At 68.3% G+C, this 109,088-nt stretch carries 110 protein-coding genes and 6 tRNA genes (2 of these 116 running past the window's edge); 51 read left to right on the top strand and 65 right to left on the bottom strand.

What is annotated here, in order from left to right; all coding sequences use genetic code 11:
* The 5 genes in view from ACUDCK_RS22705 to moaC are tightly spaced (at most 5 nt apart) and all read right to left on the bottom strand, a layout consistent with a single transcriptional unit that may run on beyond the window.
* A protein-coding gene (locus ACUDCK_RS22705) for a molybdopterin molybdotransferase MoeA (RefSeq protein ID WP_175167502.1) crosses the window boundary here: on the bottom strand, positions 1-442 show its 5' portion. 764 nt of this gene lie to the left of the window's left edge; only the first 442 of its 1,206 coding nucleotides appear in the window; it begins with the start codon at positions 440-442; the stop codon falls past the left edge of the window.
* Between the two features lie 5 nt (positions 443-447).
* The gene (gene moaB / locus ACUDCK_RS22700; protein ID WP_175167503.1) at positions 448-972 is read right to left on the bottom strand and encodes a molybdenum cofactor biosynthesis protein B; all 525 of its coding nucleotides are present in this window, start codon (positions 970-972) and stop codon (positions 448-450) included.
* Positions 969-1,451 carry a molybdenum cofactor biosynthesis protein MoaE gene (locus ACUDCK_RS22695; RefSeq protein ID WP_054417111.1) on the bottom strand — a complete coding sequence of 161 codons (483 nt, stop codon included), beginning with the start codon at positions 1,449-1,451 and terminating at the stop codon, positions 969-971. The genes moaB and ACUDCK_RS22695 overlap by 4 nt, the downstream gene beginning before the upstream one ends.
* A gap of 5 nt (positions 1,452-1,456) precedes the next feature.
* A complete protein-coding gene (locus ACUDCK_RS22690) occupies positions 1,457-1,708 on the bottom strand; it encodes a MoaD/ThiS family protein (RefSeq protein WP_006386671.1) in 252 nt (83 codons plus the stop codon).
* A complete protein-coding gene (gene moaC, locus ACUDCK_RS22685) occupies positions 1,689-2,177 on the bottom strand; it encodes a cyclic pyranopterin monophosphate synthase MoaC (RefSeq protein ID WP_049075645.1) in 489 nt (162 codons plus the stop codon). The genes ACUDCK_RS22690 and moaC overlap by 20 nt, the downstream gene beginning before the upstream one ends.
* Positions 2,178-2,504: 327 nt before the next feature.
* On the opposite strand from moaC, the gene ACUDCK_RS22680 reads away from it, so the two are divergent.
* Positions 2,505-6,062 carry a DUF748 domain-containing protein gene (locus ACUDCK_RS22680; protein WP_175167504.1) on the top strand — a complete coding sequence of 1,186 codons (3,558 nt, stop codon included), beginning with the start codon at positions 2,505-2,507 and terminating at the stop codon, positions 6,060-6,062.
* Between the two features lie 62 nt (positions 6,063-6,124).
* Complete coding sequence (locus tag ACUDCK_RS22675) at positions 6,125-7,009, top strand: dienelactone hydrolase family protein (protein ID WP_144655705.1); 885 nt, start codon at positions 6,125-6,127, stop codon at positions 7,007-7,009.
* Positions 7,010-7,871: 862 nt separating this feature from the next.
* On the opposite strand, the gene ACUDCK_RS22670 is transcribed toward ACUDCK_RS22675, so the two are convergent.
* Positions 7,872-8,297 carry a hypothetical protein gene (locus ACUDCK_RS22670; protein ID WP_054500969.1) on the bottom strand — a complete coding sequence of 142 codons (426 nt, stop codon included), beginning with the start codon at positions 8,295-8,297 and terminating at the stop codon, positions 7,872-7,874.
* Positions 8,298-8,527: 230 nt separating this feature from the next.
* On the opposite strand from ACUDCK_RS22670, the gene ACUDCK_RS22665 reads away from it, so the two are divergent.
* Positions 8,528-9,031 (top strand): peroxiredoxin, encoded by a 504-nt coding sequence (locus ACUDCK_RS22665; protein ID WP_175167505.1) that lies wholly within the window; start codon positions 8,528-8,530, stop codon positions 9,029-9,031.
* Between the two features lie 89 nt (positions 9,032-9,120).
* On the top strand, positions 9,121-10,536 hold the full coding sequence (locus tag ACUDCK_RS22660) for an MFS transporter (protein WP_064522671.1): 1,416 nt from the start codon (positions 9,121-9,123) through the stop codon (positions 10,534-10,536).
* A gap of 13 nt (positions 10,537-10,549) precedes the next feature.
* On the opposite strand, the gene ACUDCK_RS22655 is transcribed toward ACUDCK_RS22660, so the two are convergent.
* From ACUDCK_RS22655 to ACUDCK_RS22615, 9 genes are all read right to left on the bottom strand, one after another.
* On the bottom strand, positions 10,550-11,437 hold the full coding sequence (locus tag ACUDCK_RS22655; protein WP_175142685.1) for an EamA family transporter: 888 nt from the start codon (positions 11,435-11,437) through the stop codon (positions 10,550-10,552).
* A 2-nt stretch (positions 11,438-11,439) separates the two neighbouring features.
* Positions 11,440-12,453 (bottom strand): biotin synthase BioB, encoded by a 1,014-nt coding sequence (gene bioB / locus ACUDCK_RS22650; RefSeq protein WP_054500971.1) that lies wholly within the window; start codon positions 12,451-12,453, stop codon positions 11,440-11,442.
* A 247-nt stretch (positions 12,454-12,700) separates the two neighbouring features.
* On the bottom strand, positions 12,701-14,191 hold the full coding sequence (locus ACUDCK_RS22645) for a helix-turn-helix transcriptional regulator (RefSeq protein WP_064522670.1): 1,491 nt from the start codon (positions 14,189-14,191) through the stop codon (positions 12,701-12,703).
* Positions 14,192-14,420: 229 nt separating this feature from the next.
* Positions 14,421-14,497 (bottom strand) — tRNA-Asp (locus tag ACUDCK_RS22640).
* Between the two features lie 82 nt (positions 14,498-14,579).
* Positions 14,580-14,655: transfer RNA gene (locus ACUDCK_RS22635), tRNA-Glu, on the bottom strand.
* Positions 14,656-14,700: 45 nt separating this feature from the next.
* Positions 14,701-14,776, bottom strand: a tRNA-Ala gene (locus ACUDCK_RS22630).
* 103 nt (positions 14,777-14,879) lie between these two features.
* Positions 14,880-14,956 (bottom strand) — tRNA-Asp (locus tag ACUDCK_RS22625).
* A gap of 76 nt (positions 14,957-15,032) precedes the next feature.
* Positions 15,033-15,108 (bottom strand) — tRNA-Glu (locus tag ACUDCK_RS22620).
* 79 nt (positions 15,109-15,187) lie between these two features.
* Positions 15,188-15,263 (bottom strand) — tRNA-Ala (locus ACUDCK_RS22615).
* A 373-nt stretch (positions 15,264-15,636) separates the two neighbouring features.
* Between ACUDCK_RS22615 and ACUDCK_RS22610 the strand changes: the two genes are divergently transcribed.
* Positions 15,637-16,692, top strand: coding sequence for an aldo/keto reductase (locus ACUDCK_RS22610; RefSeq protein ID WP_116793392.1), 1,056 nt, complete (start codon positions 15,637-15,639; stop codon positions 16,690-16,692).
* Between the two features lie 77 nt (positions 16,693-16,769).
* Here the strand turns inward: ACUDCK_RS22610 and lnt are convergent, their stop codons facing one another.
* From lnt to miaB, 5 genes are all read right to left on the bottom strand, one after another.
* The gene (gene lnt, locus ACUDCK_RS22605) at positions 16,770-18,401 is read right to left on the bottom strand and encodes an apolipoprotein N-acyltransferase (protein WP_064522668.1); all 1,632 of its coding nucleotides are present in this window, start codon (positions 18,399-18,401) and stop codon (positions 16,770-16,772) included.
* Positions 18,398-19,288: an HlyC/CorC family transporter gene (locus tag ACUDCK_RS22600; protein ID WP_064522666.1), complete on the bottom strand. Its 891-nt coding sequence runs from the start codon at positions 19,286-19,288 to the stop codon at positions 18,398-18,400. The genes lnt and ACUDCK_RS22600 overlap by 4 nt, the downstream gene beginning before the upstream one ends.
* 153 nt (positions 19,289-19,441) lie before the next feature.
* Positions 19,442-19,915 (bottom strand): rRNA maturation RNase YbeY, encoded by a 474-nt coding sequence (gene ybeY / locus ACUDCK_RS22595; RefSeq protein WP_054500975.1) that lies wholly within the window; start codon positions 19,913-19,915, stop codon positions 19,442-19,444.
* Positions 19,905-20,930, bottom strand: a complete 1,026-nt coding sequence (locus tag ACUDCK_RS22590; RefSeq protein ID WP_054500976.1) for a PhoH family protein — start codon at positions 20,928-20,930, stop codon at positions 19,905-19,907. The genes ybeY and ACUDCK_RS22590 overlap by 11 nt, the downstream gene beginning before the upstream one ends.
* Complete coding sequence (miaB, locus tag ACUDCK_RS22585) at positions 20,927-22,360, bottom strand: tRNA (N6-isopentenyl adenosine(37)-C2)-methylthiotransferase MiaB (RefSeq protein WP_054500977.1); 1,434 nt, start codon at positions 22,358-22,360, stop codon at positions 20,927-20,929. The genes ACUDCK_RS22590 and miaB overlap by 4 nt, the downstream gene beginning before the upstream one ends.
* Before the next feature lie 165 nt (positions 22,361-22,525).
* Between miaB and ACUDCK_RS22580 the strand changes: the two genes are divergently transcribed.
* Positions 22,526-23,287: a phosphatase PAP2 family protein gene (locus ACUDCK_RS22580; RefSeq protein WP_175147124.1), complete on the top strand. Its 762-nt coding sequence runs from the start codon at positions 22,526-22,528 to the stop codon at positions 23,285-23,287.
* Between the two features lie 78 nt (positions 23,288-23,365).
* Here ACUDCK_RS22580 and ACUDCK_RS22575 read toward each other — a convergent pair whose 3' ends face one another.
* The 3 genes from ACUDCK_RS22575 to ACUDCK_RS22565 form a co-directional block, all read right to left on the bottom strand.
* A complete protein-coding gene (locus ACUDCK_RS22575; protein WP_064522925.1) occupies positions 23,366-24,079 on the bottom strand; it encodes an alanyl-tRNA editing protein in 714 nt (237 codons plus the stop codon).
* 35 nt (positions 24,080-24,114) lie between these two features.
* Positions 24,115-24,792, bottom strand: a complete 678-nt coding sequence (locus tag ACUDCK_RS22570; protein ID WP_054500979.1) for a VOC family protein — start codon at positions 24,790-24,792, stop codon at positions 24,115-24,117.
* 82 nt (positions 24,793-24,874) lie between these two features.
* The gene (locus ACUDCK_RS22565; RefSeq protein ID WP_175167506.1) at positions 24,875-25,783 is read right to left on the bottom strand and encodes a LysR family transcriptional regulator; all 909 of its coding nucleotides are present in this window, start codon (positions 25,781-25,783) and stop codon (positions 24,875-24,877) included.
* Between the two features lie 120 nt (positions 25,784-25,903).
* Between ACUDCK_RS22565 and ACUDCK_RS22560 the strand changes: the two genes are divergently transcribed.
* Positions 25,904-27,109 (top strand): MFS transporter, encoded by a 1,206-nt coding sequence (locus ACUDCK_RS22560; protein ID WP_156330712.1) that lies wholly within the window; start codon positions 25,904-25,906, stop codon positions 27,107-27,109.
* Here ACUDCK_RS22560 and ACUDCK_RS22555 read toward each other — a convergent pair.
* The 5 genes from ACUDCK_RS22555 to yajC all read right to left on the bottom strand — a co-directional run bounded on the left by ACUDCK_RS22555 (position 27,099) and on the right by yajC (position 31,268).
* The gene (locus tag ACUDCK_RS22555; RefSeq protein WP_054500981.1) at positions 27,099-27,410 is read right to left on the bottom strand and encodes a helix-turn-helix domain-containing protein; all 312 of its coding nucleotides are present in this window, start codon (positions 27,408-27,410) and stop codon (positions 27,099-27,101) included. The genes ACUDCK_RS22560 and ACUDCK_RS22555 overlap by 11 nt on opposite strands.
* A complete protein-coding gene (locus tag ACUDCK_RS22550) occupies positions 27,407-27,775 on the bottom strand; it encodes a type II toxin-antitoxin system RelE/ParE family toxin (RefSeq protein ID WP_006386650.1) in 369 nt (122 codons plus the stop codon). The genes ACUDCK_RS22555 and ACUDCK_RS22550 overlap by 4 nt, the downstream gene beginning before the upstream one ends.
* Before the next feature lie 169 nt (positions 27,776-27,944).
* Positions 27,945-28,880, bottom strand: a complete 936-nt coding sequence (gene secF / locus ACUDCK_RS22545) for a protein translocase subunit SecF (RefSeq protein ID WP_054500982.1) — start codon at positions 28,878-28,880, stop codon at positions 27,945-27,947.
* Between the two features lie 51 nt (positions 28,881-28,931).
* Entirely contained in the window at positions 28,932-30,812 is a 1,881-nt protein-coding gene (gene secD / locus ACUDCK_RS22540) for a protein translocase subunit SecD (protein WP_054500983.1), read from the bottom strand.
* Positions 30,813-30,926: 114 nt separating this feature from the next.
* The gene (gene yajC, locus ACUDCK_RS22535) at positions 30,927-31,268 is read right to left on the bottom strand and encodes a preprotein translocase subunit YajC (protein ID WP_006390891.1); all 342 of its coding nucleotides are present in this window, start codon (positions 31,266-31,268) and stop codon (positions 30,927-30,929) included.
* Between the two features lie 294 nt (positions 31,269-31,562).
* Between yajC and ACUDCK_RS22530 the strand changes: the two genes are divergently transcribed.
* Positions 31,563-31,805, top strand: a complete 243-nt coding sequence (locus ACUDCK_RS22530; protein WP_244976898.1) for an antitoxin PaaA2 family protein — start codon at positions 31,563-31,565, stop codon at positions 31,803-31,805.
* The gene (locus tag ACUDCK_RS22525) at positions 31,792-32,025 is read left to right on the top strand and encodes a type II toxin-antitoxin system RelE/ParE family toxin (RefSeq protein ID WP_231132849.1); all 234 of its coding nucleotides are present in this window, start codon (positions 31,792-31,794) and stop codon (positions 32,023-32,025) included. The genes ACUDCK_RS22530 and ACUDCK_RS22525 overlap by 14 nt, the downstream gene beginning before the upstream one ends.
* Here ACUDCK_RS22525 and ACUDCK_RS22520 read toward each other — a convergent pair.
* The 5 genes from ACUDCK_RS22520 to ACUDCK_RS22500 form a co-directional block, all read right to left on the bottom strand.
* Positions 31,984-33,138 (bottom strand): hypothetical protein, encoded by a 1,155-nt coding sequence (locus ACUDCK_RS22520; RefSeq protein ID WP_175167507.1) that lies wholly within the window; start codon positions 33,136-33,138, stop codon positions 31,984-31,986. The two genes, ACUDCK_RS22525 and ACUDCK_RS22520, sit on opposite strands and share 42 nt — an antisense overlap.
* A 25-nt stretch (positions 33,139-33,163) precedes the next feature.
* Entirely contained in the window at positions 33,164-34,354 is a 1,191-nt protein-coding gene (locus ACUDCK_RS22515) for a hypothetical protein (RefSeq protein ID WP_244976899.1), read from the bottom strand.
* A 216-nt stretch (positions 34,355-34,570) separates the two neighbouring features.
* On the bottom strand, positions 34,571-35,707 hold the full coding sequence (gene tgt, locus ACUDCK_RS22510; protein ID WP_175167508.1) for a tRNA guanosine(34) transglycosylase Tgt: 1,137 nt from the start codon (positions 35,705-35,707) through the stop codon (positions 34,571-34,573).
* On the bottom strand, positions 35,704-36,759 hold the full coding sequence (gene queA / locus ACUDCK_RS22505) for a tRNA preQ1(34) S-adenosylmethionine ribosyltransferase-isomerase QueA (RefSeq protein ID WP_006386645.1): 1,056 nt from the start codon (positions 36,757-36,759) through the stop codon (positions 35,704-35,706). The genes tgt and queA overlap by 4 nt, the downstream gene beginning before the upstream one ends.
* Positions 36,760-36,997: 238 nt before the next feature.
* Positions 36,998-37,828, bottom strand: coding sequence for an IclR family transcriptional regulator (locus ACUDCK_RS22500; RefSeq protein WP_175167509.1), 831 nt, complete (start codon positions 37,826-37,828; stop codon positions 36,998-37,000).
* A gap of 120 nt (positions 37,829-37,948) precedes the next feature.
* On the opposite strand from ACUDCK_RS22500, the gene ACUDCK_RS22495 reads away from it, so the two are divergent.
* The 5 genes from ACUDCK_RS22495 (at position 37,949) to upp (ending at position 43,030) form a co-directional block, all read left to right on the top strand.
* A complete protein-coding gene (locus ACUDCK_RS22495; protein WP_175167510.1) occupies positions 37,949-38,962 on the top strand; it encodes an LLM class flavin-dependent oxidoreductase in 1,014 nt (337 codons plus the stop codon).
* 23 nt (positions 38,963-38,985) lie between these two features.
* Positions 38,986-39,489, top strand: a complete 504-nt coding sequence (locus ACUDCK_RS22490; RefSeq protein ID WP_054500989.1) for a flavin reductase family protein — start codon at positions 38,986-38,988, stop codon at positions 39,487-39,489.
* A gap of 66 nt (positions 39,490-39,555) precedes the next feature.
* Positions 39,556-40,710, top strand: coding sequence for an ABC transporter substrate-binding protein (locus ACUDCK_RS22485; protein WP_054500990.1), 1,155 nt, complete (start codon positions 39,556-39,558; stop codon positions 40,708-40,710).
* A gap of 109 nt (positions 40,711-40,819) precedes the next feature.
* Positions 40,820-42,268, top strand: a complete 1,449-nt coding sequence (gene dacB, locus ACUDCK_RS22480; RefSeq protein WP_054500991.1) for a D-alanyl-D-alanine carboxypeptidase/D-alanyl-D-alanine endopeptidase — start codon at positions 40,820-40,822, stop codon at positions 42,266-42,268.
* Positions 42,269-42,391: 123 nt separating this feature from the next.
* Positions 42,392-43,030: a uracil phosphoribosyltransferase gene (gene upp, locus ACUDCK_RS22475; protein WP_020926674.1), complete on the top strand. Its 639-nt coding sequence runs from the start codon at positions 42,392-42,394 to the stop codon at positions 43,028-43,030.
* Between the two features lie 49 nt (positions 43,031-43,079).
* Here upp and cysG read toward each other — a convergent pair whose 3' ends face one another.
* Positions 43,080-44,495 (bottom strand): siroheme synthase CysG, encoded by a 1,416-nt coding sequence (cysG, locus tag ACUDCK_RS22470; protein ID WP_175167511.1) that lies wholly within the window; start codon positions 44,493-44,495, stop codon positions 43,080-43,082.
* Positions 44,496-45,094: 599 nt separating this feature from the next.
* Here cysG and ACUDCK_RS22465 point away from each other — a divergent pair.
* The 7 genes from ACUDCK_RS22465 to ACUDCK_RS22435 all read left to right on the top strand — a co-directional run bounded on the left by ACUDCK_RS22465 (position 45,095) and on the right by ACUDCK_RS22435 (position 50,271).
* The gene (locus ACUDCK_RS22465; protein ID WP_155755617.1) at positions 45,095-46,390 is read left to right on the top strand and encodes a CmpA/NrtA family ABC transporter substrate-binding protein; all 1,296 of its coding nucleotides are present in this window, start codon (positions 45,095-45,097) and stop codon (positions 46,388-46,390) included.
* 46 nt (positions 46,391-46,436) lie between these two features.
* Positions 46,437-47,288, top strand: coding sequence for a nitrate ABC transporter permease (gene ntrB / locus ACUDCK_RS22460; RefSeq protein ID WP_372414776.1), 852 nt, complete (start codon positions 46,437-46,439; stop codon positions 47,286-47,288).
* 4 nt (positions 47,289-47,292) lie between these two features.
* Positions 47,293-48,162, top strand: coding sequence for an ABC transporter ATP-binding protein (locus tag ACUDCK_RS22455; RefSeq protein WP_175167512.1), 870 nt, complete (start codon positions 47,293-47,295; stop codon positions 48,160-48,162).
* Between the two features lie 154 nt (positions 48,163-48,316).
* Complete coding sequence (locus tag ACUDCK_RS22450; protein WP_054500995.1) at positions 48,317-49,042, top strand: hypothetical protein; 726 nt, start codon at positions 48,317-48,319, stop codon at positions 49,040-49,042.
* A gap of 83 nt (positions 49,043-49,125) precedes the next feature.
* Positions 49,126-49,443, top strand: coding sequence for a DUF883 family protein (locus ACUDCK_RS22445; RefSeq protein WP_054428548.1), 318 nt, complete (start codon positions 49,126-49,128; stop codon positions 49,441-49,443).
* A gap of 67 nt (positions 49,444-49,510) precedes the next feature.
* Complete coding sequence (locus tag ACUDCK_RS22440; protein ID WP_054500996.1) at positions 49,511-49,927, top strand: phage holin family protein; 417 nt, start codon at positions 49,511-49,513, stop codon at positions 49,925-49,927.
* Positions 49,924-50,271 carry a hypothetical protein gene (locus ACUDCK_RS22435; protein ID WP_064528217.1) on the top strand — a complete coding sequence of 116 codons (348 nt, stop codon included), beginning with the start codon at positions 49,924-49,926 and terminating at the stop codon, positions 50,269-50,271. The genes ACUDCK_RS22440 and ACUDCK_RS22435 overlap by 4 nt, the downstream gene beginning before the upstream one ends.
* Before the next feature lie 92 nt (positions 50,272-50,363).
* Here ACUDCK_RS22435 and ACUDCK_RS22430 read toward each other — a convergent pair whose 3' ends face one another.
* A complete protein-coding gene (locus ACUDCK_RS22430; protein ID WP_064528219.1) occupies positions 50,364-51,908 on the bottom strand; it encodes a UbiD family decarboxylase in 1,545 nt (514 codons plus the stop codon).
* An 83-nt stretch (positions 51,909-51,991) separates the two neighbouring features.
* Between ACUDCK_RS22430 and ACUDCK_RS22425 the strand changes: the two genes are divergently transcribed.
* Positions 51,992-52,810 carry a lytic transglycosylase domain-containing protein gene (locus tag ACUDCK_RS22425; RefSeq protein WP_054500999.1) on the top strand — a complete coding sequence of 273 codons (819 nt, stop codon included), beginning with the start codon at positions 51,992-51,994 and terminating at the stop codon, positions 52,808-52,810.
* Positions 52,811-52,840: 30 nt separating this feature from the next.
* Here the strand turns inward: ACUDCK_RS22425 and ACUDCK_RS22420 are convergent, their stop codons facing one another.
* Positions 52,841-53,950, bottom strand: a complete 1,110-nt coding sequence (locus tag ACUDCK_RS22420) for a hypothetical protein (protein WP_064528221.1) — start codon at positions 53,948-53,950, stop codon at positions 52,841-52,843.
* A gap of 298 nt (positions 53,951-54,248) precedes the next feature.
* Complete coding sequence (locus tag ACUDCK_RS22415) at positions 54,249-55,409, bottom strand: pyridoxal phosphate-dependent aminotransferase (RefSeq protein WP_054501001.1); 1,161 nt, start codon at positions 55,407-55,409, stop codon at positions 54,249-54,251.
* Between the two features lie 44 nt (positions 55,410-55,453).
* On the opposite strand from ACUDCK_RS22415, the gene ACUDCK_RS22410 reads away from it, so the two are divergent.
* From ACUDCK_RS22410 to ACUDCK_RS22395, 4 genes are all read left to right on the top strand, one after another.
* The gene (locus ACUDCK_RS22410; RefSeq protein ID WP_175167513.1) at positions 55,454-56,398 is read left to right on the top strand and encodes an FAD-binding protein; all 945 of its coding nucleotides are present in this window, start codon (positions 55,454-55,456) and stop codon (positions 56,396-56,398) included.
* Between the two features lie 142 nt (positions 56,399-56,540).
* Positions 56,541-58,829 (top strand): NADP-dependent malic enzyme, encoded by a 2,289-nt coding sequence (locus ACUDCK_RS22405; protein ID WP_063585266.1) that lies wholly within the window; start codon positions 56,541-56,543, stop codon positions 58,827-58,829.
* Positions 58,810-60,042: a patatin-like phospholipase family protein gene (locus ACUDCK_RS22400; RefSeq protein ID WP_081273653.1), complete on the top strand. Its 1,233-nt coding sequence runs from the start codon at positions 58,810-58,812 to the stop codon at positions 60,040-60,042. Before ACUDCK_RS22405 ends, ACUDCK_RS22400 begins: the two co-directional genes overlap by 20 nt.
* Positions 60,039-60,506 carry a barstar family protein gene (locus ACUDCK_RS22395; protein WP_026385200.1) on the top strand — a complete coding sequence of 156 codons (468 nt, stop codon included), beginning with the start codon at positions 60,039-60,041 and terminating at the stop codon, positions 60,504-60,506. The genes ACUDCK_RS22400 and ACUDCK_RS22395 overlap by 4 nt, the downstream gene beginning before the upstream one ends.
* Before the next feature lie 73 nt (positions 60,507-60,579).
* Here ACUDCK_RS22395 and ACUDCK_RS22390 read toward each other — a convergent pair whose 3' ends face one another.
* Both ACUDCK_RS22390 and ACUDCK_RS22385 read right to left on the bottom strand, forming a co-directional pair.
* Positions 60,580-61,311 (bottom strand): 16S rRNA (uracil(1498)-N(3))-methyltransferase, encoded by a 732-nt coding sequence (locus tag ACUDCK_RS22390; protein ID WP_054501003.1) that lies wholly within the window; start codon positions 61,309-61,311, stop codon positions 60,580-60,582.
* A 102-nt stretch (positions 61,312-61,413) separates the two neighbouring features.
* A complete protein-coding gene (locus ACUDCK_RS22385) occupies positions 61,414-61,920 on the bottom strand; it encodes a hypothetical protein (protein ID WP_175167514.1) in 507 nt (168 codons plus the stop codon).
* Between the two features lie 260 nt (positions 61,921-62,180).
* On the opposite strand from ACUDCK_RS22385, the gene tkt reads away from it, so the two are divergent.
* The 4 genes from tkt (at position 62,181) to ACUDCK_RS22365 (ending at position 68,403) form a co-directional block, all read left to right on the top strand.
* The gene (tkt, locus tag ACUDCK_RS22380; RefSeq protein WP_054501005.1) at positions 62,181-64,217 is read left to right on the top strand and encodes a transketolase; all 2,037 of its coding nucleotides are present in this window, start codon (positions 62,181-62,183) and stop codon (positions 64,215-64,217) included.
* Between the two features lie 15 nt (positions 64,218-64,232).
* On the top strand, positions 64,233-65,243 hold the full coding sequence (gene gap, locus ACUDCK_RS22375; protein WP_049075573.1) for a type I glyceraldehyde-3-phosphate dehydrogenase: 1,011 nt from the start codon (positions 64,233-64,235) through the stop codon (positions 65,241-65,243).
* A gap of 98 nt (positions 65,244-65,341) precedes the next feature.
* Positions 65,342-66,535: a phosphoglycerate kinase gene (locus tag ACUDCK_RS22370; protein WP_049075572.1), complete on the top strand. Its 1,194-nt coding sequence runs from the start codon at positions 65,342-65,344 to the stop codon at positions 66,533-66,535.
* 176 nt (positions 66,536-66,711) lie between these two features.
* A complete protein-coding gene (locus ACUDCK_RS22365) occupies positions 66,712-68,403 on the top strand; it encodes a SulP family inorganic anion transporter (protein ID WP_081273654.1) in 1,692 nt (563 codons plus the stop codon).
* A gap of 29 nt (positions 68,404-68,432) precedes the next feature.
* On the opposite strand, the gene fabI is transcribed toward ACUDCK_RS22365, so the two are convergent.
* The 8 genes from fabI to ACUDCK_RS22325 form a co-directional block, all read right to left on the bottom strand.
* Positions 68,433-69,206, bottom strand: a complete 774-nt coding sequence (fabI, locus tag ACUDCK_RS22360; RefSeq protein ID WP_054501007.1) for an enoyl-ACP reductase FabI — start codon at positions 69,204-69,206, stop codon at positions 68,433-68,435.
* The gene (locus ACUDCK_RS22355; RefSeq protein WP_175167515.1) at positions 69,203-70,387 is read right to left on the bottom strand and encodes an acetate/propionate family kinase; all 1,185 of its coding nucleotides are present in this window, start codon (positions 70,385-70,387) and stop codon (positions 69,203-69,205) included. Before ACUDCK_RS22355 ends, fabI begins: the two co-directional genes overlap by 4 nt.
* Before the next feature lie 78 nt (positions 70,388-70,465).
* The gene (locus ACUDCK_RS22350) at positions 70,466-71,410 is read right to left on the bottom strand and encodes a phosphate acetyltransferase (protein ID WP_054501009.1); all 945 of its coding nucleotides are present in this window, start codon (positions 71,408-71,410) and stop codon (positions 70,466-70,468) included.
* A complete protein-coding gene (locus ACUDCK_RS22345) occupies positions 71,407-73,809 on the bottom strand; it encodes a DUF3141 domain-containing protein (protein ID WP_175142555.1) in 2,403 nt (800 codons plus the stop codon). The genes ACUDCK_RS22350 and ACUDCK_RS22345 overlap by 4 nt, the downstream gene beginning before the upstream one ends.
* Positions 73,810-73,994: 185 nt before the next feature.
* On the bottom strand, positions 73,995-74,396 hold the full coding sequence (locus ACUDCK_RS22340; protein ID WP_054501011.1) for a VOC family protein: 402 nt from the start codon (positions 74,394-74,396) through the stop codon (positions 73,995-73,997).
* 19 nt (positions 74,397-74,415) lie between these two features.
* A complete protein-coding gene (gene yfcF, locus ACUDCK_RS22335) occupies positions 74,416-75,051 on the bottom strand; it encodes a glutathione transferase (protein WP_116792896.1) in 636 nt (211 codons plus the stop codon).
* Positions 75,052-75,136: 85 nt separating this feature from the next.
* Positions 75,137-75,466, bottom strand: coding sequence for a DHCW motif cupin fold protein (locus ACUDCK_RS22330; RefSeq protein WP_054501013.1), 330 nt, complete (start codon positions 75,464-75,466; stop codon positions 75,137-75,139).
* 53 nt (positions 75,467-75,519) lie between these two features.
* Positions 75,520-76,005, bottom strand: a complete 486-nt coding sequence (locus ACUDCK_RS22325) for a GNAT family N-acetyltransferase (protein WP_054501236.1) — start codon at positions 76,003-76,005, stop codon at positions 75,520-75,522.
* A gap of 189 nt (positions 76,006-76,194) precedes the next feature.
* Here ACUDCK_RS22325 and ACUDCK_RS22320 point away from each other — a divergent pair, with 189 nt between their 5' ends.
* The 3 genes from ACUDCK_RS22320 (at position 76,195) to ACUDCK_RS22310 (ending at position 78,214) form a co-directional block, all read left to right on the top strand.
* Entirely contained in the window at positions 76,195-77,142 is a 948-nt protein-coding gene (locus tag ACUDCK_RS22320) for a DnaJ C-terminal domain-containing protein (protein WP_054501014.1), read from the top strand.
* Positions 77,143-77,144: 2 nt separating this feature from the next.
* Positions 77,145-77,462 (top strand): chaperone modulator CbpM, encoded by a 318-nt coding sequence (locus ACUDCK_RS22315; protein ID WP_064528244.1) that lies wholly within the window; start codon positions 77,145-77,147, stop codon positions 77,460-77,462.
* Between the two features lie 137 nt (positions 77,463-77,599).
* A complete protein-coding gene (locus tag ACUDCK_RS22310) occupies positions 77,600-78,214 on the top strand; it encodes a glutathione S-transferase family protein (protein ID WP_144655338.1) in 615 nt (204 codons plus the stop codon).
* Here the strand turns inward: ACUDCK_RS22310 and ACUDCK_RS22305 are convergent, their stop codons facing one another.
* The 4 genes from ACUDCK_RS22305 to ACUDCK_RS22290 form a co-directional block, all read right to left on the bottom strand.
* Positions 78,215-78,865 carry a DsbA family protein gene (locus tag ACUDCK_RS22305; RefSeq protein WP_064528250.1) on the bottom strand — a complete coding sequence of 217 codons (651 nt, stop codon included), beginning with the start codon at positions 78,863-78,865 and terminating at the stop codon, positions 78,215-78,217.
* A 101-nt stretch (positions 78,866-78,966) separates the two neighbouring features.
* Positions 78,967-80,442 carry an inorganic phosphate transporter gene (locus tag ACUDCK_RS22300; RefSeq protein WP_054501018.1) on the bottom strand — a complete coding sequence of 492 codons (1,476 nt, stop codon included), beginning with the start codon at positions 80,440-80,442 and terminating at the stop codon, positions 78,967-78,969.
* Positions 80,443-80,575: 133 nt separating this feature from the next.
* Positions 80,576-80,701, bottom strand: a complete 126-nt coding sequence (locus ACUDCK_RS22295; RefSeq protein WP_020926707.1) for a hypothetical protein — start codon at positions 80,699-80,701, stop codon at positions 80,576-80,578.
* Positions 80,702-80,744: 43 nt separating this feature from the next.
* Positions 80,745-81,869, bottom strand: coding sequence for a D-alanyl-lipoteichoic acid biosynthesis protein DltD (locus tag ACUDCK_RS22290; protein WP_175167516.1), 1,125 nt, complete (start codon positions 81,867-81,869; stop codon positions 80,745-80,747).
* A gap of 279 nt (positions 81,870-82,148) precedes the next feature.
* Between ACUDCK_RS22290 and mog the strand changes: the two genes are divergently transcribed.
* The 3 genes from mog to ACUDCK_RS22275 are packed head-to-tail and all read left to right on the top strand — an operon-like array spanning position 82,149 to position 84,067.
* Complete coding sequence (gene mog, locus ACUDCK_RS22285) at positions 82,149-82,796, top strand: molybdopterin adenylyltransferase (protein ID WP_054501020.1); 648 nt, start codon at positions 82,149-82,151, stop codon at positions 82,794-82,796.
* Between the two features lie 39 nt (positions 82,797-82,835).
* A complete protein-coding gene (locus ACUDCK_RS22280; RefSeq protein WP_054501021.1) occupies positions 82,836-83,183 on the top strand; it encodes a hypothetical protein in 348 nt (115 codons plus the stop codon).
* Positions 83,183-84,067 carry a peptidoglycan DD-metalloendopeptidase family protein gene (locus ACUDCK_RS22275; RefSeq protein WP_175167517.1) on the top strand — a complete coding sequence of 295 codons (885 nt, stop codon included), beginning with the start codon at positions 83,183-83,185 and terminating at the stop codon, positions 84,065-84,067. The genes ACUDCK_RS22280 and ACUDCK_RS22275 overlap by 1 nt, the downstream gene beginning before the upstream one ends.
* A gap of 89 nt (positions 84,068-84,156) precedes the next feature.
* On the opposite strand, the gene ACUDCK_RS22270 is transcribed toward ACUDCK_RS22275, so the two are convergent.
* The 5 genes from ACUDCK_RS22270 to ACUDCK_RS22250 form a co-directional block, all read right to left on the bottom strand.
* Entirely contained in the window at positions 84,157-84,471 is a 315-nt protein-coding gene (locus ACUDCK_RS22270) for a hypothetical protein (RefSeq protein WP_054501023.1), read from the bottom strand.
* A 174-nt stretch (positions 84,472-84,645) separates the two neighbouring features.
* Complete coding sequence (gene infA / locus ACUDCK_RS22265; protein ID WP_054501024.1) at positions 84,646-84,912, bottom strand: translation initiation factor IF-1; 267 nt, start codon at positions 84,910-84,912, stop codon at positions 84,646-84,648.
* A 612-nt stretch (positions 84,913-85,524) separates the two neighbouring features.
* Entirely contained in the window at positions 85,525-86,064 is a 540-nt protein-coding gene (locus tag ACUDCK_RS22260) for an SRPBCC family protein (protein ID WP_054501025.1), read from the bottom strand.
* Entirely contained in the window at positions 86,057-86,422 is a 366-nt protein-coding gene (locus ACUDCK_RS22255) for an ArsR/SmtB family transcription factor (RefSeq protein WP_064528257.1), read from the bottom strand. Before ACUDCK_RS22255 ends, ACUDCK_RS22260 begins: the two co-directional genes overlap by 8 nt.
* 53 nt (positions 86,423-86,475) lie before the next feature.
* On the bottom strand, positions 86,476-86,907 hold the full coding sequence (locus ACUDCK_RS22250) for a GFA family protein (RefSeq protein ID WP_175167518.1): 432 nt from the start codon (positions 86,905-86,907) through the stop codon (positions 86,476-86,478).
* Positions 86,908-87,106: 199 nt separating this feature from the next.
* On the opposite strand from ACUDCK_RS22250, the gene phnC reads away from it, so the two are divergent.
* The 3 genes from phnC (at position 87,107) to phnE (ending at position 89,830) form a co-directional block, all read left to right on the top strand.
* The gene (gene phnC / locus ACUDCK_RS22245; protein WP_175167519.1) at positions 87,107-87,949 is read left to right on the top strand and encodes a phosphonate ABC transporter ATP-binding protein; all 843 of its coding nucleotides are present in this window, start codon (positions 87,107-87,109) and stop codon (positions 87,947-87,949) included.
* Positions 87,950-87,978: 29 nt separating this feature from the next.
* The gene (phnD, locus tag ACUDCK_RS22240; protein ID WP_175142552.1) at positions 87,979-88,959 is read left to right on the top strand and encodes a phosphonate ABC transporter substrate-binding protein; all 981 of its coding nucleotides are present in this window, start codon (positions 87,979-87,981) and stop codon (positions 88,957-88,959) included.
* A gap of 76 nt (positions 88,960-89,035) precedes the next feature.
* Positions 89,036-89,830, top strand: coding sequence for a phosphonate ABC transporter, permease protein PhnE (phnE, locus tag ACUDCK_RS22235; RefSeq protein ID WP_020926712.1), 795 nt, complete (start codon positions 89,036-89,038; stop codon positions 89,828-89,830).
* Positions 89,831-89,862: 32 nt separating this feature from the next.
* Here phnE and ACUDCK_RS22230 read toward each other — a convergent pair whose 3' ends face one another.
* Genes ACUDCK_RS22230 through ACUDCK_RS22220 form a run of 3 tightly spaced genes read right to left on the bottom strand, consistent with a single transcriptional unit; the run spans position 89,863 to position 93,211 of the window.
* Positions 89,863-90,354 carry a GAF domain-containing protein gene (locus ACUDCK_RS22230; RefSeq protein ID WP_054501030.1) on the bottom strand — a complete coding sequence of 164 codons (492 nt, stop codon included), beginning with the start codon at positions 90,352-90,354 and terminating at the stop codon, positions 89,863-89,865.
* The gene (locus ACUDCK_RS22225) at positions 90,351-91,322 is read right to left on the bottom strand and encodes a Bug family tripartite tricarboxylate transporter substrate binding protein (RefSeq protein WP_054417151.1); all 972 of its coding nucleotides are present in this window, start codon (positions 91,320-91,322) and stop codon (positions 90,351-90,353) included. Before ACUDCK_RS22225 ends, ACUDCK_RS22230 begins: the two co-directional genes overlap by 4 nt.
* 56 nt (positions 91,323-91,378) lie before the next feature.
* Positions 91,379-93,211, bottom strand: a complete 1,833-nt coding sequence (locus ACUDCK_RS22220) for a gamma-glutamyltransferase family protein (RefSeq protein WP_175167520.1) — start codon at positions 93,209-93,211, stop codon at positions 91,379-91,381.
* Positions 93,212-93,319: 108 nt separating this feature from the next.
* Between ACUDCK_RS22220 and ACUDCK_RS22215 the strand changes: the two genes are divergently transcribed.
* Positions 93,320-94,279, top strand: coding sequence for a LysR family transcriptional regulator (locus ACUDCK_RS22215; protein WP_054501032.1), 960 nt, complete (start codon positions 93,320-93,322; stop codon positions 94,277-94,279).
* 61 nt (positions 94,280-94,340) lie between these two features.
* On the opposite strand, the gene phnN is transcribed toward ACUDCK_RS22215, so the two are convergent.
* From phnN to phnF, 4 genes are all read right to left on the bottom strand, one after another.
* The gene (phnN, locus tag ACUDCK_RS22210) at positions 94,341-94,919 is read right to left on the bottom strand and encodes a phosphonate metabolism protein/1,5-bisphosphokinase (PRPP-forming) PhnN (protein WP_175167521.1); all 579 of its coding nucleotides are present in this window, start codon (positions 94,917-94,919) and stop codon (positions 94,341-94,343) included.
* Positions 94,916-95,659, bottom strand: coding sequence for a DUF1045 domain-containing protein (locus ACUDCK_RS22205; protein WP_175167522.1), 744 nt, complete (start codon positions 95,657-95,659; stop codon positions 94,916-94,918). Before ACUDCK_RS22205 ends, phnN begins: the two co-directional genes overlap by 4 nt.
* A 2-nt stretch (positions 95,660-95,661) precedes the next feature.
* The gene (locus tag ACUDCK_RS22200; RefSeq protein WP_175167523.1) at positions 95,662-96,858 is read right to left on the bottom strand and encodes an alpha-D-ribose 1-methylphosphonate 5-triphosphate diphosphatase; all 1,197 of its coding nucleotides are present in this window, start codon (positions 96,856-96,858) and stop codon (positions 95,662-95,664) included.
* A gap of 98 nt (positions 96,859-96,956) precedes the next feature.
* The gene (gene phnF / locus ACUDCK_RS22195) at positions 96,957-97,679 is read right to left on the bottom strand and encodes a phosphonate metabolism transcriptional regulator PhnF (RefSeq protein WP_054501036.1); all 723 of its coding nucleotides are present in this window, start codon (positions 97,677-97,679) and stop codon (positions 96,957-96,959) included.
* A 184-nt stretch (positions 97,680-97,863) separates the two neighbouring features.
* Between phnF and phnG the strand changes: the two genes are divergently transcribed.
* From phnG to ACUDCK_RS22155, 8 genes are all read left to right on the top strand, one after another.
* Entirely contained in the window at positions 97,864-98,334 is a 471-nt protein-coding gene (gene phnG / locus ACUDCK_RS22190) for a phosphonate C-P lyase system protein PhnG (RefSeq protein ID WP_144655331.1), read from the top strand.
* 1 nt (position 98,335) lies between these two features.
* On the top strand, positions 98,336-98,953 hold the full coding sequence (phnH, locus tag ACUDCK_RS22185) for a phosphonate C-P lyase system protein PhnH (protein WP_064528275.1): 618 nt from the start codon (positions 98,336-98,338) through the stop codon (positions 98,951-98,953).
* Between the two features lies 1 nt (position 98,954).
* The gene (locus tag ACUDCK_RS22180) at positions 98,955-100,070 is read left to right on the top strand and encodes a carbon-phosphorus lyase complex subunit PhnI (protein ID WP_175145811.1); all 1,116 of its coding nucleotides are present in this window, start codon (positions 98,955-98,957) and stop codon (positions 100,068-100,070) included.
* The gene (locus ACUDCK_RS22175) at positions 100,067-100,957 is read left to right on the top strand and encodes an alpha-D-ribose 1-methylphosphonate 5-phosphate C-P-lyase PhnJ (RefSeq protein ID WP_175167524.1); all 891 of its coding nucleotides are present in this window, start codon (positions 100,067-100,069) and stop codon (positions 100,955-100,957) included. The genes ACUDCK_RS22180 and ACUDCK_RS22175 overlap by 4 nt, the downstream gene beginning before the upstream one ends.
* A complete protein-coding gene (gene phnK / locus ACUDCK_RS22170) occupies positions 100,954-101,730 on the top strand; it encodes a phosphonate C-P lyase system protein PhnK (RefSeq protein WP_054417160.1) in 777 nt (258 codons plus the stop codon). The genes ACUDCK_RS22175 and phnK overlap by 4 nt, the downstream gene beginning before the upstream one ends.
* Before the next feature lie 2 nt (positions 101,731-101,732).
* Entirely contained in the window at positions 101,733-102,449 is a 717-nt protein-coding gene (gene phnL / locus ACUDCK_RS22165; protein ID WP_064528281.1) for a phosphonate C-P lyase system protein PhnL, read from the top strand.
* Between the two features lie 2 nt (positions 102,450-102,451).
* A complete protein-coding gene (locus tag ACUDCK_RS22160; protein ID WP_144655329.1) occupies positions 102,452-103,651 on the top strand; it encodes an alpha-D-ribose 1-methylphosphonate 5-triphosphate diphosphatase in 1,200 nt (399 codons plus the stop codon).
* A 118-nt stretch (positions 103,652-103,769) separates the two neighbouring features.
* Positions 103,770-104,204 (top strand): hypothetical protein, encoded by a 435-nt coding sequence (locus ACUDCK_RS22155; protein ID WP_175167525.1) that lies wholly within the window; start codon positions 103,770-103,772, stop codon positions 104,202-104,204.
* Between the two features lie 111 nt (positions 104,205-104,315).
* Here ACUDCK_RS22155 and ACUDCK_RS22150 read toward each other — a convergent pair whose 3' ends face one another.
* On the bottom strand, positions 104,316-105,623 hold the full coding sequence (locus ACUDCK_RS22150) for a dicarboxylate/amino acid:cation symporter (RefSeq protein ID WP_054501043.1): 1,308 nt from the start codon (positions 105,621-105,623) through the stop codon (positions 104,316-104,318).
* A 300-nt stretch (positions 105,624-105,923) separates the two neighbouring features.
* Between ACUDCK_RS22150 and ACUDCK_RS22145 the strand changes: the two genes are divergently transcribed.
* Together ACUDCK_RS22145 and fba are read left to right on the top strand one after the other, a co-directional pair.
* Positions 105,924-106,823, top strand: coding sequence for an SMP-30/gluconolactonase/LRE family protein (locus tag ACUDCK_RS22145; protein WP_054501044.1), 900 nt, complete (start codon positions 105,924-105,926; stop codon positions 106,821-106,823).
* A 200-nt stretch (positions 106,824-107,023) separates the two neighbouring features.
* On the top strand, positions 107,024-108,088 hold the full coding sequence (gene fba / locus ACUDCK_RS22140) for a class II fructose-bisphosphate aldolase (protein ID WP_049075489.1): 1,065 nt from the start codon (positions 107,024-107,026) through the stop codon (positions 108,086-108,088).
* Between the two features lie 90 nt (positions 108,089-108,178).
* On the opposite strand, the gene ACUDCK_RS22135 is transcribed toward fba, so the two are convergent.
* A complete protein-coding gene (locus ACUDCK_RS22135) occupies positions 108,179-108,634 on the bottom strand; it encodes a GFA family protein (RefSeq protein WP_054501045.1) in 456 nt (151 codons plus the stop codon).
* Between the two features lie 172 nt (positions 108,635-108,806).
* Here ACUDCK_RS22135 and ACUDCK_RS22130 point away from each other — a divergent pair, with 172 nt between their 5' ends.
* Positions 108,807-109,088 carry the 5' portion of a phosphoribosylaminoimidazolesuccinocarboxamide synthase gene (locus tag ACUDCK_RS22130; RefSeq protein ID WP_049075485.1) on the top strand. It continues 600 nt past the right edge of the window, so 282 of the gene's 882 nt are visible here — the first part of the coding sequence; it begins with the start codon at positions 108,807-108,809; its stop codon lies beyond the right edge, outside the window.

Below are 109,088 nucleotides of genomic sequence, written 5' to 3'. Positions count from 1 at the left end.
GCGTGCCGGCGGGCAGCAGCGGGGCGCCGGCCAGGGTGTCTTCGCCGCGCAGGCGGATGTGCTGGCCGGGACGGGGCTGGCGCGTGATCTCGACCTGCTCGTCGGCCTCGTGCGTGTCTTCCTGCATCACCACCACGTCGGCGCCTGCGGGGATCAGGCTGCCGGTGAACAGGCGGATGGCGTGGCCGGGCTTGAGCGGCTCGGGCGTGTCGCCGGCATAGCAGCGCTGCTGGATCGGCAGGCGCGCGCCCGGCTGCCAGTCGGCCAGGCGCAGCGCGTAGCCGTCCATGGCGCTGTTGTCGGCCGGCGGAATGTCCACCGTGGCGTCAAGGTCGGCCGCCAGCACGCGTCCCGGCGCTTCGTCCAGGCCGACGTGTTCGCGGCGCGCGAGGGGGGCGGCCGCGTTGGCCAGCAGGGTCTGGGCTTGGTCGAAATCCAGCATGGGTATCAGTGGTCTTCTTGGTCGCGGGGTTGGAAGTGCGTGGCGAAATTGCAGGGGCGGTGGCCGCTGTCGAGCTGCTCGCGGATGATGCGGTTCCAGGCGGTTTCGCAGGCGTTGTTCGAACCGGGCAGGCAGAACAGCAGGGTCTGGTTGGCCTCGCCGGCAAAGGCGCGCGACTGGATGGTGGAGCTGCCGATTTCCTCGTAGGAGATCTGGCGGAACAGTTCGCCGAAGCCGGGAATCTCGCGGTCCAGCAGCGGCAGGATGGCCTGCGGCACTTGGTCGCCGTGCGAGAAGCCGGTGCCGCCGGTGGTCAGGATGACCTGCACTTCGGGATCGGCGATCCAGTCGCTGATGACGCGCCGGATCTGGTAGATGTTGTCCTTGGCGATCTCGCGCCGCACGCATTGGTGGCCGGCCTGGGCCAGGCTGTTGGCCAGCAGGTTGCCGGAGGTGTCGTCGCCGGCGCTGCGGGTGTCGCTGACCGTCAGCACGGCGCAGGCCAGCGAGACGGGGGAGGCGTCGTTCATGGAGTCTCCTTGGGGGTCGGGGTGTCGGCGTCCCAGGACTGCGTGCGGTCCTGGTCGGATTGGCGCTGTTCCACCCAGAAGCTGTCGCCACCCGCAAGGGTCTCGCGCTTCCAGAAGGGCGCGCGGGTCTTGAGCGCGTCGATGATGAATTCGCAGCCGCGAAAGGCGTCGCCGCGATGGGCGCTGGCCGCGGCCACGAACACAATCTGGGCATTGCGGGCCAGGGCGCCGACCCGGTGCACGATCACCGTGCCGTCCAGGTTCCAGCGCGCGCGGGCGGTGGCGGCGATGTCTTCGAGCTCGCGCTCGCACATGCCGGGGTAGTGTTCCAGGTAGAGCGTGTCGGTGGGCGTGTCCGGCGCGTAGTCGCGCACGTAGCCCACGAAGGTGACGATGCCGCCCACGCCCGGCCCGGCGCTGGCGCGCAGGGCGGCGGTGAGCGCGGCGCCGTCGAAGTCGGCTTCCTGCACGATGACCATGACGCTCAGCCTCCGGTGACGGGTTCGAACACCGCCACCTCGTCGCCCGCGCGGATCGGCGCCGACGGCTTGGCGTGGGTCTGGTTGATGGCCAGCTTCAGGCGGCCGGCCGGGGCCAGTTGCGGATAGCGTTCGCCAAGCGCGGCCAGCAACTGCGCGCCGGTGGACTCGCCGTCGACCGGCCAGGCTTCGGAGCGCTTGCCGACCAGTTCGGCCACGCGGGCGAAGTACAGAAGATTAATCGTTGCGCCATTCACCGCTTTTACCTCCCGCCTTGTACTTCAGGCGAACTTGTTCGATCACGATGCCCTTGTCGGCCGCCTTGCACATGTCGTAGATGGTGAGCGCGGCGACGCTGCATGCGGTCATGGCTTCCATTTCGACGCCGGTCTTGTAGCTGGTGCGGCAGGTGGCCAGGATGTCGATGCGGTGCGCCGCGTCGTCCAGCGCGAATTCGACGCCGACGAACGACAGCGGCAGGCTGTGGCACAAGGGGATGAGCTCTGCGCAGCGCTTGGCCGCCAGGATGGCGGCGACGCGCGCGGTGTTGAGCACTTCGCCCTTGCCCTGGCCGGGCTGCGTCAGCAGGCCGTAGGCCACCGCGTTCATGCGGACGCTGGCGGTGGCGATGGCGACGCGTTCGGTGTCGGTCTTGCCGATGACGTCGACCATGCGGACCTGGCCGGCTTCATCCAGGTGGCTCAAGGTGGGGGCGGGCGTGGACATGGGAATCGGGATCGAGAATTGTTAATGATTGAAAAGAGCGGTCCCGGCAGGCCGTGGCGGGCCGCTGATGCGCCTATGATAGACGAGCCGCCAGCCGCCGCGCTTTGAGGAAAGATAAGCGCGGCCTTCTTGGCCTGGGCGCCGCGCCCGTGGACCTGCTTTCAGGCCGCGCAGGGATGCCGCGCTGACCGTGGCTTGCGTGCTTTCGTGCCCCTGCGGGGGCATTTGCGCTTGTGGCGCCGCGGCCGCGATGGCGCGTTGCAAAAAGCCCCCCAATTTGCTCGAAGGACGCGATAATGACCTTCGATTCGTACCAGGAGACGCACAATGCCCTTGCGGATGCCCAAGTTCCGGTTCACCCGCCGCTTAGGCAAGATCCTCTTGGGCGTCGTGGTCACGGCGCTGATTCTCTGTGGCATCGCCGCCTGGCAGGTGCCCAAGGTGCTGCACAACGTGCTGACCCAGGACGTGGCCAAGATGCTGGGCCGCGACGTCGCCGTCGGCAAGATCACCTTCAATCCCTTCACCCTGACCGTGCGCGCGCAGGATCTCGCCGTGGCGCAGCCCGGCTCGCAGACGCCCCTGTTCACGGCCTCGGAACTGGACGTCAGCGCCGCCTGGACCTCGCTGTTCTGGTTCGCGCCGGTGGTCGACCGCTTCACCCTGCGCTCGCCGACGCTGTCGATCGTGCGCGAGGATGTCACCCGCTTCAACTTCTCCGACGTGCAGCAGCGCGTGGCCGAGATGACGGCGCCCAAGCCGGACGAGCCGCCCAAGGCCGATGAAGGCCTGCCGCGCTTTTCGCTGAACAACATGGTGATCGAGGGCGGCGTCATCACGCTCGATGACAAAGTCACCGGCCGCAAACAGGTGGTGGACGAATTGGCCATCGGCGTGCCGTTCATCTCGACCTTCGGCTATGCCACCGACATCGACGTGCAGCCGCGCCTGCACCTGCGCATCAACGGCAGCCCGTTCGACCTGACTGGCGTGGCGCGGCCTTTCGACAAGGTGCCATCGTCGACGCTGCGGGTGGCCTTCAGCGGCCTGCAACTGGAAAAATGGGCCGACGTCTGGCCCATGCCGCTGCCGTTCAAGCTCGAACGCGCGTTGCTCGACTCGAACCTGCAGGTCGTGTTCGAGCAGCCCAAGGACGCGCCGCCCAAGATCCGCGTGGTCGGCGACCTGGGCCTGCGCCAGTTCGACCTGCGCGACAGCGCCGGCGAGAGCCTGGCGGCCTGGAGCGCGCTGACCGTCACCCGCCTCGAACTCGAACCGATCGCGCGCCAGGTCTACGTGGGCAGCGTCGACCTGTGGGCGCCGCAGGTGTACGCGCGCCGTTACAGCAACCAGCACCTGAACTGGCAGGACGTGGTCGACAAGCTCAAGCAGTTGGGCGGCCCGGCGCCGGCGGCCCAAGCCGCCGCGATGACCGCCGCCAAGCCGGCCGCGACCGATCCCGCCCAGGCCGCCAAGCCTGCCCCTGCGGCCGCCGCCCAGGCCGCCCAGGCCGCCGCCAGCAGCCCGGCGCCCGCGGCCCCGGCCGCCGCCTCCACGCCCAACGACGCCTCGCCCGCGGCCGCCACTTCCGACGCGCCACCCGCCGCCGACGCCCCGCCCAAGCCCGCCGCCCCCGCCGAATGGAAGGTGACGCTGGACGCCTTCAACATCCACGAAGGCGAGCTCTACGTCACCGACGCCATCAGCAAGCTCGACTACACCCTGACCGGCCTGGCCGTCACCGTCGAGGGCGTGGCGCTGCCGCAGGTCAAGGGCGAACCCATCAATCTCTGGCTGACCGTGGACAACAGCACCGATGGCGGCTGGATCCGCGCCAAGGGCCCGCTGGTGCTGCAACCGCTGTCGCTGGAGCTGGCGCTGCGCATGGGCAACGTCGCGCTGGCGCCGTTCGCGCCGGCCGTGCGCAGCCTGTCGCCGATCCTGCTGCAGGACGGCCGCCTCGGGCTGACCGCGCAGGTGCATGTGCTGGACAGGAACGGCGTCATCGATGCGTCCGCCACGGGCGTGCGCGCCGAGCTGGCCCAGTTCAAGGCGCGCGACGAAACCCTGAATCCCGCGCTCGACGTCGCGCTGCAGCAACTGGTCGTCACCGCCGACCGCCTGGCCATGGGCCCGGGCGCCAGTAATTTCACGCTGGCCGCGGCCGGCATCCAGGGCGGCGGCAAGCTCGACCTGAAGGGCGCCTTCACGCCGCAGCCGCTCAGCGTCAAGACGTCGGTCGACCTGTCCGGCCTGAACGTCGCCTCGTTCGCGCCGTACTTCGCCTCCAGCCTGAACGCCACCGTGCGCGCCATCACGCTGGGCGCCAAGGGCGACGCCGAATTCGCGGCCGCCAACGGCAGCGCGCCGATGAAGGCCGGCTGGAAGGGCGGGGTCGATATCACCGACGTCGACCTGCAGGACCGCGTCAACAAGGACGACTTCCTCAATTGGAAGCGCCTGGGCCTGTCCGGCATGAACGTCTCGGTGGCGGGCGAGAAGATCGTCGCCGGCCTGGGCGACATCGCGCTTGACGACTTCTATGGCCGCATCCTGCTCAATGCCCAGGGCCGCCTGAACGTCATGGACCTGGTGGCCGCGCCCGGCCAGGCCGGCGGCTCCATCACCCAGGACACGCAGACCCCCGGTCGGCGCGCCGAACCGCCGGCGCCGGCGGCCAAGGGCGGGGGCATGCCCGACATCTCGCTCAACAGCGTCACGCTGACGCGCGGCCGCATGACCTTTACCGACCGCTTCGTCAAGCCCAACTACGTGGCCGAGCTGTCCAGCATCGACGGTTCCATCACGGCCGTGTCGTCCACCAACCCGCAGCCCGCCAAGGTCAAGGTCACCGGCCGCGTCTACACCACCGCGCCCCTGTCGATCAGCGGCGTGGTGCAGCCGTTCGCCAAGTACCTGTCGCTTGACCTGAAGGCCTCGGCCAAGGGCGTTGACCTGCCGCGCTTCAACACCTACTCGGCCAAGTACGTCGGCTACCCGATCAAGCGCGGCAAGCTGTCGGTGGACCTGGAATACAAGATCAAGGACCGCGCGCTGCTGGCCACCAACCACGTGGTGCTGAACCAGCTCACCTTCGGCGACAAGACCAACAGCCCCGACGCCACCAAGCTGCCGGTGCTGCTGGCCGTGGCCCTGCTGAAGGACTCGCGCGGCAACATCGACATCAACCTGCCGATCTCCGGGTCGCTCGACGACCCCGAGTTCTCGGTCGGCGGCATCGTCGTGCGGGTGCTGCTGAACCTGGTGGTCAAGGCCGTCACCTCGCCCTTCAGCCTGCTGGCGTCGGCCTTTGGCGGCGGCGAGGAACTGTCGTACGTGGAATTCGCGCCCGGCAGCGCCGCGCTCACCGATGACACGCTGCAGCGCATCGACACCCTGACCAAGGCGCTGGTCGATCGCCCCGCGCTCAAGATGGACCTGAGCGGCCGCGCCGATCCCAAGACCGACCTGGACGGCCTGCGCCAGGCCTGGGTCGACGCCCAGATCCGCCTGGCCAAGGCCCGCGACGTCGCCCCGCGCGGCAAGAAGCCGAACCCGGCCGGCGTCGAGGTCTCGGGCGCCGAGCGCGCCAAGTACCTGGAAAAGGTCTACGACGACACCGACCTCACGGACAAGCCGCGCAATTTCATCGGCATGGCCAAGTCGGTGCCGCCGCAACAGATGGAGGAGATGCTGCGCGCCGCGGCCCCGGTGGGCGACGAACAGTTGCGCCAACTGGCCGACGCGCGCGCGCAAGCGGTGTATGAGAAGCTGCAAGCCCAGGAAGGACTCGCGGATCGCGTGTTCATCGTTGCCCCGCAACTGGACGCCGATGGCATCAAGGACGAGGGCCTGCCCTCGCGCGTGGACTTCTCCCTGAAGTGAACCCCGGCGGTTCGCCAGGACGCGGCCGCGTCCGGCGGCCGTCCCTTGCCCGGAGATGCATGATGAAAGACCAGGACGCGCATTTCGACAGCCTGCTGCCGCCCCTCAAGCTGGACCGCCGTGGCTTCATCGCCACCACCGTCGCCGCCGGCTTCTCGCTGGCCGCCGGCCCCGCCGTCGCGCAGACCGCCATCAAGACCGACGCCAGCGGCCTGACCGCCGGCAAGGTGGACATCCCCACCGCCGATGGCAAGATGCCCGCCTACCGCGCCGCGCCCGCCGGCAAGAAGAACCTGCCGACGCTGCTGGTGGTGTCCGAGATCTTCGGCGTGCACGAATACATCCAGGACGTCTGCCGCCGCCTGGCGCACCTGGGCTACCTGGCCATCGCGCCCGAGCTGTTCGCGCGCCAGGGCGACCCGTCCAAATACACCGACATCCCCAAGCTGCAGGCCGAGATCATCAGCAAGGTGCCCGACAAGCAGGTGCGGGATGATCTCGACGCCACCGTCGCCTGGGCCGCCGCCCACGGCGGCAGCGACGACAAGCTCGGCATTCTCGGCTTCTGCTGGGGCGGCCGCCAAGTCTGGCTCTACGCCGCCCACAACCCCAAGCTCAAGGCCGGCGCCGCCTGGTACGGCCAGTTGGGCGGCGACCCGAGCGAACTCAAGCCCCGATCGGTCCTGAGCCTGGTCAACGACCTCAAGGCCCCGGTCCTGGGCGCCTACGGCGGCAAGGACGCCGGCATCCCCCAGACCGACGTCGACAAGATGCGCATCGAACTCGCCAAGGGCCCCGCCGCCGCCAAGGCCTCCCGCATCGACGTCTACCCCGAAGCCCCCCACGCCTTCCACGCCGACTATCGGCCGAGTTACCGCAAGGCCGAGGCGGAGCAGGCTTGGCAGAGGATGCTGGACTGGTTCAAGCAGAATGGGTTGGGGACTTGAGGTGAGTGTTTCTTCGGGGCGAGAAGGGCGTTCTTCGTAGGCCGCCCCTGGCGTCGGCCGGGCAGGCGGGGCGCGCCCACGATTGCGGTCCGGAGCCTTCGCTCCGGACTTCCCCCTCGTCATCTTCGTTGTCGCCTTCGGCGACGGCCTTCAGATTCCCTCGGGCGCATCGAGGTTGCGCCCCGCCTGCCCGGCCGACGCCAGGCGCTACCGACATCTGCATAGGTGAGGCCGCTCGGGCGGGGTGAGGGGAGAGATCTTGCGTCGCCCGCCGGGACCGGCTGCGCGGGCAGCCGGTCCCGGCGTACGCTTTAGCTGTGCGTCGTGAGAGCGGCGCTGCGCGCGGGGGGGAGGGCGCGGCACGAGGGAGATACAGGTCAAGCGCCGCGACCCTTCATGTCGCACGGGAACGTGAACGCGCGACGCAGTTTCAAAGCCAGGCGCCCAAAAGCTCCAAAGCCAATTCCACAAGCTTCAAAGCCAAGCCTGCCCACGCGCGCAGCGTTCATCCTGGCCTGCAAGACCCCGCGTAAGCCAAAAAAGGCCGCCCGCGCGGCCGCCTTTTGGCGGGCCCCGCAAACTCCTCCCACCCCCGTTGACGTGGCCAACCACGCCAAGCACCCCATTCGCCCCAGCACCGCGGGCACCAAGACATCATGAGCCCGGCGGGACGGCGCAGGCGGAGGGCGGGGCGTGTAGATGCGCCCGACGGAAACCGTAGGCAGCCGCCGCAGGCGGCAACGAGGTTGAGGACGGGGCAGTCCGGAGCGAACGCTCCGGACCGCAATCGTAGCCCCGCCCTCCGCCTGCGCCGTCCCGCCGGGCGGCTCAAGAACCCAAACCCCCACTCACAAAAAAGCGATCACTTCTCCGCACTCTCCCCCGGCAACCCATCACTAACCTCAGCCAACGCCGCCTTCATGTCCTCATAAGAAATCACCCGCTCATTCTGAAAACTCCCCAGCACCCCCCGGCACCCGTCGACGCCGGACCGCTTCATCTCCTCCATCATCCGCGTCCCATCCGCCAACCCCTTCTGATAGAGCCCGTCATACCCCGCCGCCGAAAACCCGTATTCCTTGGCATACCGCTCCAGGTTCTTGCGCGAGGTCGCCTGGTGCTGCGCCAGGTCGGGTTCGGACGCCCCGCACGAACGGGCCGCGCCGTTGGAGGCGCCCGCGGCCACCACGAAGGATTCGAACTGGGCCTGCTCGGCCGCGTCGGGCGCGGCCCAGGCCGGGGCGGCCACGGCCATCGTAAGGGCCAGGCCGATCAGCATCTTGCGCATCGGTTTGTCTCCGCAAAGCGCCCGCGCGCGGCCATCGCGCGCGGGCATTGAACACGCCCACATTATGGCAACGAACCCCGCGCCGCCCCGCGTGTGGAGTCGTTTCAGACTGTGCGGGTTTTTTTCCCGATCTGTCCGGCGGGCCAGCAAGCGCAACAGACACGAACTATGATGAGGGCTGTGGGGCACCTCCGCCCCAATGCAACACCCCCAACACTGGAGATTTCCCCATGAGCATCAAAGTCGGCGATCGCGTGCCTGATGGCACCCTGACCGAATTCATCGAAACCGAAAGCGAAGGCTGCTCGCTCGGCCCCAACGCCTTCCAGGTCACCGACCTGACCCGCGGCAAGACCATCGCCCTGTTCGCGCTGCCTGGCGCGTTCACGCCGACCTGCTCGGCCAAGCACCTGCCCGGCTACGTCGAGCAGGCCGCCGCCCTGAAGGCCAAGGGCGTCGATGAGATCTGGTGCGTGTCCGTCAACGACGCCTTCGTCATGGGCGCCTGGGGCCGCGAACAGAAGACCGGCGGCAAGGTCCGCATGCTGGCCGACGGTTCCGCCCTCTGGACCAAGGCCCTGGGCCTGGAGCTGGACCTGATCCAGCGCGGCATGGGCGTGCGCTCGCAGCGCTATTCGGCCCTGATCGTCGACGGCGTGGTCAAGCAATTGAACGTCGAAGGCCCCGGCAAGTTCGAAGTCAGCGACGCCGCGACCCTGTTGTCGCAACTCTGATTTCCCGCGCAGTTCCTGTTTCATCGCTCAATGCGCGGGCCGCCCTGGCGGTCCGCGCCGCTACCTCCCGGCAGAGGTAGCCAGACGCCATGCTCGCAACCCTCTCTTCTTTCTCGTCGCTCTATTTCGCGACCCTGCTGATGCTCATCGGCACCGGTCTGTTCAACACCTACATGGGGTTGAGGCTGACCGCGCAGTCCGTCAGCGAGATCTGGATCGGCGCCCTGATCGCCGGCTATTACCTGGGCCTGGTGTGCGGCGCGCGGCTGGGGCACAAGCTCATCATCCGCGTCGGCCACATCCGCGCCTTCGTTGCCTGTGCCGCCGTCGCCACCAGCATGATCCTGGCGCAGACGCTGGTCGACTCCATGCCGCTGTGGCTGGTGTTCCGCGTCATCTCGGGCATTGTCATGGTGACCGAATTCATGGTCATCGAAAGCTGGCTCAACGAACAGACCGAAAACCACCAGCGCGGGCGCGTGTTCTCCGTCTACATGGTGGTGTCCGGCCTGGGCACGGTGCTGGGGCAACTGGCCCTGACCGCCTACGCCACGCTCGACCTGCGGCCATTGACCCTGGTCGCCATGTGCCTGGTGCTGTGCCTGGTGCCCATCGCCGTCACGGCGCGCTCGCACCCGCCGACCCCGCTGCCGGCCGCGCTCGACATCCGTTTCTTCATGCGCCGCGTGCCGCTGTCCATGACAGTGCTGTTCGTGGCCGGCAACCTGTCCGGCGCCTTCTATGGCCTGGCGGCCGTGTACGGCGCCAAGCACGGCCTGACGACCTCGCAGGCCGCCGTGTTCGTGGCCGCCGCCGTCACCGCCGGGCTGCTGTCGCAATGGCCCATGGGCTGGCTGTCCGATCGCATCAACCGCGCCGGCCTGATCCGCTTCAATGCGTTGCTGCTGGTGGTGCTGCCGACCGTCATGTGGGGCTGGCTGACCTTGCCCTATTGGGCGCTGGTGGCCATGTCCTGCGTCTTCGGCATCCTGCAGTTCACCCTGTATCCGCTGGGCGCCGCCTTCGCCAACGACCACGTCGAATCCGAGCGCCGCGTCAGCCTGTCGGCGGTGCTGCTCATGACCTACGGCGTCGGCGCCTGCGTCGGCCCGATGATCGCCGGCCTGCTGATGTCGCTGGCCGGCCCCAGCATGTATTACGTCTTCATCTCGGCCTGCGCGCTCATCCTCGTGTGGCAGGTGCGCCCGACGCGCGTCACCGGCGCCCATCAGGTCGAGGAAGCGCCGGTGCATTTCGTGCCGATGCCGGACACGCTGCAGAGTTCGCCGGCCGCCGCGGTGCTGGACCCACGGGTCGATGTGGAGAACGACATCGGCATCGAGATGGTCCAACCCGAGCCTTCGGCCGCGCCTGCCTCGGCGCCGGTGGAAGGCGCCGGCGCGGTGGATCCCCCCATCGCGGCCATGACCGCCACGGCCGAGCCGGCGCGGGCCGAGCCCGATGCCGAGGATCAGGCGGCGCGGCAGCCTCGCACCGGCACCTGAGCGCCGGGGGCGCTCACCACGGGGTCATCAGCAGGATGGCCCCCAGCGCCAGCGCCAGGCCCACGCCGTTCAGGCGCGTCAGGGGTTCGCGGAACGCCAGTGCTCCGACCAGCGTGCCCAGCGTGATCACGCCCATGTTCATGGACGCGAACACCAGCGCGGGATGCTCGGGCAGCGCCTGGTGGGCGCGGATATAGGTGATGATGTTGCCGAAATTCACCACTCCCAGCGCCACGCCGGCCGCCAGATGGCGCGGGGCCCAGCGGGCGCGGCGCCAGAGCAGGTAGGCCAGCATCAGCGCGCTGGCCAGCGCGAACGCCAGCAGCAGGCCGCCGGCGAACCCGGTGCCGGCGCGCGCCACCTGTTTGAACAGGATGTCGACCACGCCATAGGCCACCCACACCGACAACGGCCACAACCACAGCGCGCGGCGTCCGGCCGTGTCCGTATCGCGCGCCGGCGTGGCCGCTTCGGGCTCGGGCGCGGGGCGCCGCAACAGGCAGAACAGGGCGGCGAAGGCCAGCGCGATGGCGCCCAGCTTGCGGCCGCTGACCGGCTCGCCGAACAGCAGGAACGCCGCCAGCAGCGGGATGAACAGCGACAACCGCTGCGCGGCGTCGCTGCGCACCACGCCGGCATGGCGCACGGCCAGCGCCATCGCCATGAAGCCGCTGGGCAGCAGCACGCCCAGCGCCGCCAGCACCAGCCACGGCGTCTGTGGTGTCAGCAGCGCCACGGGGTCCGGCCGCAGCACGGCCCAGCAGAGCAGGGCGGCCACGGCGTGGTTGGCCATGATGGCCTGGCGCACGTCCACCTGCCAGCGCCGCGCCAGCTTCAGCATCGCCGCCACGGCGACACTGCAGGTGACGCTGGCCAGCAGGTATGACAGGCCCGGAGTCAGCGTCACGCCGACAGGTCCTGGTGCGTGTGCTGGCCGGCATCGATGCGCATGCCCAGGCGTTGCAGCAGGCGCTGGTCGGCCTCCATGCGCGGATTGCCCGTGGTCAGCAGCACGTCGCCGTAGAACATCGAGTTGGCGCCGGCCATGAAGCACAGCGCCTGCATGGCCTCATCCATGGCCTCGCGCCCGGCCGAGAGGCGCACCACGGCGCGCGGCATGGTGATGCGCGCCACGGCGATGGTGCGCACGAACTCGAACGGATCGAGCGGCTCGGCGTCGGCCAGTGGCGTGCCTTCCACCCGCATCAGGTTGTTGATCGGCACCGACTCGGGATAGGGCTCCATGTTGGCCAGTTGCGCGATCAGGCCGGCGCGCTCCTGGCGCGATTCGCCCATGCCGACGATGCCGCCGCAGCAGACGTTGATGCCGGCGCCACGCACGCGGTCCAGCGTATCGAGGCGGTCCTGGTAAGTGCGGGTGGTGACGATCTTGCCGTAGAACTCGGGCGAGGTGTCGAGGTTGTGGTTGTAGTAGTCCAGGCCGGCGGCCTTGAGTTGTTCGGCCTGGCCTTCGCGCAGCATGCCCAGTGTGACGCAGGTCTCCAGCCCCAGCGCCTTGACCGCGCTGACCATCTCGGCCACGGCCTCCAGGTGGTGCGGCTTGGGGCTGCGCCAGGCGGCGCCCATGCAAAAGCGCTGCGCCCCGCCTGCCTGCGCGGCGCGGGCCGCGGCCAGCACCTCGTCCAGCGGCATCAGCTTTTCCGCTTCCAGGCCGGTGTCGTAGCGCGACGACTGCGAGCAATAGCCGCAGTCCTCGGGACAGCCGCCGGTCTTGATCGACAGCAGGCTCGAGAGCTGGATGCCGTTGGGGTCGAAATGGGCGCGGTGCGTCTGCTGGGCGCGGAATACCAGGTCCATGAACGGCAGGGCATAGAGCGCCATCACTGCGGCGCTGCTCCAGGCGGGCGCGGGCTGCGCCTTGGGCGGCTTGGGAACGGGAATGTAGGCGGTCTGCATCAACGGGCTCCAGAAGGCTTGCGGGGCTCTCGCCGGCCCCGTGGAGGGCGGCTAGATCGGCGGATCGTAAGAACCTGCGCAGGGTTTGCGCAATCTGGGGCGCAATGCGGATTTTGGCGGGGAGTTGCCTGGTGTTTTGCTGGAAATCGCGCTTTTTGGAGGCGGACGGAATCGAACGCGGCGGCATCTCCGTGCAGCGCGATACCCCGATTATTTTGATTCAATTTGTAAATCCGGGCGGGCGATGTCAGCCCGCGCCGGACTTGCCGCGGGGGCGGGGTTTTTCATGGCCGGTGATACCGCGGTCGCGGGCCCAGACGATGGCCGCGCTGCGCCGATGCACGCCGATCTTGCTGTAGATGGTGGCCACGTGATTGCGCACCGTGTTGCGCGACAGGCGCAACTGGCGGGCGATATCGTCGTCGTCATGGCCTTGGCACAGCAGGCCCAGCACCTCGCGCTCACGCGCGGTCAGTTGCGCCAGCTCGGCCACGTCGCGCGCCGCCGGCGCCGGGGCGCGCAATTGCGCCAGCTTCTCGATGATGCCGCGGCTGAACCATGAGGTGTCTTGCATCACCGCCTCGATCGCGGTCAGCAGCTCGGTTTCGCTGCGCTTGCGTTCGGAGATGTCCTGCATCACCAGCAGCACGCGGCGCTCGCCGCCGATCATGACCGGCTCGGCCGACGCCAGGCAAGCCAGCACGGCGCCGTCCGGCGTGGCCAGCGCGGCTTCGCGGTTGCGGATGCTCTCGCCGCGCGCCAGGCTGTCGGCCATGCCGTCGAACGGGCGCAGGCCGAGCGTGGTCAGTTCCTGGCCCGCGCCGTCCTGCGCCGACACGCCCACGGCCTGCGCGAACGCGTCATTGATATCCAGCGCGCGCAGCGATTCGCCGTCGCACAGCGCCATCGGCACAGGCGCCAGCCGGAACGCCTTGGAGAAACGTTCCTCGCTCTGCTGCAGGGCTTCCTCGGCGCGCTTGCGCTTTTCCAGGTCGATGAAGGTGAACAGCATGCACGGCTCGTCCTGCATGTCGATCGGCTGGCCGGCGACGATGACGAACCTGGCGCCGCCGTCGCCCAGCCGCAGCACGCCCTCGCGCTGGGTGATGGTCAGGCCCGCGTTCAACTTGGCCACCGCGTCCTCCTTGTCCTCGCCGCCATCGAGCACGTCGAGTTCGTAGGCCGATTTGCCCAGCACCGCCTCGCGCGTCAGGCCCGTCATGTCCAGGAAGCCCTGGTTCACTTTCACGTAGCGCAGGTCGGACAGCCGGCAGATGAGCGCCGGCGCGGGATTGGCGGCAAAGGTGCGTTCGAAGCGCTGTTCGGCATTGAAGGCTTCGGTCTGGTCGTCCAGGATCAGCACGCGATAGTCCGTGCCGTCGTCTTCCAGCAGCAGGCCCCGCGCCCGGATGTTGCGCAGGAAGTCGGGATCGTCCTTGCGCGTCAGGTCCAGCAGCAAATCGTCGAATGCCGTGCCCGCGGCCAGTCGATCCAGCGGATACTGCCGGGCGGGAACGCGATGGTGATTGCGGTAGGTCAGCGCATAACGCTTGCGGTAGCCCGCGGGTGTGTTGCCCAACGCCTCCAGTGTGTCGATCCCATGCAGCGCCAGTGCGCTGGCGTTGGCCCAGGCGATGACGCCATCGGCCTCGAGCAGGATGATGCCTTCGTTCAGGCCTGCGATGATGCGTTGCAGGTGTTGGCGATGCGGGTGTGGAGCGGCGTTGCTGGCGGTCACGTGGGCCTCTTGGCTTGGCTGGCACAAGCGCACAGGATGCGTTGCGCGGCGCGGCCTGTCTAGAGGATAAACGGACGAGAAGGGGGAACGGGCGTCTCGGCGCGGGTCGCCGCGAAAAGCAAAAAAGCTCCGGAATCCGGAGCTTTTGGCGGGCGCTTTCTGGCGCAGTGCAGGAAGACTCCTGCGGAACAACTGGATCTTGCGGCTTGCTGGGATGCACGCAAGTGCTTGGCGGAGCGGACGGGGCTCGAACCCGCGACCCCCGGCGTGACAGGCCGGTATTCTAACCAACTGAACTACCGCTCCGCAGCGGTCTACAACAACAACACTTGGCAGCGCACCATCTTGTCAGGACGGCTTCGCAGATCCGGTAGGCGAGCCAGCGAACTGGCGTCCCCTAGGGGATTCGAACCCCTGTACTCACCGTGAAAGGGTGATGTCCTAGGCCTCTAGACGAAGGGGACCGGAAACTGCAACTGCTCGAACTACTGTACTACTTACTGCTTTACTGGTGGAGGTAAGCGGGATCGAACCGCTGACCTCTTGCATGCCATGCAAGCGCTCTCCCAGCTGAGCTATACCCCCCAGAATCCCTGCCGTTCCAACCTGCAAACAACAAGGCTTACACCCTATAAATGCAAAAAGCTCCAGGGACGGAGCTCTTGAAAGGCACTGCGTAGAGCGCTTTTGGCGGAGCGGACGGGGCTCGAACCCGCGACCCCCGGCGTGACAGGCCGGTATTCTAACCAACTGAACTACCGCTCCGCAGCGGCTTACTCAACTACTGTGTCACTTCAACTGCACTTTGGTACTACAAAACTCTGTACTGCTGCCAGTGAACTGGCGTCCCCTAGGGGATTCGAACCCCTGTACTCACCGTGAAAGGGTGATGTCCTAGGCCTCTAGACGAAGGGGACTTGGACTTGCTGTCGACTTGCTGTCTTTACTGCGCGTTTTACCGCGAGTTTTCCTGCTCTACTACTCTTCGCTTTGGACTGGTGGAGGTAAGCGGGATCGAACCGCTGACCTCTTGCATGCCATGCAAGCGCTCTCCCAGCTGAGCTATACCCCCGTTCTTCTAATCAACTCCTGCCACGTTTTACGTTTTTTCCGATCGCTTTCGCGGTCGTTTTTCGTATCTCGTTGCCGGTTTTGTTTAGTGCCGTTGGCGAAGAAACGAGATTATGCACGAACTAATTTCGGCGTGCAAGTCGGTTGGGTGCAAAAAACGAAAAAGTTGCATTGAAGTCGCGTTCAGGGGGACGCATGCGTGGCATGCGGGGGCATACGTTGGCATGCGGCGAGGGGCGTCAGCCGCTTCCGCGACGCCGGGCCCCGGGCGCACAATCCCGGAAAATCAACGGCTTGGACGAGTGCTATCGTGACTGCTGCGGGAACCCGGGTGGAATCCTCCATGATGTTTTGCCGGCAGGAGATTTTTTCGCATGAGCACCACGACTTCTTTTCCCACGCGTCCGCTGGGACGCAGCGACATGTCGATCACGCGCATTGGCGTGGGCGCCTGGGCGATGGGCGGCAACGCCTGGGCCATCGGCTGGGGGCCGCAGGATGACGCCGACTCGATCGCCGCCATCCGCCTCGCGGTCGATCGCGGCATCAACTGGATCGATACCGCCGCCGTCTATGGACTGGGCCATGCCGAGGAGGTGGTGGGCCGCGCGCTGGCGCAGATGAGCCCCGGCGAGCGGCCGTACGTCTTCACCAAGTGCGGCCTGACCTGGTCCCCCGAGCAGCCGCAGGCGACCCCGCGGCGCACCGGCGCGCCGGCCAGCATCCGCCGCGAAATCGAGGGGTCGCTGCGCCGGCTGCGCGTCGAGCGCATCGACCTGTACCAGATGCACTGGCCGGCCGGCGACGGCACGCCGCTGGAGGTCTATTGGCAGGAATTGCTGGACCTCAGGCGGGAGGGCAAGGTGCGCGCCGTCGGCCTGTCCAACCATAACCTGGCGCAGTTGCAGGACGCCGAGGCGCTGGGGCACGTGGAGTCGCTGCAGCCGCCGTTCTCGGCGATCCAGCGCGGCGCCGGCGCCGACCTGATTCCGTGGTGCGCGCAGAACGGCACCGGCGTCATTGTCTACAGCCCCATGCAGTCGGGCCTGTTGAGCGGCGGCTTTTCGGCCGAGCGGGCGCGGACCCTGCGCGCGGACGACTGGCGCTCGCGCAATGCCGAATTCCAGCCGCCCAACCTGGCGCGCAACCTGGCGCTGGCCGAAGCGCTCAAGCCCATCGCCGAGCGCCACGGCACCACCCAGGCCGCGGTCGCCATCGCCTGGACGCTGGCATGGCCGGGGGTCACCGGCGCCATCGTCGGCATGCGCAACGCGGCCCAGGTCGACGGCGTGCTGGGCGCGGCGGAACTGGAACTGGATAGCGATGATCTGGCGCGCATCGCGGATGCGATCGAGCTGACGGGCGCGGGAATGGGGCCGCTGCGGCCGGCCGACGACAGCGGCGCGCTGCCTGTCGACTTGTTGCGCTAGGGACGCGCCGGGAAAGGGGCGCCGGCAGAGGCCCGGGGTGGGGAGCCGGGCCAGGCCGAGGCCGACCCGTTCCGGGTTCAGGGACGGCGCGCGCGGCTGACGCCGAAGGCGGCAATCAGCGCCAGGCCGATCAGCGCCAGCGCCGACTTGTCGCCGAAGCGGGCATAAGGCGTCAGGCCGGCCATGCCCTGCACCGAGACCGGCAGCACGCCCGGCTGCAGCGGCGCCAGTTGGGCGGCAACGTTGCCCTTGGCGTCGATGGCCGCCGTGATGCCGGTGTTGGTGGCGGTCAGCATCGGCCGCGCGGTCTCGATTGTGCGCAGGCGCCCGATCTGCAGATGCTGGCGCAACGCCCAGGTATCGCCGAACCAGCCCAGGTTGCTGACGTTCACCAGAATGGTGGCGCCCGGTTCGCCATCGGGGCCGGGCTGCAGCGCGGGCAGCAGGTCGGGACCGAACAGGTCTTCATAGCAGATGTTGAAGGCGATGTGCTGGCCGCCCACGGCGAATGGCGTCTGGCGCTCGCCGCCACGGTCGAAATCGCCCAGCGGGATGTTCAGCATGTCGACGAACCAGTGGAAGCCCGGCGGCACGTATTCACCCCAGGGCACCAGGTGGCGCTTGTCGTAGCGCATCGCGGTGCTGCCGCCCGTCAGTTGTTCCAGCGGCGTCCGGCCATCGAAGCCCATGACGCTGTTGGTGTAGCGGTCGCGGCCATTGCGCACGTCGTGGATCGGCACCCCCATGGCGATCACGGCATTCTGCCGCGCCGCCACCTGGCGCCAGACGTCCCAGACGCGCGGATCGAGCTGGTCCTGGAAGATCGGCAGCACCGTTTCCGGCAGGATCACCATCTGCGGCGGCGGCACCCCCGGCGCCGGCGGCATCGCCGCCAGTTCCAGGTGGCGGCGCAGGCTCTGGTCGAGCAGCGCCGGATCGAATTTCTGCGACTGCTCGATGTTGCCCTGGACCAGACGCACGTTCAGTGGTTCGCCGCTGGGCGCGGACCAGTCGATGCGGGACAGCGGCCAGCCGGCGGCGGCCAATGCCAGCGCCACCCCGGCGGCCAGCGCGTGGCGGCCGTCGCGCGGCTGCTTCTGCAGGCCCGCGGGACGCCACAGGCTGGCGAGGGCGGCGGCGGCGAAGGCCGACAGCAGGGCCATGCCGTGCACGCCCAGCAGCGGGGCCCAGCCAGCGATGGGGCTGTCGACCTGTGCGTAGCCGATGTTGAGCCACGGAAAGCCGGTCAGCAGCACCGCGCGGACCCATTCGAAGCCGGCCCACAGCGCGCCCCAGGCCAGCGTGCCGGACAGCACCCGTCCCGGCGTCGAGTCGGCCGCCAGCGGGACATAGCGCCGCGCCAGCGCGCCGGCGGTGGCCGGGAACAGCGCCAGGAAGGCCGCCAGCGCCAGCACCGCGGCCACCGCCAGCGGCGCGGCCAGGTCGCCGTAGCGGTGCAGGCTGATGAAGATCCAGTACAGCCCCAGCGCGTAAGTGGCGAAGCTGAACAGCCAGCCGCGCAGCCAGGCCTGGCGCGCCGAGGGCGCGTACAGCGTGACGCGGGCGGCCACCGCCAGCGCCAGGATCTGGGTGACGGCCAGCGCCCAGTCCGGCAGCGGACCGGGCGCGAAGGTCAGGGCGTGGACGGCGCCGGCCAGCGTCAGGCCGGCCGCGCCCAACAGGAACGGACCGCGGGGGGCGCGACTCATGCGTCGGAGTCGGGCTGGACGCCGCGGGAGGGCGCCACGCGCTTGACGCGCAGCCAGATGGCGCGACGCGCGTCGCCGCGCGCCACTTCGAGCTTCAATCCGTCGAACTCGGCGACGTCGCCGCGGCGCGGGATGCGTCCCAACTGCCCGCCCATCCAGCCGCCGACGCTGTCGTACTCGTCGTCGGGCAACAGGCAGCCGAACACGTCGTTGAAGTGCGAGATGTCGGTGGCAGCCAGCACGCGCCACTGGTTCTCGCCCTCGGGGAAGATCGAGTCTTCCTCGGTTTCGTCGAATTCGTCCTCGATGTCGCCGACGATCTGCTCCAGCACGTCTTCCATCGTCACCAGGCCGGAGATGCCGCCGTGCTCGTCGATGACGATGGCCTGGTGGTTGCGGCTGGCGCGGAACTCGTGCAGCAGCACGTTCAGGCGCTTGGATTCGGGGATGAACACGGCCGGGCGAACCAGCGTGCGCACCTCGATGCCGGGTTCCAGCATGCAGCGCAGCAGGTCCTTGGCGAGCAGGATGCCGATGATGTTGTCGCGGTCGCCTTCGTACACCGGGAACCGCGAGTGAGCGGTTTCGATCACGTTGGCCACCAGGTAGGGAATGGGCTGCGTGACGTCGAGCAGGTCCATGCGCGAGCGCGGCACCATGATGTCGCCGACGGTGCCTTCGGACACGGCCAGCGCGCCCTTGATCATCTTGTAGGACTCCGCGTCCAGCAGGTCGCGGTCATGCGCGGCTTCCAGGATGGCCTTGATGCCTTCGCGGTCCTCGGGCTCGCGGCGCACGAGGGAAAGCAGGCGGTCTAGAAGGGATTTGGTGGCGGGTTTGGATGAGCGAGCGGGCGTCGCTTCGGGAGCAGGGTAGGGGTCAGACATCGTCCGGGAGGACAAGTTAGGGAGGAGTCAGCATAACCGAATCTGGCGCGCAATTTGTAACGCGGCCCGCGAAAATGGGGCCAACCGACGCGATCTGCGCCTTGCAGGCCGCCATTTCGCGTCGATTGCTCAGGGTTGACCCGAGGGGCGGAATCAGCGCTCCTGGTAGGGGTCGGCGATGCCCATGCGGGCCAGCGTGGCGGTTTCCAGCGCTTCCATGCGGCGGGCGTCGCGCGCCTTGATGTGGTCGTAGCCGAGCGAATGCAGCACGCCGTGAAGCGTCAGGTGGGCGGCATGGTCCAGCAGCGCCTTGCGCTGTTCGCGCGCCTCGCGCACCAGCACCGGCACGCACATCACGATGTCGCCGCGCGCCACGCCCAGCGGATCCACGCCGTATTCGAACGTCAGCACGTTGGTGGCGTAGTCGCGCTGGCGGAAATCGCGGTTCAGGCGGCGCCCCTCGGCCGCGCCCACCAGGCGCAGGCTGAGCTCGGCGGCGCTGAAGTCCACCAGGCCATCCTCGGCCGCGGCGGCCAGCGCCCGCTCGGCCCAGCGGCGCAGGCGCCAGCGCGGCAGGCGGGGCTCGTCGACCCCGTACTGGACGGAAAGGGACAGGTCAGGCGTCATTTTCCGCCGCTCGGTCGTAGGCATCGACGATGCGCGCCACCAGGGGATGGCGCACCACGTCGCGGCTGGTGAAGCGGGTGGTGGCGATGCCCTGCACGTCGTGCAGCACCTTGACGGCGTGCGCCAGGCCGCTTTCCTGGCCGCGCGGCAGGTCCACCTGCGACGGGTCGCCGGTGATGACGGCCTTGCTGCCGAAGCCGATGCGCGTCAGGAACATCTTCATCTGTTCGGGCGTGGTGTTCTGCGCCTCGTCCAGGATGACGAAGGCGTGGTTCAGCGTGCGGCCGCGCATGTAGGCCAGCGGCGCGATCTCGATGGTCTGTTTCTCGAACAGGCGCTGCACTTTCTCGAAGCCCATCAGGTCGTACAGGGCGTCGTACAGCGGGCGCAGGTAGGGGTCGACCTTCTGCGCCAGATCGCCGGGCAGGAAGCCCAGCCGTTCGCCGGCTTCGACCGCCGGGCGCGTCAGCACCAGGCGCTGCACCGTGTCGCGCTCCATCGCGTCGATGGCGCAGGCCACCGCCAGCCAGGTCTTGCCGGTGCCGGCCGGACCCACGCCGAAGGTGATGTCGTGCTTGAGGATGTTGTTCAGGTAGTCGCGCTGGCGCGGGGTGCGCGGACGCAGGTCGCTGCGCTTGGTGCGCAGGGCGATGGCGTCGCTGTCATCGTCCAGCGCGGGCAGCGGGTCGGCCTCGCGGGCCGGCGCGTCCTGCAGTTTCTCTTCCTGGCGGCCGACGCCGATCTCGACCAGCCCGAGCTGGATGTCGTCGACCGACAGCGCGCGATGCACGGCCTGCTCATGGAAACGGCGCAGCACGCGGCCGGCCAGTTCGGCCTTGTCGCCTTCGATGGTGACGCGGCTGCCGCGGCGCGAGAGCTTCACGCCCATGCCGTCGGCGAGCTGGCGCAGGTTCTCGTCCAGCGGGCCGCACAGGTTGGCCAGGTGGGTGTTGTCGCCGTCCAGGATGACGACGGCGGGCAGGCTGCGGCGGGCGCGGGGGCGGGAAGTGGTCATTCGGCCTCTTGGGAGTCGCGGTCGACGTCGGCCACCCGGGCGCGCAGCGAATTGGTGTGCGCCTCGGTGATGATGACGTCGACCATCTGTCCGATGAGCCGCGCGGGCGCGGCGAAGTTGACAATGCGGTTGTTCTCGGTGCGGCCCATCAGCTCGTTCGGGTCGCGCCGCGACGGGCCTTCCACCAGCAGGCGCTGGCGGGTGCCGATCATGTTGCGGGCGATGGCGGCGGCCTGCTCGTTGATCAGCGCCTGCAGGCGCTGCAGGCGGCGCAGCTTGACGTCCTGCGGCGTGTCGTCGTGCAGGTCGGCGGCCGGCGTGCCGGGGCGGCGCGAGTAGACGAACGAGAACGAGGTGTCGAAACCGACGTCCTCGATCAGCTTCATGGTCTTTTCGAAGTCTTCCTCGGTCTCGCCGGGGAAGCCGACGATGAAGTCCGACGACAGCGTCAGGTCGGGACGCGCGGCGCGCAGGCGGCGCACGACCGACTTGAATTCCAGCGTGGTGTAGCCGCGCTTCATGGCCGCCAGCACGCGGTCGCTGCCGGCCTGCACCGGCAGGTGCAGGAACGACACCAGCTTGGGCAGGCGGGCGTAGGCGTCCACCATGCGCTGGGTCATTTCCTTGGGGTGCGAGGTGGTGTAGCGGATGCGCTCGATGCCGGGAATCTCGTGCACGTATTCCAGCAGCATGGCGAAATCGGCGATCTCGTCGCTGTCGCTCATGCGGCCGCGGTAGGCGTTGACGTTCTGGCCCAGCAGGGTGACTTCCTTGACGCCCTGGTCGGCCAGGTCGGCCACTTCGACCAGCACGTCGTCGAACGGCCGCGAGACTTCCTCGCCGCGCGTGTAGGGCACGACACAGAAGCTGCAGTACTTGCTACAGCCTTCCATGATCGAGACGAAGGCGGTGGCGCCGTCGACGCGCGGCGGCGGCATGTTGTCGAACTTCTCGATCTCGGGGAAGCTGATGTCAACCTGCGAGCGGCCTTCGGCGCGGCGGCGCTGGATCAGGTCGGGCAGGCGGTGCAGGGTCTGCGGGCCGAACACCACGTCCACATAGGGCGCGCGCTTGACGATGGCCTCGCCTTCCTGGCTGGCGACACAGCCGCCCACGCCGATCACCAGGTTCGGGTTGGTCTTTTTCAGGTGCTGCACGCGGCCCAGGTCGGAAAAGACCTTTTCCTGGGCCTTTTCGCGCACCGAACAGGTGTTGAACAGGATGACGTCGGCTTCTTCCGGATTGTCGGTCAGTTCCAGCCCCTGGTCGCCGCGCAGCACGTCGGCCATCTTGTCCGAGTCGTACTCGTTCATCTGGCAGCCGAAGGTGCGGATGTAAAGCTTGCGGGGAGCGCCGGTGGCGGGGGCGGGCGGGACGGCGGCGGCGCCGTCTTGCGCGTGAGGCACGCGCTTGAGGGAAGTTTCTTGCATGTCGGTCGCCGTGACGGGTGTAGATCCCGGGGGCAGTGGAGAGGGGAAAAGCGGAATTTTACCCCTTGCTGCAAATTTCCTTCATGCAGACGAAATGCAGGGTTACGATAGCTGGCCCTCGCAGATTCCCTTTCCGAGAACAATTATCTTTACGCGACCGGTCCGATGACGACGAATCCCTCCCTTCCGCCGGCCGCCACGCTCGCGCCCGGCGCCGCAGCCGCCGCGACGGACGAGTTCCGCAATCCGCTGTCGACCTCCGCCTGGCTGCTGGCCGGTCTCGGGGTGGCGCTGGTGGCCGCGGTCTGCGCCCTGTGGGTCGACCTGCCGCTGGCGATCTGGATCCGGCAATCGGTCAGCGACGGGGTCAATACCTCGTTCGAGTGGATCGGCGAAATGGGCGAAAGCGGCCGCTACATCGGCGTGGCGCTGGCGTTCTACATCGTCGGCCTGGTCGGCCTGGCGCGCGGCTGGCGCAATCCGGTGCGCATGAGCTACGCCAGCATGGCGCGCGGCAGCCTGCTGATGCTGTCGACCATGGCGGTCGGCGGGCTGGTGGTGCTGGTGCTCAAGCGCTTGGTGGCGCGCGCCCGTCCCGAGCTGTTCTTCGAGAAGGGCATCTACGGGCTGGGCGAGTCGTTCTCGCGCGCCAACCAGTTCAATTCCTTTCCTTCCAGCCACACCTACGCCGCCTTCGCGGTGGCGGTGACGCTCGGCATCCTGGCGCCGCGCTGGCGCTGGGCCTTCCTGTCGCTGGCCGCACTGGTCGCCGCCAGCCGCCTGGTCAACCTGGATCACTACCTGTCCGACGTGCTGACCGCCGCCGCGATTGCCATCGCCGTGGGTCACCTGCTGGCGCCGCGGGTGCTCTGTAGCAAGTACCAGTGGCCGCTGCGCGCGCCGTGGCGCTGGTGGAAGAAGGGCTGAGCGCGCCGCGAGGCGCCGCCGACGGACTTCAATGAAAATGGCCGCCATGCAGGCGGCCATTTTCATTGGCGGCAAGGTTCAGGCGAACGCCACCACCACGCGGCGGTTGGTGCGGCTTTTCTTTTCGATCTTGGTGACCGTGACGGGGCCGATCTCGCCGGTGTTGGCCACGTGCGTGCCGCCACAGGGCTGGCGGTCCACGCCGGGGATCTCGATGATGCGGATGCGCGCCGCGCCGCCGGGCGGGGCGGCGCCGACCGTGCGCACCAGATCGGGCTGCGCCGCAAGTTCCTCGGGCGTGATGGTGTTGACGGTGACGTCGGTGCGGGCCTGGATCAGCGTGTTCAGGCGCTCGGTCAGGTCGGCCTTGTCGAGCGTCGACTCGGGCAGGTCGAAGTCGATGCGGGCCGAGTCGGGCGAAATGCTGCAGCCGGTGACGGGCGCCGGCACCAGCGAACCGAGCAGGTGCAGACAGGTGTGCAGGCGCATCAGCCGGTGGCGGCGCGGCCAGTCGATGCGCACGGTGACGCGGTCGCCGACCTGCGGCGCCGCGGCGCCCTCGGCCAGCACGTGCAGGATGCGGCGGCGGTCTTCAGCGTAGACGGTGTCGGCCACCGGCAGCGCGCGGCCATCGGCCAGCGTCAGCGTGCCGCTGTCGCCGGCCTGCCCGCCGCTGCGGGCGTAGCAGAGGGTCTGGTCCAGTTCGACGCCGTCGGCGCCGACGGCGATGACGGTGGCCTCGCACTGCTGCTCGTAGGGCGCGTCGTCGAAGCGCTTGAGGGTGACGCTCATGGGGATGTCTCCGTTGTCTTTCCGTGTGGTGTGGGTCAGACCAGGATCCGGATGCCCCGGTCGGTCTCGATGGCGGCCTGCAGGCGTGGCGGGCCGTCGGCCTGCTCGATGGCGATGAGCGCGTCCGCGCCCAGCCAGGCCAGCCCCTGGCGCAGCAGCGCCGCGCGCGGGTGGGTGCCGGCCAGCGCCACGAGGGTCAGCGGCTGGCGCGGCAGGCTGACGCCGGGATAGGCGTCCACATCCCACTGGATCAGGGTCGGCAGCAGGCCGTCGCCGGCCGTTGCGCCCGCTTCGCGCCAGGCCGGCAGGCTGCCGTCGTCGGGCACCGTAAGGCGCCAGCGCAGGTCGCCGCGGGTCATGGGGATGGCGGGCGCGATGCGATCGGGGTGCCGAGCCTGCCATGCGCTCAGGTCAGCGGGCGCCTCGACTCGCGCCGCCCAGTGCGCCAGGAACGGCCCTTCGGCCAGGCGCGCCCGCATGGCCGGCTGGTCCAGCCCGAACCAGCGCGGCCGCTGCGGCGCGGGCGCGTCCGGGTCGATGGCGATCACTTCCAGGTACACGCCGCCCGCCATGCCCAGCACGCGGTTGTGGGTGCCCATGCGGGGATGCGCGCCGCCGCCCGTGGGCGCGATGCCCAGCAGGTCGGCCACGTGGCGCGTGCCGCTGTCCAGGTCGGCGGCGGCGACGACGAGATGATCGAGAGCCAGTTTCATGAGGCCTATGGTAGTGAATACGGCGGCGGCTGTACCCGTACACCGGACGCCAGGACGGGCTATACAGTCGTGGCCGACGGGATCAGGCGATCCGCAGTTCCTCGGTCAGCATGGCGAGCACCGCGTCCACCTTGGGCAGCAATTGCTTGCCGACCGGCCACAGCAGGTGCAGCGGCAGGCCGTCGGTGGCCAGCGCCGGCAGGACCGGTGCCAGTTCACCGCGCGTAATTGCTTCGTCCACCAGCCAGGTGGCCAACTGTGCGATGCCGCAGCCCGCCTTGACGGCCGCGACCTGCGCGTCGCCGCTGCCGGCGATGATACGGCCAGTCATCGCGCGCCGCTCGATCTGGCCGTCGGCGTGAGCGATCAGCCATGGACTGACGCTGCCATCGGCCTTGCCGTAGAGGACGGCATCATGCCGCGCCAAATCGTCCGCCGAGGCGGGCGCGCCCCGGCGGGCCAGGTAGGCGGGCGACGCGCAGAAGAGCAGGCGTTCGCGGCCCAGATGGCGACATCCGATCGAGGCGGGCCAGTGATCCGGGCCGCCAATGCGCACTGCTACATCGATGCCTTCGTCGAGCAGATCGACGAACCGGTCGGTGAACGACACATGCGGCCGCAGACGGGGATGGCGTTCGGCAAAGCGCAGCAGCGGCGGCCAGACCCGCAGGCGGCCAAAGGTGGCCGGCGCGTCCACGCGCAGTCGGCCCACGGGTTCGTTCTGCTGCACCGCCAGCACGGTTTCCGCTTCCTCCAGGTCGGTCAGCACCTGCGCGCACGTGCGGTAGAAGGCCGTGCCCGCCTCGGTCAGCGCCAGGCGGCGCGTGGTGCGCTCGAACAACCGGATGCCGAGCCGGGCTTCGAGACGCGCCACGCTCTTGCCGACCGCGGAGCTTGTCAGGTGGAGGCGTTCGGCGGCCGCGGTGAAGCTGCCCGCGCTGGCGGTCATTACAAACGCTTCGATGCCTTTGAGCCGTTCGGAGGGCGTCATACGGGCCTCTATTGATGAACTAAATTCCAATATACTCAGAAAATATATCCGAGATAGGAAATTTAGTCTTCAATAGACTTGTGCGTTCCATTCATTCCCCTGGAGCGCTTTCGCATGTCCATGCTCGTTGCGCCCCGCGCCGCCGTTCTGGCGGGCCGGGGCGGCCTGTCCATCGCGATTCTTGCGGTGGCGGCCTTTGTCATTGTCACCACCGAGTACCTGATCGTCGGCCTGTTGCCAGCGCTGGCGCGTGACCTCGGCATTTCGATTTCCGCCGCGGGCCAGCTGGTGACCCTGTTCGCCTTCACCGTGATGCTGTTCGGGCCGGTGCTGACCGTGCTGCTGTCGCACGTCGAACGCAAGCGGCTGTTCGTCGTCATTCTGTTGATTTTCGCGGTGTCCAACGCCCTGGCTGCCATGGCGCCGAACCTGTGGGTGCTGGCCGTTGCTCGCTTCATTCCTGCGCTGGCGTTGCCGGTATTCTGGGGCACGGCCAGCGAGACGGCGGGGCAACTGGTCGAACCGCAACGTGCCGGACGCGCGGTATCGCAGGTCTACCTGGGCATCTCCGCCGCGTTGCTGTTCGGCATCCCGCTGGGCACGCTGGTGTCGGAGGCCATCGGCTGGCGTGGCGCGCTGTGGGGGCTGGCAGGGTTGTCGCTGTTGATGGCGCTGGCCCTGACGCGCTGCATGCCGGCCATGGCGCGGCCGCCCCGCCTGCGGATCGGAGAGCAGGCCCGTATTCTCAGGAACCCGGAGTTCATCGCGCAAGTGCTGCTGTCGGTGCTGGTGTTCACCGCCATGTTCACGGCTTACACCTATCTGGCCGACACACTGGAACGCGTTGCCGCGGTGGCGCCGGCGCGGGTCGGTTGGTGGCTGATGGGGTTCGGCGCCATCGGCCTGGTTGGCAACTGGTTCGGCGGCCGTCTGGTCGACCGCAACCCGCTGGGGGCCACCGCGTTCTTCTCGCTGCTTCTGGCGCTGGGCATGGCCGCCAGCGTGCCGCTGGCGGGCGCGGCGATGCCACTGGGGCTGGCCCTGGCAGTGTGGGGCATCGCCTATACCGCGCTGTTTCCCGTCTGCCAGGTGCGGGTGATGCACTCGGCGTCGCAGGCACAGGCGCTGGCCGGCACCTTGAACGTCTCCGCCGCCAACGCCGGCACGGGCCTTGGGGCGATTCTCGGCGGTTTGGCGATTTCGCTGTGGGGACTGGAAAGTGTCGGCTACGTGGCCGCGGGCATCGCGTCGGCGGCGGTGTTGGTGGCGATGAGCATGCGAAGCATGGGTACGAGATACCGAACGTCGACAAGGCCTAGAGGTTGACGCTGATTCCTGTCGTGTCGGATTGCCTTGCCTTGCGTACCCGTATCTCCACGTGCTGGTCCAGCGCGACCAGGGCTCGCATCAGCCGCTCCAGCGAGATGTTCTGTAATTGATAGCGGCGAATCTGGGAGACCTTGGGCTGGGTCATGCCGGTCAGGGCGGCAACCTGGGCCTGGGTGAGCTGGCGCTGGTCGATCAGATCGTTGAGCTTGATGGCGAGCTGCGCCTGGGTGGTCAGATCGGCGGCGTCGTCAAAGCCGAGGTCATGCAGAACATTCAGGGTGCCGGTAGTACGCGTCATGGTTGTCTCTTGTGGGGCCCATAGCGGGCCTGAACCTGTTTGAGCCGCCGGGTGATCAGGGCAATGTCGGGCCGCGGCGTGGAAACGCCCGATTTGGACTTCTTCTGGAATGCATGCAGTACATGCACGCCGTTGCCGATGCGTATCAGGTAGACGGCGCGGAACGTATCGCCCCGATGATCGTCGACCAGTTCAAACACGCCCGGCCCCAGTCCGTGCCATGGTTTGGACGCGGCCGGTCGCCGGCCCGACTGCACGATGAACAGACTCATCCCCAAGTGTTTCTGAACGGCCAGCGGGAAGGTCTGGAAGTCTTTTTTCGAGGAACCTTCCCAATACAGGGGACGAGGGAGTTCGATAAACATGAATATACCTGTTCGGATATAACTGTCAACCTCCGTGGCGACGGCTTTGGCAAAGGTATCCGCATGTAGGACGGGCGGCTATTCGTAGTGACCGAGGGCCCTGCGCCAGGCTCGTCCGCCCATAAAAAAACCCGCCACATCGGGCGGGTCTTGCGGGGCGGGAAACGGCTCAGGCGACTTCGCCTTCCTCGCCTTCCTTCTTGACCGGCTTGACCAGGTCTTCGCGCTTGACGCCCATCCACATGGCCAGCGCGGCGGCGACGAACACCGACGAGTAGATGCCGAACCAGATGCCGATAGTCAGGGCCATGGCGAAGTAGTGCAGGGTGGGGCCGCCGAAGAACAGCATCGCCAGCACCATCATCTGGGTCGAACCGTGGGTGATGATGGTGCGCGAGATGGTTTGCGTGATGGCGCTGTTGATGACTTCCTGCACGTCCGCCTTGCGGTACTTGCGGAAGTTCTCGCGGATCCGGTCCATGATGACCACGGATTCGTTCACCGAGTAGCCCAGCACCGCCAGCACGCCCGCCAGCACCGACAGCGAGAACTCCCATTGGAAGAAAGCGAAGAAGCCCAGGATGATGACCACGTCGTGCAGGTTGGCGATCACGCCGGCCACCGCGAACTTCCATTCGAAGCGGAAGCCCAGGTAGACCATGATGCCGATGACCACCACCAGCAGGGCCATCAGGCCGTTGTGCAGCAGTTCCTGGCCGACCTGCGGGCCGACGAACTCGACGCGGCGCAGCTCCACGCCCTGGTCGGCGGCCTTGAGCGCGGCCATGACGGTTTCGCTCTGGGTGGCCGACGTCTGGCCTTCCTGCAGGGGCAGGCGGATCATGACGTCGTGCGAGGTGCCGAAGTTCTGCACCTGGAAGTCGGTGTAGCCCAGCTTCGAGACCACGCCGCGCACGTTTTCAAGCTGCGCCGTCTGGGCGTAGTTGACTTCCATGACCGTGCCGCCGGTGAATTCGATCGACAGGTGGAAGCCGCGCGTAATGATGAAGAAGACCGCCGCCACGAAGGTGACGAGGCTGATGATGTTCAGCACCAGCGCGTGGCGCATGAACGGGATGGTGCGGTGAATCCGGAAAAATTCCATGTTTTGCCCTGGCTATTCGGCGGCGGGCGGCGTGGCCGCCCGCGCGCATGTTCAGTTGGTCTTCGGCTTCCAGACTTCGCCGATGGAGATCGACGTGAGCTTCTTCTTGCGGCCGTACCAGAGGTTGGCCAGCGCGCGCACGCCCACGACGGACGAGAACATCGAGGTCAGGATGCCCAGGCAATGGACCACCGCGAAGCCGCGGATCGGGCCGGAACCGAAGGCCAGCAGGGCCAGGCCGACAATCAGCGTGGTGAGGTTGGAGTCAAGGATCGTGCCCCAGGCGCGCTCGAAGCCATGGTGGATGGCCTGTTGCGGCGTTGCCCCGTTGCGCAATTCTTCCCGTATCCGCTCGTTGATCAGCACGTTCGAGTCGATCGCCATGCCCAGTGTCAGCGCGATGGCGGCGATGCCCGGCAGCGTCAGCGTGGCCTGCAGCATCGACAGCAGGGCCAGCAGCAGCAGCACGTTCAGGGTCAGGCCGACGGTCGAGAACACGCCGAACAGGTGGTAGTAGATGATGATGAAGACGGCGATCGCCAGGAAACCGTACAGCGTCGAATGGAAGCCCTTCGAGATGTTGTCGGCGCCCAGGCTCGGGCCGATGGTGCGTTCCTCGATGATCGACATCGGCGCGGCCAGCGCGCCGGCGCGCAGCAGCAGGGCGGTGTCGGCGGCTTCCTCGGAGCTCATGCTGCCCGAGATCTGCACCTGGCCGCCGGCGATTTCGGTACGGATGACGGGGGCCGTGACCACTTCGCCCTTGCCGTTCTCGAACAGCAGGATGGCCATGCGCTTGCCGATGTTGTCGCGGGTGACGTCGCGGAAAATGCGCGCGCCCTTGGAGTCCAGCGTCAGGTGCACGGCGGCCTGCTGGGTCTGCGAATCGCGGCCGGGCTGGGCGTCCTGCAGGTTCTCACCGGTCAGGACCACCTGGCGGCGCACCAGGATCGGGCGGCCGTCGCGGTCGGAGTAGCGCTCCAGGCCGAACGGCACCGAACCGCCCAGCAGCGCGGCCTGCGCGGCGGGCGAGTCGTCGACCATGCGGATTTCGAGCGTGGCGGTGCGGCCCAGCAGTTCCTTGGCCTTGGCCACGTCCTGCACGCCGGGCAGCTGCACCACGATGCGGTCCGAACCCTGCTGCTGGATGACCGGTTCGGCCACGCCCAGTTCGTTGATCCGGTTGTGCAGCGTGTTGATGTTCTGTTTGAGGGCCGAGTCCTGCACGCGGGTGACGGCGGCCGGGTTCAGCGCGCCCAGCAGCAGCAGCTTGCCGTTCTCTTCGCTTTCGGTGAATTCCAGGTCGGGCAGGCGGCTGCGCAGCGTCGAGATGGCGCGGTCGCGGTCCTGCGCGTTGGCGAAGCTTGCGGCCACGCTCATGCCGGAGCGCTCGACGCCGGCCACGTTGACCTTCTGGTCGCGCAGCACCGAGCGCACGTCGGCGGCCAGCGAGTCGTAGCGGGCGGTCAGCGCGCCCTGCATGTCCACTTGCAGCAGGAAGTGCACGCCGCCGCGCAGGTCCAGGCCCAGGTACATGGGCTTGGGGGCGAACCAGCCCATGGCGCGCATCCAGCTCGGCGAGGCCGGCAGCAGGTTCAGCGCCACGGTGTAGTGCGGGTCGCCCTGGACGGTGTTGAGGGATTTGTCGATCAGATCGCGCGCCTGCAGTTGCAGGTCGGTCGACGTGAAGCGGGCGCGCACGGTGCCGAGCGTGCCGTTCTGTTCGTAGTAGACCCCGTCGTTGGGGATCTTGGCGTCGGCCAGTACCTGCTCGACCCGGTCACGCATGGCCGGATCCACCTTGATGGTGGCCTTGGCGCTGGAAACCTGGACGGCGGGCGACTCGCCGTAGAAATTGGGAAGCGTATACAGCAGGCCGATAAGGACCGCAATCAGGACCGTAATGTACTTCCAGAGGGGATAGCGGTTCATTGCCGGCTACGTCATGTAAGAGTGGAGAAAAGGCCGCCCGGGCGGCTGGCGCGGCGGGCGGCGGGGCGGCTGCCGTCGGGCCCGGGGCCCGGCGGCGGAGCTCCTATGGGACGCTTACAGGGCCTTGATGGTTCCCTTGGGCAGAACGGTCGACACCGACGACTTCTGCATGATGATCTCGACCGGCTTGTCGGCCAGTTCCGAGACTTCGACGGTGACGTAGCTGTCGTTCACCTTGGTGACCTTGCCCAGCATGCCGCCGGCGGTCACGACTTCGTCGCCCTTGGCCAGGGCGGCGATGAGGTTGCGGTGTTCCTTCTGGCGCTTCATCTGGGGACGGATCATCAGGAAATAGAGGATCACGAACATCAGGATGATGGGCAGCATGCCCATCAGCGCATTGCCTTCGGGAGCGGCCTGGGCCACGACGAGGCTGGCGGTATCGATAGCGGACATGTAATTCTCCTGCGTTTGGTCTGTTTGGGTTTGTTTGTATCGTGCTGTCGACGATCTTGTTCTGCGCCCATCCCCGCGCGAGCCATGGATAGGGCAAGCCGACTATTGTAGCGAGGTTTAAGGGCCCCCACGCCGCGCGCACTTCGTGCGCTAGCTGCCCCCCGAGGGGGCTGCCCCGCCTTGGGGCGGCCCGGCGGCGGGGCGGCCGTTCTGGCGTAGAGTTCGTCCTGTGCGCAGTGATGAGGGCGGAAACGCGAAACAAAAGTCCTTGTTCGGGTTCTCCCTGTATGGTGGATGCAAAATGCGCGGTTCGAATTCGGCCTGACGATTTCCGACGCCGTGCGCATCCTGCTCACGCGGGTGGTCAAGGAGGGCGGCCTGCCCGCCGGGTTGACCACCGATGCCCCGGCGCACGACGCGTGGTTCCGCGCCAAAGTCCAGGAAGCCCTGGCCGACACCGGGCCGGCCGTTCCGCACCGGCAGGTCATGGACGAGGCCCAGGCGCTGATCGACAGGAAGCGCCGTGCCCGCAGTTGAGTGGTCGTCTGTCGCCAGGGCCGATCTGTTGGCCATAGTCGACTACATCTCGGATGACAATCCAGACGCTGCCCAGCGTCTGAAAGACGATATTGAAACGAAGGCGGCGCAACTGCCAGCCTGTCCCGCGCTGTCGTGCCCGTGCACGCTGGATATCTTGATCGCTAGGAGTTGTGCGTCAGAGAAGGCTATCGCAAAAATAGCTCATATATTTATCTAAGTCCGCCCTGTCACAATCGAACGAATCCCATTTTGGGTTGATCCACTCGTCCGCAGAATTCCCTTCGACCACGATAGACGGCGATGGCAATCCCATTAAGTCGCCTGGGCCTTCGGGTTCCACTACCTCGGCGAAATAGCGGGGAGTGGAGGCGTCTCCCGATGGTTCCATCGCCTTTGTCGGAAAATCAGGGCCATCCACCAGCCCGAAATCCCCGGGAAATATTGGCCATTCGTCTCCGAGCCACGGCGCGATGCTAGCAGCCGAAGCGGGGGGCATCTTTTCCGTAAACTCGGGCGGCGGTAGAGCGCCAGCAGGCCAGGGGGGAATCGTAACTGGCGCGGATGCTCCAACTTGCACGAACACTGAACCATCGTCGAGGGTTGTAGTTATCGTTTCGCTTCCGGCAATAACCGCGCCGTCATGCAGAGAAGTGATGCTGTGGATCGCTGAATAGGCATCCTTGTAGTAAGTCACGGACACGCCCTGCCGGTTGGTTCCGGCGATGGTCAAAGTAAACAGCACATACGACACGCACTCGTCATTCCCCTCACGATCAAGGCCCATCACGTTCCCGTGATAACTTGAACCACTCATGGTCGTTCCGAACTGATCTGTGTAGATAAGCCCGTCGATACCGCCAAATCCCATTTCGATGGATGCCATCAGGTCGCCGAATACACTCTTCACGAATTGGTAGCCGAGGGCGGGAAGATCGAAATTCCAGATTTTCTCGGCAAAGGCGAAGGCCATCAGTTTGCTATAGGTCTGCTCAACTTCCGGCAGGCTTTGCTGATCCAGTTGAGAGAGCCTCGCCATCAGGGCTGCGTCGGCCTTGAGCTTTTGCATGGCTTCGTCCGGCTGACCTTTGGCATCAAAATAGGCCAGATCGTGGTCCTTGCACATCGCATCCAGGGGACTTTCCTGCGTGGTTCCATCGACTCCCGGGCGTTTGAACACCGCTCCTCGAACAAGCTCGTCCCGACTCAGTTCTCCACCGCGCTGCCCCGCGGACCAATCGGGCCCGCACCAATTGCCATATATGGGAACAAGACTGGCCAGTTCATCCCAATGGGGGTTGAGGAGCCTGATATCGCCATATTCGGAAGCCATCTTCGTTCACGCTAATCGTCAAGCACTACGGTTTCACTTGGTTATTGCCCAGTCTGGATGAATCTGTCACAGGGATGATCTCTGCATCTGCCCACGAAGGCAGTTGGATCGCAGACCACGTGGTAGTGCCGATATCCAGCATGGCCATTCCTCCAAGCCTGTTGCCCCGAGTGGAGGGCTGATCCATGTAGATCGTCGCGATATAGCCGCCGCCTGGCGCACATAGCAATTCGCGAGTCTCAAATATCGACCCCGAATTCGCAGGCATTAACTGCCACCCTTGCCGCACGCCTTGCGAGGACAGGCGGATCACACTCAAGCCATGGCGACGCGTTTGTCCCTGGAGGCAAAGATGGCCAGTTCGGTCCTGGGACGGCAGTTCAGCATGCGAGATTCCATCAAAGGCACATGGGACTGGCACCTTGTCGTCTCCACGTCTCATTCGATAAATCTCGCTACCCCCATAGCGATCGTGGTAATCGGCGAAGAGCCCAGACGGGCCGTAGGATTGGAGGAGAATTTCGTCGCCCGAAACGTACTGCGCCTGCCCCCCTTCGACAAACTTGAACAAACCCGAGAAAGGCCGTTCCGTGCCGCTTGAAAGGTCAAATTCCCAGAGATCGAACTCTAGGAGCCGCACACGCCGACCGGGTGGCACCAAGCGCGCACTGCGCCAGAATGCGATTCTCGTCTCGTCCAGAGACATGAAAGGGGATAATTTGTTTCCTTGCGCCGCCGGAATGATCGTCAGCACACCGCCTTCGCTGGGCATCAGCGCAATCTCAGATTCATTCAGCGAACGGCGCTCCTCGTCTTCGGAGTCACCCGGAATCTTCCGACGTGACATTACGATGTAGCGCCCTTGAGGCGAATAGTGTGCGTACGTGTAGCGAAAGCCTTCAGGCAATCCGTAACGATACAAGCGGCCGGTCGTCAACTGATAGCGCATCACGTCACAACGCTGATGAATCCGCTCAACGCACTCGACGAACAACCAGTCGCTGCCATTCGGATGAATGCTCAGCGAACGGATTTCACGGCCGCCATTGGGGGGCGAGAAGAGGGTCTGCGTGGTGGGTGTTGCTACCTCGGCCGTGGACTTCGCTTTCACATCGCGAGTCGGGGGCGGTGGTGTGAGAAGAGACCACCACAATGGCAAGACGCAAGCCGCCGTCAACATCGCGGCGAAAACCCACCCTCGATTTCGTTTGGTCATTGCGTCCGCATGCTTTAGAAGCCCGCAGGACTAGCGGGACAATGCCCAATACCGTATATCGATGGTCAAGGTGACAAAAGCGCCAATGCGGCTAAAGCGGACAAACCCCCATCAAGTCGCCGTCATCGATGCCTGCCCGCTACCTATGTGACGCGGTACTGCTTGCGCACGGCAACGCTGCTTTGAGACGAAACGCATACCCGCCCCGCCCCCGCGCTACTCCACCCCGCGCGCCCGGTCGGCCGCGAACTGCGCGCGCCAGGCGTCGAAGCGGCCCTCGGCGATGGCCTCCCGCATTTCCTTCATGATGGTCAGGTAAAAATGCAGGTTGTGCAGCGTGTTCAGGCGCGCGCCGGTGATCTCGTTGGCGCGCTGCAGGTGATGCAGGTAGGCGCGCGAGAAGTTGGCGCAGGTGTGGCAGGCGCAGCTCGGGTCCAGCGGGCGGGTGTCGTCGCGGTACTTGGCGTTGCGGATCTTGACGTCGCCGAAGCGGGTGAACAGCCAGCCGTTGCGGGCGTTGCGGGTCGGCATGACGCAGTCGAACATGTCGACGCCGCGGCTCACGCCCTCGACCAGGTCTTCGGGCGTGCCCACGCCCATCAGGTAGCGCGGCGCCTGGGCCGGCAGCTTGGGCGTCACGTGCGCCAGGATGCGCATCATGTCTTCCTTGGGCTCGCCCACCGACAGGCCGCCGATGGCGTAGCCGTGGAAACCGATGTCCTGCAGGCCGGCCAGGGACTCGTCGCGCAGCGATTCGTACATGCCGCCCTGCACGATGCCGAACAGCGCGTTGGGGTTCTGCAGCCGGTCGAATTCCTCGCGCGAGCGGCGCGCCCAGCGCAGCGACATGCGCATCGAGCGGGCCGCTTCCTCGACGGTCGCGGGGCGGCCGTCGATCTCGTAGGGCGTGCACTCGTCGAACACCATGACGATGTCCGAGTTCAGCGAGCGCTGGATGCGCATCGATTCCTCGGGCGTCAGGAACAGGCGGGCGCCGTCGATGGGCGAGGCGAACTTCACGCCTTCCTCGGTGATCTTGCGCATGCCCTGCAGGCTGAACACCTGGAAACCGCCCGAGTCGGTCAGGATCGGCTTGTCCCACTGCATGAAGCCGTGCAGGCCGCCATGCTTTTCCATGATCTCCGTGCCCGGGCGCAGCCACAGGTGGAAGGTGTTGCCCAGCACGATCTGCGAACCGATCTCCTTGAGCTCGTGCGGCATCATGGCCTTGACGCTGCCGTAGGTGCCCACGGGCATGAAGATGGGCGTCTCCACCACGCCGTGGTTGAGCGTGATGCGGCCGCGGCGGGCGCCGCCGTCGGTGGCGAGCAGTTCGAAATTCAGTCCGGTCATGGGGCGGGGGATTCGATGAACATGGCGTCGCCGTAGCTGAAAAAGCGGTAGCGCTGGGCGACGGCGTGGGCGTAGGCGCGGCGGATCGGCTCGACGCCGGCCAGCGCCGAGACCAGCATCAGCAGGGTCGACTGGGGCAGGTGGAAGTTGGTGACCAGCGCGTCGATGACACGGTACTGGTAGCCGGGGGTGATGAACAGGCGCGTGTCGCCTTGGGCGGCGGCCAGCGGCAGGCCGGGGGCGGTGCGGCCCTCGGTCTGGGCGGCGGCCGATTCCAGGGCGCGCACGCTGGTGGTGCCGACCGCGATCACGCGGCCGCCGCGGGCGCGCGTTGCGGCGATGGCGTCCACCGTGGCCTGCGGCACGGTGAACCATTCGGCGTGCATGACGTGGTCGGCCAGGTTGTCCACGCGCACCGGCTGGAAGGTGCCGGCGCCCACGTGCAGCGTGACGAAGGCGCGTTCCACGCCCAGCGCCGCCAGGCGGTCCAGGGTGGGCTGGTCGAAGTGCAGGCCGGCGGTCGGCGCCGCCACGGCGCCCGGCTCGCGGGCGTAGACGGTCTGGTAGCGGTCGTCGTCGCCGGCGTCGGCGGCGTGCGTGATGTAGGGCGGCAGCGGCGTCGCGCCGTGCGCGTCCAGCAACTCCAGCACCGGCCCGGGGAAGCGGATGTCGAACAGCTCGCCCTCGCGGCCCAGCACCGTGGCGTCGAAGGCGTCGGCCAGCCGCAGCACCATGCCGGCGCCGGGCGACTTGCTGGCGCGCACGTGCGCCAGGGCGCGGTCAGTGTCGGTGATGCGCTCGACCAGCACCTCGACCTTGCCGCCGGTGATCTTGTGGCCGGCCAGGCGCGCCTTGATGACGCGGGTGTCGTTGAACACCAGCAGGTCGCCGGGGCGCAGCAGTTTTTCCAGGTCGGCGAACTGGCGGTCATGCAGTTGGCTGGCGCCATCCAGGTGCAGCAGGCGGCTGCCCGTGCGCTGGGCGGCGGGCGTCTGCGCGATGAGCTCGGGAGGCAGCTCGTAGTCGAAATCGGAAACGGTAAGGGCTTGCACGCGGGTATCGGTATCAGGGGCGGGCGCGGCCTGGGCCGGCCGCCGGGCCGCCGGATGGGGCGGCGGCAAAAAAGCGAGCCGGACCTGTCGGCTCGGCTCTGGGCAACTGTCTATTGTAAAGGGGCTGGCGAAAAGGGCGGGGCGGCCGGCGATGGTGGCGTCCGCGCCAGCGAGGACGGCAGGACGGGGACGAGCGATTTCCAGGGGAAGGTGCGCCCCCGGGGGCCGGCGCGGCGCCTTAGCGCCCGCCGCGCCAGCCGAGCCGGCGCGAGCAATCGGCCGCGGCCGCCATCAGGGCCCGCAGCGGCGCGCCGTCCGGCGCCAGGTCGAAGCCGCCGTGCAGTCCCAGCCCGGTGATGGCGCCGGCCAACTGGCCTTGAGCGTCCAGCACCGGCAGCGCGGCCGAGTCGATGCCGTGCAGCAGGTGGCCGCTGACGCTGGCGTAGCCGCGCTGGCGCGTGGCCTGCCAGCGCGCCCGCAGCGCGGCGGCGGGATCGGCCGGATCGAGCGGCAGGCCGGCGGCGGGATCGTCCAGCAACGCCGCGGCGTCGCCGCCCTGGCGCCGCGCCGTGTCCCATTCGGCCAGCGCGCGCGGCAGCGCCAGCGCCTCCGGCAGCCAGGCCGCGAAGACGCGCCCGGTGGCGCTGTTGAGCAGCGGCAGCACCGAACCCACGCGCACGTTGACCGTGACCGGCAGCCGCGCGTCGCGCCACTGCACGATGGTGGGGCCATGCTGGCCCCAGACCGAGATGAAGACGGTCTGGCCGATGGCCGCGCTCAGGTCTTCCAGGCAGCCGGCCGCCAGCTTGACGAAATCCACTTCCGCCAGCGCCGCCAGTCCGGTGTGCAGGGCCTGCGGTCCGAGCCGGTAGCGGGCGCTGGCCGGATCCTGTTCGACGTAGCCGCGCCGTTCCAGCGACACCAGGTAGCGGTGCGCCTTGGCGCGCGGCATGTCCAGGCTGCGGCCCAGTTCCGACACCGACACGGCGCCGCCCAGCTCGGCCAGGCGGGTCAGGACGTCCAGGGCGATTTCGGCGGACTGGATCCCGGTGCTGCTTTCTGTTGACATCAGTTCGTCTCTTATTAGAATACGTGTATCACTAAAAAATACATCAGCGTGCCGTGGCAGACAAACATCCGGGCTGGATGACCGGCCCGGGGCGCGGACGGACAAAGACGGAGACAAGCAATGAAGATGTCCATCTTCTCGGTGCAGGACCACTACCCCGACCAGCCCCGCAGCCTGGGCCAGCTCTACGGCCAGGTGCTGGAGCAGGCGCGCCGCGCCGAACAACTGGGCTACGACACCTTCTGGGTGGCCGAGCACCACTTCCATGAATACGGCGCGGTGCCGAATCCGGCGGTGTTTCTGGCGGCGCTGTCGCAGCAGACGACGCGGCTGCGGCTGGGCACCGCGATCTCCATCCTTACCTTCCACAACCCGCTGACGGTGGCGGAAAACTATGCCCTGGTGGACCAGCTTTCGCAAGGCAGGCTGTCGCTGGGCGTGGGGTCGGGCTACCTGAAGCACGAGTTCGAGGGCTACGACGTCGATCCGGCCACCAAGCGCGAGCGCTTCGACCAGAACCTGATGCTGGTCGAGCGCCTGCTGGCCGGCGAGCGCGTCAGCCACGAAGGCAAGTTCAACCGCATCCACGCGGTGCGCCTGAACGTGCAGCCGGTGCAGCAGCCGGTGCCGGTGTACGTGGCGATCCTGCGCCGCGAGGCCGCCTACCACGTCGGCCGCCAGGGCCGCCGCATGCTGTTCGTGCCCTACGCGGCGGTGGACAACTTCGAAGAGATCGGCCTGATGATGCAGGACTACCGCCGCGGCCTGGCCGAGGCCGGCATCGAGGATGCCACCGGCATGGCTGCGGTGGCGCTGCACACCCACGTGGCCGCGACCGACGACGAGGCCCGCGAGCGCGCCGCCCGCGCCTTCGACCTGTATGTGGACACGCGGCTGTATGCGCGCAAGCAGGTGTACGACGACATCATCGCCAGCGGCCTGTCGCTGTTCGGCTCGGCCCGCACCGTGGCCGACAAGCTCGCGCGGCTGGCCGACATGGGCCTGGACCACGTCATGAGCCTGCACAACTTCGGCCTGATGCCGCAGGACCGGGTGCTGGAATCGATGCAGCGGCTGATGGCCGAGGCCCTGCCGCTGTCGGGCGTGCGCCCGGCCAGCACGGTGCCCGCCTGAGCGGCGGCCGCGGGGAAGCCTCCATGCCTGCCAGTGACGATCTCAGCCCACTTCGTCTGCGCCGGGCGCTGGGGCGCTACGCCACCGGCGTCACGGTGGTGACCGCCGCCGGCGCCGACGGGCCGATCGGCCTCACGGTCAACTCCTTCGCGCCCGTCTCGCTGGAGCCGCCGCTGGTGCTGTGGAGCCTGCGCCGCGCCAGCCTCCACTATGCCGACTTCACCACCCGCGGCGGCTTCGCCATCCATGTGCTGGGGGCGCCGCAGCGCGACCTGGCGCGGGTGTTCTCGCAGCCGGTGGCCGACCGCTACGCCGGACTGGACTGGTACGCCACCGAGGACGGCATTCCCGTGTTCGACGAGTGCGCCGCCCGCTTCGAGTGCGCCACCCGCCAGGTGCTGGAGGTGGGCGACCATGCCCTGCTGATCGGCGAGGTGCGCCGCCTGCACACCCCGGACGACCCTGGCGGCGCCCTGGTTTTCCATGATGGGTCATTCCTGTCGCACCTGGGGGATCCCGTCGTATAACGCTTTCCACGCCGTAGCGGATCGGCAAGACGCATAACGATATCCGCGCCCCAAAGGAGATACCGCATGACCCCTCGTAGCACTCTGACGGCCGCGTTGGCGGCCCTGCTGGTCGCGGGCGCCGCGCCCGCGCTGGCGCAGGTGAAGATCGGCGCCACCCTGTCCACCACCGGCCCCCAGGCCTCGCTGGGCATTCCCGAACGCAACACCATCAGCCTGTTGCCCACCGAGATCGGCGGCGTCAAGGTCGAATACGTGGTGCTGGACGATGCCTCCGACACCACCCGCGCGGTCAGCAATTCGCACAAGCTGATCTCGGAAAACCAGGCTGACCTCATCATCGGCTCCTCCACCACCCCCAATACCATGGCCATGCTGGACACGGTGGCCAGCGGCGCCACGCCGGTGATCACGCTGGCCTCGTCGGCGCGCCTGATCGATCCGGTGGACGACAAGCGCCGCTGGGTCTTCAAGACGCCGCATTCCGATTCCCTGATGGCCGAGGGCATCGCCCGCCACGCCGCCGCCAACGGCGTCAGGAAGCTGGCCTTCATCGGCTTCAACAACGCCCTGGGCGAGACTTTCTGGGTGGAAGTGGAAAAGGCCGCCAGGCAACACGGCATCGAGATCGTCGGCAAGGAAAGCTTCGCGCCCACCGACACCTCGGCGGTGGCGCAGACGCTGAAACTGGTCGGCGCCGCTCCGGACGCGGTGGTGGTGGGCGCCTCCGGCACGCCGGCGGCGATGCCGGCGAGGGCGCTGCGCGAACGCGGCTTCAAGGGCAAGATCTACTTCAACCACGGGGTGGCCAACAACGATTTCCTGCGCGTCTGTGGCGCCGCCTGCGACGGCGCCTGGGTGCCGGTGGGGCCGGTGATGGTGGCCGACCTGCTGCCGGACACCCATCCGGTCAAGGCCACGGCCCAGGCCTTCGCCAAAAAGTACGAGGCCGCCAACGGTCCGGGCAGCGTGTCGCTGTTCGCCGCCTACACCTGGGACGTCGGCCTGCTGCTGCAGCAGGCCGTGCCGGTGGCGCTCAAGAAAGCCAAGCCCGGCACCGCGGAATTCCGCGCGGCGCTGCGCGATGCCCTGGAGAACGTCAAGAACCTGCCGACCGCCACCGGCGTGGTCAACATGAGCCCGACCGACCACAACGGCCTGGACGAGCGCGCGCTGGTCATGGCCACCGTGGCCGGCGGCAAGTGGAAACTGCAACAGTAGTCACCTCGCGAGGGCGGCTGGCGCGCTTTCGGCGCGCGCCGCCGCCCGCAACCGTCCCAGGTTTTGTATGCTCACGGTTTTGCAGCACGAGCAACCGGGTGGACAGGGCATGACGGGACTAGGGAAAAAGCGGGTGGGCGGGCCGTGGCAATGGCTGGCCGGCGGACTGCTGGCCCTGGCCGCCAGTGCCGCCTGCGCCCAGGTGCCGGGGCTGCCGCCCAGCGTGGTCAACGCCTGGAAGGCCAGCAAGCTGCCCGACAGTTCGCTGTCGCTGGTGGTGCAGGAGGTCGGCGGCCCGCGGCTGGCGGCCCTGAACGCCAAGGAAGCGCGCAACCCGGCGTCGGTGATGAAGCTGGTCACCACCTGGGCGGCGCTGTCCGAGCTGGGCCCCAACTACGTCTGGCGCACCGCCTTCATGACCGAGCCGGGCGCCCGGCCCGACGCCAAGGGCGTGCTGCCCGGGCCGCTCTACCTGCGCGCCGGCGGCGATCCGCAATTCCTGATGCAGGACCTGTGGGTGCTGCTGCGCGAACTGCGCCTGCGCGGCGTCAAGCAGATCAACGACCTGGTGATCGACCGCAGCATCTTCGGCCAGGTTGCGACCGACCCCGGCGCCTTCGACGGCGCGCCGGACCGCGCCTACAACGCCAGCCCCGATGCCCTGATGGTGGGCTTTGGCGCCGTGCGCATCCTGTTCACCCCCGATCCGGCCGCCAACAAGTGGGTGCCGCTGATCGACCCGCCGCTGCCCGGCCTGAAGATCGAGGGCCGGGTCGAATGGAGCGACGCCCGCTGCCCGGGCGCGCCCGTCGTCAACACCGACCCGGTCATCACCCAGCAGGGCGTGACCCTGCGCGTCAGCGGCAAGGTGGCCGGTTCCTGCGGCGAATTCGACCTGTACCGGCTGGCGCTGTCGCAGACCGACTACGCCACCGAGCTGTTCCGCCTGTTGTGGAAGGAGCTGGGCGGCACCTTCAAGGGCCAGGTGCGCGCCGGCATGGTGCCGGGCGACGCCGTGGTGCTGGCCTCGCACGATTCGCCGACGCTGGCCGAGGTCATCCGCCAGATCAACAAGCGCAGCAACAACGTCATGGCGCGCACGCTGCTGCTGACCCTGGGCGCGGAAAAGGGCCGCCGGCCGGCCACCGTGGCCAGCAGTGGCAGCGTGGCCAAGGACCTGCTGGCCCGCCAGGGCCTGGACATGCCCGAACTGGTGATCGACAACGGCGCCGGCCTGTCGCGCGATGCGCGGGTGTCGGCCGACAGCCTGGCCTCGATGCTGACCCTGGCCTGGAATTCCCCCGTCATGCCGGAGTACATTTCATCCCTCGCGATCGCCGGCGTCGACGGCACGGTGCGCCGCCGCATGAAGGGCGACGGCACCCTCGGCATGGCCCACCTGAAGACCGGGTCGCTGCGCGACGTGCGCGCGATCGCCGGCTACGTGCTGGGCGCCAGCGGCAAGCGCTACGTGGTGGTCAGCATCGTCAACCACGAGCAGGCCGGCGCCGTGCGGGCCTTCGACGACGCCCTGATCGCCTGGCTGGCCGAACAATAAGGTTGACGCGGCCCCCTGCATCCACCCGGTAAACCGATTACGATTCTCGGGCGCGCGCCATGTTTGCGGCGGCGCCTGAGGCGAACCAACCCTGCCTATCAATAATCCTGGAGATTTACGCACATGCCCGTGCACGAAATCCGCCACCCGCTGATCCGCCACAAGCTCGGGATCATGCGCCGCGCCGACCTCAGTACCAAGAGCTTCCGTGAACTGTCGCAGGAAGTGGGCGCGCTGCTCACCTACGAAGCGTCCAAGGACCTGCCGCTCGCGCCCGCCACCGTCGAAGGCTGGTGCGGCCCCGTGCAGGTCGAGAAGATCGCCGGCAAGAAGGTCACCGTGGTGCCCATCCTGCGCGCCGGCATTGGCATGCTGGACGGCGTGCTCAGCCTGATCCCGGGCGCCAAGGTCAGCGTGGTGGGCGTGGCCCGCAACGAAGAGACCCTCGAAGCCCACACCTACCTGGAACGCCTGGTGGGCGAACTGGACCAGCGCCTGGCGCTGATCGTCGACCCGATGCTGGCCACTGGCGGTTCCATGGTCGCCGCGATCGACCTGCTCAAGCGCGCCGGCTGCAAGGAAATTCGCGCGCTGGTGCTGGTGGCCGCGCCGGTCGGCATCGACGCGGTGCTGTCCAAGCACCCGGATGTGCATATCTACACCGCGTCCATCGACGACGGCCTGAACGAGCATGGCTACATCATGCCGGGCCTGGGCGATGCCGGCGACCGCATCTTCGGCACCACCCAGAAGACCGACTGAGTCCTCCCGGGCGGCGGGGCCGGGCGCCTGTGGCAGCCGTCGCCGGCCGCTACGCCGCCAGTCTTTGCGGCGCGCCTTCCAGGTGCTCGCCGAACCAATGCAATGATTGCGCCAGTCCCGCCACCTCGCCCACGATCAGCAGGGCGGGGGAGCGGATGGCGTGCGCCCGCGCCAGACGCGGCAGGTCTTCCAGCGTGCCCGACAGCACCCGCTGCTCGGGCCGGCTGCCGTTCTCGATCAGCGCGAACGGCGTAATCGCGGCGCGGCCATGGCGGATCAGGCGCTGCGTCAGCAGTTCCAATTGGCCCACGCCCATGTAGAACGCCAGCGTCTGGCGTTCGCGCGCCAGCGCCGGCCAGTCCAGGTTGTCCTCGTCTTCGCGGCAGTGCGCGGTCACCAGGCGCACCGATTGCGCGTGCTCGCGATGCGTCAGCGGGATGCCGGCGTAGGCGGCACAGGCCAGCGCGGCGGTGATGCCGGGCACCACCTCATAACGCACGCCATGCGTGCGCAGGTGTTCCAGTTCCTCGCCGCCGCGGCCGAAGATGAAGGCGTCGCCGCCCTTGAGCCGCACCACGCGGCGGCCCAGGCGGGCGTGTTCGACCAGCAGGGCGTGGATGCGCGCCTGGGTGGCGTGATGGTCCTCGCCCGGCAGCTTGCCCACCGCAATGCGTTCGGCGTCGCGGCGCGCCAGCGACATGATGTCGTCGCTGACCAGCCGGTCGTACAGGATCACGTCGGCCTCGTTCAGCGCGCGCAGCGCCTTCAGCGTCAGCAGGCCCGGATCGCCAGGGCCGGCGCCGACCAGCACCACGCTGCCTTCGGCCGGCGCCAGCGGCTGGGCCAGGGCGGCTTCCAGCGCGGCTTGCGCGGCCTCGGGACGTTGTTGGCGCAGCAGGCCGGCCACCGGCCCGTCCAGCAGCCAGTCATAGAAACGGCGGCGCGCGCCCAGGTCGGGGTGGCCGGCGCGGATGCGCGCGCGATAGCGTTCCGCCAGGCCCGCCAGGCGGCCCAGGCTGTGGTCGAACAGGGATTCGATGCGTTCGCGCAGGCGCCGCGCCAGCACCGGCGCCACGCCGGACGAGGAAATGGCCACGATGACCGGCGAGCGGTCGACGATGGAGGGCACCTGGAACGACGACAGCTCGGGATCGTCCACCACGTTGCTGAAGATGCGGCGCGCCCGCGCGGCGTCGGAGACCGCCGCGTTGACGCCGCGGTCGTCAGTGGCGGCCACCGCCAGCCACGCGCCGTCGAGCCAGGCGGGGTCGAAGCGGCCCGCCAGGTGGCGGATGCGGCCCGCCGCCAGCAGGTCCGCCAGCGCCGGCGTCAGCTCGGGCGCGCCCACGGCGACATCGGCATGGGCTTCGAGCAGGGCGAGCGTCTTGCGCTCGGCCACCGCGCCGCCGCCCACGACCAGCACGGGCCGGTCCTTCAGATCGGCAAAAATCGGGAAAAGCTTCATTACGCGGCCTCGGGCGCACCCGGCAGTAGGTCAAACGATCATAGGGACCGGGTCTCATCCCCACAACTTCTGATTTCTTGAATCCATATAGCCACAACTTATTTGGCGCGGGCCGCTTGCGGGGCGCGCCGGCTCAACCCATGCAAGTTCCATGCCCGCGCAGCGGCCTTGGCCAAGCCAGGAAAGCCGCGCATCCGGCGGCGGCCGCCTGGGCGAGGAGGCGGGGCCGCAGGGGAGACGGGGCGCGGGCAAGCCGCCGGATTCGAGGTCGCCGGCGCCGTCCGCACATCGATGGTGCGTTGCCGCATTCGTTTGCGCACCAAGTTGGATCGCCAGGCGCGCCGGCCATCATCGGAGCGGGGCGCCCCGGCCCGCCTTGCGGATCGCCGCAAACCCAATGGGCGCGCGGGTGCGCGCCGGCCGCGACGAGCGCGCCCGGCCACTTGGCACGCCGATTGCTTAACCGTTGATGGACGGTCCGCGCGCGGTCCGGCCACGCCAAGCGCCGCGATCCGCGGCAGGGAACAACGACGTTCCGCAGCGCCAACGGGTTGTCCCCGATCGGCGCGCGGGACGTTTTTTTTTGCCAGGAGCCTCGTATGACGCCAGTGAAACCCCGCCTTCCCGCCGCCACGGGGCCGGATTCGACCACCGACGCCAGCCGCCGCAAGTGGCTGGCCGGCACCGCGCGCGCCGTGGCCGGCGCCGGCCTGCTGTCGCTGGTCGACCCGCTGGTGCGCGCCGGCGCCTGGGCCGCGGGCAGCGACGCGCCCGAGAAGGCCGAGGTCAAGATCGGCTTCATTCCGCTGACCGACTGCGCCTCGGTGGTGATGGCCTCGGTGCTGGGCATCGACAAGAAGTACGGCGTCACCATCACGCCGTCCAAGGAAGCGTCCTGGGCCGCCGTGCGCGACAAGCTGCTCAACGGCGAACTGGACATGGCCCACGTGCTCTACGGCCTGATCTATGGCGTGCAACTGGGCGTGGGCGGGCCGAAGAAGGACATGGCCGTGCTGATGAGCCTGAACCAGAACGGGCAGGCCATCACCCTGTCCAACAAGCTGCTGCAGGCCGGCGCGCGTGACGGCGAATCGCTCGCCAGGGTGATGGCCTCCGAGAAGCGCGAATACACCTTCGCCCAGACCTTCCCGACCGGCACCCACGCCATGTGGCTGTACTACTGGCTGGCCGCCTACGGCATCGACCCGATGAAGGACGCCAAGGTCATCACCGTGCCGCCGCCGCAGATGGTGGCCAACATGCGGGTGGGCAACATGGACGGCTTCTGCGTGGGCGAGCCGTGGGGCGCGCGCGCCATCCTCGACAAGATCGGCTTCACCGCCGTGACCACCCAGGCCATCTGGACCGACCATCCCGAAAAGGTGCTGGGCACCAGCGCCGACTTCGTGGCGCGCAATCCGAACACCGCGCGCGCCGTCACCGCCGCCATTCTGGAGGCGGGCAAGTGGATCGACGCCTCGCCCGAAAACCGCCGCAAGACCGCCGAGACCATCGCCGCCAAGTCGTACGTCAACACCGACGCCAGCGGCATCATCGACCGCATGCTGGGCCAGTACGACGACGGCCTGGGCAAGCGTTGGAGCGACGCGCACGCGATGCGCTTCTCGGGCGACGGCGCGGCCAACTTCCCCTACCTGAGCGACGGCATGTGGTTCCTGACCCAGCACAAGCGCTGGGGCCTGCTCAAGGAGCATCCCGACTACCTGGCCGTCGCGCGCCAGGTCAACCGCATCGACATCTACAAGCAGGCCGCGCAGGCCGCCGGCCTCGCCGTGCCAGGCAGCGAGATGCGCAGTTCCAAACTGGTCGACGGCGTGGTCTGGGACGGCAGCAACCCGGCGGCCTACGCCGATGGTTTCAAGGTCAAGGCCTGAGCGCCGCCACGCATAGGAGAAGCTCGCGATGTCTACCGTAACGAGTATGGAGCGGGCCGCGCCCGTGTCCGCCACCCCCGCCCCGGCGCCGCGGGCCGCCCCCTGGACCGATGCCTGGCGCGAACGGCTGGAAGCGGCGTTGCGCGCCGTGGTCGGCCCGGTGGCCGGTTTCGCGCTGTTCGTGCTGGTGTGGCAGGTGGTCGCCATGCGCATCCCGGAGATTCCCACACCGGGCGTGACGTGGCGCGCGGCGGTGGAACTGTTCTCGGACCCGTTCTACGACAACGGCCCCAACGACAAGGGCATCGGCTGGAACCTTCTGGCCTCGCTGCAGCGGGTCGGCATCGGCTTCGGCCTGGCCGCGCTGGTGGGGATACCGATCGGTTTCGCCATCGGCCGCTACGCGCCGGTGCGGGCGATGTTCTCGCCCATCGTCAGCCTGCTGCGGCCGGTGTCGCCGCTGGCGTGGCTGCCGTTGGGGCTGCTGCTGTTCAAGGCCGCCAACCCGGCCGCGATCTGGGCCATTTTCATCTGTTCGATCTGGCCCATGATCATCAACACGGCGGTCGGCGTGTCGCGCGTGCCGCAGGACTACCTGAACGTGGCGCGGGTGTTGAACCTGTCCGAATGGAAGGTCACCACCAAGGTGCTGCTGCCGGCCGTGCTGCCCTACATGCTGACCGGCGTGCGGCTGTCCATCGGCACCGCCTGGCTGGTGATCGTCGCGGCCGAGATGCTGACCGGCGGCACCGGCATCGGCTTCTGGCTATGGGACGAGTGGAACAACCTGAAGGTCGAGCACATCGTCATCGCCATTTTCGTGATCGGCATCGTCGGGCTGATCCTGGAAACGCTGCTGGTCGCGCTGGCCCGCCGCTTCACCTACACCGAGGAGTAGCGCCATGAAGAAATTCGTACGCATCGAGCGCGTGGGCCAGACCTTCGCCACCCGCAAGGGCGCCTTCGTCGCGCTGCGCGACATCGACCTGACGGTGGAGCAGGGCGAGTTCATCACCCTGATCGGCCATTCCGGCTGCGGCAAGTCCACCCTGCTGAACCTGATCGCCGGCCTGACCCGCCCGACCAGCGGCGTGCTGCTGTGCGCCGAGCGCGAAATCACCGGGCCCGGCCCGGATCGCGCCGTGGTGTTCCAGAACCACTCGCTGCTGCCCTGGCTGACCTGCTTCCAGAACGTGCACCTGGCGGTGGAACGGGTTTTCGGCGCGTCGGAAAGGCGCGCCCAACTGGCCGAGCGCACCCGCGCCGCGCTCGATCTTGTCGGCCTGCTGCCGGCGCAGAACAAACTGCCGCGCGAGATCTCCGGCGGCATGAAGCAGCGCGTCGGCATCGCCCGCGCGCTGGCGATCGAGCCGGGCGTGCTGCTGATGGACGAGCCGTTCGGCGCGCTCGACGCGCTGACCCGCGCGCACCTGCAGGACGAATTGCTCAAGATCGTCGCCAAGACCCGCACCACCACCATCATGGTCACGCACGACGTGGACGAGGCCGTGCTGTTGTCCGACCGCATCGTCATGCTGACCAATGGGCCGGCCGCGACCATCGGCGAGATCCTGCCGGTCCCGCTGGCGCGGCCGCGCGACCGGGTGCGGCTGGCCAATGATCCGGTCTACCTGTCGTGCCGCGCCGCCGTGGTGGACTTCCTGCACCGGCGTCACGGCAATCCCGAACGGACGCCGGCGCCCGTGGCGTTGGCGGCGCTGCCCGATGCCGAGGACGAGCCGGTGGCGGCGGGGGCGCGCGCCGTGGCCTGACGCGGGGAGCCGACGCCCGCCGGCCGGCGCGGCAACGCGTCCGTCGCGCGGCTGACACGTTCCGTCATGCGTGTGATTTGCCAACCGGTGTAGTATCAAGCCAGCCGGGCGCGCAGCGCCGGCGTGTCCTGGATTTCTGGAGTGGCTTGTGGCATTGCGAAAATTGGCATCCCTGGTTTTGGTGACCGGCGCGCTGGGCGCGGCCGGCGTGGCGCAGGCCGGTGTCTGCGACGCGAAGTTCATGCACGAGGGCGGCGCGGTGCAACTGACCGGCTCGGGCAATATCGCCCTGGGCGCCGACCTGGCCTTCACCGAGGTTACGAAAAGCAATGGCGACAACTGCCGCGCCCGCGTGCAGGGCGTGGCCCGCTTCAGCTATGCGGGCCTGCCGCCGGGCAAGTCCAAGCTCGATTACCTGATGACCGTCAAGGGCGGCCAGGCCACCTTCCTCAAGTACGCCTCCGCCGGCGAGGCGCCACAGCCGTCCGAGGGCCAGTTCGACCTGCGCATGCTCGGCCTGTTCGCCTACGACGGCAAGCTCAACCCCGGGCAGAAGCTGCCGGGCTCGTCGTTCCGCCTGAAGATCGGCAAGGAAGCGCCGGTCGGCGGCCAGCCCAGCACCACGGTGCGCATCGGCGAGAAGACCGTCGGCCGCTCCACCAGCATCGGCACCGCGCTGGGCCAGCAGGCCTGCCATCCCGTCACCTACACGCGCAATTCCGATCCCACCATGGCCACCTTCCAGGGGTTGACCATCCCGATTCCCGGCATGAACACCACCGTCACCGACTGGTACTGCCCGGCGGTCAACCTGGTCATGAAGCAGGATATCGACCAGGGCGGCGTGAAGTCCGCCGTTGAGATTACGCAAATCAAGTAGCACACGGTAGCAAGCCGGCCTGGACCCTTGCGGAGCGGCTGGTATGATGGTTTTGTCATAGACACACTACAGGAGCTCAAAAAATGGCCACGAGAAAATCCGAAGACGTCGCAAAAGAAAAACTGATCGACAGTGTCAAGACCAGCCTGAATGACGCTGAAAGCCTGTTGCGCGAAGCCGCCAGCAGCACCGGCGACAAGGCCGCCGAACTGCGCGAACGGGCCATGACCTCGCTCAAGCGCACCCGCGAAGCCCTGTACGAAGCCCAGGACGCGGTGCTCGAACGCGGTCGCAAGGCGGCGCGCGCCACCGATGACTACGTGCACGACAATCCCTGGCAAGCCATCGGCATCGCAGGCGTGACCGGCCTGCTGCTCGGCTTGCTGATCAGCCGCCGCTGACAAGGCAGGACTTCCGGGCGGGCGGCGCCGGCCTCTGGCCGGCTCGCCCGCCCGGCGTCCTTTGGCCATGGGTCTACGCAAATCTGTATTTGGCGTGGCGTCCAGCCTGGTCGGGCTGATGCGCACGCGCCTGGAACTGCTGGCATTGGAAGCGGCGGGCGAAAAGGCGCGCCTGCTCAAGCTGCTGGGCATGGCGTTCGCCGCCTTGCTGTTTCTGACGCTGGCGGTGCTGGTGTTCACCATCACGATCGCGGTGGCCTTCTGGCCCACCGAAGACCGCTATCTGGCCCTGGGCCTGCTGGCGGCCTTGTACCTGGTGGTCGGCGTGGTGCTGCTGCTGGTGGTGCGCCATGGCCTGGTCTACGGGCCGCCGCCATTCGCGGCCACGCTGGAAGAACTGGGCCGTGACGCCGAGCTGCTCGAACGGGTGCGCGACGCGCAGGACGATGACCGCGCGCAGCGGCGCCAGGAGGACTTGTCATGACGAAAAGGTCTCCCACCGTCGACCGCGCCGTGCGCATCGAGCTGCTGCGCGCCCGCGCCGCGATCGAGCGCGAGTCGCTGGCCCAGGGTATCGTGTCCACGGGGCGCAGGCTCGAGCCGGCCGCGCTGCTCAAGAGCTTTGTGCCGGGTCTCGCGTCCGGCGGCGCCTCGCGCTGGGCCATGCAGGCCATCGGCCTGGCGCGGCGCTATCCCATCATCAGCTCGTCGCTGTCGGCGATGTTCATGCGCGGCGGCGGCAAGTCCAAGCTGCTCAAGCTGGCTGGCGGCGCGCTGGTGGGCTGGCAGTTGTTCAAGCTGTGGCGCGATTCGCGCGACGACCGCTGATTCCGGTCTGCGCGCCCGCCCAGATGAAAAACCCCGCCGTATCCGGCGGGGTTTTTTTCATGGGCCGGGGCGGCTTGCCGCGCCACCGCGGGCTACAGTCCCAATTGCCCCCAGATGTCATCCACCCGCTTCTTGACGTCGGCATCCATGGTGATGGGCGTGCCCCATTCGCGCTGGGTTTCGCCCGGCCATTTGTTGGTGGCGTCCAGGCCCATCTTGCCGCCCAGGCCGGACACCGGCGAGGCGAAGTCCAGGTAGTCGATGGGCGTGTTCTCGACCAGCAGCGTGTCGCGCACCGGATCCATGCGGGTGGTCATGGCCCACACCACTTCCTTCCAGTCGCGCGGATTGATGTCCTCGTCGACCACCACGATGAACTTGGTGTACATGAACTGGCGCAGGATGCTCCACAGCCCGAACATGACGCGCTTGGCGTGGCCCGCGTACTGCTTGCGGATCGACACCACCGCCAGGCGGTAGCTGCAGCCCTCGGGCGGCAGGTAGAAGTCGACGATCTCGGGCAGTTGGCGCCGCAGCAGCGGCACGAACACCTCGTTGAGCGCCACGCCCAGCACCGCGGGTTCATCGGGCGGCTTGCCGGTGTAGGTGGAGTGATAGATGGGATTGCGGCGCATGGTGATGCGCTCGACCGTGAACACCGGGAACCAGTCCTGCTCGTTGTAGTAACCGGTGTGGTCGCCGTAGGGGCCTTCCAGCGCCATCTCGTAGTCGCTGTTGGGCGGCGGGTTGACGCCGTCGGGCACCGCCGGCGCTATCGCGCGCGGGTCGGATGACGGCAGCAGGTGGCCTTCCAGCACGATCTCGGCCCAGGCTGGCACCGACAGGTTGCTGCCCAGCGCCTGCGCCACCTCGGTGCGCGAGCCGCGCAGCAGGCCGGCGAACTGGTATTCGGACAGGCTGTCCGGCACCGGCGTGACCGCGCCCAGCGTGGTGGCCGGGTCGGCGCCCAGCGCCACGGCGATGGGGAAGGGCGTGCCAGGATGCGCCAACGCGTGGTCGCGGAAATCGAGCGCGCCGCCGCGGTGCGAGAGCCAGCGCATGATGAGCTTGTTCGGGCCCAGCAACTGCTGGCGGTAGATACCCAGGTTCTGGCGGCGGGCGTTGGGGCCGCGCGTGATCACCAGGCCCCAGGTCAACAGCGGCGCCACGTCGCCCGGCCAGCAGGTCTGGATCGGCAGGCGCGTCAGGTCCACGTCCTTGCCTTCCCAGACGATCTCCTGGCAGGCCGGGCTCTTGACGTTCTTGGGGCTCATGTCCCACAGCGCCGACTTCAGCATCGACACCTTGGCCAGCGCGTCGCGCAGGCCCTTGGGCGCTTCGGGCTCGCGCAGCGAGGCCAGCAGTTCGCCGATGTCGCGCAGCGCGCTGACGTCGTCGGCGCCCATGCCGCGCGCCACCCGCGAGGGCGTGCCGAACAGGTTGGCCAGCACCGGCATCCCGGCCGGCTTGCCGTCGTGCTGCGCTTTCTCGAACAGCAGGGCGGGGCCCTCGGCGCGCAGCACGCGGTCGGAAATCTCGGTCATTTCCAGGCGCGTCGAGACCGGCGCGGCGATGCGTTTGAGCTCGCCCATGCGTTCGAGTTGAGCGAGGAAGTCTCTAAGGTCGCGGTATTTCACTACAGATCCCGGCTATTTGGTTACATCTTGGGGAGGAAGAGAGGTTAACATTGACTCCCTCTTTTTTAACGCAGGAGGTTTTCATGCCCGATGCGTCAGTGGCCAGCCTGTTCAGGAACATGGCCCAAGGAGTGCACCAATATCTTGCCGAATCGCTGCGCATCTGCTCCGTATACCTGGGCATCGCGGTGATCGTGACGGTAAGCATGGGATTCGCCCTGCCTGGTTTGCGCGACCAGGCATTGCAAGTGCACAAAGCCTTGTTGACCGCCCTCGCGCCTTCATCCATGCAGACCGGCGTCGAATCCGAAGCCGGGTCCGAATTCGGCGCCGATTCCTCGTCGGCGATTGCCATGGCCGTACCCACCGCGCCGTCCAGCAATGCGACCGGCATGTTGGGGCCTGCCCGCGCCGCGCCCGCGACGCCCAAGAAGCCTGCCATGGTCGCCACCGGGCCGCAGGCCGAAGCCTTGCGCAATTACATTTCGCGCAAATACAAGGTCGCCTATGACGCGACCGGTCCGCTCTTGAACACGGTGTACAAGGTGGGCCGCGAGAAACAGTTGGATCCGTTGCTGCTGCTGGCCGTCATTGCCATCGAATCGCGCTACAACCCGCTGGCCGAGAGCCACGTCGGCGCGCAGGGGCTGATGCAGGTGATGACCAGCGTGCACCAGGACAAGTTCGATGCCGTTGGCAAGAATCCGCTGGACCCGGGCGCCAACATCGCCGTGGGCGCCACCATCCTGAAGGACTGCATCAACCGGCGCGGCTCGGTCGATGGCGGCCTGGCCTGCTATGTCGGCTCGACCGGGCCGGACGACAATGGTTACGGCGCCAAAGTGCAGGCCGAGCGCCGGCGCCTGGCGCTGGCCTCGGGTATCGCGCTGGCCCGCGATTGAGCCCGCTGATCCCCGGGGCGGAACCGGGGATCAGCGGAAGGTCACGAGTATCGTGACTTGCTGGTTGAACGCCCCCGGCACCACCGCCGTGCCGGTCTTCACCAGTTCCGCCGAGTAATTCAGGCTCCTGGGACGCAGCGTGGTGGTCAGTGACTCGGCCACCGGGCGCCATTGATTGAAGGCGATCGGAATGGCGCCGTTTTCGTTGACCCGCAACGCAAGGCCGTTCGGCGTGCCATCGGTGTTTTTCAACTCGATGTTCCGGTCGCTGGACGTCAGCACCGGGCTGCCTTCGGGCTGGAACTTGATCTGCAGAGGAACCACTATGCTGCCCAGGTCGGCGATCTGGAAGCCGCCATCGCAGGCTTCGTTGAAATCCGCGACGATGGTGAATGGCGTCGGCGGCGGCAGCGGCAGATTGCCCAGGCTGTATGCCCTGCCCAGGTAGACCGAAGCGGGCGTCGAGATTTTCGCGATGCAGGTCGGAATCAGGCTTACGGCCGTTGCGTTGCTGGAGCCGATCGCGATGTGATTTGTATTGATGAATGCGTAATGCATCCTGACCAGGTCGTTGTACGCGGGGAAGAAGGCCCTGACAGGTCTGGTCGGAGGCGTTACGGTGACCAGTTGCAGCTTGCCGAGCAGCACCCCTGTCGCCGTGAGCGTGGGGTCGGTCGCGGACTTGGGGGCGTAATGCTCGGCGCTCAAGCGGAATCGGTCATCGGTGGTGCTGCCCGTAGGTTCCCAGGCCGGGTAACCATTGATCTGGATGACGAGTTTCAGGCCGACCCTGCGCAGCTCGTTCAGTACCGAGGCCATGTTGCCCCCGGACACCAGGAAAGGCGCCATGCTCGCGCTGTTGCTGACACACACCCAAGGCACCGGCGGCAAGGGGGCATCGTAGACGACCGTGCCTGGCGGATTGGATTTGTCCAGCGTCAGGAGCGGTGGCGCGAATTGCCCGGGCGCCGCTTGCGCCCCCATGTCCTGTGTGTAGTTGCCGGCCCGCGTCGGGTCGAGTTGGCATCCCGGGCCCAGCGCGTGGGCCGCCAGAGGAAGCAGACAGGCGGTGAGCCATCCCGCCACCGCCAGCGCGCCACGCCCCGGGCGGCGGACCCTTGCCGCGATCCGCTTGATCATGAATTGACTCCTGGATAGGCGCGATCCGGCCGCGCGGCCGCCCGCCCCCGACCTTGGTCGGGGAGCGGAAAAGACTCCAGGGAATATAGGTGCGCGGGCTCGGCAAATGGCGCTTCACCATAGGCTCGGCTATTGTGTCCGGGCGATTTCGGCGGCCGGGAATGTCCGGCCATGGTTGTGGCTTCACAGCGGCGCCTAGCGCGGGAATGCGTGGCGCCGGCGGGTGGCCCGGGCGCCAGCCCGGCAGTCCGTGGCTGGGCCCCTTTGCGTGGCCGCGCCAGGGCGGTGGGGGCGCGCCTCAGCGGCCCAGCAGCCTGCCCAGGCGGGCCACCGCTTCTTCCAGCCGGTCCAGGCCCGTGGCGTAGGAAAAGCGCATGGTGTGGTGGCCGTGGGCAGGGCCGAAGTCCAGCCCGGGAACGGCCGCGATGCCGGCTTCCAGCAGCAGGCGTTGCGAGAAGGCGGCGCTGTCGCTCGCCAGGTCGCTGATGTCGGCGTAGATGTAGAACGCGCCATCCGGCTTGACCGGCACCTTCAGGCCCAGGCGTTCGAACTCGGGCAGCAGGTAGTCGCGGCGCTGCCTGAAGGCTTCGCGGCGGTGTTCGAAGGTGCGCAGGGCGTCGGGCGTGAAGCAGGCCAGGGCGGCGTGCTGCGCCAGGGTCGGCGCGCAGATGGCCAGGCTGCCGGCGATCTTCTCGACGGGGGCCACCATGGCCTCGGGCACGATCATCCAGCCCAGGCGCCAGCCGGTCATGTGGAAGTACTTCGAGAAGCTGTTGATGACGATGATGTCGTCGTCCAGCGTGAGCGCGGAGCGCGGCCGGCCTTCGTAGGACAGGCCCAGGTAGATTTCGTCGACGATGGCGAAGCCGTGGCGGGCGCGCACCTCGGCCAGCAGCCTGGACAGTTCGTCGTGGTCGATGGAGGTGCCGGTGGGGTTGCTGGGCGACGCCACCAGTACGCCCTGGGTGGCCTCGGTCCAGTGCCGGGCCACGTCCTGCGCGGAAAGCTGGAAGCGCTTTTCCGCGGAACTGGGGATCAGGCGCGGCTGGCCGCCGGCGGCGAGCACGAAGTTGCTGTTGGCGGGATACGAGGGGTCCGGCATCAGCACTTGCGCGCCCGGGTTGACCAGGGCGGCGCAGGCCAGGGTCAGGGCGCCCGAGGCCCCGGCCGTGACGATGACGCGGCGCGGATCGATCACGGCGCCGAACTGTTCGTGGTAGAACCGGGCGATGGCCTCGCGCAGCGGCATCAGGCCGGCGGGCGCGCTGTAGCCGCTCTGGCCGGCCTGGGCCGCGCGCTGCAGCGCTTCCACGACCTGGGGCGGCGCGGTAAAGTCCGGTTCGCCGATGCCCAGGCTGATGATGTCCTTGCCCGCCGCCTGCAGCGCTTGCGCCTGCTTGAACAGTTCAACCACCTGGAAGGTCAGGAAATCGTTGGTACGGGCGGCAAGGCGGGGCATCGGAATCTCGAAGGCTACTTGAAGCGGAAAAAGGAATTGTAGTCATGCAGCCATCGCGGCGCGCTTTCCTCCTTGGCCGACGGCCCGTCCAGACCCCCTGGGCCACCTTCCTGCAACGGCTGGGGCTGTTGTGCCAGGGGACGGTGCGCGACCTGGGCGCGACGGCGGACGGACAGGCGCGGGCGGTGCTGACGCCGCTGCGAGAGGGCGATGTGGCGCATGCGCGCGCGCTATGCGCCGAATACGGGGTGGTGTTGGCGCTGGACGATGCCGACGGGCCGTTCGCGCCGGTCGACGGCCCGCTGCTGGCGGTCGATCCCGGCCGCCTGGCGGGACTGGCGCGCCTGGCCGGACCCGCGCCGCGCTGGCGCGCCCAGCCTGGCGTGCCGCTGGCGGCGCTGGCGCGGGCCGGGCTGCGGCAGTTCGCGGGCCTGCCGCAAGCGATGACGCTGGCTCAATGGCTGGCCGCTTCGGCCGCATGGCCGGCGGGGGGCTGCGCGGCGTCGGGCGTGCTGGCCGTGGACCTGCTGCTGGCGGACGGCGTCGAGGAAACCCTGGGACCCTTCGGCGCCGACGACCTGCAACCGTTGCGGTCGGCGACGGTGCAGCGGCTGGTGCCGGCGCTGTTCCAACTGGTGAACGGGGATCTGGCCGCCGCCTGCCGCGACGGGGACGCGTGGCTGGCGCGCTACCGGCTCGACGCCCTGGCGCCGCGGGCGCCGGCGACGGTCAACCTGGCGCATCTCATGCTGGGGCAGGGCGGCACCCTGGGATGGGTGCAGGGGGTGACGCTGGCGGACAGTCCACCCGTCGCCGATGTCGGGGCCGCTGGCGCGTCTCGGGCAGACGGACCGGCGCCGCGCGATGTCGGCCCGACAACTGCTGCGCCGCGGCAGGTTGCCGCCCTGCAGGCGCGCATCAAGGCGCTGTTCGACCCGTATGGGCGTTTTCCCGCATTCGCCCCGTCGCCGAATAGCGACAGTTTGTAAGGCGGGGGTAAGATGGGCGGCGCCCGCGGCCTGGCCGGGGATGCGCGTCCCGGGGGGCCGCGCAGGGAACGTTTCGCGCGGTCCGCCATCGGAATAGAATTGCCCCCTTTCGTGTTCCTCACTCCAGCCAGTAGCCGCCCCTATGGATGCCAACCTCCGCAAAGCCGCCCTTGAATACCACGAGCACGGCCGTCCCGGCAAAATCTCGGTCACCCCGACCAAGCAGCTCACCAACCAACGCGACCTGGCCCTGGCGTACTCGCCCGGCGTGGCGGCGGCCTGTGAGGAAATCGTGGCGGACCCGGCCAACGTGTTCCGCTACACCGCGCGCGGCAACCTGGTCGGCGTGATCACCAACGGCACCGCGGTGCTGGGCCTGGGCAACATCGGCGCGCTGGCATCCAAGCCGGTGATGGAAGGCAAGGCGGTGCTGTTCAAGAAGTTCGCCGGCCTGGACGTGTTCGACATCGAGATCAACGAAACCGATCCGGACAAGCTGGTCGAGATCATCGCCGGCCTGGAAGCCACCTTCGGCGGCATCAACCTCGAAGACATCAAGGCGCCGGAATGCTTCACCGTCGAGCGCAAGCTGCGCGAACGCATGAAGATCCCCGTCTTCCACGACGACCAGCACGGCACCGCCATCTGCGTGTCGGCGGCCTTCATCAATGGCCTGAAGGTGGTGGGCAAGCAGATCGACAAGGTCAAGGTGGTCACGTCCGGCGCCGGCGCGGCCGCGCTGGCCTGCCTGGACCTGATGGTGGACCTGGGCCTGCCGCTGGAGAACATCTGGGTCACCGACATCGAGGGCGTGGTCTACGAAGGCCGCACCACCCTGATGGATCCGGACAAGGCGCGTTTCGCGCAGAAGACCGACGCCCGCAAGCTGGCCGAGGTGATCGAGGGCGCGGACGTGTTCCTGGGCCTGTCGGCCGGCGGCGTGCTCAAGCCCGAGATGGTCGCCAAGATGGGGCCGCGTCCGCTGATCCTGGCGCTGGCCAATCCCACGCCGGAAATCCTGCCCGAACTCGCCCATTCCGTGCGCGACGACGTGGTGATGGCAACGGGCCGTTCGGACTACCCGAACCAGGTCAACAACGTGCTGTGCTTCCCGTACATCTTCCGCGGCGCGCTGGACGTGGGCGCCACCACCATCACCCGTGAAATGGAAAAGGCGGCGGTCTATGCCATCGCCGAGCTGGCCGAGGAAGAGCAGAACGAAGTGGTGGCGGCCGCCTATGGCACCTTCGACATCTCGTTCGGCCCCGAGTACCTGATTCCCAAGCCGTTCGATCCGCGCCTGATCGTGCGCATCGCGCCGGCGGTGGCCAAGGCCGCCATGGAAGGCGGCGTGGCCACGCGTCCGCTGGCCGACCTGGAAGCCTACGAAGAGCAGTTGCAGCAGTTCGTGTACCACTCCGGCGCCTTCATGAAGCCGCTGTTCTCGGCGGCCAAGCGCATCGTGCGCGAAGGCGGCCCGGCCCGCATCGTGTTCGCCGAAGGCGAGGACGAGCGCGTGCTGCGCGCGGTGCAGGTAGTGGTGGACGAAGGCCTGGCCCGTCCCATCCTGGTGGGCCGTCCCTCGGTGCTGTTGACCCGCATCGAGAAACTCGGCCTGCGCCTGCGCCTGGGCGAGGACGTCGAAGTCACCAACCCGGAATACGACGAACGCTTCCACCAGTACTGGACCACGTACTGGGAACGCATGTGCCGACGTGGCATCACCAAGGAAATGGCGCGCGTGGAAATGCGCCGCCGCATGACCTTGATCGGCGCGATGATGGTGCACCTGGGCGATGCCGACGGCATGGTCTGCGGTTCGGTCGGCGCGTACCATGATCACCTGCGCTTCATCGACGAAGTGATCGGCCGCCGGCCGGGCCGCAACGTCTACGCCGCCATGAACATCCTGCTGCTCAACGAGCGCACGGTGGTGCTGGTGGATACGCACGTCAACGACGAACCCACCGCCGAGCAGATCGCCGAATTCACCATCGCCGCGGCCAAGGAAATGCAGCGCATGTTCCTGGCGCCCAAGGTGGCGCTGCTGTCGCGCTCGAACTTCGGTTCGGGCAGCTCGGCCTCGGGCGCCAAGATGCGCCGCGCGCTGGAACTGGTGCGCGCCGCCGAGCCGGAACTGGAGATCGACGGCGAGATGCACGGCGACTGTGCGCTGGACGAGGCGCTGCGCCTGCGGATCCTGCCGTCCTCCACGCTCAAGGGCGAGGCCAACCTGCTGGTGTGCCCGAACGTGGACGCCGGCAACATCGCCTACAACCTGCTCAAGACGGCGGCCGGCGGCAACGTGGCGGTGGGCCCGTTCCTGCTGGGCGCCAATGCGCCGGTGCACATCCTGACCTCCAGCTCGACCGTGCGCCGCATCGTCAATATGACCGCGATGACGGTGGTCGATGCCAATACCCCGCGTTGAAGTCACCAATGGCGGTCCGGCGTGCCCGCGCACGCCGACCGGCCTGGTCCTGACCGGGGGCGGCGCCCGCGCCGCCTACCAGGTGGGCGTGCTCAGCGCCATCATGGAGCTGCTGGACCCCGACTGGCATTCGCGTTTCAAGAATCCCTTCGACATCATCTGCGGCACGTCCGCCGGCGCCATCAACGCCGCCGCGCTGGCGTGCCGGGCCGAGCGGCCGCACCTGGGGGTGCGCCGCATCCGCCGCCTGTGGTCGTCGCTCAATACCGACATGATCTACCGGGCCGACGCGCCGGGTTTGATCCGCACCGGCGTGCGCTGGCTGGGCCTGCTGTCGCTGGGATGGATGTATTCCGGCCTGACCCGCAAGCGGCCGCAGTCGCTGCTGGACAACAGCCCGATGCAGGAGCTGCTGGGCCGGGTGCTGGATTTTGGCCACCTGCAGGCGAATCTGGAGAGCGGTGCGCTGTCGGCGCTGGCGATCACGGCCTCCGGCTACACCAGTGGCGAGCACCTGACGTTCTATCAGGCGCACGCGCCCATCGAGCCCTGGCACCGCTACCTGCGGCTGGCCATTCCCACGCCGATCACGGTCGACCACCTGATGGCTTCGTCCGCCATTCCCTTCGTTTTTCCGGCCCGGCAGATCACGGTGCACGGCAAGGGCGAGTGGTGCGGCGATGGCTCCATGCGGCAGTTGGCGCCGATCAGCCCGGCCATCCACCTGGGCGCGCACCGGGTGCTGGTGATCGGCACCGGGTTCCGCGACGACACCCACCCCGAGCACCGGGAGGCGGCGCCGCCGTACCCCTCGCTGGCCCAGGTGGGCGGCCATGCCCTGTCCAGCATCTTCCTGGACGGCCTGTCAATGGACGTCGAGCGCCTGGAGCGGATGAACTACCTGGTCGACCACGCCGCGCCGCCAGAGGGCGACGAGGTCACCGTGCGCCGTATCGAGGTGCTGACGATCACCCCCAGCCGCTCCCTGGACTCCCTGGCGCTGGAACACCTGGGCGACATGCCGGCGCAGGCCCGTGCCCTTTTTCGCGTACTCGGTGTATCGTCCGATCCAGGCCGCCCCGGGGGCGGCGCGCTGATGTCCTACCTGTTGTTCGAGTCCAGCTACACCAAGCGATTGATTGAACTGGGTTATGCCGATACGATGCAGCGTAACGATGAAGTGATCGCCTTTTTCAAGGAGGCACAGGCATGACGCGCAATGCCCAATCTACCCTGCACAAGCAGTTGAAGCGAGGTGGAGCGCTGGCCCATGACGGGCTGGACAAAAAGGCCGTGGTCGACGCCGCGCATGAGCTCGGCCTGGCACTGTTTGTGGCCAATTGCGACCCGGCGCGCAGCCGCTCCGCGGTGCTGCGCGCCATCGTCAAGGCAGTGGACTTCCCCGAGTATTTCGGCGGCAACCTCGACGCGTTGTACGACTGTCTGTGCGATACCGTGCTGGATCACAAGACCGGCGTGGTGCTGTGGCTGTACAAGCTGCATTCGGGGGACCCGGCGCTGGAAGAGGACGCCGCCCGCATCGAGTCGGTCTGCGCCGACGCCGCCGAATTCGCCCACGAGAATGGCCGCACGTTTGCGTATGTGGTGGAGCACGCCGGCAAGCACCCCGATCCGGAACCGGGCGTGGCCGCCGCGCCCTACGGCGACAACGACTGAAGACCCGGGCTGGGGTGCTCGCGCCGCCGGCCGGTGGGGCAATGGCCTGTCATGTCCCGGGGCGGGACGCCGATCACCAGCCGAGCAAGGCGCCGGCCGCTGAAATCAAGGCCAATCCCGCCGTTTCCGTGCGCAGCACGCGCGGGCCGAACCTGACGGCCTGGACCCCCGCTTCGCGCGCCTGCGCCAGTTCCTTTTCCGACCAGCCCCCTTCGGGGCCGACCAGCAGCGTCAACGATTGCAGGCCCGGCGTCGCGTCGAGCCGGCCGGCCAGGTCGGCGTTGGCGTCCGGATGACACAGCAGGCGCAGGCCGTCGGCCGGCAGGGCCAGCCAGTCGGCCAGCGTCACGGGGGCGTCGACCGCCATCAGCCGGTTGCGGCCGCATTGCTCGGCCGCCGATTGGGCGATGCGTTGCCAGTGCGCCACCCTTTTTTCCAGCCGCGGCCCGGACAACTGCAGCACGCTGCGCTGCGCGGCGATGGGGCAGACCCGGGCGGCGCCCAGCTCCACGGCTTTTTCCACCACCCAGTCCATCTTGTCGCCGGCGGGCAGGCCCTGTACCAGCGTGATGCGGCCGGCCAGCTCGGCTTCGCGCGGATCGAACGCCCCCAACTGGGCGAAACCGGCCTTGCCCTCGATTTCCAGCGCCGCCGGGTATTCGCCGCCGTGGCCGTTGAACAGCACCATGGGTTCCCCCGCGCGCAGCCGCAGCACGCGGATGGCGTGGTGAGCCAGGGCCTCCGGCAGGGCGATGCGGGCGCCGGGGGACAGGGGAGCGTCGCAGAAGAAGCGGGGAGCGGACATGGGTAACGCGGTGGCGGACGGAAAGCGAACGTGGGGCCGGGCGCAGACCCGGGGCGCGGCGCCGGGCAAGCGGCCCGGCTCAGGGGCGGGCCCGTGGCCCGGTCACCTGAGCGCGTAGCCTACCACCTTGATGCCCCAGTCGATCAGGTTGGGGGCGCTGGACGCCAGTTGCAGCGTCAGCAGGGTCAGGAAACCCACCGTCATTTTCTTGTCCAGGCGCATGAGGTCGTGACGCACCTCGGCCAGGTCTTCGTGGGTGGCGAAACGCTTGAGTTCCTCGCGAGTGGGCAGTTGCGCGACGACTTCGACGAGTTTGTCGAATTGTTCCTGGGCGGCGCGCGTGGCGATTTCGCGTTCGAGTGCGGCGCGTTCGCGGGCGATGTCGCGTTCGAGCTCGGCGCGTTCGCGGGCGAAGTCGACGCGTGACAGGGCATAGGCCTGGAGCTCGGCGCGCGCCTCGTCCTGCGAGCGCTTGAGCAGGTCGGCCTCGCCCTGCAGGCGGGCGTGTTCCAGCGCCTGCGCCACCGCGATGGCGCGTTCCTCGCCGAGCGCGTTGCGCAGGGCCAGGATGCCGGCGGCGGGAATGGTGAAGCCCAACATGGCAAGCATGATACGGAATCCGACATAGGGCTAAGCCAGGCCATCATGAATCTCGGACCGCCCCGCCGCAATTGTGGCAACTACGCCATGACATGGCTGTCCTCCCCTGGGGACAATCACGATTCTGCCGCGGGCCATCGTCCATCTGGCGGACCCCGCTACCCGGCGCCGGCCGGGTCATCCCCAGGTGTTAAAATCGTCTGCTTCGCAACCTACTCAACTGGCCCCCATTTCCTGCGTGGGCGCGCCAGCCACAAAGAGCCTTCCGAATGAGCAATCCGACCGCCCCTAAACTTGCCTTGGCGGATGCCATCCGCGCCCTCGCGATGGATGCCGTGCAACAAGCGAACTCCGGGCACCCGGGCGCTCCCATGGGCATGGCGGAAATCGCCCAGGCCCTCTGGATCGGCAACCTGCGCCACAACCCCAAGGATCCCGCCTGGGCCAACCGCGACCGCTTCGTGCTGTCCAACGGCCACGGCTCGATGCTGATCTACGCGCTGCTGCACCTGACCGGCTACGACCTGCCGATCGAAGAACTGAAGAACTTCCGCCAACTGCATTCCAAGACGCCGGGCCACCCCGAAGTGGGCATCACCCCGGGCGTGGAAACCACCACCGGCCCGCTGGGCCAGGGCCTGGGCAATGCCGTCGGCATGGCGCTGGCCGAAGCGCTGCTGGCCGCCGAGTTCAACAAGCCCGGCCACACCATCGTCGACCACCACACCTATGCCTTCACCGGCGACGGCTGCCTGATGGAAGGCATCTCGCACGAAGTGTGCTCGCTGGCCGGCACGCTCAAGCTGTCCAAGCTGGTGGTGCTGTATGACGACAACGGCATCTCGATCGACGGCCACGTCGAGCACTGGTTCGCCGACGACACCGCCAAGCGCTTCGAGGGCTACGGCTGGAACGTCATCCGCGGCATCGACGGCCACGACGCCGCCGCCGTGGACGCCGCCATCAAGGCCGCCCGCGCGCAATCGGAAAAGCCCACGCTGATCGTCTGCCGCACCGTCATCGGCAAGGGTTCGCCCAACATGGCCGGCACCCACAACGTGCACGGCGCCCCGCTGGGCAAGGACGAGATCGCCGCCACCCGCGCCGCGCTGGGCTGGTCGGCCGAGCCGTTCCAGATCCCGCAGGACGTCTACGACGGCTGGGATGGCCGCAAGACCGGCGCCGCCGCGCAGGCCGAATGGCAATCGGCCTTCGACGCCTACGCCGCCGAATTCCCGGCCGAGGCCGCCGAGTTCACCCGCCGCATGAAGGGCGAGCTGCCCGCCGGCTACGCCGACCAATTCAAGGCGTTCCTGAACGCCACGCTGGAAAAGGCCGAAACCGTCGCCACCCGCAAGGCCTCGCAGTTCGCGATCACGGCGCTGGCCGCCGCACTGCCGGAAATGCTGGGCGGCTCGGCCGACCTGACCGGCTCCAATTTCACCGACTGGAAGGGCGTGGGCGCGGTGCGCGCCGGCGACAAGGGCATCCAGTTCGGCCGCCACATCAACTACGGCGTGCGCGAATTCGGCATGGCCGCCATCATGAACGGCGTGGCCCTGCATGGCGGCTACCTGCCGTTCGGCGGCACCTTCCTGACGTTCTCCGACTACTCGCGCAACGCCATCCGCATGGCCGCGCTGATGAAGCAGCGCGTGGTGCACGTGTTCACGCACGACTCCATCGGCCTGGGCGAAGACGGCCCGACCCACCAGTCGATCGAACACGCCGCCAGCCTGCGCCTGATCCCCAACCTGTCGCTCTGGCGTCCCTGCGACACGGCCGAAACCGCCGTGGCCTGGAACGCTGCCGTGACGCGCCCGGCCAGCATCGGCATGGACGTGCATGACGGCGGCCCGACGGCCCTGCTGCTGTCGCGCCAGAACCTGCCGTTCGTGCAACGCGACGCCGCCACCGTGGACGCCATCGCCCGCGGCGGCTACGTGCTGCGCGACGCCGACGGCGCCCGCGCCGTGATCATCGCCACCGGTTCCGAAGTCGCCATCGCCCTGGACGCGCAAGCCCAACTGGCCAAGGAAGGCATCGCGGTGCGCGTGGTGTCCATGCCGAGCACCGACGTGTTCGACAAGCAGGACGCCGCCTGGAAGCAATCGGTGCTGCCCAAGGGGCTGCCGCGCGTGGCCGTCGAGGCCGGCGTGACCGCCTTCTGGCACAAGTACGTGGGCCTGGAAGGCGCCGTGGTCGGCATCGACCGCTACGGCGAATCGGCCCCCGCGGGCGCGCTGTTCAAGTTCTTCGGGCTGACCGCCGACAAGGTGGCCGAGACCGTCAAGCAAGTTCTGTAAAAAAGGAGCCTAGTCATGACCATTCGCGTCGCCATCAACGGTTACGGTCGCATCGGCCGCAACATCCTGCGTGCCCACTATGAAGGTGGCAAGAAGCACGATATCGAAATCGTCGCCATCAACGATCTGGGCGATCCCAAGACCAACGCCCACCTGACCCGCTACGACACCGCCCACGGCAAGTTCCCGGGCACCGTCGAAGTCGACGGCGAGTACATGGTCGTCAACGGCGACAAGATCCGCGTGCTGGCCAACCGCAACCCGGCCGAACTGCCGTGGGGCGAGCTGAAGGTCGACGTGGTGCTGGAATGCACGGGCTTTTTCACGACCAAGGAAAAGGCCGGCGCGCACATCAAGGGCGGCGCCAAGAAGGTCATCATCTCGGCCCCGGGCGGCAAGGACGTTGACGCCACCGTCGTCTACGGCGTCAACCACGGCGTGCTGAAGTCGACCGACACCGTCATCTCGAACGCGTCGTGCACCACCAACTGCCTGGCCCCGCTGGTCAAGCCGCTGAACGACAAGCTGGGCCTGGAAAACGGCCTGATGACGACCGTCCACGCCTACACCAACGACCAGGTCCTGACCGACGTCTACCACGAAGACCTGCGCCGCGCCCGTTCGGCCACCATGAGCATGATCCCGACCAAGACCGGCGCCGCCGCCGCGGTCGGCCTGGTGCTGCCGGAACTGAACGGCAAGCTGGACGGCTACGCCATCCGCGTCCCGACCATCAACGTGTCGATCGTCGACCTGTCCTTCGTGGCCAAGCGCGACACGACCGTCGAGGAAGTGAACAGCATCCTGAAGGCCGCCTCGGAAGGCGAGCTCAAGGGCATCCTGGACTACAACACCGAACCCCTGGTCTCGGTGGACTACAACCACAACCCGGCCTCCAGCACCGTTGACGCGTCGCTGACCAAGGTTTCGGGCCGCCTGGTCAAGGTTTCGTCCTGGTACGACAACGAGTGGGGCTTCTCGAACCGCATGCTCGACACCACCGTCGCGCTGATGTCGGCCAAGTAAGCATCGCTGTCGAACCGAAGGGGACGAACAGGTTTTCCGCCACGGCGGAAAGCGGGTTCGTCCCCTTCGTTCGCCAACTCTAGGAGACGCAAAGCATTATGTCCAAGGTCAATACCCTGTCCGCGCTGGCCAAGGCCGGCGCCCTGTCCGGCAAGCGCGTGTTCATCCGCGCCGATCTGAACGTGCCGTTCGATGACGCCGGCCGCATTTCCGAAGACACCCGCATCCGCGCCTCGGTGCCCGGCATCCGCCTGGCGCTGGACGCTGGCGCCGCGGTGATGGTCACCTCGCACCTGGGCCGCCCGAAAGAGGGCGTGCTGACCGAGGCCGATTCGCTGGCCAAGGTCGGCCAGCGCCTGTCCGAGCTGTTGGGCATGCCCGTGCCGCTGGTGCGCGACTGGGTCGACGGCGTCAAGGTCGAGCCGGGCCTGGTGGTGCTGCTGGAAAACTGCCGCGTCAACGTCGGCGAGAAGAAAGACGACGAGGCGCTGTCGCGCAAGATGGCGGCGCTGTGCGACGTCTACGTCAACGATGCCTTCGGCACGGCGCACCGCGCCGAGGCCACCACGCACGGCATCGCGCGCTTCGCGCCGGTGGCCTGCGCCGGTCCGCTGCTGGAAGCCGAGCTGGACGCGCTGGGCCGCGCGCTGCACGAGCCGAAGCGTCCGCTGGTCGCGATTGTCGGCGGCTCCAAGGTGTCGACCAAGCTGTCGATCCTGCAATCGCTGGCCGACAAGGTCGACCAGTTGGTGGTGGGCGGCGGCATCGCCAACACCTTCATGCTGGCCGCCGGGCTGCCGATCGGCAAGTCGCTGGCCGAGCCGGACCAGGTGGAGCAGGCGCGCGCCGTGATCGAGCTGATGAAGCAGCGCGGCGCGGATGTGCCGATTCCGGTGGACGTGGTGTGCGCCAAGGCGTTCGGCGCGGACGCCGAGGCCACCGTGAAGGCGGCCGATGAAGTCGCCGCCGACGACATGATCCTGGACATCGGCCCGCAGACCGCGCAGCAATTGGCCGAGATCCTCAAGCAGGCCGGCACCATTGTCTGGAACGGCCCGGTCGGCGTGTTCGAGTTCGACCAGTTCGCCAACGGCACCAAGGTGGTGGCGCAGGCGATCGCGGATTCCGAGGGCTTCTCGATCGCGGGCGGCGGCGACACGCTGGCCGCGATCGCCAAGTACGGCATCGGCGAGCAGGTCGGCTACATCTCGACCGGCGGCGGCGCGTTCCTGGAGTTCCTGGAAGGCAAGACCCTGCCGGCGGTGGCCGTGCTGCAAGAGCGGGCCAAGTAGTCTTTCCGCCCGGGCGATCCGAAGCCGCTCCTTCCGGGGCGGCTTTTTTTCATCGGCCCGAGCTGGGTGGCTGCCGTCGGCTGGGGCGCTTGGCGCTTATTCCATAGACTGGTGTAGGCTTGACGCTCGCCCGTTTCCGCGGTTTCCTTCCCCCGTTTCCTCCGCTTCGCCGCCCCATGAACCTACGATTTCTTCCTGGCCTGAACAACTTCCGGGGCATCACCCGGGAGTCCGCCGGCCGCGATATCGCCGCGGGATTGAGCGTGGCCGCGGTGGCCTTGCCGGTAGGGCTGGCCTATGCGGCGATGATGGGAGTGCCGCCGGTTGCCGGGCTGTGGGCGGCGATCGCCGGCATGTTGGGTTACGCGCTGTTCGGTTCCTCGCGCACGCTGATCGTGGGGCCGGACACGGCCACTTGCACGCTGATCGCGGCGACGCTGACGGGCATGGCGCTGACCTCGCCCGAGGACCGGCTGGTGGCCGCCACCGGGATCGCGCTGACGGTCGGGCTGGGTTGCCTGATCGCGCGGGTGCTGCGCCTGGGCGTGCTGGCCAACCTGCTGTCGCGGCCGGTGCTGATCGGCTACATGGCGGGGGTGGCGGTGACGCTGGCGCTATCGCAATTGAGTGGCCTGACCGGCGTGGGGCTGCGCAACAGCGGGCTGGTGCATCCCTTCCTGGAGTTGTCGCGGCGCGTGTCGGAGATCCGCATTCCCACGCTCTGCCTGGGGCTGGCGTCGTGCCTGCTGCTGGTGGCGATCAAGCGCTGGAGGCCGAATTGGCCGGGGCCGATCATGCTGGTGGTGGGCGCCTGCCTGCTGTCTTGGCTGTTCGATTTTCCCAGCCTCGGCATCGCCGTGGTGGGCGAGGTGCCGGCGGGCCTGCCGGCGCTGCGCGTGCCGGTGCGGCTCGAGGGCCTGGACAACATCCTGCTGGGCGCGGCGGGCGTGCTGGTAGTGAGCTTTTCCAGCGGCATCGTGACGGCGCGCAGCTTTGCCGCGCGCACCGGCGAGCACGTGGATCCGAACCGTGAACTGGTCGGCTTCGGCGCGGCCAATGTCGCGGCCGGGCTGTTCCAGGGCTTCGTGGTGACCGGGGCCGATTCGCGCACGGCGGTGGGACTGGCGGCGGGCGGCTCGTCGCCGCTGGTCGGCGTCAGCGCGGCGGCGGCGCTCGCGCTGGTGGTGGGCCTGCTCAGCGCGCCGCTGTATTGGCTGCCGCAGGCGGTGCTGTCGGCAATCCTGCTGCTGGCGGCCGCCAGCCTGTTCGACGGCCAGGCCTTCCTGCGGCTGGCGCGCATTTCGCGCATCGAGCTGGCCTTCGGCATCCTGGCCGCGGTCGGCGTGGTGGGTTTCGGCGTGCTGCAGGGCGTGGCGGTGTCGGTTGGCGCCACGCTGCTGTACGCCATGTACGTGTCCGGCAATCCGCGCGATGCCCTGCTGGGCCGTCTGCCGGGCGAATCGGTGCTGGGCAAGATGCATCTGAACCCGCAGGCGCAGCCGGTGCCGGGCGCGGTGATCTGGCTGTTCGAGTCGTCGGTGTGGTTCTTCAACGCCGACGCGTTCCGGCGGCGCGCCCGCGAGATCATCGAGCAGGCGGGCGACATCACCTGGTTCGTACTGGATGCCGAGGCCATGACGCAGGCCGACGCCGACGCCATCGAAGCCTTGTACGAACTGCGGCGCGAGCTGCGCGACCGCGGCATGGTGCTGCTGGTGGCGGGCGGCCACGGCCAGTTCCGCATGGCGCTGGAGCGCTCCGGCCTGGCCGACCGCATCGGCCGCGACAAGATCTTCCCCTCGCCCGAACAGGCGGTCGAGGCGATCGAGCGCTGGCGCCAGGGGCCGGCGCCGGCCACGCTTTCCTGATACTTGGCGCGGGCCGTGGCGCCCGCGCCTCAATCGATGATGTGATAGCCGCCGTCGATGTACAGCGTCTGCCCGGTCATGCGGCGGGCGGCGTCGGTAGCGAGCCAGGCGGTGGCCTCGCCGACGTCGTCGATGGAGACCAGGCTGCGCGCCGGGGCCTTGGCCTGGGCGCGGTCGAGCAGCGCGTCGAATTCGGCGATGCCCGAGGCCGCGCGGGTCTTGAGCGGCCCGGGTGAAATCGCGTGCACGCGGATGCCCTGCGGGCCGAGTTCGGCCGCCAGGTAGCGAGTGGCCGATTCCAGCGCGGCCTTCACGGGACCCATCATGTTGTAGTGTTCGACCACCATCTGCGAGCCGTAGTAGCTCATGCAGAACAGCGCGCCCCCGCCGGGCATCAGCGGCTCTGCCAGCTTGGCCATGCGGATGAACGACCAGCACGACACATCCATGGCCGTCAGGAAGCCGGCGCGCGAGCAGTCCGTGACGCGGCCGTGCAGATCGTCGCGCGGGGCGTAGGCGATGGAATGCAGCACGAAATCCAGGCCGCCCCATTCGGCGGCGATGCGCTCGAACGCCGCCTCCAGCTCGCCCTCGCGCAGCAGGTCCAGCGGCATCAGCAGCGACGCGTCCACCTGGCGCGCCAGCGGCTCGACGTGCGGGCGCGCCTTGTCGTTCAGGTAGGTCACGGCCAGTTCCGCGCCCATGGCGCGGAACGCCTTGGCGCAGCCCCAGGCGATGGAGTCGGCGTTGGCGATGCCCGTGACCAGGCCGCGCTTGCCGGCAAGAGGGAGGGCGGCGCTCATCGTTGTTTCACCAGGGCCAGCGTGTGCTGCGCGATGATCAGTTCTTCATTGGTGCGCACCACGTACACGCCGATGCGGCTGTCGTCGCTGGAAATGCGCGGCCCGTGATGCGCATTGCGCTCGGGATCCAGCTTGATGCCGAGCCAGCCCCAATGCTCGCTGATGGCCTGGCGGATCTCGGCCGAGTTTTCGCCGACGCCAGCGGTGAAGACGATGCCGTCGATGCCGTTCATGGCGCAGCCCAGGCCGATCATGCCTTCGGCCACGCGCCAGGCGAAGTACTTCAGCGCCAGCCTGGCCGACGGCGCGTCGCTGGCCAGCAGTTCGCGCATGTCGTTGCTGATGCCCGACAGGCCCTTCATGCCGCAGTCGTGGTACAGCACGTGCTCGATGTCGTCGTGCGACATGCCCTGTTCCATCATCCACAGCACCACGCCGGCATCCAGCCGGCCCGGCCGCGTGCCCATCGGCAGGCCTTCGAGCGCGGTGAAGCCCATGGTGCTGTCGACGCTCTTGCCCTGGTGCATGGCGCAGGCCGACACGCCCGAACCCAGGTGCGCCGCGATGATCCTGCCCATGGCGATCTCGGGCAGCGCCTGGCGCAGCCGCTGCGCGATGTATTCGTACGACAGGCCGTGAAAGCCATAGCGCCGCACGCCCTGCTGGTACAGATGCTCGGGCAGGGCGTAGCGGTCGGCCACGTCCGAATGGCTGCGGTGGAACGCGGTGTCGAAGCAGGCCACCTGCGGAATCCACGGGCGCCGCTCGCGGATCACGCGGATCGGCGCCAGGTTGTTGGGCTGGTGCAGCGGCGCCAGCGGCGTGAAGGTGTCCAGTTTGGCGAGGATGGCGTCGTCGATCAGCACCGGCTCGGCCAGGTCGGGGCCGCCGTGCACCACGCGATGGCCCACCGCCAGCGGCGCGCCGCCCAGGTGGCCGCTGAGCCAGGTGCCGACCACCTCCTGGCCGTTGGGCACATCGGGCGCGTGGCTGGGCGCGATGTCGCGTTCCACCAGCGTCTGGCCGGCGGCGTCGCGCACCCGCAGGCGCGGATGGCTGGTGCCGATGCCTTCGAGCTGGCCGCCCAGGCGCGGCGCCAGCGCCTGTTTGGCGTCGATGTCGTACAGGTAGAACTTGATGCTGGAACTGCCGGCGTTGATGACGAGAATGGTGTCGGACATGGAGTCGATCGCCTCTTGATGCAACGGACAAGGCAGGGCCGGGGGCCCCGCCGCTCATTCACGGCCTGTCGGCCGGCCTCAGGCCAGCGGACGCGCCTGCTGCGTGGCCAGGTGGTGCGCGTAGATCGCCGCCACCGCGCACGACGCCAGGCGCGAGCGCGGGCTGTCGGCGCGGCTGGTCAGGATGATGGGCACGCGCGCGCCCAGCACGATGCCGGCGGCCTCGGCGTTGGCCAGGAAGGTCAGGTTCTTGGCCAGCATGTTGCCGGCTTCCAGATCGGGCACCACCAGCACCTGGGCCACGCCCGCCACCAGCGAGCGGATGCCCTTGATGCGGGCGGCATCGGGGCTGATGGCGTTGTCCAGCGCCAACGGGCCGTCCAGCACGCCGCCGGCGATCTGGCCGCGGTCGGCCATCTTGCACAGCGCGGCCGCCTCGATGGTGCTGGGAATGCTGGGCGTGACCTGCTCGACCGCCGACAGGATCGCCACGCGCGGCTCGCCCAGGCCCAGGCCGTGGTGCAGGTCGATCACGTTGCGGATGATGTCGGCCTTGGTTTCCAGGTCCGGAAAGATGTTGATGGCCGCGTCGGTGATGAACAGCGGCTCGGCGTAGGTCGGCACTTCCATGATGAACACATGGCTGATGCGGCGGCCGCTGCGCAGCCCGGTGGCGCGCGCCACCACTTCGTGCATCAGCTCGTCGGTGTGCAGGCTGCCCTTCATCAGCAGCGAGGCCTCGCCGCCGCGCACCAGCGCCACGGCGGTCTCGGCCGCGGCGTGGCTGTGCGGCGCATCGACGATGCGGGCATCGCCCAGGTTCAACCTGTGCTGCGCGGCCGTGTCGCGGATCTTGTGTTCCGGGCCCACCAGGATGGGTCGCAGCAGGCCCAGGTCGCGCGCTTCCAGCGCGGCCGACAGCGACGGCTCGTCGCAGGGATGGGCGATGGCGCAGGCCGCGGGCGCCAGGGTCTGGGCGCGCGCGATCAGTTTGTCGTAGTGCGTGGAGGTGGGCAGGCTCATTCCGGTTTGGCCTTGGCGGTGGCGGGTTTGCGGACGCGCGCGGGCGCGGCTTCCTTCTTGCGGGCGGCGGCCTTGACCGCGGCCTGCGGCGTGGACTTGGCGGCGGCCGCCGTGGCGGCGCGGCGCGCACGGGCGGCGGGCGGCGCCGGGGGCGACGGTTGCAGTTTCGCGGTGGCGGCGCGCACGGCCTTGCGCGCGCCCGGCGCCGGCTCATGCTTTTGCGCGCGGCGCGCGGCGGTTTCGAAGATCTGCTCCATCTCGGCCAGGCTGGCGCGCGCGGCGGGACTCAGCGGCTCGGCCGCTTCCAGCACGTGCTTCATCGCTGCCAGCGCCTCGCGGATGGCGGCCGGCGACGAGCCTTCCAGCAGCTTCGGCATCGTCTGCAGCACGGCGGCCGAGTCCAGCCGCATCATCATGGCCTGGTCGCGGGTGATGTCCTTGAATTCCTGCAGCGTCATGGCGTTGCCGGCCTCGGCGCGCATCTTGCGGATCAGCGCGAAGCTGCGCTCGTCCAGGCCGCCCTCGGCGCCGGCCACGTACAGCAGCATGCGGATGGCGGCCACGCGCAGGCCGCCTTCCTGCAGCAGCGAGCGCAGTTCGGCGGCGCGCTCTTCCATGAAGCGGCGGTGTTCCGGCGACACGCCGGGGTGGCGGCGCGGCTGGCCGTCCTTGCCGCCCAGGCCGGCCAGGTCCTGCACCAGCGGCGAGCCATAGACGCTCATGAAGGTGCGCTCGTCTGCCGAATCGCGCAGTTCCTGGAAGATGTTCAGGCTGGTCTCGACCAGCTTCGAAAACATCTCCTGGGCCAGCAGGAACGGGTTGTCGGGCGATACGGGCTGCCGATGCTCCCGCACCTGCTCGGCCACCTGCGCGATCGGCGCGATCAGCGGATTGCGGTCGGACACCAGCTCATACGGCAGGCGCAGCGGGTGCAGGCGCTGGCTCCATTCGGCCGATTGCGGCGTCACCAGGGCGCGCACCCACGGCTGCACGAAGCTGCGGTACATGCCCAGGTTGATGTCGGAGATGCGGGCCACGGCGGCAAAGCGCAGGTCGTCGTCTTCCTTGCGCTCGACGATGGCGCGCACGTCGTCCATGCGGCGCTGCTCGAACGACAGCACGTAGTTGCCGTAGGCCAGGTCGGCGTTGGGCGTGTCCGGCGTCTTGTCGGTGATCTCGGCCTGGTAGATGCCGGGCGGCAGCACATCGATCATGTCGATGTTGGAGGTGAATTCCTGGTGTTCCTTGCGCGCCACGCTGCCGGACACGAAGATGCCCAGGTGGCCGATGCTCTCATGCACGGCATAGACGATGGTCTGGTCGTGCGCCAGCACCTCGGCGTCGTCCTGGTACAGGTCCGGGATCCAGCCCAGCGCCTGCGGCGGCGGGGTGATGTTGTCGCCCTTGGAGCAGAACACCACGATCGGCGAGCGGATGTTGCGCAGGTCGATGCGGATGCCGTCGGACGTGACCAGCCCGGCGGTCGACAGGCGGTTGCCGACGAACAGGTTGTCGACGATGTACTGGATTTCCGGCCCGTTCAGGAACACGTGGCCGCCCCACCATTTCTCGAAGCTGAGGTAACGGCCGGCCTCGGTGTCGACCTTGGAGTACAGGTTGTACTGCTTGGACCAGAGCGTGTTGGCGGGGTTGAGGTTCTCGAAGTTCTGCACCAGCCAGGCGCCGTCGAACTTGCCGTCGCCCAGGTCGCTGGTCAGGGCGGTGAGCCAACTGCCGCCGAGCAGGCCGCCGGCGTAGCGCATCGGGTTCATGCCGCGCCAGCCGGCCCAGTAGGACAGCGGCGCGCCGGCGATGATGATGGGGCCGAACAGCTCGGGACGCACGGCGGCGGTCATCATGATCTGCCAGCCGGCCTGGCAGTTGGCCACCACCACCGGCTTGCCCTCGGCGTCGGGGTGACGCGCGATGATTTCTTCCAGGAAATGGGCCTCGGCCTTCATCACGTCTTCGACGGTCTGGGTGGGCACGGGCTGCGGCAGGAAGGTGGCGAAGTAGCAGGGATGGCCGGCGCGCACCGCCACGCCGATCTCGCTCTCGGGCTTGAAGCCGCCGATGCCGGGGCCGTGGCCGGCGCGTGGGTCGACCACCAGGAAGGGGCGCTTGATCGGATCGACCGCCACGCCCTCGGGCGGCTTGATGCGCAGCAGGCCGTAGTTGACCGGGCGCGGCAATTCGCGGCCGTCCAGCACCAGTTCGTACTCCATGCTGAGCACGTTGGGGGCCCGCTTGGCCATGTGCTCGTGGTACTGGTTGCCGCGCTGGCGCATGACGTCGGCGTACAGCACGCCGCGCTGCCAGGCGTCCACAGCGTATTCATAGGCGGCCGTCCAGGGGTTGAAGGACGGGGCGGGGACGCGATCGTTGCCGGATCCGGCCATGGCGATCTCCTATAGGTAGCACCCGGCAGCGGGTGCTACCGGACCGGTTCCTCAAGTGGAACCAGTTGACTTGACCCCCCCATTACACCCGAATGGATGTTGCATCGCAACATGGGGACGGTTGATGCAAGTCAAACGCCCGGAATTATCTGTCCCTTCTTGATTGTCCGGTCCCGTGCCACCCTTCAGGGCGCGTTGTGGCACACGGCTTCGATGCGGTTGCCCGACGGGTCGGACAGGAAGGCGGCGTAGTAATGCGGATGATAGTGCGGCCGTGTCCCCGGCGCGCCCGCGTCGCCTCCGCCATGGGCCAGGCCGGCGGCATGGAAGGCGTCCACCGCGGCGCGGCTGGAGGCCTTGAAGCACCAGTGGCGGCGCGCCGGCGGAGTCGGTGACGCCGCGGGATCGGCCTGGATGCTGACGTAGGTATGGCCGGCGTCGCCGGGGCGGCAGCGCTCGCCGTAGCCGAGGGCGTCGGCATGGTCGTAGACCTTGGCCGCGCCCAGGGCCGCCATGACGGCGTCATAGAACGGCCGGGCGCTATCGAGCCCGGCGACGCTGATGGAGACGTGATCCAGCAATTGCATGGCGGCTCCGGGGCGGGGGTCAGGCGCGCGCCGCCGCGTTGTGTTCCAGCCATTTGCGCACCGAGGGGCGCTGCCACTGGGCCTCGGCATAGTCGCGCAGCGGATCGGGCAGGCCGTCCAGCCACAGGCGGCGCAATGCCACCGCCAGGTCCAGGTCGGCCAGGCACCATTGCTCGAACAGGGTCGACTGGCCCGCGCCGATCAGTGCGCCGGCCACGTGGATCAGTTTGGCCGCGGCCGAATGGCCGGCGTCCGACAGCGGTTCGCCGGCCCGGTCGTGGAAGACCGTTTCGGTGGGGCGTTCCTGGCGCAGGGCGCCCAGGTCACTGCGCAGCCAGGCCTGCAGTTGGCGGGCGCGGGCGCGCTCGCGCGGCTGGGCGGGGTACAGCGCGGTACAGGCGGGCGCCGGATACAGGTCTTCCAGGTACTCCGCGATCGCGGTGGATTCGGTCAGGTTGAAGTCGCCGTGGGTCAGGGCCGGCACGCGCGCGGTCAGGGCGCGGCATTGGTACGGCTGCATGCGCTGTTCGCCCGCGTCGAGGTCAATCATGCGGACCTCGAACGGCAACTGTTTCTCGGTCAGCGCCACATAGGCCGACATGGCGTAGGGGCTGAGGAACTGGGAATCGACGAACAGCGTAAACGGGGCGCCCAAGTGCATCTCCGGTCAGGCGGTGGATAAAAGGGGTCTATGACGCAAAGCGTAACGCAATTGAAATTTCGCGTGTCGCGCCGATGCGTCAGTCGACGATGAAGAGCTTGGCGCCGATGGCAGTGGACGAGCGGTGCGGCTCGGCCTGGTCGGCCACCTGGTAGCTCATGCCGGGGGTCAGCACGAAGGTGCGGCCGTCTTCCAGCTCGGTGTGCAGCTCGCCCTCCAGGCAGAACAGGATGTGGCCCTTGCTGCACCAGTGGTCGGCCAGGTAGCCGGGCGTGTACTCGACCATGCGCACGCGCAGATCGCCGAACTGGCGGGTGCGCCAGTAGGCCTTGCCGGTGTCGCCCGGATGCTCGGTGGGTTCGACCTCGGACCAGTCGGTGGTGCCGAAGGGGATGTTGCTCATCTTCATGTTGGTTCTTCCCTTGGGGTGTGCGTCCGCCACGCCGCGAAAAAGCGCTGTATTCAGGCGGCCAGCTTCTTCTGCCAGAACATGGCGCGGCCGGTGTCCTCGTCCAGCGAGTAGCCTTCGTAGCCCAGCTTGCGGTACAGGCCCTGGGCCACGTCGTTGCCTTCCAGCACTTCCAGCGTGATCTTGCAGCAGCCGAGCTGGCGGGCGCGGTCTTCCAGCGCGGCCAGCAACTGCTTGCCCACGCCCTGGCCCTGGAAGCGCGGCGACACGGCCAGGTCGTGCAGGTTCACCAGCGGACGGCAGGCAAAGGTCGAGAAGCCCTCGAGGTAGATGGCCACGCCGGCGGCCGCGCCGTCGATGCGCGCCAGCAGGGCGCGCGCCGTGGGCCGCTTGGCCAGTTCCGCGATCAGGTTGCGCTGCGCGTACTCGGGCAGGGGCGTGCTGCCGCCCATGGGGCCGCTGGCGTATTCGTTGAGCATGGCCAGCACCTGGCGGCCGTGTTCCGGGTTGTTGAAGTCGACGTCGATGATTTCCAGCACGATCGGTTCCTGTTCATGGGCGGCCCCGCCTTTGGCGGCGGGTGGCGCGACCGTCAATTATGCGCGAAGCCGCGCAACGGGTCGAAGCGCATTGAAAAATCGCGCAATAGCCCCTATCTTCTTTCTGTTCAGGGCCGAATCCGGCGCGAGCCGCCGCCTTTGGCTGCAACCCTCACCATGGGCTGGAAAATGGAGTTCAAGGACTACTACAGCATTCTTGGGGTGGAGCGCGGCGCCTCCGAAGACGAGATCCGGCGCTCCTACCGCAAACTCGCCCGCAAGTATCACCCCGACGTCAGCAAGGAAAGCGACGCCGAGGCCCGCATGCGCGACGTCAACGAAGCCTACGACGTGTTGCGCGACAAGGAAAAGCGCGAGGCCTACGACAACCTCGCCGCCGGCGTCTCGCCCGGGGGCGGCTTCCAGCCGCCGCCAGGCTGGGACGAAGGGTTCGAGTTCCATCGCGGCGCCGCCTCGGGCGAGGAGGCGCAATTCAGCGAGTTCTTCTCGTCGCTGTTCGGCGGCCGCGGCCGCCGCGCGCAGGGCGCGGGGCGCGAGCAGGAATTCCGCGCCCGCGGCGACGACCACCACGCGGCCATCGAGGTCGATCTCGAGGACGCGCTGCAAGGCGCCACCCGCGACATCAGCCTGCGCTCGATGACGGTCGACGACCAGGGCCGCCCGCAGGTGCAGACGCGCACGCTGAGCGTGCGGATCCCGCCGGGCGTGCGCGAGGGCCAGTTCATCCGCCTGGCCGGGCAGGGCATGCCGGGCTATGGCGGCGGCGAGAACGGCGACCTGTACCTGGAGGTGCGCTTCAAGCCCCACGCGCGCTATCGCGTCGAGGGACGCGACCTGTATATGACGCTGCCGGTGGCGCCCTGGGAGGCGGCGTTGGGCGCCAAGGTCAATGCGCCGACCCCGGGCGGCACGGTGGAGGTCTCGATACCCGCCGGTTCGGGCAACGGCCGCAAGCTGCGGCTGCGCGGCCGCGGCATTCCGGGCGACCCGCCCGGCGACCTGTATCTGGTGCTGGAGCTGGCGCTGCCGCCGGCCGACAGCGACGCGGCCAAGGCGGCCTACCGCAAGATGCAGCAAGACCTGCCGTTCAATCCGCGGCGCCACCTGGGGGTCTGATCATGAAAAAAGTCGTCATCAGCAGCGCCACTGTGGTGGGCAAATCGCAACCGCTCAGTGCCGACGATCTGGCGCGAGCCTGCGGCGCCGGGGTCGAATGGGTCGCGCAATTGGTCGAGGTCGGCATCGTCGACGCCAGCGGGTCGCGCCCGGCCGAATGGCGCTTCTACAGCATGGACCTGCAACGCGCGTTGCACGCGCGCCGGCTGGAGCGTGATTTCGGCGCCGGCCTCGATGCCGTGGCGCTGATCCTGGACCTGAGCCAGGAGGTGCGCCGCCTGAAGGCGCAATTGCGCGCGCTGGGCGCGACCGACGCGTAGCGCGGCGGCCCGCCCCGACCGGCTCGCGGGGCGTGGGCCGCATCAGCGACCGGGGCGGTCGGGGACGGTGCTGGCTCCGGCGGGGGCGCCTGCGGCACAATGGCCGCAGGGTCCGCCCCGGATCCAGGAGACAGACCATGTTGACCCTTTATCACGCGCCGCGCTCGCGTTCGTTCCGGATTCTCTGGTTACTGGAAGAGCTGGGCGTGCCCTATGACACCGAGATGGTGTCGATCCGCCGCCGCGACGGATCCGGCCATATCGCTCCCGACTACATCGACATCCACCCGCACGGCAAGGTGCCGGCACTGGTGCACGACGGCGTGCCGGTGTTCGAGACCCCGGCCATCGCGCTGTACCTGACCGACCTCTATCCCGAGGCTGGCCTGGGGCCCGTCGTGGGCGATCGGCAGCGCGGCCCCTACCTGACCTGGCTGGCGTATTCCACCGGCGTGTTCGAGCCGGCGATGACCGAGCGCGCCTTCAAGACGCCGCACCAGAGCGGCACGATGGGCTGGGGCTCGGCCGACGAGGTCGAGCAGGTCGTGACCCGCGTGCTGCAATCGCGCCCGTATTTCCTGGGCGAGCATTTCAGCGCGGTCGACATCGTGCTGGGCGGGACATTGCAGTTCATGATGCAGGTCAAGCTGATTCCCGAGAACCCGGTGTTCTCGGGCTATGCCGAGCGGTTGGCGGCGCGTCCGGCGATGCACCGCGCGCTGCAGCGCGACGGCGACATCGGCGAGCCCTGATTACCCCAGGCGTGCGCGCAGGTCCGCTTGCCACTGTGACGGTCGGCCCAGGTAGCGGCCCGGGTCGAGCACGGTGAAGGCGCCGTCGCGCTCCAGCGCCAGCGTCGGGAAGCCCGAGCCTCGCAGGCGCTCCAGCAGCGCGCGGCTTTGCGCGATGTGGCGATCGGTGGCGTCGCCAACCGTGGCGTCATAGGCGGCCTGGAAGGCCGCGCCATCCAGGCCGATGTCCTCGGCCAGGCGGCGCAGTTCAGCCGGGTCGGCAATGCGGCGGCCTTGGATGTAGTGGGCGCGTTGCAGGCGCTGCAGCATGTCCAGGCCGCGTCGGTCCAGGGCCTGGGCGGCCAGGATGGCGGTGGTGGGCGGGGCCGAGTCGAATACCGCGCCGCTGTCGCGCAGCAGGCCGTCGATGTAGTCCGGACCGAACACCTGGCCGGTCAGGCCCGCGATGCGTTCATCGTGCGGGATGACATAGCGCCGCAGCGCGTCGGTGACCGGCTGGCGGTTGCCGCCGGTCATCATGCCGCCGCCGTGCAGTGCGATGACCAGGCCATCGATGCCGCGGGCGGCCTGCAGCAGTGGCGCGGCGCCGTAGCACCAGCCGCACAGCGGGTCGTAGATGTAATGCAGGGAGGGAAGGGAAGAGGTAGCCATGGCGCCATGGTAGAGGCGCGCGCGCGCCGGACATAGCCCGGCGCGGTAGCCACAGTGTTGCGCCGCCCGTGCAGATGATCCGCGCGGCCGGCGCGCGGGCGTCAGCCGGCGATCTGCACGCCGATCCAGAACAGGCCGGCCGCCAGCAGCATGGAGGCGGGCAGGGTCAGGATCCAGGCCAGCAGGATGTTGCGCACCGTGCCGCCCTGCAGGCCGCTTTTGTTGGCGATCATGGTGCCGGCCACGCCGGACGACAGCACGTGGGTGGTCGACACCGGCAGGCTGAAGACGTTGGCCAGGCCGATGGCGCCGACCGCCGTCAACTGCGCCGACATGCCCTGGGCGTAGGTCATGCCCTGCTTGCCGATCTTCTCGCCCACCGTCAGCACCACGCGGCGCCAGCCGACCATGGTGCCGGCGCCCAGCGCCAGCGCCACCGCCACGATCACCCAGAAGGGCGCGTATTCGGTGGTGGCGGTCAGGTCGGCGCGCAGGCGCTGCAGGTCGGTGCGCTCGCGCGCCGGCAGGCCTTCGATGCGGGCCACCTTCTTGGCGGTGTCGTCCAGGCACAGCAGGTAGCGGCGCACGTCGATGCGCTTGGCCGCCGACAGGTCGGCGTAGTTGCTGACGCCGTGCAGGTCGGCCTGCAGCGCGTCGATGGTGGGCAGGGTCAGTTCGGGATCGCAGCGGAAGGTGCGCGGCAGGTCCGAGGCCGAGCCGGCGCGCTTGAGCGCCAGGAAGTCGCCCAGCATGGCTTCGTTGCGCTGGTAGAACGCGCTCAGGTGGGTGGCCGCGTCGCGCGTGCGCTCGATCTGGTAAGTGGTGCTGTTGGTGTCCAGCACGAAGTTGGCCGGCACGATGCCGATCAGCACCAGCATGATCAGGCCGATGCCTTTCTGGCCATCGTTCGAGCCGTGCACGAAGCTCACGCCCATGGCCGACAGCACCAGCACCAGGCGGTTCCAGAACGGCGGGTGTTTCTTGTTGTCGATGGCGCGGCGCTGCTCGGGCGTCTTGTGCATCTTCGACAGCGGCAGCCAGCGCTTGAGCGCCAGCAGCAGGCCGCCCGCGACCAGGAAGCCGGCCACCGGCGACACCACCAGCGAGGCGCCGATGTCGATCGCCTTGCCCCAGTTCACGCCCTCGGCCAGCGGCAGGTCGGTGATCAGCGCGTTGGCCAGGCCCACGCCCAGGATCGAGCCGATCAGCGTGTGCGAGCTGGAGGCCGGGATGCCGAAATACCAGGTGCCCAGGTTCCAGGCGATGGCCGCGGCCAGCATGGCGAACACCATGGCCAGCCCGCGTCCGGTATCGACGTTGATCAGCAGTTCCACCGGCAGCAGGTGGACGATGGCGTAGGCCACGCCGACGCCGCCCAGCAGCACGCCGAGGAAGTTGAAGATGCCGGAGAGCACCACCGCCAGGTGCGGCGGCATGGCCTTGGTGTAGATGACCGTCGCGACGGCGTTCGCCGTGTCGTGGAAGCCGTTGATGAATTCGAAGGCCAGGACGAACGTCAGGGCCAGTGCAAGGCTGAGGCCAACCCAGAGGTCTAGGCCATGAAAGAGGGTGGGCATGGGGGCGGGCGAGGTTCCGGCGGAGGCCCAGATTATTGCAGATTTGTGACCTGTCCCTGGTTGCTTCAGGCAACTCTCGCCGTTCCCCGGGTCCGGCAAACCGCTCGCGCGCCGTCGCCGTCGGCGCGGCCCGCTAGAACTTCTGGTACTGGAACTCGATCTCCAGGGGCTTGCCCAGGTTGGCCGAGGTGTCGGCCTGGATCATCATGACCGCCAGCAGGCCCAGGTAGAGCAGGCACAGCCACAGGGTTTTTCTCATCGCGCGGTGTCCTTGACGGCGTTCGGCGGGGGGGAGGGCGATTTCATGGGCGGAAGACCTCGGCGATGCGCTGGTTGACCCGCAGCCAGCCCAGTTCGCCCAGGTGCTGCACGTCGCGCAGGGTGCCGATCTCGTAGGGCGCATCGTACATGTCCATGCAGGCCATGGCGTAGCGCGCGCACAGCGCGTCGACCTGACGTTGCACGGGCGTGAAGCGGTCCAGGTCCCTGAAGACCATCGGGTGCAGCGGCTGCATCACGAACAGGGCATTGACGCCGTGGTTGCGCAGCAGCCGCATCAGCGCTTCCAGCTCGCGCAGTTCGTCCTTGCCGGTCAGCGGCTGGGGCTGGAAGGCGGTCTTGCCGCCGGCCGCGACCGTTTGCAGGTATTTGTCGAAGAAATCGTCGCGCACGGCGTAGCGGTTGCGCGTCATCTGCGCCTGTTCGGCTTCCTGGGCCTCGCGCGCCAGGGCGTCCCAGTCCACCACCCGGGCCGCCGCCGTCGGGCCGGCGGCTTCCTGCTCGGGCGCGGGGGCGGCGTGCGCGGGCGTCCACAGTCCGATCAGCCGCTGGCGGAAGACGTAGGCCTGCTCGGCCGCCATCGACCACGCCACCCGGGCGTCGCCCTTGTCGAGCAGCCAGCGCGCCACCTGTTCGCGGCCCTCGGGCTGGCGCAGCAGGCGCGGCAGCAGGGGATTGGCATGCTCGCGGAATTCATCCGGGCCCAGCCCGCCGTCGCCGTCGAACCAACCCGGCGACACCATGATGACGACGCGCGAGGCGGACGACAGGTCGTCGGCCAGCGCCGCCAGCACCAGTTGCATGCCCAGCGACTGGAAGCCCGAATGGCCGTAGGCCATGACCGGCATGCGCAGCTCGTCGGCCAGGAAGCGGTAGGGCACGAAGCGCAGGTCGGTGCTGGTCAACTCGGACGACCCCAGCACCACCAGCCGGTCGCCGGTGCGCAGCGCCTGGCTCAGCCGCGACAGGTTGCGGGTCTGGTCTTCCAGGGTGTTGCCGAGGTTATGGATGTAGACCCCGGTCGCCGCTTCGGCGCACGGGCCGGTGCGCAGGGCCAGCCAGTGCCAGGCGCCCCAGCCCGCGGCCAGCGCCACCGACAAGGCCAGCGCCGCCGCCAGCGCATGCTGCCCGAGGGTGCGTGTGAACATGAGGAACCAGGAAGGCGCGGCGCGCGGATCGGGGTGAAAGAGAGGATTGTGAGCGGATGTTATCCAGCCCCCATGACCGAGACAAGGGCGCAAACCCGCGGGTGCCCGCGGATTCCCCTTTTTGCCACAGGGCGACCGGCGCCCCCTGCCGGCCGCCGGGCGGAGAATGCGATAGCATCCCTGTCTGGCGGGGTCCTGGATTTCCAGGATTGACCGCGCCCCGGCCCGCCGGCGGCGCCCGTGCCCCGCGCCTTCCGTCCACCCCACGCCCGATCGCCCATGACCGCCCCTACCCGTATCGCCCGCCGCCATCCCGACGAACTGATCATCGGCCTGGTGTCGATTTCCGACCGCGCGTCGGCCGGCGCCTACCAGGACGAGGGCCTGCCGTCCCTGCGCGCCTGGCTGGGCGGCGCGCTGGCCTCGCCGTGGCAGGCGGTGGACCGGCTGATCCCCGACGAGGCGGCGCGCATCTCCGAGACGCTGATCGAGCTGGTCGACACCTGCGGCTGCGATCTGGTCCTGACCACCGGCGGCACCGGTCCGGCGCGGCGCGACGTCACGCCCGAGGCCACGCTGGCGGTCGGCACCAAGGAAATGCCGGGCTTCGGCGAGCAGATGCGCCAGATCAGCCTGCGCTTTGTGCCCACCGCGATCCTGTCGCGGCAGGTCGCCGTGGTCCGTGAACGGCCGGCGCATGCCGCCCTGATCGTGAACCTGCCGGGCCAGCCCAAGGCGATCCGCGAGACCCTCGAGGGCCTGAAGGCCGACGATGGCTCGACGCTGGTGCCGGGCATCTTCGCCGCCATTCCCTATTGCATCGACCTGATCGGCGGGCCCTATGCCGAGACCCGTCCCGAGGTCATCGCCGCATTCCGCCCCAAGTCGGCGCGCCGCCCGCAGCCGTCGCCGGACGCTGCGGTATAGTTGGCCGCCTCTTTCCATTCCTTGCCAGAGAGTCCCGATATGAAGGTCCGTACCGCCTTGTCCCTCACCGCCGTCGTGCTCGCCGTGTCCGCCTGCGCCAACGTCAAAGACGTCCGCGACCGCGATCCGGTGTTCTACGGCTCGACCCCGCGCACGGCCGAGGACTACACCAACTGCGTCGCCGCGGCCTGGAAGGACCAGGGCGTGCGCTTCGAGCGCAAGGCGGTGCGCAACGGCTTCGAGCTGATCCAGTCGGACAGCCTGGGCGTCGAGGCGGTGCTGACCACCACCACCTGGAAGGGCAAGACCGAGGCGCGCCTGTCGACCCGCATCGCGCGGCGCGACCAGACCCTGATCGAACCCGCCAACCTGTGCCTGCAACAGTGATGCCGCGACGCCGAGACATGCTGCGGCTGGGCCTGGCCGCGGCCGCGGTGGGCCTGGCCCTGCCGGTGCGCGCCAAGCAAGCGCCGGCCGCGCAGCAGGGCGGCTTCATCAGCCGCAAGCTCAATGCGCCGGTGCCGGGCGGCGTCGCTGTGCTGGCGCTGGGCGACGCGGCGACGGCGCCCGAGGTCACCTACCGCGACCGCCGCGTGCTGGTGGTGCGCGAAGATGGCAAGCAGTGGATCGCCGTGGTCGGCATCCCGCTGGCGGTCAAGCCGGGTCCCCAGGAAATCTCCGTGCGCGACGGCGCCGGCACGCGCCAACTGCCGTTCACCGTGCGCGCCAAGGAATACGTGGCGCAGCACATCACGCTGAAGAATCCGCGCCAGGTCAATCCCGATCCTGAAGACATGAAGCGCATCGAGCGCGAGATGACCGAGCAGAGCGCCGCCAATCGCGCCTATCGCGCCGGCGTCACGCCCAGCAACCTGCTGCTGGACCGTCCGGTCAGCGGCGGCCGCCTGTCCAGTCCGTTCGGCCTGCGCCGCTTCTTCAACGGCGAGGAACGCAATCCGCACTCCGGCCTGGATTTCGCCGTGCCGGCTGGCACGCCGATCAAGGCGCCGGCCGCCGGCGTGGTGTCGTTGGTGGGGGATTATTTCTTCAACGGCAAGACCGTCTTCTTGGACCATGGCCAGGGCTTTGTCAGCATGTTCTGCCACATGTCGGCCATTGACGTGAAGGTCGGCGATGTCGTGCCGCGCGGCGGGGTGGTCGGCAAGGTCGGCGCGACCGGCCGGGCGACGGGCCCCCACTTGCATTGGAACGTCAGCCTGAACGATGCGCGGGTCGACCCCGCGATCTTCATCGGCGCCTTCAAGCCCTGACCCGGCTCGGATCCGTCGGCGCGGCAAGGCCGCGCCGGGCGCGGGCGCCGCTTGAAACCCGGAAGGCCTGGGAAAGGGCCGGCCGCGCCTCAGGCGGTGGCCGCCTGCGGCGCGGCCGCGTCCTGCGCTTGTTGCAGGGAGATGCGGTGCAGGATGTACTGATGCATGCGCTCGGCGTACATCATCTTGTCCAGCATGCCGTGCAACTGCACTTCCTGTTCATCCAGGCAGTTGTCGTATTTGGTCTTGGCCTCGGCATAGGTCAGGCCGGTGTTGCGCAGGCTGTTGATGAACGATTCCCGCGATTGATGCAGCAGGCGCAGGCCTTCTTCCCCCTTGGCGAATCGTCTTCGCGCCAGGGAGAGCTGGTCGGCCGCTTCTTTCAATTCCTGTGTCAGATCCATCTTGCTGCTTCATGCGTGTTCCGCCGGGCCTGGCGCCGGGGGAGCGCCATTCTTTCACGAACCGGGGTCTTGCGCATTACTACGGCAGGGCGTGCGCGAGTTTAAGGTCACGGGGCAACCCGCGGGGGCGCGCCCGCCGTGGCGGCAGGCCGGCGCGAACGCCGGCCCCGCGGCTCAGCGGCGGTGGTGCTGGGGGCGGCTCGCCGGGGCCGGGCCGCGCTCATCCTTGTGACGGAAGTTGATGCGGCCCTTGGTCAGATCGTACGGCGACATTTCCAGCGTGACGCGGTCGCCGGCCAGGATGCGGATGCGGTGCTTGCGGATGCGGCCGGAGGCGTAGGCGCCCACTTCGATGCCGTTGTCCAGGGTGACACGGTAGCGGCTATCGGGCAGCACTTCGTCGACGATGCCGTCCAGTTCGATGAGTTCTTCTTTAGCCATTCTCTACTCCTTGATCAATACGCGCCGCCATGCCGTCGGCATGGCGCGCCACCCGGGGATGGCGAGCGCGTCGGACTCTGTTGGCCAGGTCCAGCGGTTGAACGTAAAACGTCCGGGCAAGCGCGGGTATGGGCCACGGCATCCCAAGCGGATGTCTGAAATGACGGATACTCGCGCCGCGAGGGCAGGGTGCGCGTGATGCGCAGCTTGGTCGCGGGTCGGCGCTTGTGGCGCGTCGCCGGAAGAAGCGGGTTGGAGTGTCTGCTGCGATGCCGGGCGACGCGGGTCGCGCCACGGGGCAAGGGCAGGTTTCACCCAAGAAAACCGGTTGCAGCGTTGCGGGAATGCCGGGCGTAAGTCCGGCCAGACCCGCCACTGCGGGTAGGTACTCAGACTGCCACCGTGGGTTGGCACTCAATGTTGTGAACGAAGCCCGGTTTTTGCGGAAAAATCACGGACTTATGTTACTGCAAAGCGCAATGATTAGCCAGTTTTTATCCGGCCTGGCGGCGTGATAGTTGCTATTGAACGACTGCGCCGCGCCCGCTCCGGGCATTGGAAAGGCGGGCGGCGCTCGCCCCGCGCCGCCGGAGGCGGGGCGGAGGGCGTCCCTCATTGCGCCGCGATGCGCGCCTGGTAGTCCGTTTCCCAGCGCTGCAGCGCCGACCAGAACGGGCCTGGCGCGCGGCCGGCCTGGCGCGCCGCCAGCACGCCCAGGTGCGCATGCCAGCCGGCGGCCACGTCGATCATGTCGGCACGCGAGGCCAGCTTGCGGTGTGTCAGCACCAGGCGGGTGCCTTCGCCTTGCGGCGACAGCTCGAACGTGACTTCAGACGGCTGGCCCTGCGAGCCGCCCCAGGTGAACGCAAGCAGCCTGGGCGGTTCGCAGCGGGTGATGATGCCGTGGGTGGTGACGCCGTTCTCATAGGGCTTGTAGGGCGCCGGCGTGGGCTCGGCCACGGATGACAGATCGGCGTGCACGAAGCGCAGCGTGACGCCGCCGCCTTCGCGCAGCTCCATGTCGCCGCTCGCCAGCCACAGCCCGCGCTTGTCGGATTCGGTCAGGAAGGCCCAGACCTGTTCCACGCTGCCGGGCAGGACGCGGGTGAAGCAAAGGGAGGTGGGGCTGGTGACGACAGCGTAATCACTCATGTTGGCTCTCCGAAGATGCGGTCGGGGGCGCATGGGCGGCCAGCGCGGCTTCGAGCGCGTCCAGCCTGCCCGACCAGAAGTGTTCATAAAAGCGCAGCCATTGCATGGCTTCGGCCATCGGGGCCGGATTCAGGCTGCATACATGGCTGCGGCCGTTGACGGTCCGCCGCAGCAGGCCGGCCCGTTCCAGCGCCTGCACGTGTTTGGAGGCGCCGGCAAAACTCATGCGCAGGGGCGCGGCCAGTTCACCGATGGTCCTGTCTCCGCCCGCCAGGCGCCGCAGCATGTCGCGGCGCGTGGGATCGGCCAGCGCGCGAAAGACGGCATCGAGGGATGGAGGAGGCAGTGGTTCAACCATGAGGTTGAATATAGCCGTGCTTCTCGTCCAAGCTCAACTATATGGTTGAATTTTTATGTAACGGCGTGGGGCAACGCCGTTTCCGCGTCCTCGTAGGCCTCGGAATACTGCGGCAAGGTATCGGTGATGTCGAACCAGGGCGCCTTGCTGGCGACGCGGCAATGCGCGCCGGGCTTGACGCCGGGGTCGTCGTCCAGCGCGCCCAGGGGCAGGCCGTAGATGTCGGGCGTCTGGTCGAAGCGGCTGAGCAGCGGCGTGCCGCAGGCTTCGCAGAAGCCGCGGTAGTTGCCCGGCGACGAGCAGTACCAGGTGACGTGGTTTTCCCCTTTGGTCCAGGCGAAGTCCTTGGCCTGCACGGTGGCTCGGCTGCGGAAGGCGGCGCCGTGCGACTTGCGACACATGGCGCAATGGCAGTTCAGGGCGTCGGTGAGCGGCCCGGTGATCTGGTAGGTAACGCGGCCGCAGAGGCAGGAACCGTTGAGCATGATGACCGCCTGTCGGAAGGGGGGCGAGACTTTGAATATACCCGCCGCCCGCGACCGTGGCGCGGGCCTATATGACGGATGTCTTTCAGTCGGTTGCCGTGACCCCTATTTTCAGCCAAATGATTCGATCGCCAGGTCATCGCGCTGTCATGCCGCGAAAACAGAATGCGCGAATGAACCAATCCAAGGGGATTCAACGATGACCTACGCCATCGAAGTACAGGGGCTGAGCAAGTCCTTCCATCCCGGCGCCCGTGCGCTGGACAACGTCGACCTGCGCGTGGCGGACGGCGAGATGGTGGCGCTGCTGGGCGCCTCGGGCTCGGGCAAGTCGACGCTGCTGCGCCATCTGGCAGGCTTTGTGGTCGGCGACGCGGGGCAGGGCAGCGTCACGGTCAACGGCCAACTGATCCAGCGACATGGCCGCCTGTCGCGCCAGGTGCGCGGCGCGCGCGCCAGCATCGGCTTCGTGTTCCAGCAATTCAACCTGGTGGGCCGCCTGCCGGTCATCACCAATGTGCTGACCGGCCTGTTGCCGCGGGTGCCGCTGTGGCGCAGCCTGACGCGCGTGTTCCTGCGCGACGAAGTGCGCCAGGGGCTCGACGCGCTTGCCCAGGTTGGTATAGACGACTACGCATTTCAGCGCGCCTCGACGCTGTCCGGCGGCCAGCAGCAGCGCGCCGCCATCGCCCGCACGCTGGTGCAGAACGCCCGCGTGATCCTGGCCGACGAGCCGATCGCCTCGCTCGACCCCGAATCCTCGCGCCGCGTGATGGACACGCTGGGGCACATCAACCGCAGCCGCAAGGTGGCCGTGGTGGTCTCGCTGCACCAGGTTGATGTGGCGTTGCGCTACTGCCCGCGGGTGGTGGCGCTGCGCCACGGCAAGGTGGTCTACGACGGCCCCTCGGCCGACCTGACGCCGGCCATGCTGCGCGACCTGTACGGCTCGGAACTGAGCGAGCTGCTTCCCGAATACACGCCGCAAGCCCAGCCCCTGCCGGGCCTGGCGTCGCTTTCCCGACAGGCCTGCGCGGCCTGACCCCGCCCGTTTCCTACCCGGAGCTTTCCATGCTACGCAGAACCTTTGTTGCCCTGATCGCCGCTGCCGCCTTGTCCACGCAAGTCCATGCGCAAGAGGCCAAGCCGTTGAACTTCGGCATCATTTCGACGGAGTCGTCGACCAACCTGAAGTCGGTGTGGCAGCCCGTCATCGACGACCTGAGCCGCGCCATCGGCGTGCCGGTCAAGCCGTTCTTCGCTTCCGACTACGCCGGCATCATCGAAGGCATGCGCTTCAACAAGGTGCAGATGGCCTGGTACGGCAACAAGGCGGCCATCGAGGCGGTGGACCGCGCCAACGGCGAAGTGTTCGCGTCCGTCATCGACAAGGATGGCAACCCGGGCTACTGGTCGCTGCTGATCGTCAACAAGGACAGCGACATCAAGAGCCTGGATGACCTGCTCAAGCGCCGCGGCCAGTTGACCTATGGCGCCGGCGACCCCAACTCGACCTCGGGCACCGCCGTGCCGGGCTACTACCTGTGGGCCGCCAACAAGATCGAGCCCAAGACCTTCTTCAAGGCCGTGCGCGTCAGCAACCACGAAACCAATCTGCTGTCGGTCATCAACAAGCAGGTCGACGTGGCCGTCAACAACACCGAGGCGCTGGAGCGCTACCGCCTGAGCACCGGCAAGGACGCCAACGACAGCGTGCGCATCCTGTGGAAGTCGCCGCTGATCCCGGCCGACCCGCTGGTCATGCGCACCGACCTGCCGGCCGACATGAAGGCCAGGATCCGCGATTTCTTCGTCAACTACGGCAAGGGCAAGGATGCCGCGCGCGAAATGGCCAACCTGAAGGCGCTGACCTACCAGGGCTTCCGCGCCTCGGACAACCAGCAACTGGTGCCGATCCGCCAGATCGAACTGGCACGCGAGAAGGCCAAGATCGAAGCCGACGCCACCATCGGCCAGGCCGAGAAGCAGAAGCAACTGGCCGACCTGGACGCCAAGCTGGCCAGCCTGGGCCAGCCCACCGCCAAGCAGTAACGATGCCGCGCCGCGCCGGCGCCTTTCCGTCAAGCGCCGGCGCGCGTCCATCCGATTTCCCTACTCCGGAATTTTCATGACCCTGGCCGTGCCTTCTTCCCGTTCTCCCGCCGCCCCGCGCTCGTCGCTGCCGGTCCTGCTCGTATGGGCCTTTGTGCTGGCGCTGCTGGTCATGTCGTGGCGTGGCGCCGACATGCGGCCGCTGGACCTGTTGCGGGACTCGGGCAACATGGCCCAGTTCGCGGCCGACTTCTTCCCGCCCAATTTCCGCGACTGGCGCATGTACCTGGACGAGATGATCGTGACGGTGCAGATCGCGGTGTGGGGCACGTTCCTGGCGATCGTGGTGGCCGTGCCGCTGGGGCTGCTGTGTTCGTCCAACATGGTGCCGGCCTGGGTCTACCAGCCGATGCGGCGCCTGATGGACGCCTGCCGCGCCATCAATGAAATGGTGTTCGCGATGTTGTTCATCGTGGCGGTGGGCCTGGGGCCCTTCGCCGGCGTGCTGGCGCTGTGGGTGCACACCACCGGCGTGCTGGCCAAGCTGTTCTCCGAGGCGGTCGAGGCCATCGACCCGCGTCCGGTGGAAGGCGTGCGCGCCACCGGCGCCAACGCGCTCGAAGAGATCGTCTACGGCGTGATCCCGCAGGTGCTGCCGCTGTGGATCTCGTACTCGCTGTACCGCTTCGAGTCGAACGTGCGCTCGGCCTCGGTGGTGGGCATCGTCGGCGCCGGCGGCATCGGCACCGTGCTGTGGGAAATCATCCGCAGCTTCCGCTATGCCGAGACCTGCGCGGTGATGATCATCATCGTCGGCTTCGTGGTCGTGATCGACATGGCCTCGGCCCGCATCCGCCGCGCGCTGATCTGAGCCACGGGGCGCGCCGAAGCGCGTCCCGCATTTCAACCGGCCGGCGTCAGCGCCAGGAAGGCCGGCAGGGCCAGCAGGCCCGCCAGCCGGGCGGCGGCGATGTCGGCCGGCGTCAGCGCCGCGCGCGGCATCAGGAAGTTGACGGTGCCCAGGCAGGCGCCGTCGAACACCACCGGCACGTTGATCACCGATTGCAGGCCGAGCGCCTGGATCGCGTCATGGTCGTCGAAGAATTCGCGGATCGCGTCGACGCCCTCGCCGATGAAGACCTGGCGTTCGAGCAGCACGTGGCGGCCCCAGGCCGTGCCGCGCTTGTCCTTGCTGCCGCCGGGCGGATAGGCGGCGGCGTTCGAACTGTACAGCCGCACCACCCGCATGCGTTCGGCGTCATGGCGGTTGATGGTGCACAGCGTGTGCCCCAGCGTGGCGTGGGCATGCGCGTCGAGCGCGGCGAAAGCGGCTGGGGCCGAGGCCCCGTCATAGGCCAGCGCCAGGCGTTCGAGGGTGTCGGACGTGAGGCTCATTCGGCGGTGATTCCCAGTTCCTTGATCAGCTTGCCGTACTTGTCGGCGTCGCGCGCCAGCACCTGGCCGAACTGCTCCGGCGTGGTGTCCAGCAGCAGCACGCCCATGTCGCCCATCTTCTTGACGACGTCGGGGCGCTTGAGGATCTTGTTGATCTCCTGGTTCAGGCGCGTGGTCAGTTCGGGCGGCATGCCGGCCGGGCCGAAGGCGCCGTACCAGACCGACAGTTCATAGCCAGGCAGGGTCTCGGCCACGGTCGGCACCTCGGGCAGCAACGGCGAACGCTGTTCCTCGGTGACGGCCAGCAGCTTGAGCTTGCCGGTCTGCACGTGCGGCAGGGTCTGGGTGCCGGCGCTGAACAGCACCTGGGTGCGGCCGGCCACCGTATCCAGCACAGCCGGCGCGCCGCCGCGGTAGGGGATGTGCATCATCTTCACGCCGGCGGCCTTCTCGAACAGCGCGGCGCTCAGGTGATTGGTCGAGCCCTGGCCGGCCGAGGCGTAGGCCACCTTGTCGGGGTTGGCCTTGACGTAGTCGATGAACTCCTTGACGTTGCTGGCCGGCACCGAGGGATGCACCACCATCGTATTGGTGACCAGCGCCAGTTCGGCGATGGGCGTGAAGTCCTTGACGCCGTCGAACGGCATGTTGCCGTAGAGCGCCTGGTTCATGGTGTGGGTGCTCATCGAGCCGACCAGCAGCGTATAGCCGTCGGGCTTGGCGCGCGCCACGAAGGTGCTGCCGATGTTGCCCGAGGCGCCCGAGCGGTTCTCGACGATGACGGGCTGGCCCAGCGACTGCGTCAGGCCTTCGGACAGCACGCGCGCCAGGATGTCGGTGGAGCCGCCGGCGGCCCATGGCACGATCAGCGTGATCGGCTTTTCGGGCCAGGCCGCGTGCGCCAGCGCGGGCGCGGCGCAGGCCAGGGTCAGGGCGCAGGCGCGCAACAGTCGTCGGATGGTCTTCATGGTGTTTACCCCTTGTGATGTGGCCGGTCTGTGCGCCGGCTGGATGGAAAAATGGTTCATCGGCCGACCGCGTAGCCCTGCATGCCGCGCGGGTTGGCGGCGGCGCGCAGCAGCAGGCCGCCGCCGGCCGCCGGTTCGCGGGTGCAGGCGCTGATGCGGCCTTCGGACCAGTCGGGGCCGACGCGCAGGTCATGGCCGGCCTCGCGCAGCGCTTGTTGCGTGGCTTCGGGCAGGCGGCCCTCGACGGTCAGGCGGTTCAGCGTCAGCGAACGCGGCCAGAACGAGCCCGGGAAATGGTCGATGTGCCAGGACGGCGCGTCGATCGCCTGCTGCAGGTTCAGGCCCATGGCGTGGCGCAGGAAGAAGGACACGGTCCACTGGTCCTGCTGGTCGCCGCCGGGCGTGCCGAAGGCCATGTAGGGCAGGCCGTCGCGCAGCGCCAGGCCGGGCGACAGTGTGGTGCAGGGCCGCTTGCCAGGTTGCAACTGGCCGGGCACGCCCTCGTCCAGCCAGGTCATCTGCAATCGCGTGGTGAGCGGAAAGCCCAGCGCCGGCACCACCGGGCTGGACGACAGCCAGCCGCCGGACGGCGTGGCCGCGACCATGTTGCCGTCGCGGTCGATGACGTCGATCTGGCAGGTGTCGCCGACGAAGATCTCGCGCGCGGCCCATTCCGCCACCGGCGGCAGCGCCGCGAAGGTCGGCTCGCCCACGCCGAAGCGGGTGTCGGACGCGGCCAGGGTGCGGGCGGCGGCTTCCAGGTCGGGCAGGCGCGGCGCGCGGCCATCCGGGGATCCGGGTTGCAGCGTGGTGGCGGCGCGTGGGCCGATGGCGGCGGCGCGCGCGCGGGTGTAGTCGTCGCTCAACAGCGCGGCCAACGGCACGTCGACGAAATCGGGATCGCCGTACCAGGCGGCGCGGTCGGCGAAGGCCAGCTTGGCGGCCTCGGCGATGCGGTGCACGAATTGCGGCGAGGCCGGGTCCAGCGTGTCCATTTGCAGGTGGCGCAGCAGCGCGAGCTGCTGCAGGTGCACCGGGCCTTGCGACCAGACGCCGCATTTGGCAACCGTGTAGCGGCCGTATTGCAGCGTGACCGGATCGTCGTAGCGGGCGCGCCAGTCGGCCAGGTCGGCCTTGCGCAGCAGGCCGCGATTGCGCTGGCCGGTGGTGTCGCGTACGGCTTCATGGGTGTAGTAGGCGTCGATCGCGTCGGCCACGAAACCGCGGTACCAGACGGCCAGCGCGGCGTCGATGCGGCCATTGCGGTCGGTCGCCGCCGCGTGCGCTTCGTCGAGGATGCGGGTGTAGGTGGCGGCGATGGCCGGCGTGCGCAGCAGCGCGCCGGGCGCGGGCACCTTGCCGTCGGGCAGCCAGACGGCGGCCGAGCTGGTCCACTCGTCGCGGAACAGGGCCTGCACCGCCAGGATGGCTTGCGAGATGCGCGGCACCAGCGGGAAGCCGTTGCGGGCGTAGTCGATGGCCGGGCGCAGCACGTCGGCCAGTTCCCAGGTGCCGTAGTCGCGCAGCATCGTCAGCCAGGCGCCGAAAGCGCCGGGCACGGTGGCGGGCAGCAGGCCGATGCCGGGCACCAGGTCCTCGCCGAGTCCGCGGAAGTAGGCCGGCGTTGCCAGCGCCGGCGCGGGCCCCTGGCCGCACAGCGCGCGCATGCGGCCTTCGCGTTCGCTCCACAGCAGGATCGGCACTTCGCCGCCGGGGCCGTTCAGGTGCGGCTCGACGATCTGCAGCGTGAAGCCGCCGGCCACCGCGGCGTCGAAGGCGTTGCCGCCGCGCTCCAGCACGCCCATGGCGACCTGCGACGCCAGCCAGTGGGTGGACGAGGCGACGCCGAAGGTGCCGCGGATTTCGGGGCGGGTGGTGAAGTCGGACATGGGCGGGGTCGGGCGAGGTGGGGATACGGCGCAGTATAGGATCGTGAAATAACTGATGTGTCCGTTGTTGGCATAATTGAATAACCAATCAGTTATGAGTAGACCGCCTTGACCTGGGACGCCGCCCGACTCGCCAACCGCCTGCGCCACCGCCACCTGGTGCTGCTGGCGAATATCGCCAAGCACGGCACGCTGACCCGCGTGGCGGCCGCCACCGGCATCAGCCAGCCCGCCGCCACCAAGGCGCTGGCCGAGCTCGAAGACATCTTCGGCGCGCCGCTGTTCCTGCGCACCGGGCGCGGCATGCAGCCCACGCCGCTGGGCGAGCTGGCGCTGGTGCGGGCCCGCCGCATGCAGGGCGACCTGGACCTGTGGGCGCGCGAGGTCGAGGCGCTGCACGACGGCCGCGCGGCGCATCTGCATGTCGGCGTGGTGCCTTACGTGTCGAGCGCGCTGCTGACCGCCGCCATCGGCCGGCTGCACCAGCGCCACGGCGTGACCCTGACGCTGCACCGCGCCACCACCGACCACCTAGTGCCGATGCTGCGGCGGCACGAGCTCGATTGCATCATCAGCCGGGCGACCTCGACCCTGGCGCAGGACGACCTGACCCATCGCGTGCTGTACCGCCAGCGGCCGCGCCTGATCGCGCACAGCCGATTGGCGCAGCGCCTGGCGCGGCGCGAGGCGGACTGGGCGGCGGTGGCGCGGATGGATTGGGTGCTGCCGGCGGTCAACACGCCGACGCGCCAACTGATCGTCGAACACTTCATCCGCGCCGGCCTGCGTTCGCCGGCGCCGGTGCTGGAAGCCTATTCCACCGATGTGATCGAGGGCATGCTGAGCGCCAACCCCGCGCTGATGTCGGTGGTGCCCGAGGACATCGCGCGCGAGCTGTGCCAGCGCGGCAAGCTGGGCATGGTGCCGTGGGACTTCGGCTGGGAGTTGCCGCCGATCAACCTGATCCGCCGCCGGCGCGAGCAGGCGCTGGCGGCCGAGGAGTGTTTTTCCGACATCCTGCTGGAGCTGTGCGCCGACCTGGGGCCGGACGCTCGACCGCGGGAGTGAGGCGCCCGGCCGGCGCGGCCGTGGCTCCGCGGCGGCCGTTTCGCGGTGATGCCGGCGCGGGCTACGCGATCAGCCGGCCGCGGGCGATATCCAGCAGTTCGGCGGTGGCGGCTTCCGGCGCGCCGTTGTTGCCGACGCGCAGCAGGCGGCATCCCTCGGGGACAGGGAAGTCCTGCGCGGCGCGTTGCAGGCGCAGCGCGATCTGTTCGGACGTTTCGCGGCCGCGCGCCGCCAGCCGCCGCGCCAGTTGCGCGGGGTCGACCGTGACCTCGACAGCCGTCAGCGCCGGATAGCGCCGGTGCGCCTCGGCCAGGTGCGCGCGCGAGCCGTTGATGATGACGGCCGCGCCGCCGTCCAGCCAGGCGTCGACCTCGATGCCAATGCCGTACTGCAGGCCGTGGCTGGTCCAGCGCAAGGCGAAACAGCCCAGGGCGGCGCGGCGCGCGAATTCTTCGGCGCTCAGGCACAGTGCGTCTTCGGTGGCGCCGCTATCGCGCGTGATGTAGCGGTGCGCCACCAGCACCGGTTCGTTGTCGCGCAGCCCGGCGCGCAGCAGCCGCAGCAGGGTGTCCTTGCCGCTGCCGGAGGCGCCCATCAGGTAGACCAGGCGTTCGCCGCTGGCGGGAACGGGCGGGTTCATGCCGTCGCCGATCCTTGCAGGTAGGCCGCGCCCGCCGCGTCGATGTGGCCGCCATCGAAGGGATAGTGGCGCGCGACGATGAAGTCGGCCCCCGCTTGCGGCTGGACGTAGACGCTGACGCCGGGCACCGCCAAGGGCTGGCCGCGCAGCGGATCGGCGAACGCCGCGATGCCGGCCCGCGCCTGCTCCAGCGCGGCGCCGTCGAGCTTGCCGGTCAGCGTGATGTGGAAGGTGAAGGTGTCGAACACATAGGGGTAGCCCCAGCGCGCCAGCATGGCCTGCTGTTCGGGCGACAGCGCGTGCGCCTGGCGCCGGGCCAGTTCGGCGGCGGTGGCGGGCGCGCGCAGGTCGTCCAGGCCGCGCACGGCGGCGGCGGCCAGGGCGTTGATGCGGGCCTGACCGTCGGTGTCGGCGGCGGCGATGCGCCACGCCAGGAAGCCACGCAGCGGCTCGCATTCAAGCTGGATGGCAAAGGCGCTTTCGCCGGCGGCGAGTCGGCGCGCGGCGGCGTCCACGTCCTGCGGCGCGGCGCCGGGGCGCAGCCGGAAGGGCGGCTTCAGCGTGGCGTGCAGGCCGTAATGGCGCGGCGCCTCGGTCCAGTCGCGCGCGGCCTCGGGCTGGCCGGGCAGCGGCGGCAGGGCCTGGCCGGTGTCGGCGCAACGGCCCAGCCAGCGGCTGCCCAGTTCGCGCCAGGGGCCGGCGGGGGCGAGATACAACGCATAGCGGTGGGCCGACGGCATGATCAGGCCGCCATGCGCTGATTGTGGTCGTCACCGAAGGCGCGGGTGGCGTAGCGCAGTTCGCCGCCGACGATGGCGGCGCAGACGCGCGGCAGGCCGGGCACGTGGTCATCGACCACGATGGCGTCGGCGATCAGTCCGGGCGCCAGCGCGCCGCGATCCTGCAGGCCGGCGGCGCGGGCCGGGTTCAGCGACACCAGGTTCCAGGCTTGTTCCAGCGGCAGCACGCCGTCGTTGGCCAGACGCAGCACGGCGGCCAGCGGCGCGGGATAGTAGTAGTCGGAGGTCAGGATGTCGCACAGGCCGGCGCGGATCATTTCAGTGGCGCTGGGGGCGTTGGTGTGGCTGCCGCCGCGCACCACGTTGGGCGCGCCGAAGACGACCGAGTTGCCCAGGTCGCGGGCCACGCTGGCCGCCTCGCGCGTCAGCGGGAATTCCGCCACGCCGCAGCCCAGTTGGTGATAGTAGCGGCGGGTGGCGGCGTCGGGATCGTCGTGCGAGGCGACCCGCAGTCCGGCCGCCTGGGCGCTGGCGGTCAGCTCGCGCATGGCGTCGGCCACCGAGTCGGCCGCGCCCATGGCGCGGCGGATGCGTTCCTGGAAGGTGTCCAGGTCGCATTCGGCGCGGTCGGCGTACTGCAGCAGCTTGCGGTCGTCGCCCAGGCGGCGGGCCATGCTGGGCAGATGGTCGTTGAGCGCGACGAAGCGCACGCGGCCGTCGCGGATCCATTGCTGCGCGGTCTCGACCCCGCCGACGTGGTGGGTCTCGAAGCGCAGGTGCACATAGTGGCGCGCGCCCATGATGTGTCCCATGCGTTCCAGCGCGGCGAACATGCGCTCGGCGTAGGCCTCGCCGCGCAGGCCGCCTTCCCACGACAGCGTGACGCCGTGGAATTCGGTGGTGATGCCGTTGGCCAGCAGTTGGCGGTCGACGTCGAACAGGGCGCCGTCGTAGGGGAAAGTGACGCTGGGGCGCGGCATGATGGCGCGTTCGAAGGCGTCGCCATGCAGGTCGACGATGCCGGGCAGCACCAGCAGGTTGCCGGCGTCGAACCAGGCCGCGCCGCGCGCGGCCGCGTTGCTGGCGTCGTCGATCAGTCCTCCATGGAATCGCAGGCTGGCGTGCTCGATGCCGCGCGGGGTCAGGATACGTTGGCCTGTGACACCGGCCAGGGGCGAGGGGGCGTGTGCTTGGTTCATGAATGGAAAGTTAGCGGTGTAGCATTACAACCAGATGTCTAGATGAGTGAAATCGCAGGGCGGCGCAAGCGGCCGCGCGCGGCCGCCGCGCACCGGCCTCAACTGTCGTCGGCCACCATGAGCTGGACCAGGTCGCCGACGAAGCGGGTGATGCTGTATTGCAACGGCGCGCCGGCCTGGTCCACGTTCAGCGCCTCGACCTGCAGGATCGGGCGCGTCTTGGGCTGGCCGAGGATGCGCGCCACTTCCGGAGACGGTAGCGTGGCGGTGATGCGCGACCATTTGCGCGTGTAGTCGCCGATGCCGTAGTGGGCGTAGACCTTCGAGACCGAGCGCAGCGCGTTCATGCGCTCGATGAAGTCGGGGAAGCGCTTTTCGTCGAAGTAGTGTTCGGAGGTGCTGATGGGGCGGTTCTCGGCCTTGCCCACCATCTGCACCCGCAGCAGCGGGGCGTTGCGCGCCAGGCCCAGGTGCTTGGCGATGTCGGCGGCGCGCAGCGTCTGGCTGCCCAGGGCTTCGAGGTGGCCCAGCATGCCCTGGCTGCGCAGGTTCTCGGAAAAGCGCGTGCGCTTGCCGATGGCGTAGTCGATGGCGTGTTCCTGCACGAAGGTGCCGCGCCCCTGCTCGATGCGCACCAGCCCGCTCTGTTCCAGCTCGCCCATGGCGCGCCGGATGGTGTGGCGGTTGACGGAGAACTTGGCGGCCAGCTCCGGTTCGGAGGGCAGTTGCTCGCCCGCCATGTACAACTTGTTGCGGATGTCGTCCGCCAGCGACTCGCCGATCTGTCGCCACACGGCGATACCGGAACCTCTTTCGACCATAGGATGTGCTCGTGCTGTCATATCAGCTTCATCAAGAATGGCTGTGATTGTGCACCAAGCGGCGGACGCGGGATAGGCAATGCGTCCCCGCCGCAACTGTCATCAAAAATTCACGCCAGGCTGTTGAACTTCCACTTGAACGCGATCATACTCCATCCAGTCGTCTAGACGTTTAGAGGAAATAATGGACCATCCACAAACCGCGCAGGGTGAAATCCAGGCGCAACGGGCCGCCTGGATGCGGGTGTTGGCGCTGGCCGATCCGGCCATGCTGGAAGGGGCGTTCGGCGCGCTTGGCGGCGTGCCGCCGTATCAGATGCTGCGCCCGGCGCAGACCGGCATGGCCATGGCGCGGGCCCGCAGCGGCGGCACCGGGGCGCGTTTCAACCTGGGCGAAATGACGGTGACACGTTGCGCCGTCAGCCTGGACAACGGCGTGGTCGGCATCGCCTACGTGCAGGGCCGTTCGCTGCGCCATGCCGAGCAGGCCGCGGTGGCCGACGCGCTGCTGCAACTGCCCGACTGGCACGACACGGTGCAGGCGCAGTTGATCCAGCCGCTGGCGCGCGAACGCGCCGAGCGCGTCGAGCGCCAGGCGCGCGTCGCCGCGCAGACCAAGGTCGAATTCTTCACGATGGTGCGAGGCGAGGACTGACATGCATCAAGAACTTCTTGGCGCGGCCGCCGCGAGCCGCAAGCTGCTGCCGGGCTTCGCGGACCCGGTGAACGACGCCCAGGCCACCTTCCGCACCGCGCTCGACGCCATGGCGCATCCGGGCCGCGTGTATGAAGTGGCCGCCGCCAGCGGCGTGCCGGCCGGCCTGTCGCCGGCGCTGACCGCGCTGCTGCTGACGCTGGTGGACGTGGACACGCCGCTTTGGCTGCCGCAGGGCCTGGACGCCGGCGTGCTCGATTTCCTGCGCTTCCATTGCGCCTGCCCGATGGTGCCGTCGGCCTCTCTGGCGCGCTTCGCGGCAGTGCCGGCTGGCGGCAGCGCGCCCGCGCTGGCGTCGTGCCATCCCGGCGACCCGGCCTATCCGGATCTGTCCACGACGCTGCTCATCGAGGTCGCGTCGCTGGACGCGGGCGCCGAGGTCACGCTGACCGGCCCCGGCATCCAGAGCCGCCAGGCGCTGCGCGCCGCCGGCCTGCCGGACGGTTTCTGGCGCGACTGGCGCATCAACCATCAACGTTTTCCGCTGGGCGTCGACGTGTTCCTGACGCACGGGCGGCAACTGTGCGCGCTGCCTCGCGGCACGCGCGTGGAGAGCTGACATGTATGTGGCCGTCAAAGGGGGCGAACGCGCCATCCTCAATTCCTACAGAATGCTGGACGACTATCGGCGCGGCGACCGGGCCCTGCCCGAACTGAGCCTGGACCAGATCCGCGAACAGATGCCGCTGGCGGTGTCGCGCGTGATGGCCGAAGGCTCGCTCTACGATCCGCAACTGGCGGCGCTGGCGCTGAAACAGGCCGCCGGCGACGTGATCGAAGCGGTGTTCCTGCTGCGCGCCTACCGCACCACGCTGTCGCGCTACGGCTACACCCAGCCGATCGACACCGGCGCCATGCGCCTGCAGCGCCGCATCTCGTCGACTTTCAAGGACGTGCCCGGCGGCCAGATCCTCGGGCCGACCTACGACTACACCCAGCGCCTGCTGGACTTCTCGCTGGAGGCCGAGCGCGAGGCCGACGCCCTGCCGGCGGGCGGCGAGCCGCTGGACAGCGCCATGCCGCGCGTCACCGACCTGCTGGCGCACGACGACCTGATCGACGCCGAGGCGGTGCCCGAGGGCGATCCCGAGCCGTTCGACCTGACGCGCCAGCCGCTGGACTTTCCTGCCTCGCGCGCCGCTCGCCTGCAGAATCTGGCGCGCGCCGACGAGGGCTTCCTCTTGTCGATGGGCTATTCCACGCAGCGCGGCTACGGCAACACGCACCCGTTCGCCGCCGAGATCCGCTACGGTTTCGTGGAAGTCGAGATGCACATCGAGGAACTGGGTTTCGCCGTCACGGTGGGCGAGATCGAGATCACCGAATGCCAGATGGTGAGCCAGTTCGCCGGCAACGCCGAGGAAGGCCCCAAGTTCACCCGCGGCTATGGCCTGACCTTTGGCTACGGCGAGCGCAAGGCCATGTCGATGGCGCTGGTGGACCGCGCCATGAAGGCGCAGGAACTCGGCGAACGCGCCGACTCGCCTGCCAATGACCACGAGTTCGTGCTGTACCACAGCGACAACGTCGAGGCCTCCGGCTTCGTGCAGCACTTGAAGCTGCCGCACTACGTGGACTTCCAGGCCAACCTGGAACTGCTGCGCCGCCTGCGCGCCGAGCGCGCCGCGCCGGCCCCCGAGAACACCCGCCAGCTCGACGAGGCCATTTCCTCATGACGACTTCCCCCACTCCCGGCGCCGCGGTCGAACGCGACGAGCACTACAACTTCGCCTACCTGGACGAGTCCACCAAGCGCATGCTGCGCCGCGCGCTGCTCAAGGCGGTGGCGATTCCCGGCTACCAGGTGCCGTTCGGCAGCCGCGAGATGCCGCTGCCCTATGGCTGGGGCACGGGCGGCATCCAGGTGACGGCGTCGATCATCGGCCCGGGCGACGTGCTCAAGGTGATCGACCAGGGCTCGGACGACACCACCAACGCCATCAACATCCGCCGCTTCTTCGGTCGCGTGACCGGCGTGGCCACCACCGAATCGACCCGCGACGCCAGCATCGTGCAGACGCGCCACCGCATTCCGGAAACGCCGCTGCGGGCCGACCAGATCATGGTGTTCCAGGTGCCGATCCCCGAGCCGCTGCGCTGGCTCGAACCGAGCGAGACCGAGACCCGCACCATGCACGCGCTGGCCGAATATGGCGGCATGCACGTCAAGCTGTACGAGGACATCGCCCAGCATGGCCACATCGCCACCACCTACGACTACCCGGTGATCGTCAACGACCGCTACATGATGCGGCCGTCGCCGATCCCGAAGTTCGACAACCCCAAGCTGGACAACAGCCCGGCGCTGATGCTGTTCGGCGCCGGCCGCGAGAAGCGGGTCTATGCGGTGCCGCCTTACACCCGGGTCAAGAGCCTGGACTTCGAGGACCATCCCTTCACCGTGGAGAAGTGGTCGGAATGCTGCGACGTGTGCGGCTCGCGCGACAGCTTCCTCGACGAGATCATCCTGGACGATGCCGGCACCCGCCGCTTCGTCTGCTCCGATACCGAATACTGCAACGACCGCCAGGCCGCGCAGGCCGCAAAGGAAGCCACCGCATGAACGCCCAACCCTTGCTTTCCGTGCGCGGCATGACGCGCACCTGGGACGGCGTGCACGGTTGCCGCAACGTCAGTTTCGACCTGTTCCCCGGCGAGGTGCTGTGCGTGGTGGGCGAGTCCGGTTCCGGCAAGAGCACACTGCTGTCGGCCGTGTCGTACCAGACCGCGCCCGACGCCGGCAGTGTCTGGTACGACACCCGCGACCAGGGTTTCACCGACCTGGCCGCGCTGTCCGGCGCGCGCCTGCGGCTGCTGGCCCGCACCGACTGGGGCTTCGTGCGCCAGAACGCCCGCGATGGCCTGCGCATGCAGGTCAGCGCCGGCGCCAACATCGCCGAACGCCTGATGGCGGTGGGCGACCGCCACTACGGCGAACTGCGCCAGGCCGCGAGCGGCTGGCTGCGGAAGATGGAGATCGACGCGGGACGCCTGGACGACGCGCCGGCTTCTTTCTCCGGCGGCATGCAGCAACGCCTGCAGATTGCCCGCAACCTGGTGACCCATCCGCGCCTGGTGTTCATGGACGAGCCGACCGCGTCGCTGGACGTGTCGGTGCAGGCCCGCCTGCTGGACCTGCTGCGCCAACTGGTGACCGACCTGGGCCTGGCCGCGATCGTGGTCACCCACGATCTGGCGGTGGCGCGCCTGCTGGCGCACCGCACCCTGGTGATGCGCGGCGGTGAGGTGGTCGAAAGCGGCCTGACCGACCAGATCCTCGACGATCCGCAGCATCCCTACACCCAGTTGCTGGTGTCTTCCATTTTGCAGAGCTGACCATGACTGTCGCGAAACCCATGATCGAGGTGCGGGGCCTCGGAAAGATGTTCACCCTGCATAACCAGGGCGGCATCCGCCTGCCGGTGCTGGAGGCGGTCGATTTCGACGCCGCCGCCGGCGACTGCCTGGTGCTGGCGGGCCCTTCGGGCACCGGCAAGAGCACCTTGCTGCGCTGCCTGTACGGCAACTACCTGGCCACCGAAGGCAGCATCCGCGTGCGCGCCGGCGATGACTGGGTGGAACTGGTCGGCGCGCCCGAGCAGCGCATCCTGGCGTTGCGGCGCGACGTCCTCGGCTACGTCAGCCAGTTCCTGCGGGTGATTCCGCGCGTGTCGGCGCTGGACGTGGTGGCCGAGCCGCTGCGCATGGCCGGCGTCGAGCCGGACGAGGCCCGCGAGCGCGCCGGCGCCATGCTGCGGCGCCTGAACGTGCCGCAGCGCCTGTGGGGACTGGCGCCCGCCACCTTCTCGGGCGGCGAGCAGCAGCGCGTCAACATCGCCCGCGGTTTCATCGCCCAGCATCCGATCCTGCTGCTGGACGAGCCGACCGCCTCGCTGGACCCGGACAACCGCGCCGTGGTGGTGGAGCTGATCCGCGAAGCGCGCGCCGCCGGCCGCTGCCTGCTGGGCATCTTCCACGATGAAGAAGTGCGCGACGCGGTGGCATCGCGCGTCCTGGCGCTACGCCCCGCGCAAGCCGCCGTCGAACTGGAGTAAGCATGACCCGTACCTACTTGACCCACGCCCGCGTCGTGCTGCCGGACCGCGTGCTGCAAGACGGCGCTGTCATGATCGAGGACGGCGTCATCGCCGCCATCGCGCCTGACGGCGCCCGCGGCGCGCACGAGATCGACCTGCGTGGCCTGACGCTGGTGCCGGGCCTGGTCGACCTGCATTGCGACGCCATCGAAAAGGAAGCCGAGCCGCGCTCGAAGGTGCTATTCCCGCTGGACTTCGCGGTGGCCCAGGTGGACCGACGCAATGCCGCGGCCGGCATCACCACGCCCTACCACGCGCTGTCGTTCGCCAACAGCGACCTGGGCGTGCGCAACAACGAGACCGCCGCCCAGGTGGTGCGCGGCGTGCGCGCCTTCCGCCAGCACAGCCTGGTCGACAACCGCGTGCATTGCCGCTACGAAATCACCGACGCGACCTCGGTGCCGGTGCTGCGGCAGTTGATGGACGAGGGCGCGGTGGACCTGCTGTCGGTGATGGACCACTCGCCCGGCCAGGGCCAGTTCAAGACGCTGGAGTCGTACCTGCAGTACATGATCGGCAACCATTCCATGAGCCGCGAGCAGGCCGAAGCGGCCGCGCACGCCAAGGCCCGCGCCCAGGACGGCGCGGTGCAGCGGGTCGAGACCCTGCTGGCGCATGCGCGCGGCCTGGGCATCCCGACCGCCAGCCATGACGACGATTCGATCCATCGCATCGCCACCATGCGCAACCTGGGCGTGGCGATGAGCGAATTCCCGATCACCCTGGACACCGCCCGCGCCGCCGTCTCCTGCGGCCTGCCCACCATCCTGGGCGCGCCCAACGTGCTGCGCGGCAAGAGCCAGAGCGGGTCGATGCGCGCCATCGACGCGATCCGCGCCGGCGTGGCGAGCTGCCTGTGCTCGGACTACCAGCCCTCGACCCTGATCGCCGCGGCCTTCGCGGTCGCGGCGCAGACCGAGCTGACGCTGTCGCAGGCGATCGCGCTGGTGACGGCCAATCCGGCCGACGCCTGCGGCCTGCGCGATCGGGGCCGTATCGCGGTCGGCCAGCGCGCCGACCTGGTGGCGGTGGCGCAGGTCGGCGCGCTGCCGCTGATCAGCCATACCTGGAGCGCCGGCCGCCTGGTGTTCTCGACGCACTACGCGCCGGCTCGCGTGCCGGCGCCGGTGGCCGAGGCCAACGGCCTGGTGGCTGCCTGAGCAAACCGCCGAAGCTTGTCGATGGACAAGCGGCGGACACGCGCATCTGGTTAAATGGGTGGACGAGGACGCCGCCAACGAGCGGGCGGCCTGTCTGCCTTATTTTCCGGAGCACGCAATGGCACGATTCAACTTCACCCAGGACCCCGAAGAACCCGATCTCTGGGCCGCGGAAAACGTGCCCGTGGGCGAGGGCCGCCCGCCGATCCACGTCATGGTCCAGACCGACGGCGAAGAGCCGGATGGCGCGGCTTCCAAGGTGGTCAAGGCCATCATCGGCAATCTCGACGAGCAGATCCTGGCCGCGGCGGACTTTCTGCTGGACAACTACTCGTACGAGCACTACAAGAAGCTCGGCATCGAGGACGACCAACTGCTGCGCGAGGAAACCGCCGAGGCGATGGCCGAGAGGGCCGTGCTGCGCGCGCTGTGGCTGTTCGACGAGGACGGCGATGGTTACGAACTGTGGTTCACGCTGCCGTGGGACCCGGTCCATACCTACGACGTCGAATTCGAGGACGGCGCGCCGGTGTCGTGCTCGGTCAACGATTGAGTTGGCGCGGCGGTCCCTGGCGGGCTGCCGGCCGATCCATGAGAAACGGGCCCCGCGGTGGATGCGCGGGGCCCGTTTTTCATGGGGCGTGAAGGTATTGGCGCGTTCCGTTCAGGCCTCGCGCGAGGCCGTCCGCACCGGCGTCGAGTCCGTGTCCGTGGCAGGGCTGGACGGGGCGCCGGCCGCCAGGTCCTCTTCCTTGCCTTCCATCTTGGCGATGACGGCGGTGGCCAGGCTGTTGCCGACCACGTTGGTGGCGGTGCGGCCCATGTCGAAGAACTGGTCGATGCCCATGATCAGCAGCAGGCCGGCCTCGGGCAGGTGGAACATCGGCAGCGTCGCCGCCACCACCACCAGGGAGGCGCGCGCCACGCCGGCCATGCCCTTGCTGGTGACCATCAGCACCAGCAGCAGCGTCAACTGCTGCGAGAAGCTCATCTCGATGTTGTAGGCCTGCGCGATGAACAGCACCGCGAACGACTGGTACATCATCGAGCCGTCCAGGTTGAACGAGTAGCCCAGCGGCAGCACGAAGCCCGAGATGCGCTTGGACACGCCGAAACGCTCCAGCGCCTCGATGGTCTTGGGGTAGGCCGATTCGCTGCTGGCGGTCGAGAAGGCCAGCAGGGTCGGTTCCTTGATCAGGCCGCCCAGGCGGAAGGTGGACTTGCCCAGGAACAGGTAGCCGACGCCGAACAGGATGGCCCACAGCAGCGCCAGGCCCAGGTAGAACTCGCCGATCAGCTTGCCGTAGCTGACCAGCACGCCCAGGCCCTCGGTGGTGATGGCGGCGGCCATGGCGGCGAACACGCCCAGCGGCGCAAAGCGCATCACGTAGTCGGTGACGCGGAACATGATCTTGGCCAGCTCGTCGATCATGGTGTAGATCGTGTTGTGGCCCTTGCCGCGGATGAACGACAGCGCCGCGCCGAAGAACAGCGAGAACACCAGGATCTGCAGGATCTCGTTGTTGGCCATGGCTTCGGCGATGCTCTTGGGGAACACGTGCGCGATGAAGGCCTTGAGGGTGAAGTCGCCGGTCTTCAGGCCGGCGCTGGCGGCCGCGTCGGGCAGCGCCAGGTTCAGGTGGGCGCCGGGCTGGAAGATGTTGACCAGCGCCAGGCCCAGCAGCAGCGAGATGGCCGAGGCCGCGATGAACCAGAACATGGCGCGCAGGCCGATGCGGCCGACGGCGCTGGCGTCGCTCATGCTGGCCAGGCCGGACACCAGGGTGGCGAATACCAGGGGCGCGATGATCATCTTGATCATGCGCAGGAAGATGTCGGTGATGAGGCTGAAGTACGAGGCGATGTCCTTGGCCTCTTGCGCGTTCTGCGCGTACTTGTTGCAGAAATAGCCCACCACGACGCCCAGCACCATGGCAATGCCGATGTAACGCGTCAGCTTCTTAGTATTCATCTTCAAAAACGGAAAACAGGGACCTGGTCGGTTGGCCGGATAGGCCTTACCCGCCGGCATGGGGCGGGGCGAAACGGTCCAATGAAGGATATGCCGGAGGGGACCCGGAGTGGCGCGGGTTAACCCTTGGGGCGCGATGTTAACGCCGCCAACCTGACAGTTAGTTGTCAGGTTGGGGACGGGTCATACCTGACTGCCAGGGCGGCCGGAGCATGACAAAATGGTCCGGCCTGGCCGCCTGTGCGCCGCCGGGCGACACAAAAAAGGGTCACACAGGCCCCCCTTATAGGAGACAGAGCTATGCCGAAACGCGAATTGTCCGTGCTGGTGTCGGGGTATACGTTCCTGGAGGGCCTGCGCTGGCACGACGGGCGCCTGTGGGCCTCCGATTTCTATACGGGCAAGGTGATCGCCGTCGACCTGCTGGGGCGGGCGGAGGTGATCTGCCGGGTGCTGGAGCAGCCCTCCGGCCTGGGCTGGCTGCCCGACGGGCGGCTGCTGATCTCCTCCATGAAGGACCGCAGGCTGCTGCGGCGCGAGCGGGATGGCCGACTGGTGCCGCACGCGGACCTGTCGGCATTGACCGGCGGCCCCATCAACGACCTGGTGGTCGACGCCCAGGGCCGCGCCTATGTGGGTAACTTCGGTTTCGACCTGATGGCCGGCGAGCCCTTTGCCACCACCACCCTGGTGCGGGTGGACCCGGACGGGGTGGCCCAGGTGGTGGCGGATGGGCTGTGGTTTCCCAATGGTTCGTTCATCACCCCCGACGGCAAGACCCTGATCGTCAACGAGACCTTCGGCAACCGGATCTCGGAATTCGACATCCTGCCTGACGGCGCCCTGGGGCCTCGGCGCGACTGGGCCCATTTCGGCGCGCTGCCGGATTCCGATGACCTGTCGGTGCTGATCGCGGCCTCGGCCATCGGCCCGGACGGCGGCGCGCTGGACGCCGAGGGCGCGCTGTGGGTGGCCGACGCCATCGGCAAGCGCATCGTGCGGATGGCCCGCGGCGGCCGGATCCTGGAACAGATCGATACTGGCGACCTGGGCATCTTCGCCGCGGCCCTGGGCGGGCCGGACGGCAAGACGCTGTTCATGGCGGCGGCGCCCGATTTCATCGAGGCCAACCGCCGCGCCAAACCAGAGGGGCGGATTCTGGTGGCCGAGGTGGACGTGCCGCACGCGGGACGGCCCTGAGCGGGGCTGCCCGGCCGCGTCCCGGGCCGATCCTGGCCGGACGGCGGACGCGGTTCGCGCGCGGCTCCGGCGGCCGGTTTAGTCCTGGTGGATAGGGATACCGGCCGTTTCAAGACCTTTCTTCGAATCCCCCGTAAAATCCCACCATCCCGCTCGATTTCAACCATCTTTCAATCGACAGTACCTAAGGAGGACCACACATGGCCCTAGTCTCCATGCGCCAGTTGCTCGACCACGCCGCCGAGCACGGCTACGGCATTCCGGCATTCAACGTCAATAACCTGGAACAGGTCCAGGCCATCATGGAAGCCGCGGCGGAGACCGACAGCCCGGTGATCATGCAGGCCTCGGCCGGCGCCCGCAAGTACGCCGGCGAAGGCTTCCTGAAGCACCTGATCCAGGCCGCCGTGGAGTCCTACCCGCACATCCCCGTGGTCATGCACCAGGACCACGGCCAGTCGCCGAAGGTCTGCCAGGGCGCCATCGACCTGGGCTTCTCCAGCGTCATGATGGACGGCTCGCTCAAGGAAGACGGCAAGACCATCGCCGACTACGACTACAACGTCGAAGTCACCAAGAAGGTGGTGGACGTGGCCCACAAGCTGGGCGTGACGGTCGAAGGCGAACTGGGCTGCCTGGGCTCGCTCGAAACCATGGAAGGCGACAAGGAAGACGGCCACGGCGCCGACGGCAAGCTGACCATGGACCAACTGCTGACCGATCCGGAGCAGGCCGCCGACTTCGTGCGCCGCACCCAGCTCGACGCCCTGGCCATCGCCATCGGCACCAGCCACGGCGCCTACAAGTTCACGCGCAAGCCCACCGGCGACATCCTGTCGATCGCCCGCATCAAGGAAATCCACGCCCGCCTGCCCAACACCCACCTGGTGATGCACGGCAGCTCCAGCGTGCCGCAGGAACTGCTGGCCGAGATCCGTGAATTCGGCGGCAACATGAAGGAAACCTACGGCGTGCCGGTCGAGGAAATCCAGGAAGCCATCAAGTACGGCGTGCGCAAGATCAATATCGACACCGATATCCGTCTGGCCATGACCGGCGCCATCCGCCGCTTCTTCGCCGAGAATCCCGAGAAGTTCGACCCGCGCGAATACCTGAAGCCGGCCCGCGCCGCCGCCAAGGCGATCTGTGTGGCTCGCTACACCGAGTTCGGCACCGCCGGCAACGCCAGCAAGATCAAGGCCCTGCCGCTGACCGAGATCGCCGCCCAGTACGCCTCGGGCAAGCTGGCCCAGGTGGTGCAGTAAGCCGCCGGCCGCCTTCCCTGCATGGAAGGCGGGCAGCAAAAAGGCGGGCCCGCGAGGGCCCGCCTTTTTTTCGTGCCTGTCGCGCGCGCCTCAGGCGGGCGGGGCGTTGCGGGGGAAGTTCGGCACGGTCCGGTCCACATGGTGCCAGGACGGCGCCGAATCGGTCCACATGCTGACGCGGGTGTGGAAGGCCTCGGGATCGTCCAGGGATCCGGCCCGCACCACTTCGTAGCCCATGCCTTCCGAGCCGCCGAACAGCGGCGTGCCACAGTCCGCACAGAAGCTGCGCATCACGGTATGGCCGGAATCGCCCTGGTAACGGTGTTCGCGCGCCTGGCCGCGCAGCAGGGTGACCGAGCCGGCCGGCAGGATCAGCGCGTGGGCCGGCGCGCCGCCGCTGGAATACTGGCAATCGCGGCAATGACAGGTGGCCGCCATGATGGGTTCGTCGGTCACCGCGTAGCGCACCGCCCCGCATTGGCAGCCGCCGGTCAGGTGGACCTGCGCGTCGGCGTGGGGCGGGCGTTTCTGGGTTGCATCCTGCATACGACTGTGTCTCCTCCAGGTGAAAAGGGGGCGCCGTGACGCGGTGCGCGGCCGGCGCATTTTTTGGCATCCGGCCAGACTAACCCGCGGCCCGACGCGCGGCAAGACGGGGCTATTTGCAGTAACCTATGCGCTTTGCGCGACCCCCATTTTTGCCATAGGCCATTTTTCCGTGACTTCTGCTTTGCATCAATCCAGCATCAAGTCCTTGCCGCTGCTGGGCCGCGGTAAGGTCCGCGACATGTACGCGGTGGGCGACGACAAGTTGCTGATCGTCGCATCGGACCGCATCTCGGCGTTCGACGTCATCCTCGACGATCCCATCCCCGGCAAGGGGCAGGTGCTGACCGAACTGACCGAGTTCTGGCTGCAGAAGCTGGCCCACATCCTGCCGAACCACTCCACCGGCATCAAGCCCGAAGACGTGGTGGCGCCCGATGAAGTCGACCAGGTG

The sequence above is a fragment of the Achromobacter sp. CF-sbj1-Ac2-l genome, assembly GCF_052698165.1.
This window is presented reverse-complemented; position numbering and strand designations above follow the sequence as displayed.

Excerpts from the sequence above, each read along its gene's own strand:
- tkt (WP_054501005.1), top strand. The coding sequence starts at position 62,181 with ATGAGCAATCCGACCGCCCCTAAACTTGCCTTGGCGGATGCCATCCGC.
- ACUDCK_RS22150 (WP_054501043.1), bottom strand. The coding sequence starts at position 105,623 with ATGAATACTAAGAAGCTGACGCGTTACATCGGCATTGCCATGGTGCTG.
- mog (WP_054501020.1), top strand. The coding sequence starts at position 82,149 with ATGACCGCCCCTACCCGTATCGCCCGCCGCCATCCCGACGAACTGATC.
- yajC (WP_006390891.1), bottom strand. The coding sequence starts at position 31,268 with ATGTCCGCTATCGATACCGCCAGCCTCGTCGTGGCCCAGGCCGCTCCC.
- lnt (WP_064522668.1), bottom strand. The coding sequence starts at position 18,401 with ATGAGTCGCGCCCCCCGCGGTCCGTTCCTGTTGGGCGCGGCCGGCCTG.
- upp (WP_020926674.1), top strand. The coding sequence starts at position 42,392 with ATGCCCGTGCACGAAATCCGCCACCCGCTGATCCGCCACAAGCTCGGG.
- ACUDCK_RS22320 (WP_054501014.1), top strand. The coding sequence starts at position 76,195 with ATGGAGTTCAAGGACTACTACAGCATTCTTGGGGTGGAGCGCGGCGCC.
- ACUDCK_RS22405 (WP_063585266.1), top strand. The coding sequence starts at position 56,541 with ATGGATGCCAACCTCCGCAAAGCCGCCCTTGAATACCACGAGCACGGC.
- ACUDCK_RS22340 (WP_054501011.1), bottom strand. The coding sequence starts at position 74,396 with ATGCAATTGCTGGATCACGTCTCCATCAGCGTCGCCGGGCTCGATAGC.
- ACUDCK_RS22230 (WP_054501030.1), bottom strand. The coding sequence starts at position 90,354 with ATGAGCCTCACGTCCGACACCCTCGAACGCCTGGCGCTGGCCTATGAC.
- phnK (WP_054417160.1), top strand. The coding sequence starts at position 100,954 with ATGAACGCCCAACCCTTGCTTTCCGTGCGCGGCATGACGCGCACCTGG.
- ACUDCK_RS22490 (WP_054500989.1), top strand. The coding sequence starts at position 38,986 with ATGCCTGCCAGTGACGATCTCAGCCCACTTCGTCTGCGCCGGGCGCTG.
- ACUDCK_RS22350 (WP_054501009.1), bottom strand. The coding sequence starts at position 71,410 with ATGAGCCTGCCCACCTCCACGCACTACGACAAACTGATCGCGCGCGCC.
- ACUDCK_RS22610 (WP_116793392.1), top strand. The coding sequence starts at position 15,637 with ATGAGCACCACGACTTCTTTTCCCACGCGTCCGCTGGGACGCAGCGAC.
- ACUDCK_RS22455 (WP_175167512.1), top strand. The coding sequence starts at position 47,293 with ATGAAGAAATTCGTACGCATCGAGCGCGTGGGCCAGACCTTCGCCACC.
- phnG (WP_144655331.1), top strand. The coding sequence starts at position 97,864 with ATGGACCATCCACAAACCGCGCAGGGTGAAATCCAGGCGCAACGGGCC.
- ACUDCK_RS22575 (WP_064522925.1), bottom strand. The coding sequence starts at position 24,079 with ATGAGCGTCACCCTCAAGCGCTTCGACGACGCGCCCTACGAGCAGCAG.
- ACUDCK_RS22390 (WP_054501003.1), bottom strand. The coding sequence starts at position 61,311 with ATGTCCGCTCCCCGCTTCTTCTGCGACGCTCCCCTGTCCCCCGGCGCC.
- ACUDCK_RS22355 (WP_175167515.1), bottom strand. The coding sequence starts at position 70,387 with ATGTCCGACACCATTCTCGTCATCAACGCCGGCAGTTCCAGCATCAAG.
- ybeY (WP_054500975.1), bottom strand. The coding sequence starts at position 19,915 with ATGACGCCTGACCTGTCCCTTTCCGTCCAGTACGGGGTCGACGAGCCC.
- cysG (WP_175167511.1), bottom strand. The coding sequence starts at position 44,495 with ATGAAGCTTTTCCCGATTTTTGCCGATCTGAAGGACCGGCCCGTGCTG.
- ACUDCK_RS22600 (WP_064522666.1), bottom strand. The coding sequence starts at position 19,288 with ATGTCTGACCCCTACCCTGCTCCCGAAGCGACGCCCGCTCGCTCATCC.
- ACUDCK_RS22495 (WP_175167510.1), top strand. The coding sequence starts at position 37,949 with ATGAAGATGTCCATCTTCTCGGTGCAGGACCACTACCCCGACCAGCCC.
- infA (WP_054501024.1), bottom strand. The coding sequence starts at position 84,912 with ATGGCTAAAGAAGAACTCATCGAACTGGACGGCATCGTCGACGAAGTG.
- ACUDCK_RS22395 (WP_026385200.1), top strand. The coding sequence starts at position 60,039 with ATGACGCGCAATGCCCAATCTACCCTGCACAAGCAGTTGAAGCGAGGT.
- tgt (WP_175167508.1), bottom strand. The coding sequence starts at position 35,707 with ATGACCGGACTGAATTTCGAACTGCTCGCCACCGACGGCGGCGCCCGC.
- ACUDCK_RS22270 (WP_054501023.1), bottom strand. The coding sequence starts at position 84,471 with ATGGATCTGACACAGGAATTGAAAGAAGCGGCCGACCAGCTCTCCCTG.
- fabI (WP_054501007.1), bottom strand. The coding sequence starts at position 69,206 with ATGAGCGCCGCCCTCCCTCTTGCCGGCAAGCGCGGCCTGGTCACGGGC.
- ACUDCK_RS22590 (WP_054500976.1), bottom strand. The coding sequence starts at position 20,930 with ATGACCACTTCCCGCCCCCGCGCCCGCCGCAGCCTGCCCGCCGTCGTC.
- ntrB (WP_372414776.1), top strand. The coding sequence starts at position 46,437 with ATGGAGCGGGCCGCGCCCGTGTCCGCCACCCCCGCCCCGGCGCCGCGG.
- ACUDCK_RS22400 (WP_081273653.1), top strand. The coding sequence starts at position 58,810 with ATGCCAATACCCCGCGTTGAAGTCACCAATGGCGGTCCGGCGTGCCCG.
- phnD (WP_175142552.1), top strand. The coding sequence starts at position 87,979 with ATGCTACGCAGAACCTTTGTTGCCCTGATCGCCGCTGCCGCCTTGTCC.
- phnF (WP_054501036.1), bottom strand. The coding sequence starts at position 97,679 with ATGGTCGAAAGAGGTTCCGGTATCGCCGTGTGGCGACAGATCGGCGAG.
- ACUDCK_RS22260 (WP_054501025.1), bottom strand. The coding sequence starts at position 86,064 with ATGAGTGATTACGCTGTCGTCACCAGCCCCACCTCCCTTTGCTTCACC.
- ACUDCK_RS22660 (WP_064522671.1), top strand. The coding sequence starts at position 9,121 with ATGCTCGCAACCCTCTCTTCTTTCTCGTCGCTCTATTTCGCGACCCTG.
- ACUDCK_RS22220 (WP_175167520.1), bottom strand. The coding sequence starts at position 93,211 with ATGTCCGACTTCACCACCCGCCCCGAAATCCGCGGCACCTTCGGCGTC.
- phnC (WP_175167519.1), top strand. The coding sequence starts at position 87,107 with ATGACCTACGCCATCGAAGTACAGGGGCTGAGCAAGTCCTTCCATCCC.
- ACUDCK_RS22250 (WP_175167518.1), bottom strand. The coding sequence starts at position 86,907 with ATGCTCAACGGTTCCTGCCTCTGCGGCCGCGTTACCTACCAGATCACC.
- ACUDCK_RS22385 (WP_175167514.1), bottom strand. The coding sequence starts at position 61,920 with ATGCTTGCCATGTTGGGCTTCACCATTCCCGCCGCCGGCATCCTGGCC.
- phnH (WP_064528275.1), top strand. The coding sequence starts at position 98,336 with ATGCATCAAGAACTTCTTGGCGCGGCCGCCGCGAGCCGCAAGCTGCTG.
- ACUDCK_RS22485 (WP_054500990.1), top strand. The coding sequence starts at position 39,556 with ATGACCCCTCGTAGCACTCTGACGGCCGCGTTGGCGGCCCTGCTGGTC.
- ACUDCK_RS22530 (WP_244976898.1), top strand. The coding sequence starts at position 31,563 with ATGCAAAATGCGCGGTTCGAATTCGGCCTGACGATTTCCGACGCCGTG.
- ACUDCK_RS22370 (WP_049075572.1), top strand. The coding sequence starts at position 65,342 with ATGTCCAAGGTCAATACCCTGTCCGCGCTGGCCAAGGCCGGCGCCCTG.
- ACUDCK_RS22570 (WP_054500979.1), bottom strand. The coding sequence starts at position 24,792 with ATGAAACTGGCTCTCGATCATCTCGTCGTCGCCGCCGCCGACCTGGAC.
- bioB (WP_054500971.1), bottom strand. The coding sequence starts at position 12,453 with ATGCAGACCGCCTACATTCCCGTTCCCAAGCCGCCCAAGGCGCAGCCC.
- ACUDCK_RS22425 (WP_054500999.1), top strand. The coding sequence starts at position 51,992 with ATGCCCGATGCGTCAGTGGCCAGCCTGTTCAGGAACATGGCCCAAGGA.
- ACUDCK_RS22200 (WP_175167523.1), bottom strand. The coding sequence starts at position 96,858 with ATGAACCAAGCACACGCCCCCTCGCCCCTGGCCGGTGTCACAGGCCAA.
- ACUDCK_RS22550 (WP_006386650.1), bottom strand. The coding sequence starts at position 27,775 with ATGTTTATCGAACTCCCTCGTCCCCTGTATTGGGAAGGTTCCTCGAAA.
- ACUDCK_RS22675 (WP_144655705.1), top strand. The coding sequence starts at position 6,125 with ATGAAAGACCAGGACGCGCATTTCGACAGCCTGCTGCCGCCCCTCAAG.
- dacB (WP_054500991.1), top strand. The coding sequence starts at position 40,820 with ATGACGGGACTAGGGAAAAAGCGGGTGGGCGGGCCGTGGCAATGGCTG.
- ACUDCK_RS22305 (WP_064528250.1), bottom strand. The coding sequence starts at position 78,865 with ATGGCTACCTCTTCCCTTCCCTCCCTGCATTACATCTACGACCCGCTG.
- secF (WP_054500982.1), bottom strand. The coding sequence starts at position 28,880 with ATGGAATTTTTCCGGATTCACCGCACCATCCCGTTCATGCGCCACGCG.
- ACUDCK_RS22440 (WP_054500996.1), top strand. The coding sequence starts at position 49,511 with ATGGGTCTACGCAAATCTGTATTTGGCGTGGCGTCCAGCCTGGTCGGG.
- ACUDCK_RS22275 (WP_175167517.1), top strand. The coding sequence starts at position 83,183 with ATGCCGCGACGCCGAGACATGCTGCGGCTGGGCCTGGCCGCGGCCGCG.
- gap (WP_049075573.1), top strand. The coding sequence starts at position 64,233 with ATGACCATTCGCGTCGCCATCAACGGTTACGGTCGCATCGGCCGCAAC.
- ACUDCK_RS22365 (WP_081273654.1), top strand. The coding sequence starts at position 66,712 with ATGAACCTACGATTTCTTCCTGGCCTGAACAACTTCCGGGGCATCACC.
- ACUDCK_RS22665 (WP_175167505.1), top strand. The coding sequence starts at position 8,528 with ATGAGCATCAAAGTCGGCGATCGCGTGCCTGATGGCACCCTGACCGAA.
- ACUDCK_RS22680 (WP_175167504.1), top strand. The coding sequence starts at position 2,505 with ATGCCCTTGCGGATGCCCAAGTTCCGGTTCACCCGCCGCTTAGGCAAG.
- ACUDCK_RS22560 (WP_156330712.1), top strand. The coding sequence starts at position 25,904 with ATGCTCGTTGCGCCCCGCGCCGCCGTTCTGGCGGGCCGGGGCGGCCTG.
- ACUDCK_RS22290 (WP_175167516.1), bottom strand. The coding sequence starts at position 81,869 with ATGTTCACACGCACCCTCGGGCAGCATGCGCTGGCGGCGGCGCTGGCC.
- ACUDCK_RS22175 (WP_175167524.1), top strand. The coding sequence starts at position 100,067 with ATGACGACTTCCCCCACTCCCGGCGCCGCGGTCGAACGCGACGAGCAC.
- ACUDCK_RS22225 (WP_054417151.1), bottom strand. The coding sequence starts at position 91,322 with ATGAAGACCATCCGACGACTGTTGCGCGCCTGCGCCCTGACCCTGGCC.
- moaB (WP_175167503.1), bottom strand. The coding sequence starts at position 972 with ATGAACGACGCCTCCCCCGTCTCGCTGGCCTGCGCCGTGCTGACGGTC.
- ACUDCK_RS22180 (WP_175145811.1), top strand. The coding sequence starts at position 98,955 with ATGTATGTGGCCGTCAAAGGGGGCGAACGCGCCATCCTCAATTCCTAC.
- ACUDCK_RS22310 (WP_144655338.1), top strand. The coding sequence starts at position 77,600 with ATGTTGACCCTTTATCACGCGCCGCGCTCGCGTTCGTTCCGGATTCTC.
- ACUDCK_RS22300 (WP_054501018.1), bottom strand. The coding sequence starts at position 80,442 with ATGCCCACCCTCTTTCATGGCCTAGACCTCTGGGTTGGCCTCAGCCTT.
- ACUDCK_RS22160 (WP_144655329.1), top strand. The coding sequence starts at position 102,452 with ATGACCCGTACCTACTTGACCCACGCCCGCGTCGTGCTGCCGGACCGC.
- ACUDCK_RS22580 (WP_175147124.1), top strand. The coding sequence starts at position 22,526 with ATGACGACGAATCCCTCCCTTCCGCCGGCCGCCACGCTCGCGCCCGGC.
- phnE (WP_020926712.1), top strand. The coding sequence starts at position 89,036 with ATGACCCTGGCCGTGCCTTCTTCCCGTTCTCCCGCCGCCCCGCGCTCG.
- moaC (WP_049075645.1), bottom strand. The coding sequence starts at position 2,177 with ATGTCCACGCCCGCCCCCACCTTGAGCCACCTGGATGAAGCCGGCCAG.
- ACUDCK_RS22145 (WP_054501044.1), top strand. The coding sequence starts at position 105,924 with ATGCCGAAACGCGAATTGTCCGTGCTGGTGTCGGGGTATACGTTCCTG.
- ACUDCK_RS22315 (WP_064528244.1), top strand. The coding sequence starts at position 77,145 with ATGAAAAAAGTCGTCATCAGCAGCGCCACTGTGGTGGGCAAATCGCAA.
- ACUDCK_RS22565 (WP_175167506.1), bottom strand. The coding sequence starts at position 25,783 with ATGACGCCCTCCGAACGGCTCAAAGGCATCGAAGCGTTTGTAATGACC.
- ACUDCK_RS22345 (WP_175142555.1), bottom strand. The coding sequence starts at position 73,809 with ATGGCCGGATCCGGCAACGATCGCGTCCCCGCCCCGTCCTTCAACCCC.
- ACUDCK_RS22410 (WP_175167513.1), top strand. The coding sequence starts at position 55,454 with ATGCAGCCATCGCGGCGCGCTTTCCTCCTTGGCCGACGGCCCGTCCAG.
- ACUDCK_RS22280 (WP_054501021.1), top strand. The coding sequence starts at position 82,836 with ATGAAGGTCCGTACCGCCTTGTCCCTCACCGCCGTCGTGCTCGCCGTG.
- ACUDCK_RS22155 (WP_175167525.1), top strand. The coding sequence starts at position 103,770 with ATGGCACGATTCAACTTCACCCAGGACCCCGAAGAACCCGATCTCTGG.
- ACUDCK_RS22445 (WP_054428548.1), top strand. The coding sequence starts at position 49,126 with ATGGCCACGAGAAAATCCGAAGACGTCGCAAAAGAAAAACTGATCGAC.
- secD (WP_054500983.1), bottom strand. The coding sequence starts at position 30,812 with ATGAACCGCTATCCCCTCTGGAAGTACATTACGGTCCTGATTGCGGTC.
- ACUDCK_RS22695 (WP_054417111.1), bottom strand. The coding sequence starts at position 1,451 with ATGGTCATCGTGCAGGAAGCCGACTTCGACGGCGCCGCGCTCACCGCC.
- ACUDCK_RS22330 (WP_054501013.1), bottom strand. The coding sequence starts at position 75,466 with ATGAAGATGAGCAACATCCCCTTCGGCACCACCGACTGGTCCGAGGTC.
- fba (WP_049075489.1), top strand. The coding sequence starts at position 107,024 with ATGGCCCTAGTCTCCATGCGCCAGTTGCTCGACCACGCCGCCGAGCAC.
- miaB (WP_054500977.1), bottom strand. The coding sequence starts at position 22,360 with ATGCAAGAAACTTCCCTCAAGCGCGTGCCTCACGCGCAAGACGGCGCC.
- ACUDCK_RS22670 (WP_054500969.1), bottom strand. The coding sequence starts at position 8,297 with ATGCGCAAGATGCTGATCGGCCTGGCCCTTACGATGGCCGTGGCCGCC.
- ACUDCK_RS22465 (WP_155755617.1), top strand. The coding sequence starts at position 45,095 with ATGACGCCAGTGAAACCCCGCCTTCCCGCCGCCACGGGGCCGGATTCG.
- ACUDCK_RS22205 (WP_175167522.1), bottom strand. The coding sequence starts at position 95,659 with ATGCCGTCGGCCCACCGCTATGCGTTGTATCTCGCCCCCGCCGGCCCC.
- ACUDCK_RS22435 (WP_064528217.1), top strand. The coding sequence starts at position 49,924 with ATGACGAAAAGGTCTCCCACCGTCGACCGCGCCGTGCGCATCGAGCTG.
- ACUDCK_RS22295 (WP_020926707.1), bottom strand. The coding sequence starts at position 80,701 with ATGAGAAAAACCCTGTGGCTGTGCCTGCTCTACCTGGGCCTGCTGGCG.
- ACUDCK_RS22515 (WP_244976899.1), bottom strand. The coding sequence starts at position 34,354 with ATGACCAAACGAAATCGAGGGTGGGTTTTCGCCGCGATGTTGACGGCG.
- ACUDCK_RS22520 (WP_175167507.1), bottom strand. The coding sequence starts at position 33,138 with ATGGCTTCCGAATATGGCGATATCAGGCTCCTCAACCCCCATTGGGAT.
- ACUDCK_RS22500 (WP_175167509.1), bottom strand. The coding sequence starts at position 37,828 with ATGTCAACAGAAAGCAGCACCGGGATCCAGTCCGCCGAAATCGCCCTG.
- phnN (WP_175167521.1), bottom strand. The coding sequence starts at position 94,919 with ATGAACCCGCCCGTTCCCGCCAGCGGCGAACGCCTGGTCTACCTGATG.
- ACUDCK_RS22555 (WP_054500981.1), bottom strand. The coding sequence starts at position 27,410 with ATGACGCGTACTACCGGCACCCTGAATGTTCTGCATGACCTCGGCTTT.
- ACUDCK_RS22255 (WP_064528257.1), bottom strand. The coding sequence starts at position 86,422 with ATGGTTGAACCACTGCCTCCTCCATCCCTCGATGCCGTCTTTCGCGCG.
- phnL (WP_064528281.1), top strand. The coding sequence starts at position 101,733 with ATGACTGTCGCGAAACCCATGATCGAGGTGCGGGGCCTCGGAAAGATG.
- ACUDCK_RS22415 (WP_054501001.1), bottom strand. The coding sequence starts at position 55,409 with ATGCCCCGCCTTGCCGCCCGTACCAACGATTTCCTGACCTTCCAGGTG.
- ACUDCK_RS22135 (WP_054501045.1), bottom strand. The coding sequence starts at position 108,634 with ATGCAGGATGCAACCCAGAAACGCCCGCCCCACGCCGACGCGCAGGTC.
- ACUDCK_RS22420 (WP_064528221.1), bottom strand. The coding sequence starts at position 53,950 with ATGATCAAGCGGATCGCGGCAAGGGTCCGCCGCCCGGGGCGTGGCGCG.